The organism is Alteromonas sp. KUL42 (assembly GCF_006538325.1).
Taxonomy (GTDB): domain Bacteria; phylum Pseudomonadota; class Gammaproteobacteria; order Enterobacterales; family Alteromonadaceae; genus Alteromonas.
Genome location: NZ_BJKK01000002.1, coordinates 461,374 through 549,233 on the forward strand (window position 1 = coordinate 461,374; position 87,860 = coordinate 549,233).

The following is an 87,860-nucleotide window of genomic DNA, read 5'->3' on the forward strand; positions in this document are numbered from 1 at the left end:
GCGTAGCCTAGAATAAGACCAAATAGGAGCGCCAAAACACCAATTGCTATAATGGCAATTACAATAGCTAAAGAAACTGTCATTAGAGCTTCACCAATCCACTAAAGCCCATAAAGGCGAGTGACATCAAACCAGCCGTTATCATGGCAATAGAAGCGCCTTTAAATGCAACAGGTACATCTGCAGCTGCTAATCGTTCGCGCATAGCAGCAAACAGGATAAGAACAAGCGAGAAGCCCACAGCAGCACCAAAACCATAAATCAAACTTTCCATAAAGTTATGCTGCTCGGTTAAATTTAACAGAGCTACACCTAGCACAGCGCAGTTAGTCGTAATAAGCGGGAGAAAGATACCCAACAATCGGTAAAGGGTAGGGCTGGTTTTATGAACAACCATTTCGGTAAACTGCACTACCACGGCGATAACAAGAATAAATGCGAGTGTGCGTAAATAGCCAATGCCTAATGGCGCGAGCAAATATGTTTCTACCAAGTAGCTTGAAGCTGAGGCAAGGGTAAGTACAAAAGTGGTTGCCATTGACATACCCATTGCGGTTTCCAGCTTGCCTGAAACCCCCATAAATGGGCATAGACCAAGGAATTTAACAAGTACGAAGTTGTTAACCAGTACTGTACCAATTAATAGCAGTAGAAATTCAGTCATTACTTACGCAATTCCTTTAAGGAATTCTGACGGACATCGCCCGTGATTTAAAAGAAAAAAGGTTGCGCCTATTATCCCTTTTTAGAACGGGTTTAACAACTTGATTGAATTAGGGTTATTTAATCTATGAAGAAGTTTGCGTAATGATGTAAAAAAGGGAGATAGTATATAGAGGTATTGAGCCAACTAAGTGGCTCCCCGAGCCCTCCTTACTGGGAACTATTAACGTACCTATGATTGAATTTAAGCGTAAGTTGCCGTCACGCTTAGTAAAAGCTGCATAGCTGTACGTTTTTTAATTAGTTCCCCTAATATTAATTTGCCCTAACGCTGCGTTTTCTGCTGCACCAAAATGGTGGTATGAAAACGGACAAAAGCAAGTTTTTAGCCCCACGCAACGACATTACATTTAAATGTGGTGTGTGTTTGCATGTGTGGGATTCTGAGCCTGAAGAAGTCATTGATGACGATATTCTGTCTCATCCCTATCGATATTTTTCTACTTGTCCGTCTTGTAGAGCCCGTTCACAGCAAATACCTTGGCAGCGAGGGTTATTTAGTAGCTATGTAAAATCAACAGGCCCGAAAACCCTAGAAGGAAAAGCGGCCTCTGCTGCAAACTTGGATGGTCACCCCACACCAGAGGAAGCGTTAAGAACGCGATTCAATGCGTTGAAACACGGCGCAGCGGCAAAGCAAGCTCTCTATTTTCCTGCTAAGCCTGGCAAATATGACGCGTGTGAAACATGTGATATCGATTTTGACTACTGTAGCCAGCAAGTGGCATGCATGCGCAAAACTGAATTATTTATGCGCCATCTGATCGCCATTGAAAGTCACGACCCAAAAATGTTGCGTGAGCACCAAGCGATGCAACAGGCTAACTTTGCCTCGTTAATGGATGACATGCTGATAAGCGTAATTAATAAAGGCGTCGTGCTAGAAACACCGGCATTCTCATTTGATAAAGACGGTGGCTTTCACCTTGCTCAGTACACTGATAGTGAAACTGGTAAGAAAACCACCATTATGGATACGAAAGCCAACCCACTGCTTAAGCATATCTTCGACCTAATGAGTAAAAACAATCTTACGCTTGCTGATTTGGGTATGACGCAAAAAGTGCGTGAAGAAAATGAAATTCAAATGGGCCGCTTACAGCAAGAAGGGAAAGATAAGCAGAGCTTGGCTGACTTCCAAAGCAAACAGCATGAATTACTTGATAGCTTGCGCGAAAAAATAGTGAATTCTCAGAATGCGCTTAGCCAAGATGAAATATTGCTAGAACATAAAAAAGCGAACGGCGATGGCTGAACGTGTTACAGCAAAAGAAAGACAGCGCCTGCAGCATTTGGCTGAAGCTGAAATTATGCGTTACAAGGGCGACCATTCCCTTTGGCATAAGCATGTTCACGATATAACACTAGATCCAATGCAGGTACTTAAGTGTTATGAAATGGATAGGTACCCAAACACCATTGACAATAGTTGTCGTCGTACAGGTAAGACCGCAGTTAAAGAAATGTGGAACCTTGAATACCTGGCAACGAATCCCGACCAAGAATTGGGCATTGTGGCGCCCAAAGAAGCACAAAGCCTGGTTAACCTTAATTACCATCTAGACGCTATTCGTCGGTCTGAAATTCTCGGTAACTTTATTGAGTACCGCAATGGCCGTAAGCAAATGAGCGATACTTATTTTAGGTTCTGCAACCGAAGCATAGCGCGAGGCTACGGTATATTCTCCCAAATCGACGGGGGCGATTTAACCTTGGCTTCTATCGAAGAAGTCGACGACTTGGACCAAGAGCGCCTTAACTCCCGTTTCCTTCTTACAATGGGTTCAACACGCCGTTTAGGTGCAGATGAAAACGCCAAAAACGAACCGATAATTAGAATTACAGGTGTTTTTAAAGGTGCGTCGGTACTTTCAAACTTGTTAGAAACGAAGAAGTACCACTTATTGCCGACGGTCGATTGTCACTTAGGCGTAGAACTTGGGATCCTAAACGGTAAGTTTATCGACGACATGAAAGTGCAGCTTTCACCCGAAGAATACATTCGCCAGCTGCTGTGCATTAATACCAGTTCTACCAACTTAATTTGGGAAAAGTATATTCGTGCAGCCATTCAGATGGGCGCAAAAACCAACATTGAAATGGTTATCCCCGAGCCTGGTACCAGATATAGAAAACGCGGTTTATTAAGTTTTGGCTACGATGCTGCAGGCCATGGCGAAAGCGCTACCGCCTCAAAGCACGCTTTTATCGTTACTGAGCAAGTGGGCAACTATGTTGTTTTCGTGTTTGCCAAAACATGGGCCGCAGGTACCGACGATTCGGTTGTTAAAAATGACTTACTTGCGTTCTGGCGTTACTTTCGCCCCGACTACGCAATAGGCGATGCTTACGGCTTAGGTATGCTTACCCAGTTAAACCACGACCTTTATTATGAAGGGCTCACCCCAGTTGATATACGAGCGATTAATGATGGTGAGTCGAATGCTTCAGCATGGAATGATTGGGCCTTTGCACCTTTGCGTTTTGAAGGCTCAATAAAACACAGCATGGCGCAAGCCTTAAGAGGAGTTTTCCACCACGGCCACGTCGTTATTCCCTACGTTGAACATTTAGAACCGTCGGGCTTAGATATCGACAGTTTAGCAATTTCAGATATGAAAACCTTTATTAAGCAACTATCGAACATCAAGCCAGAAGAAACCAGTAAGAGTTATTCAAGTTACGTCATGGTGCTAAAGAAAATAGGCGACGACTTATTTGACGCTGCTATGGCATCTGTGTGGGCGCTAGCGACAAGAGGCCAGCCGAAACCAAATACAGCCGTAATGACATCTTCTCGAAGTCGCGAAGATTTACTTGGCACTACCATTTTATTACCAGGGGTATAGAAAGTATGGGAATTATATCAACAATTAATCGAGCAATTGGTCGCCATACTTCCTCGGTAGACGCTGTAAGTAAAAGTGAAGAGTTACAGCACAAACAAAACACGCGTGGTGGAACCACGGTTAATACTGAAAACTATGTAAGACGTTTATACAACGAACTATATGTTTCCCCTGATTATAAAGCGTCAGTTCACCACATTAGAGAAATGGACCGCACTGACCCCCGTGTTAAACGAATTCATAGACGCATGGCCAGAGATGCAACAAAGAACGGTATTCGCCTGCAATGGAATGGAAAAGAAAACGACCGTATAAGTCGGCTATTCAAGTTATGGGTTAATCGTCTTGGCCTCAATAACCCTCAAAAGCTGCACTCTGACGCAAGAGGTGCAGTGATGGAAGGTGCGCTTGCAATGCAGTGGGTTGTGAATGACCAGCGAAACATGGTGTCTGGCCTTCGCATGCCAGCAGAAACCATTCTTGCTGATACGTTGCCAACTGGGCAACTTAAAAACATCGCCGCAGCGTATAAACAATTAGACCCCGTCGGTGGGTACCAGATTATTGCTGAGTTTGCTTTTTGGCAGCTTTCCGTTGTCAGAATTGACCCCGACAACTACGACGACTTTGGTTCTAATGGTCGACCTTATTTAGATGCAACACGAAAAACGTGGAAGCAGCTGCAAATGACAGAAGACGATCTAGTTATTCGCAGACGAACACGCGCCCCCCAGCGCTTTAGCCACGTTCTTGATGGTGCCACAGCGGAAGAACTTCAAAAGTATAAAAACGGCATTGAAAACGAAAAGGGTTTAATGACCACAGATTTCTATTCAAACAGAAAGGGTGGGGTAACTGGGGTTAATGGCGATGCCAACCTAGACCAAATTAACGACGTTGTGCATTTGCTCGATACGTTCTTTAGCGGCGCCCCAGCCCCAAAAGGGTTATTTGGTTATTCAGATGGGTTAAGCCGAGACATTCTAGAAGACCTTAAAAAAGACTACTTTGAAGAAATAGAGGGCCTGCAAGATACCCTTTCACAAGTTTACTTTGAAGGATTTCGCCTGCAGCTACTGTTAGCCGGAATTAATCCCGACTCTTATAACTTCAATGTGCAGTTTACCGAGCGTAAAACAGAAACTCGTAATCAGAAAGCAGACTTGGCGCTTAAGTATCAAGCGCTGGGTGTACCAGATTCACTAGTATGGGAAACGGCAGGCTTCGAACCTGCTTATGTTATGGATAAAATTAAAGACCAGAAATCAAGTGGTGATCCTTATCCTGGCGAACAAGACGATGATGATGGCACTCTAACCAATGATAGCCCAAAACTTCGTGTTAAAGTTACACCTGGTAATGAGCCTAAAGGTGAGTCTGCAACCTATGTCCGAAACGCTTAAACCCATTGGTGATAATTTAGTTGTTACTGATGAAAAAACAGTTATGTCGTCTGTTTTAGAGGTTATTGACAGTCGCCCGTCAAACCTAGCCACAGTGTTAGCTGTTGGCGAAGGTCGCGTGCTTAAAAACGGTAAACGGGCGCCGATGATAGTTAAGCCAGGGGATAGAGTTTTACTAGGTAGGTATGCTGGTTTTAGGTATGAACTTGCTGATACCACGGTTCGCCTGCTTTCTATCAATGATGTACAAGCCATATTATGAGTGAGTGATCATGAGTGAATTATCACGCAAGAAAGCAATAATAAAACGGGCACAGGCATTGGCTTTAAAAGAGTACTTTGCCCTCGACCTTAGCACGCTGGCTGAACTGCAAAGCTACTACGAAAGCAGCTTAGAAGAGGTGATAAGCATTCTCCTTTTCTACGCTGACAGTATTGGCATTATTCGCTTGCAACAGCTTTCCGCACTACGGGCCGACATAGAACGTGCACTTAATAATTTGGCAAGCCTACAAACCGAACTGCTAAACAGAAGTTTGTTGGCATCGGCCAATATTGGTGTAAAACCTTTTTTGTCACATTCAGCAGCTGAATCGGCGTTAGATATTGCCCAGCGAACAACGCGTTTCGTTAAACAATTCACTGGTGAAGACGGCTTACAGTTATCTGACCGACTTTGGATAATTAACGATAACAATAAGAATAAAGTGCTACGAGCGATAAACAGCGCGGTTATTCAAGGGCATTCAGCCAGAGAGGCCGCGGCCAATTTAGTAGCCAACAACGAGCTGCCCACTAAAGAAATTCAAAACAAGGTTAATAATGCATCTGCAGAGAAGATAGGAAACGTGCTCAAAGCACAAGGTAAGGATGAAGATGCAGCTTATTGGCAAGCCAGGCGTTTGTTTAGAACAGAGATAAATCGCGCTCATGGCATGGCTTATCAAAATAGCCTGGCAGACGATGACGACATTATAGGTACACGCTTTATACTTAGCCCCAATCATCCAAGAGTGGATATTTGCGACATGCATGCAAGCGTGAATCGATTTGGCCTAGGCAGAGGTGTTTACCCAAAAGGCAAAAATCCGTGGCCTGCTCACCCGAATACCCTTAGCTATGTAGAAGCTGTATTTACCGATGAAGTGACCGACGAAGACCGAGCCACCAAGCAAGACCGAATAGAGTGGCTAAGCAATCAATCGGGCAATATTCGCATTGGTGTATTGGGTGTTTATAAGAATAATTTACTTAAAAATGACCTGTTAAAAGAAACCATGATCAGGTCAAAAGTTAAATTATTGAAAAAGAGGTTTGGGAACTGATGTATCGGCAAAGACGGATTATTTTGTCAATCTATACGGTGAATAATTGCCACCCAACTTTCTAGAAAGCGCCGAATAATACATGTTCGCATTTAGGCACGCTGATTGCTGGTATTTATTTCCAAAGGTCAACATAAGGACAAGACCAAAATGAAAAAATCAGTAATTGTTTTAAGTTTGAGTATTTTCGCTTCGGGGCTATTTTCATCTGAAATTGCAGTGGCGGGAGAGAAGAAAGTAACAGTTAAAAAAACATCAACTGTTACTATTCCTACTACAAAAACAATCAGGCCAAAAAAACCTGATTTAGGGTTTTAGATCACTCTGATTTTTGTCCCAAGTCATATAGCGACCTAAACCTATCGCGTCAGGTCGCTTGTTATCTTTTACCACTCTATGAGCCAATAAGATTGCCAAAGTTGCGTCAGCTAAAATAACGATACTGTCGTATAGAAAATAAATGTTGATATGATTATTGGAAGCAAAAGCAGTAGTTACTTTTCCATCCGCTGGGACATCATAGTAAAGCCCATAAGCTGTAGAATAAATCGCTATAGTAAAATCTAGAACCATCCAAAACGATGCATAGCAACTTAGCATAATACCTAAATTTGTGCTTTTAATTGGGCCTACAATTTTATCTGCCGTTTTATCGCTGACACCTATTTTTTCGAAAAAATTAAGTAATGTTGCTTGTATAGACGTGTAATAAGTGAAGGCCAAATACATGGGCGTACTTGCTACGAAAAAAACCCATAGTTTTAAGTAGATTAATTCACCAGAAAGCTCTAAGAAAGCATAGAATAAATAGTGATTCACAACCAAAGTTACCCCTAAAAGAAACACGTAGCGGTTGTTTGCTTTTCCTTTCATAAAAACGCCAGCATAAAATATCACCCAAAGGCTGACGTAAAAAATTGCATATTCAATTATTGACTCTGAAGTGAAATCTCCAAGTGAAGGGCCAATACTGATTAAGCTGAAGGACAAAAATACAAAACCTATTAAGCGCACGGGTATATTAAAAGAAAACATAACTTACCCCTTCAGTAGACCTAAAAATAAATCTTTCAATTGCGATGCAATTGTTTCGTTGTCTTTGTCCTCATCAAGGAAAAATCCTGTTTTTGAGATATATAGTGACCTAATTGCACGCATTAATTTAACTTCCTTGTCAGCAGTAATCTTAGTTTCCCCAGCTTCTAGATATTGATACGATCTTAATGACATTCCTACCGATTGGGCCACTTCTTCCTGAGAGAGCCCGAATGATTCTCGTCGTTGTTTAACTAGCTTAGCTAGCGCCTTATTTCCTCTATCCATAGCCACACCTCAACCTTTTTGTATTGCGCAAAATATAACAAAAGCGCAAAACTAACAACGCAGGAAAACTGCGTTACTTACTGAATATCCGCATAAATATTGCGCTGCAATAAATCAGCGTTAATAAATTTATCTATTTTAGGTAGAGTTTTTTGCGTTATTAAACCCAAGAGAAATTCAGGGAAGAGAAAAGTGTCATTGGTTAGTTGTGCCAAATTGATGGTTATATATCTTAGAAAATTGGTTGGTCATTTTTGCCCTAACGCTGCGTTTTATGCGCTGCCACACTCAAACTAGGTTAATAATAGTTGAGTATGGACATGAGCCAACACAACCGAAAAATCCAATTGGAAGCACCTACTCCTGCAAAAACGGTGCGCTTTCTTGCCTCTGCAGTTTCGGTGGATGCCGAACAAAAAACCTCAGTGGTTACCATTACCCGAACGGGTAGATTTTATGATCCTCGCTACGGCAATTTTGAAATTAGCACCACTATGTTGCAAAGCATGGTGGACAACTTCAATAAAGGTGTTTTTGGTCAGGATATATTCATAGATAAAGCCCATAACCCAAGTGATGGTGCAGCAGGCACAATTACACGCTTATTCCTGGATGGGAACAAACTGCGTGGTGAAGTGGCGTGGACGCCTTTCGGTCAAGAACTGATTGAAAAGAAAGGTTATCGCTACTTGTCAGCGGAATTTATTGAAAATTTCGTCAGCAACGAAGAGCCCCATACCGAATTTGGTCCCACGCTTTTAGCGGCTGGTTTGGTGGTTCGCCCCTGTATTAAAAATCTAGACCGTGTAGAGCTATCAGAAAGTGAAAACTTTGATGGCATACAGCTAATTTCACAGCAGCTGGCGGTTCAATTCTCTAAGGAATCAAACGTGGATAAGTTAATTAAGTTATTTAAAGAGGCGCTTGCGAATAAAAAGCTAAGCGAATCGGCCATTGCAAAATGGGTAGAAACGGCCAAAAAAGTGCTTGAGGGAATTTCCGATGAAACCCAACAAAAAACACTCATGGCTAATTTGCAAGAAACGGCGTTAGCACTTGCTGAATCTTCACCAGAGAACGTTCCTGTTATTAACGTAACAAGTAAAGGTTTGTCTGAACCCGAAGTTAAAGCGTTGTTTGAGCAAATGGAAAAAGACAAAGCCAAAGCGTTGTCAGACACTGAAGCAAAGCGCGCTGCAAACGTTAAGCTGTTCACTGAACAGGTTAATGGAACTGAAGGCCTTTCTGATGGTGTAAAAGCGAAGCTGCTAAAATCGGCTGACCTTATTACTGCCGATATGACAGACGCCCAAGTAAAAGCACTGGCAACACAGCAAATTGTGCTGGGTGAAGAGCTAGAAGCGCAAACCAAACTGGCAGGCATGGGTTTCCAAGGCAGCAATGGCCCGATGGGCTCTGTTGTACTGGCGTCTGGTCACAATGCCAACGCAATGAAACTTGCCGAAGATGTGCGTAAGCAGCTTAAGCAAACGTCGTCATTCTCGAATGGTGCTATTCGTTTATCTGAAACTGTCGACCCGTTTGTAGATAAAGTGCTTTCTCTTTTTGATGGGCAGTATAACCAGCAGCTAAATCGCGAGTATAAGGTATTAAGTGGTGAAGAAGGTGGCATTTCTGACACATCACTGCCATATGCCTTCCGTCGTGAAGTAATTCGCGAAGCACTACATGATATGAACATTCTTCAGCTGGTAGCAGCAGAGACAGACCCTGGTGCACAAGCAACTACACAAATTCCTTATGAGCAGCGCAAGGCGTTCAAAGGCCGTAACGACGGGATAGTCTTCGAGCGTGGCGGTATTCCAAAGGCTGGTGTTACTCAAAAAATGGACATGGCATACATTAACGCAATGAAGATTGCCTTTAATGTTTCTAATGAAATGATGCACTTTACCCGCGTTAGCAATGTGAATTGGGATTCATGGGGCCGTCACGTTGCTACTTGTTCTCGTATTTTGCGTGAAATTGTTGTGCGCCGCTTAGCTAATGAAATGCTGCGTATTTCTGATAGCTTGGCAGCTGTAGCTGTAAGTGCAGAGAATATCGCTGCACAACTAGATGGCTCAAACACGGTAGTTAAGACAAGTGCGTTCCCTGTTGTTCGCCCACATCAGGTTTTCGACCTAGAAGGTAATACGGTAGGTAATACATCTAACCCTATAACCATTATGTTTGGTGCAACTGAAATCTTACCTTTTGATGGTTCAGGTAAGCAGGCCGCTGGCACTTACTACGTGCTAGCAAACTGCAACCTTGGTTATATCCAGTTTGTGGATGAAACCGGTGAAGTGGTTACGCCAAATGAAGCAACAGCCACTATTTCATATAGTCGCGCAACCAACGTTGCAATGTTCGACATTGATCTGCCAGCTGACACCAAGCTTGAACAGCACCTAAACGGTTTGTTACGTAAAATTGGTAACCGTAAAGCGGTAATGAAAGATGACCGTTTCCAAGCGCCTAACTTCCTGCTTATGAGCAATACCCTAAACGACATGTGTACTAACGCAGAACAATTCGTGGTTAGCCTTAAGCGTGACGGTAGCGACACCAACGGTATGGGCGATTTGGCGGCCATTAAAGCAATGCCAGCATGGTCAACCAATGCACCTGGTATCGATTTAGGAGACGAACGTATCTTAATGGGCCAGCGTGGTACTACTCACTATCGCGTAGCAAAAGCGTTTGCTATGAGCGAAATGCAAGAAGGGCGCGACCCTGAAACGGGTGAAATGAACGGTACCAAAGAAGCATACGGCGAAGAATACAATGCTATTCACACGCCTAAGCCACTGGCCGACCGTTACACTTCGGTTGTTGTGTACTCAGCTACTGGCCGCTAAGCCAGACATGTAACCCCAAAAAGGGCAGGCCATATTTGCCTGCCCTTTTTATTAACTGGCTAAAAGGTAAAAACCATGAAAGCAAAAGAAGCTATTACAAATACCAGTGCCGCAATAATGTTTGTAGCTGGTAAAATGATTCAACCCGGTGAAACCCGTCTTGTTGACGTTTTAAAACCGTCAAAATCACCTCAAGTGGCCACAACGTTATTTGATGCCAAAGCTACCCTGTCGACATCGGTAACTAAGTTAAAAGAGCAGTTTGAGCTGTTTACACAAGACCAACTTCATCAGCTTCATGCTGAAGAACAGCAGGGCCAAAACAGAAAAAGTGCATTAGATGCCATTTCTGATGAAATTCAGTCTCGTGAATACAGCACCGAGCTAGAAGAATTTGCATTAGCACTTTCAAGCGTTGAAGACCTAGATGCCCTGTTGCTTGATGTAGCTAACGACGACGCCAAGGTAGCAATGGTAAAGGATGAAATAGCAAAACGGGCAGAGCAGCAAAAGAATGGCAATAAATAAAGCGGACCTTGTAGCAAGCTTATTGGCATCGGTATCAAGCAGTACTAAGCTGCTTGATACTGCCGATATCACGGTAACTGATAACATTGTCGATAATGCATTAAATGCACTATCTAGGTTAGCGCCAGCAACGGGCATAGATACCATTTCATTGCAGCCTGGTGTACAAGTTTATGCCGCACCAGACAACCTTTGGGCATACAAAGAAACGTCATGGGGATTCGACCAAACTGTTGCACCATGGGAACCTGGTTATGTGTCTAGAATGCCAGATGTGACATACAACGAGGGGAATATTTACTTCAGCTTTGCGCCAACCGCGCAAATGATTAGTAATTTAGGCAGTCGATTTACCTATTTTTACTATGCTCGCTATCAGGTAAACAATGGCGCCATAGAGATAGAGCCGCGAAAACAGGCATTGCTACTTTTACTTTGCCAAATGGAAGTAATGAAATTATTAGTGCTTCGAGAGCCAGGTACGCAAGTTACTACCAAAGGAAATGCAGGTAAAATTCAGTACGGTAGCCCTAAATTAGCGTTTGATGCGTTGGAAGAGGAAGCCCACCGCGTAGCTAAATCGCTATGAATGAAATTATTCTAGACCTTAACACTCGCGCTCTTATCAACTATTTAGAGCGCAGTGTTAACGCCATCGATGGAACCACAGCAAAATTGCTTCGCCGTTTATCGCAAGAAGGTACCAGAGAAGCGAAGCGCCACACCCCTAAGGCAGAAAGTACCCTCACTAATTCAATTCGCGCTAAGCAGCAATCCGCTAGTTTTCATCAAGTGGTAGCTGGTGTTCATTATGCCAGGTATGTGGAAGAGGGCACGGGCCGCGGAGGATGGGTACCAGACCAAACTATTTTAGATTGGATGGACGTTAAAGGTATAACCCCCGACGACGAAGACATGAGCATTGAGCAGCTGGCTTATCTCATACAGACCAAAATTTTCAATCAAGGCACCCCAGCGCAGCCGTTTATGAAGCCAGCGTTTGAACATATAAAAGCGAAAGCGCCAAGCCTTGCGTTGACCTACTTTAAAACTGCATTAGAGGTTAAAACAAAATGACCCCCGAACAGCGGCTTAATACGGTTAAAGATAGCCTTCAGCAAATAGTTGGCATTCACTATGTCACACGAAATTACAGCGATTTAGACACCGAAATGGACAAGCACGAACGCATTTATGCCGTTTTGTCTTCTGGCTTTCCGCAGTTCGGTAGCTTGTACGACACTGAAGACGAAGTGCATAACTTTATGATAGTGGCCCAGCATCTGGTGAACGAGAGCACCACTGGCGAACAAAAAGAAGCCATGGAATTTTCTATGCTCGAGGTAATTAAAGAATTAGTTGCCCAAGATGGTGAAGCGAACGAACCGCTTAACCTTGAACTGGTCAGTGCCAGAACCTCGCGCCAGATGGACCCGATACACGCTTGGGTGCTATTCGAGCTACGTTTTAACGACCTATAACTTTTGCCCTAACGCTGCGCCCCCCTCATTGCCAAACTGAGCACTACAGCAAAAGGGGGCGATCATGCCTATTACAGTTACCAACTCATCTACTAAGCCAGTGCGTAGTGCTGGTGTTAACTTCGCACCAGGTGCAAATACGTTTGAAGATGGTGAGCTTTCCCATGCCCAACTAGCCCAGTTAGAGCCAGTTACGGAACTAAGCCTAAAGCACACCCAAAAGCAGGCACCTGCTGCTAAACCAGCAAAGGAGCCTAAACAATGAGCGCTAAGTATCAAAAGTATAAGGTAAAACGTCTGCTGTTAAGCATGGCGGTGTTTAACGCAGCAGCTAACCCAGCTTTAGTCGCTGGTGAAGATTATATTGCTGCAGGTGAAACGCCAAAGCATATACAAACCAAGAACGCTGAGCTTTCGCTAGAAATTGAAAGTATCGACCGGGAATTGGATGATGCTACATTGGGTTATAAACCCCAGTTGTTGGTAGGCCAGCATTTTACTATTTCAACCGAAGTGGAAATTGCTGGTTCTGGTACCGCAGGCACGGCCCCCACTTATAACGACCTTATCAAAATTAGCGCTTTCTCTGAAACAGTGAATGCCGGTACTGATGTTGAGTATGAGCAGTTAGACGATGACAGCTGGCCCGATGCCACCATTTATTTTTTTCACGCAGGTAGAAACCATAAGGTACTTTCTGCCCAAGCTAACCTAAGCGTAACAATTGCAAACGGTGCACTTCCTACTTACACCCTTACTATTACCGGTACCTATGGCGGCGTACTGAAACAAGCTATGCCCACACCATCGTTCAGCCAAATTAAGCCTGTGAAAGTGGGTAACCAATACACCACGTTTACGCTAGATGGTAGTGAATATGTGCTGGTTAACTACTCTTCTGACCAAAACAACGAAGTGAATTACACCGACTTGCCTGGTTATGAAGGTGTGAGTATTGATGATATTGCGCCAGAAGGTGAAATTGAAATTCTTGCACCTGATCACGCTGACTTCGACCCTTTCGCCATTGTGAACAGCGAAGCGGAGGTGTTTCTACCTTTCTCGCTTCAACACGGAACCACAGCAGGCAATATTGTTACCTTTTCCAACTCCCAGTTACAAATTCTAGGTGTGGGCTACGGTGAATTTGAAGGTAAGCGCACGTTCGTGATGCCGTATGGCGCCATTGGTAAAAACAAAATTACGGTGAGCTAATGCAACTTAAAATTAAACGCAAAGAAAGTGTGGTATGGCCGGTATTGGTAAATATACCGGCAGACGGTGGTGAACTTGAAGAACATCGTTTCTTCGTTCGATTTAAACGCCTATCTGAAAAAGAGTTCGACGACGCAGGCAGTAAAGGCCAAACCCCCTTACTGAAAACGGTACTGCTAGAAGCGGGTGAAACTGAAAGCGGCCTAGAAAAGCTAAGTAATGAAGACAAAACTTCGCTGCTTTCAGATACCAACTACCGTGTTGGTCTTTATAACGCCTATTTGAAAATGGATGCAGGCGTAGCGGAAAAAAACTCCTAGAGGCCGCCCAGTTTTGGGTAGGCCCTAGCGTTACACGTAGCGATAAACAGGAATACATAGCGCAACTAAAAGACGGTTACGGCATGGATGAAGCGCAAATTAACGCGGTTCTCCAAGAAGATGACGATTTCAAGGACCGAGAGCTAGAACTTCTTCCTGAAAATCAGAAAGCATTTTACTGGTTTTTAGATGTTGATGATCTATGGGTTTACACCGAAGGTTTCAGAGTCGCGCTAGATATTCCAGCAGTAATGGCCGATGCACAAGCAGTAGGCCGCAAGTACAGCAAATTGGACTACCAAAAGTTAAGAATTCTTAGCCGCCATGTAGTCTCTACACTTAACGAGCGTGCCAGTGAGCAAAAGTGACCTAGATATAATGATTAACTTACTTGCCAATACCAAAGGTATGCGCAAGGAGTATCAGCAGGCCATTGCACAGCAGGTAGCCCTCAATAAGGAGCTTACCCGTGGTACCTCGCAAGCCACAAGCCAAGCAGGCAGTTTTACCACTTTGGAAAACGCGGTTGGTAAGTTGGATAACCATCTAAAGGAATTAGTGAGCCAACAGGCCGCACTTAACAAGGAAGTTAGCCTTTCTAAGCAAAATACCAATGCTGCCCGTGACGGCTTAGACCGTTATGAGCAAGTGTTAGAGCAATTACAGCGTGAAATGCGCGATGTTATTTCTAGTCAAAGTAGTTTGTCTCGTAGTTTACGTAATACTGACGCGTCTGCCGGCGCAGCAAGCCGAAACATAAAGCAGCTTGAAGTACAAAGCCGAAGCCTGGGCGCAGCCGTTCGGCCACTGGGTGGTTACATTGCTGGCGCTTTTGGAATATTAGCCGCACAAAATGCGGCAATTGGCATCAAAGATACCTTGGCTGAATACCAGCAATTCAGTACTCGCCTTCGTTTTTTAAGTGAAGATACCCAAGACTATGCTAACTCGATGAGCTTCTTAACCCAGCTTGCTGAGGATCATGGCAAGTCGGTGCTTGTTATGGGTGAGAGTTATGCCAGTTTAGCGGCGCTTCGTAAAGGCGACATTATTAGTCAGCAGCAACAGTATGATTTAATGACAGGACTAAGTAATGCGCAAAGCGCATTGGGCGTTAGTACCGACCAGCTGGGCAACCTAATGTATGGTCTGGGCCAAGCGCTTTCACAGCCCACAGTGCAAACCGCAGAATTTAACCAAGTGATGGAGCCAATACCTGGTTTAATGCAGGCCATTACGAAAGCAGCTGGTTTACAGGGCAAAACATACCGTGATTTGGTTTTAGAAGGCGAAGTAACCAGCGCCACGTTCCGTGATGATCTGATTAAGGCATTGGGAGAATACGACGGTGCTGCAAAAGCCAATATCGACAACATTACCGCACAAGAGAACGCACTAGAAAATTTACGTGTTCAGACCATTGCGGCCTTTGAACAGCCTATTAATGATACCTATGGCGCTTTGCTTGAAACCACAGGCGAAGCGTTAACTTTCGTAAGAGACAACGCCGAAACACTCACTACTGCTGTTGAGACATTAACAGCAGTTGCGTTAGTGCGCGGTGCAGCTGCTGTTAGCAATTATGGTATTGCAATAGGCAGAAAAGCCGTGGCCCAGCAAACTGCAACCGCTGCCACCCTGGCAGCGGCCAAAAAACAACACGAACATAACCTATCGTTGCAACTGGCAGCCAAACGTTCACTTGACGTTGCTAGTAATGACACACTTAGAGCTGGCGCATTAACGCGTTTAGCAGCAGCAAACCAAGCCGTTATTGCTAGCCAAAAAGCGCTGAATGTCGCCACTGCGCAATATTCAGTGGTAGGCCGAGCCGCTACAACAGTTGCCCGAGGTTTGTGGGCGGCAATAGGTGGTATTCCCGGTGTTGTACTTTTAGGTACCTATGCATTGTATGAGTGGGCTAGCTCTTCTGACGATGCTAAAAACAGCACTAAGCAACTTAACGATGAAGTAAAATCTCTTCACAACACGTTGAATCCGTTTTCTAAATACACCAAAACACAAGCAGTGGGCGCGCTACAGCGCTATACGGGACAGTTGGAACTTGCCAAGCAACAAGCAGAAGAACTTCGCAAACGGTTCGATAACCCTTATTTCAAAACTACTACGGAAGAAGTTATAGCCGCTGAAAAAGAAGTACAGAGGCTGACAGAAGTTATTGCACAGTTGCAGGCTATTCTTGCCAAGGGCAACGCATCTAACGACCCTGTTGTTAATACCACAGAAATATCAGAGCAGCGCGAAGCAGCTGCACAGCTTTTAGCTGACTTAGAACGCCAGCGTGTACTTTACGGCCAAGTGGGGGAAGTAGCCCGTGTCTCTTATGAGACCACACACGGCTCACTAAAAGACTTAACAGCAGCTGAAAAAGAAGCGCTCATTCTTGCCGCTAAAAAACTCGACTCACACAAGAACGACATTGATGCACGCACCCAACAGAAGAACGCTGCCACGGCGCTAAAAGATGAAGTCGACAAGTTACTAGCGAAGCAACAAGAAGAAATTAGTCTTTACGGTGACTCTAGCCGTGAAGCGCAGGTGAAATATGACATTGAGTTTGGTGCTCTTCAGAACGTTAACGAAGAGCTCAAAAAGAAACTACTTTTACAAGCCAAAGAGCTAGACAACTTAGCACAAGCAAAAGCCCTGCAGTCTCGTGTTGAAAGTATTGCCGTTGGCACCATGACGCCACAGCAAAGAGAACAGACCAACCACAAGAGCAATATCAGAGATTTAGAAACCTATCGAGACAGTCTGCCAGAAAGTGATCTAGCGAAACGCCAAGAAGTTAACCAGCTTATTGAAGCTGAGCAACGCCGTCACGCTACAGCGATGACCGAGATACAAGCTGGTACTAAATCCGAAATCGATGCTATGTGGTCAGATACATTCGACCGATTTGCTTCTGGTATCGGCACTGCAACTGCAGATGCGCTTTTTGAAAGTGAAAATTTGGGAGATGGACTTAGAAATGTTTTCCTCAGCATGGGAAAACAGGTTGTTGCAACGCTTGTTGAGATAGGTGTAAAGCGTTTAGCTTTGGCTGCAATAAACTCTACTGCAGCCACTACTGAATCAGCAGTCGCAACAAGTACCGCCACTGCATCTGGTGCAGCAATTACTGCAGCAATGGCCCCAGCTGCAGCGGCAACCACACTTGCAACGGCGGGTACAAACTCTATTGGTTCAATAGCGGCAATTGCCGCTGTTGGTGCAGCTATTGCCGCTATGTTTGCAGGGCTTTTCGATAAAGGTGGTCACATTCCATCGGGTAAGTTCGGTATTGCTGGCGAATATGGCCCAGAGTTTATCAAGGGGCCAGCCACAGTAACCAGTCGCGTAGATACCGCCAATATTCTAAATAGACACGCCGCTAACGATGGCGGTGGTAGAACGGTTGTCATAAACGACAATAGTACATGGAATGTATCGGGGGGAGACTCAGATGAGGTTATTACAAAACTAGCCCCGTTACTTAAAAAACAAGAAGAAACATTGGCAAGAGCTGGCATGCAACTTAAGCAGGGTAAAGGGCCTGTGTATGACGGCTTTAGGATGGCGCGATGAGTATACCTATTTTTCCACGTTATATTCTGCCCAGTAGTTTACAGTTCAAAATAATCCCAAACAGCATGGTTAATTCCTCGCCTGGCAGAGTGTCGGAAGTTTGGACTCGCCCAGGAGCTTACTGGGTTTTTAGTGGGACCTGGTCACGAATTAGATATGCAGACGGCAGAGTGCTAAGCAATTTTATTGATGCACTAGACGGAAGTGCTGGCGAGTTTATGATGTGGGACTCTACCCATACGCAACTAGGCAGTTGGGCCGGTACCATTGTTACAGACGGTACTAATCAATCTGGCACAGTACTTAGCATTAGAGGTGCTGTGCCCAACACTCTTATAGCCCCAGCAGGTGATAGGTTTCAACTAGATAACTATTTATACAAATTGGTTGAAGACGCCGTAGCTGACCAAAATGGTGAGTGCACCCTGCGCATTCGTCCTCAATTATTTACTGTGCCTACCGATGGCACCGGTTTGGTTGTCAACGACCCTATGAACAAAATGATGTTGCCAGATAATCAACAGGGGTTGAGTTTTGCTAACCGAAAACTGGTAATTCAAGACTTTGGCATTAACGGCTTTACGAGTATTCGCCCATGAGACACGTAGATCCACAAATAGAAAACCTACTTTCATCTGACAGTAAAATGGCGTGCATAATGGGCGAAATAGAATGGCCTACTGGCATAGTAAGGTTTCACGATGGAGTGGGCACGCTAATTTGGCAAGGCGAGAGCTACTATGGCCTTGGTGGGGCTGGTAGTGTGGATATCATTAAAGAAGGTACTGCTCCAACCATAAAACTGAACCTACAAACCAGTGATGCAGCGTTAGTAAGCGAAGCCATAAAAGACGATGCTGCCGGCGGAGACGTTCGTTTATATTTGGGCGTGTTCAACGAAAATCAGCAGCTAACAGCACGACAGCTTGTATATGCAGGGTTAATTAACAAAACCCCAGTGCGTTACAGTGCTCCCCCCACAATATCGGTTGACGTAAACAGTTATGCGCACCGTTGGAATCAACCAAAGCGCTACACCACATACAGCAAAGCAAGCCAGCGCTCAGTTTATCCAAATGACAGTTTTTTTGACGATGTAGAGGCGGTAGCGAAAGGGCCCTTATCAAGCTACAGCGGAAGCAACTCAGTTAGCGGTGGGCACAGATTCCAACACCCCACTAGGAGTCGATAATGCAACGTTACACGGACTGGGCTACTAGGCTCACACAGTTTATGCAAAGCAGGCAGTATTCAAAATTTCAGTGGGGAAAGCACGACTGCTGCCTATTTGCCGCTGATGCGGTACTGGCAATGACAGGTCACGACTATGCAAAGGCGTTCAGAGGGCGCTACCGCACTTCTAAAGGGGCATTGTTGGCGCTTAAGCGCAAAGGGTATGCAGGTATTGACGAAGCATTGACTGCTATTTTGGGTGAGCCTTCGCCTCGTTTATCGGTACGCCGTGGTGATGTTGTGCTTATAAAACACAATGGTGAAGATACGGCTGGCATTATGTTTGGTGATGTTGTGGTACCAAGTACATTGCACTTGGAAACCGTATCTCCTCTGTCTATTCAGAAAGTATGGAGGGTTGGGTAAATGCCTACAGTTGTTGTTGGTGCGGCTGTAGCATTTGCCGCCAGCAGTGTTGTTAGTGTGGGAGTGGCGTTAGCCATTGGGGCTGCCAGTGCGATAGCCTTCGATGCGCTTATGGATTCAATGGTTCCTGACGCGGGCGGTGTTAGCACCGGAAACCAAGATTTAAGAACAGAAAGCAACCCCAACCGACTTATGATTGTTGGTGAAGCTGTAACTAGTGGGCCGATCACAAAATACGAAAAAAGGACGTTCAACCAAAAAGAGTACCATCTGTTTTTTACACCACTGGCGGCGCATCCGTGTGAAAGCGTAGAGCTATATCAATTAGATGGAAAAAGTAGAACGTCGCTATCTGGTTCAGGGTATCGAATTGAGGTCGCATTAGGCCTTCAAACCACAGCGAACCAGTCTGCCATGACAGAAATGGTCAATATTGATGATACGTGTATTGGGCATGGCGTTACGTATGCGTACCACAAATATGAAGTAAACCCCGATATATTTCCCAATGGTGTGCAAGACGTAAAATTTAAAGTACGCGGCATACGTTGCTACGACCCGAGATTAGACAGCACAGCAGGCGGCATTGGAGCCCACCGCGCTGATGATGAAAGCACGTGGGAATGGACTGATAACGCAGCGTTAATCAATTTCTACTGGAAGCGCTTTGGTGGTGCAATCGTTCTACCAATAGAAATGTTCGATTTAGCCAATATCGCATTGGAAGCTAACTTGTGCGACGAAGAAGTGGCATTTATTGACAAAAATGGTGTAACGCATACTGAAAAACGTTGGACATGCAATGGTGTAATTGACCTGTCAAAAGGGCAAGCCTCTGTAGAAGAAGAGTTATTGCGCTCCTGTGGTGCACGTTGGGCAGAAGCTGGCGGTAAATTTTGGCTTATTACTGCAGCATATCGAGGACCTGCAACTGTTACATTGACCGATGACGATCTCAAAGATGACATAGAACGAGACCCTTATACCCCTCTTGAAGACCGTTGCAATGCAGTTGTCGCTGCTTTCATCGACCCAGAATCATATTATCAGCAAACGAACTGCACTGAAATTTACAGCGAGTACTATAGAGATGTGCGCGATAAACGCTATTTACAGCATGCTAGGGAATTAGGCTATACCAATAGCGACACTATGTGTCAAAGGCTAAACCGTATTTATATGGAGCGTGCCGCAGCTGGTGATACGTTACGTGTTGTTGTGGGGTGGAAAGGTATTAAATGCCCCCCTGGTAAAGTTATAAACGTAAACTTTAACGAACACAGTATTATCAATAAAGAGTATGAGGTTTTAGAGTACGAGTTTGATAGTGAACAATTTCTTTGGACATTAATATTAAAAGAAACCACGTCGGCCATATTTGACGACACTGTCATTCCTTCTGAGCGAGATTTAACACCAAATACAAATATTGATAATACGTTTGTCGAATCACCAGTGGATATTACATATCTAACTACGCCAAATGACTCATATCGCCAAGGTACTATTACATGGGCTCATGAATCACCAGAGAGTATTCGTCGATACGTGGTACTCATTACAAAGATACCAGCAGATGAGTTTTCCAAGGTTTATTATCCTACACTACCAACACAAGACATAAACAACCTTGAGGCTGGTAGCTACACTGTTGCGATATCGGCTGAAAATCGTTTTGAAAAGCGAAGTGTCGCAACGTCTATTAACTTCAATGTTAACGCGGCATCTACTCCAACAGACAGTGTTCAGGTAAATGTTTTGCCTGGTCGCGTAATCATTACTGGCCCTACATTACCTCACAACCTGGCGACATATGAATGGCGATACTCGTTTGTTGGCGATTCCGCGTCTGATTTTGATGCCGCACATGACGCCGGTGAAAATACCACTATTACTATCACCAATACCCCACATGACGGTACCGTCTATATATGGTACCGAATAAAAGATGGTGACCATGTTGATCCCAATTGGCGAACGCTAACCATACCCGACCTTGTAGGGGTTAATTCTGAGCAGCTAGACCCCGTCAATATTGTTGAGGCACTCGAACCAACCATAGCGCCAATACAAGCCCAGCTGGACGACCTAGAAGTTAACGTTGAAGACATCAATGTTAACATCGGCGAGATAACATTAGATATTGGCGAGATAACAACTGATATTGCTGAATTAGTGCTGCGCAATGGTGAGTTTGAAGCGCAAACGTTGGCGGTTATGCAGCAGGAGCGTTTTGACCGAGAAGAAACCGAAGCGCTGTTGCTACAAAGTATCAGTGAGAACGCAGCATATCAGCTTGAACTTGCACGTCGCATTGAAGCTGGTGAAGAGCTTACAAATGCGCTGATATATCGGGACCCGTCCCGCGGCTTAATTGTGAACCGCGCCTTTGAGTACTCTGACGAGAAATTCACACAGGCTGCATTGGTGATTGACGGGGTTTCTGGTGAAGTGTCAGCAGTGTCACAGCGTGTAGATTTTGCTGAGGATAACATCAGCAATCTGGTCTCTGAATTAGAGCTGGTACCGGGTTTAATTACAGCACGAGCAACCACAATTGTTAGTGAATCGATTGCTGCGCTTGAACCTGCGTATGCCTTTAATTTCTTTGACTCTGCACAAGACTGGGTAGCCGTAAATGGCACTGTAACCGCAGGTGTTAATGAAATTAACCTAACCTATGGCGATATTGAAAACGCGGCGATTAGTTATAGCGCAGATAACAATAGACTAATTCGGGTTGCAGTAGAGCGTTTAGCCGGTAATGAATGGAATGGTACGGTTATCATTGAGCGTGACGACACAACGACTGAAACGTTTGAGAACTTTGTCGATGAATCACCACTACTACTTATTGATTTCACTGGTATAGCATCGTACAGCGGCACAATTACTCGGTTGCGTTTGATTTTAGGTAACTCTGTTGCTGATGAGTTTTCAATAACATCAATCACCATTGGCAAAGCAGATGCAACAACCGCAGATTTGGCGAACCTTACGGGGCGTGTTAATCAGGCTGAAATAGCTATAGATGCAAATAATGCCCAAATAGCACAACGGGTGACCACATCGTATTTTGATGATAATGCAATTACGTTTTCAAACGTTGAGCAAACTATTGATGCATTAGAATCAATTATCCAATTACAGGCCATGCGCCAATCTCTGATTGACGGCGATATTATCCAGAAATCAAACAGTGCTGCGCTCTTCATTAACGGTCAGACTGGTACTATTCAACAAATTGTACAAACGTTTGAGCAGGATATCGAAAACGTTGAAACGACCATTACGGATGTACAGTCGCAAATCGATGGGCTAGGTATTACTGACCAAGTGGTTGGTCTGTCATCACAGCAACTTGAAAACTACGATTTACACGCAGCGCTGTTACAGCAAATTGCCAGTGACCTGGATGACTACTTGCGTGATGCCGAAGAAGACCAATCTGTCGCGTTAGCGCTTAATCAACTGACAATTGATGTTTCACCGAGTGGCGCAATTGCTACGGATGTAGAGTCATTGCGCACCGCTACTATACATAACGGTGAACTGATTACCGCAACAAATGCGCGATTGTCTCAGGCGCAAACTGACATCGAGGGCAATGCGTCTGCCATTGAGCAAGTTAACCTATCAGTAACGGGGTTAAACGGTGCATTGACGAGCGCTATTTCACGGATTGACACTGTCGAGATTGATGCTGATAACAACGCAACGGCAATTAGTTTGCTACAGGGCCGTGCTTCGAGTTTAGAAGATGAGGTAACCGCTAATTTTTCATTGCTACAACAGGCTAGCACTACAGCAGAAGAAGCGGATGGGCGTTCGACCACCAACGCTACCGCCATTACCCAAATTCAAAACGAAGTCAGTACATTAGATGGTGCGGTGACCGCTGCGGCCAATCTGGCACAACAAGCTAATACCACAGCTGAAGAAGCTGACGGGCGTTCGACCACCAACGCTACCGCCATTACCCAAATTCAAAACGAAGTCAGTACATTAGATGGTGCGGTGACCGCTGCGGCTAATTTAGCTCAGCAAGCTAATACCACCGCTGAAGAAGCAAATGGGCATTCAACAACCAACGCGACTGCTATTACCCAGATTCAAAATGAGGTTAGCACATTAGATGGTGCAGTGACCGCTGCGGCTAATCTGGCACAGCAGGCCAATACCACAGCAGAAGAAGCGGATGGGCGTTCAACAACCAACGCGACTGCCATTACCCAAATTCAAACGCAAGTAAATCATGCAAGTACAGGGCTTAGCGCGACAAACACGTTGGCGCAACAAGCAAAGATTATTGCTGAAGAAGTAGAGGGAAGTTCAAGCGTAAACGCATCAGCGATAACCCAGCTGTCATCGAGTGTCGAAACAGTAGATAGCCGCGCAACATCCGCGTTGACACTAGCTACAGAAATAAACACGGAGCTTGATGACTATCGTGCAGTCGCACAGTTGGCGGTTGATGCAAACGGGAATGCAGCACTAATTCAATTGGGGGCTACACCGGAATCATCAGAAATTCTGTTTAGGTCGCTTAAGTTGATTATTCAAAACAGCGCCGGTGAATCAAAGCTGTACCTAGATAACGCGAAAGACGAACTCGTCTACCGTGGCGATATTTACGCTGAAGGAGGTTACTTCAAGGGTACGTTGCGCTCTGCAAAAGAGGAGAGTATTGGTGAAAACTTTATGTTCCTACAAGACGTCGACGGCTTTGGTCCCGACGACTTAACACTCTATCGCGGCCCCAAATTCCTAGATGCCAACAACAATGTTGACTATTCGAAGGTAACGAAGGCCAACGCTACAGAATGGCGAGATATTGAAAATAATGCGTACTTTGGTGGTTCGTTGAGTGCCGGTATTCCGAAAAACTCAGGCAGAACCACGCTCATTACATTAAACCCGAGTATTGAGGTAGGTCCGTTCGGCACACTGGGGTACCAGAAGCAGATTGTTTTCACTGTAGCCTGGCGTGGACGCCTAACACAAACTGGCCAATGTCCTAACGTCAACTTCACGCCTACCTGTACAGTGAAACTTCAAAGAAAAATCGGTACTGGGGGGTGGGTAACACTGCAAACAAATACCGCCAGTGGCTCATTAACACATACGTATGTCGGTGAGCTTAACCGGTGCACGTCCAATGAAATTGTAGATGCAAGTTGGACATTCACAGATACCAGTCATCGTCAGGTTGATGGGAATGGGCAGGAAACCATTATCACCGACAATTACTCATACCGCGTTTTAATCAGTAACCAGCAACGCTATCACGCATCGCAGTTTATCACTTACCAAGAGGTGAGTGTCATCTGTACCGAAGATACGACTAACTCAGACGAGACAACGAACTAAGGGGTTGATAATGCCAGCAACATTCTGGACAGGTTCAAACCTGTCATTCACAAACGGGAGTAAAACCGTCACGGTAAACACAGGTTCACCGTTAACCAGTATTCGGCCTAACTCGTCACTTACGACCAGTAACTACAATGAACCTGTAGAAATTGAAAGTGCCGTTGGAAATACAATTACGCTCTATTCGCCATGGCCTGGCAGTACAGGAACCTTCGCCGCTACCATTACGCCGAGTGCAGCTACGGTCGCAGCAGCTGGGCAAGCTGCACAAGAAGTCGTTCAGGAAATCAAAACGCTTGTCAGTGGCTCAAGTGTCGCAGCATCAGCGAACAGTTTTGTAAAGCGTGATACGAACGGTTGTGTAAAAACAGCAACTCCTGAGGAAAATGATGATGCGGTGAATAAAGGGCACTTAACCTCACAGCTTAACAGCGTCGCTCAAAGTTTCCCTGTTTCATCCCCCAATAGCCAGGAAGCGTATGTGGGTAAAGTCCTCTACGGTGGGTTTGGAGCTGTCACGACAGGAGGTGTGGCCGATTGGAATGATGTAACTAATGCAAGGCCTGGTTGTGGGTATAGTCTGCTACGAGGCGACCAGGCTAACGGAAATGGAAACCCTGCATTTTTTCATACATTCTCGTTCGAATATGCATCGAAGGATGGTACTGGAAACCTAGCCCAGTTCGGTGTTGGTTATAATTCTCCAGAACTAATTATGCGCAATCGATTTGGTGGTATCTGGGATGGCTGGGCGCGATTTTTCAACGACAAAAACCTAAATGTAAGCACATTTGGCGACCTTATCGGCTCGTTGGTATTTCATGGTTACAACGCGTCAGTGTCGACATCTGTAGTGTATCAGTCGTTAAACTCTCGATTTGGACCAACGGGGATTAGTGTCGTTGGAACGTTCTCGTTAATAGGCGCTAGTGGCGCAGTAATCCGTTCAGGAATAACGTCAGCAGACATAGTCATGGCAGTTCAGTCTGGCAATCGTCTATTAAAACTATTTGTGAATGGTTCAACAGGTCTAACAGTTAATGAGCCTGTTGAACTGCGCACTGAATCAAACGCCTCAAGAATTACGGTGAATTTCTAATGCTAAAATTTATTAAAGAAAGTGACTGGGGTCTTGTAGACTCCTTTAAAGAAAATCCAGACGGTTCAGTAGCATGGACATGGAACGAGGGCGTGGGAAAACCTGCGCATTCTGGTGTTATTTTCAACGGGCTATTCCGCATTGATGAGAACGAAACCACAATTGATATCTGGCAAACCATGCTAACCAAAGAAGCCAATAACGAAATTTACATACAATGGCTATCTACTGAGCAGCGTGAAGATATTCAGGCAGAAATTGACGCAAAAGCAGCAGCACAGCAAGAACGCCTGCAAAAGCTAGATGCATTTACCTTTAAAGGTGTGAGCTGCTCAGTATGTGAAGCCGACCAAAATGGCTGGGAAGTTATCACCGCACGCATGACGCGATTACTCGATGCTGGTACAGCATGGCGCGACATCCCATTTTTTATGGAAAACGGGAATCATGTTATTTTGGAATCAGAACAAGAGTGGCATGATTTTGTAGAGCAAGGCTGGCAGGCCCGTGAAGCGTTGATGATGGCGAGACTGACCCAGTAAATCTGGGTCATTGCGGGAAGTGAAATTCATAGCAGTTCATTTCTGTTTGCAAGTCTCTTCTTCAATATTGCTAACCGCTCTTTGAGTATGGATAGCTCGATATTCTCAGAGTTGATGGTCGCTAATAGATTACCGGTTTTGTAGTGCATTAATAGCGACTCCAACTCGTTTATCCTTATCTTAATTTGCTCAGCTGACGCTTTAAGCTTCTCTTTTTGCTTTAGCTGTAAACTTATAGCCCAGGTTGATAGTAAGCAAAGGGTGAAAACAACCACCAGTTCAGGGATCTGTTCGTTGATACCCCAAAAAATAAAGGCACCCAAAAAATAACAAAGGCGAATTGCGTTACCGTAGTTTACACGCAGCATATAGACTGGCTCCTTAGCATCTTCTAGTTGAAGAAAATTCAAACAATGAAGTGATCCTAACCTGCTTTTCAGCAGCGCAAGCTCATCAGGATGGCAAAAAATGTCGTTCTGATTAAATAATCTACCTTTTAACGATTCATTTGCCCTAACACTGCGCCAGTCAATTATCAACAATAGCCCTAGTAAATCTCTTTGATGAATTGACAGGTAATACTTATGACGACAACTGAAAAGCTAGGGCCAACAAATTGGCTGTACCACAATTCAGGAACGTTAATACTGTCGTTACTTATCTTCTTAACCCAATTTGTTTTTCAGGATATCCAGTCAAAAGACAGCCAGCTTCAAGAAGAAGTTAAGAAACTCAACATTCAAATGGCTGAGCTAAAAACCAGCATTGGCCCCATGCTTTCCACCTTTAATCTTGTTAACCAAAAGCGCTATACCACCGAAGATGCTGCACGAGATCAAGAGCAGTGGCGTCGTCAGTTTGAAGAAGTAAAAAGCCAAATGCGTGAACAACAGTTGGTGAACAAAGACCTAAACGATCGCCTTGTTAAAGTAGAGCTTAAGTTTTGAACGTTGAACTTTTACGGCACAGTACCGATGATGAAGGTACACCAGGTCATATTTACATTGGCCCATGGACAGCTCACACACTTGAACTACCATGGCGCAACAACCTTCCAAATCTTAGCTGCATTAGCTCAGGTACATACGCATTACGCTTAGTTAAAACTCGTAAACCCATTGGCGGTCGGTCTCACCTTTACCTCATAGAAAACGTGCCACAACGAAGCGGCATTTTGGCGCATGCGGGTACCTTTGCAGGTAACAAGGAAAAAGGTTTTAAAACCAGTGTTTTGGGTTGCCTGTTAATCGGCTACCGCATTGGTACCTACCAAAACCAACGAGCAATATTTGATACACGCAGGGCAATAGGTGACTTCAACAATATTCTAGCTGGAAAGCCAGCTAGCATAACAATTACCAATGCATGGGAGAAAAATCATGTTTGAGTGGATAGGTGATGCGTTAATGGCAGTCGTCGGTGGTGGCGCTACAGGTATTTTGGGTTCTGCAGTACAAAGTTATTTTCAGTTTAAAACCAAAGTACTGGAAAACGAACAAGAGAATATCAGGCTGGCTCACGATGCAAAAATGGTAACAATTGAAGCTGATGCCAACTTAAGAATTGCACAGCAGGAAGCAGCTGCTCAAGCTGATAACAATGCATTTATCATGCAAACGGCCAGTTATGAACATGACAAACGAAATTATATGCCAGAAAATGGGGCGCCAACATGGATTGTTGCAGCACTGGGTATAGTAGATGTGATTCGCGGCCTTGTTCGTCCGTCATTAACAATTTATGTGGCAGTCGCTACCACGATTATTCTAGTGGAAGCAAATGGACTTATTGAATCGGTTAATGGAATTGGTGCAGACGTAAGATTAAACGCAGCAATGGAAATTTGGCGGATGGTGGCGTATATCGCCACCACTATTTTCTTTTGGTGGTTTGGCCAACGCCCACCTAAAAAGTACTAGTGCACACTGGCCCGTATTGCGAATTCTAATTCGGTAGGCGTTATTTGGGATACGGGCTTGTGCATCTCTTCTAGTGTTTCAACAACCTCTAACTTAGTTTTTTTATCTAGTTTGTCCGCAAGATCATACTGTTCAGCAAAGTCGATAATTTTGTTTAAAACTTCGAGTTTGTCATCCATAGAGAATGTGAAAAAGCCGGTAGTGCTGTCGTTCTCAACTTTATTAAAGAAATTACTGATATCTACATTGATAACGTTTGTTGAGCAGTTGTTTACCAGACCTTTGTGGTTGTGATCACCCAACAACTTATAAGTCCCAAACTGACCCCGACCAAATGCACTAGCATTCAACGCGGACATTTCGAAAGGTTTAATATTGCAGCCTGTTAATGCTGCTGAAATGACTTGAGGATTATCGTAAGGGCCCAAAAGTGTTTCGATGTGGTTGTAGTCTATTTTCTTACCCTTGAACTCATATGATGCGGGTTGCACCAATATCACAGCAGTTGTATGGCTACGCTCGTTCATATTTATATAGGCATCATAAGGCGCATCTTGCGCGTGAACACGAAGCATATTTTCAAATTCTGCTGCGTCGGTGTAGCTATCCAGCATAAATGGCGAGCCCTTACCTTCTAACAACCAATTTAGGTTCACATGCTCAGTTCGCATGATAGCAGTCAGTATGTCAGTACCCGGTACAACATTGCTAAGCAAACGCGCAGCGGTTCCCGACGACAGGCCTAATTTCTTAGCCCAAGGCGTAATTTTTCTATCAGCTACTACCCATTCTAGGCGTGCTGTAAATTCATTTTCGTGTGAATGATGCATATTTTTATTCTAAAACGGTATTAAAAAACCCAAAAAATGAATTTAAATCCCAATTTTTGAACTTATAATGATTTGTGTATTTACTTGTATACATATTAACTCAAAAAAGAGGATTTCGCAGTGTCTAGTGCAAATAACACCCCTATGTGCTTTCGCCCCAGTGCTGATTTGAAGCAGCGCATTAAAGCCGTCGCAAAAAAGGAACGACGTTCTAGCTCTCAAATTATTGTATTGGCTATTGAAGAAGGTATTCAAAAGCTTGAATCAGCATCTTTCGCTACTACAGCAATTCAGGAGTAAGTCGTCATGTCTTCACTTGTTGAAGTAAAGCACAGTGCGCCTGAAAGCGCTGTAAGAAAAAAGTCTAATAATTCACATGCTCTTAAAGGTGTATTACGAGTAAAACTTTCTCTAAACACAGTGATTGAGAGGGATAAAAACGGATATAGCCTCACTAACATGGAAGCGAACCGTTACCACATAGCCTACGGTTTAACCCTCAAAATTAGGAGTTTTAAGGTTGTTTTTAAGGACCAAATAATAAAAAAGGCAAGCATGTTTTTAATGCTTGGTGACTGTATTTCTTATGTTCAGTCTATTTCACTTGATGATTTCCGCGCACTTTTCCACGCATTTAAACCAGAAGTTGTAAACGATGAATTGAATTTGCTTTCAACAAGCGAAGAAGAAGTGATTGCCACGGGCACGGACCAGGTGCCCATGGCAGGAACTAACAATGCATAACCATGAGGATGATCTAATGCAAAGTCAGCGTAACTATAACGCAGTTTTACATTCTGCGCACCTGTTGCTCAAAAGCCACCCACAAGCTGCTGAGCTATTCGCTTACACCTTGGGTAAAACAGCGAATACCGTTAGAAATGAATTAAACCCTAATTTACCCAACCACAAACTAGGCCTTATTGATGCCATCGAAATGATGGCAACAACTAACTGCTTCAGCTTGCTCTATCAAATTAACGCCCTGTTGGGTTTTGTGGCTGTGCCTGTTGAAGCAAGTGCAAAAACGGAAGGTAAGCTTCTTGACCAGTTCTGTGAATGGCAGGCATCCGTTGGTCAAACCTGCCAAAGCATTTATGACGCCATTGAAGATGATGTCATTACCCCCCTTGAATTAAACAGCATAACACGTGCCGGAAACATCAAAGTTGCACACTGGTTCAAGATGCAAGTTGTTCTTCAAAACAAAGCGGAGGCAGACCATGCAGCATTCAAACGTTAAGCCGTTGCCAGTTTATGAGACTGAAGCTTCACAAAGAGAGAGAGGCGACATGTCACCATTTCAACTTCAACTCATTATAAAGCGTCAAAAAGTTCAGCTTTGTCTTCAAGAGACCATGCTTAAAGCGCTGCTCAATTTACAGTACGCAGACTTGGACGAGCGCCAGCGAAAAGGGTTTAACGAGGTGGTTCGCATTAACGCCAACATGCTGAAGATGGAGCTTCCTAATGACTGATGTTTACAGTGTTCCAACCGCTTTGCGAAAGGCAGGCATTCACTCTGTGAGTACTAACCGAAGTGCCAATCAAACCCTTGTTCTGAAGCCTGGCGCAATTGGTTTGTTTTTTGGTGAGGAACTAGCAGAACGCTTATTAGCAAAACAAAAGAACAAGGAGTGCGCTAATGGCTGAGGTTAAAAGTTTCACAAGAGAAGAGGAAAAAATGCTGTTTAGCACAATACGCAAATTTAAAGACATTGAAGCAGAGCGAGACCTAAATTGGATGCTGCTTATGCGTTATACCGCTCGTCGTGTTGAAACAGTACACCTGCTAAACGAAGAAGATGCCCTTCAAGCACTAGATAAAGGCTACCTGCACATTTCATCACACATGCAAAAGGGTGGAAAAAAAGGCAATAAACGCGGTTTGAATAAGAAGCAAGAAATCTACCTTGTTGACGCAGCTAGAAAAGCCCTTGAAGCGTTGCTTCGTATCCGTAAGAAAATGATATCTGTATCACCCGAAAAGCAATATGACGACAAAGCACTTATTTTATCCCGTCGTAGAAATCGCATGAGCATTCGCAGTTATCAAGAGCGAATGACTCATTGGTGCAATATGGCCGGTATCGTCAAGGCATCCCCTCATTGGCTTAGACACACGTGGGCTGTTAGACGACTTCAGAACGCAACAACCGGCACAGCATTGAGAGAGGTACAAGAAGTTCTAGGTCATGAGCATATAACAACTACCCAAGTTTATACCCAGCCAAGCCGTGACGATTTACGCAAAAGTATGCAGGAGGCAGCACTATGATTTTTGTAAAGAAAGCATTCAAGCCACTGCGTGAGGAAATAGCGAGTCAGCGAAAACGACTGTTAGCTGACGCCAGACGACGTGAAAAAGAAGACAAGCGTTTATTAACTCAATGCAACGAAGGAGCTGGTGAACATGGAAGATAACTACATTTACAACCAGGACAAAAACCTACGTACCACATTGGGAATGGTGAATTATTTTCCTATGCACATGCCAGGTATGGGGCCGGTATGGTTAACCATTGTTAATTGCGAAGATAAGTGCTCTGGCAATTGGAATATAAAAAAAGTTACACAGGCTTAGTAACTGAAAAGCATAACACTCAAGCCATTCAACAAGTCATGCACACAGGATCAAGCACTAGCACTATGAGCGAGTGGTTGCGTTTGGAGGGGCGTTAGAAATGTCTATCAGTAACCCCTTTAATCAGTGTGATGTTCAACAGCTAGAAGCGCAACTAGCCATTGCTGAAGCAGAATTAATTAAGCGCTTGAAAGTACAGAGAGCTAAGCAAAAAGGTGAATGGTGTGAACTATTGCCTAATTCAGAAGCGCTAAGCGATTTCATAGTGAACAACACCGACATTGTTGAAACCTATGCAGAACTAATCGTTATTAAGTCTCTGGTCAATATAGCTATTAGCTTAGCTAAATCTTCACCGCTTAACTAAAAAAGAGGTAAATAATGCTGACGCTAGATCAGTTAAAAGAGCACGTGTCTTTGCAAAATGCCGCAGAGAGAATGGGCCTTATTAAAGTAAGCGATAACGGTGAACAGCAACTGTGGAAACGAGCAGGTGCTGAAAGACCTGAAATAAGCATTGGTGTTAAATATCAGGTATGGCGAGACCGCAATAACCAAAATGGCGGACATGTCATCGATTTGGCCATGTGGGTATTTGATATCGATTATCCAGCTGCGAACAAAAAAGTACATCAATTGTACTTTCTACCATTTTTAACCCTTCCTGAAGAAACCGAAGATGCCACAGACGACATGGCTAAGCTGGCATATATTGCTGGCAAGAGTCTAGAAGACCAAGAGCGCTGCCGTGTTTACTTAAAAAATGAGCGTGGTATTCCCGATCACATCATTAGCGAAGGTATCAAACAAAAAACGTTAGGCTGGACAAACTACACCAACCCGAACGTTGCCCAAGGCGAACCCCACTGGGGTGGCGAAGCGGTAAGCTTTATTACGTATCAGCCAAATACCAAAATGTTAGCTGCTGTTGATTATCGTTACTACGTACCTGAGCTAAACGGTGGAATGAAAACTAAATCACTAGGCCAAAAGAATGGCGTGTTTTGGATGTTAGACCCTCGTGCACTTCGCCAAGCAAAAAACGTTTATGCTGTTGAAGGGCCACTAGATGCATTAAGTATTGAGGCAGCTTTTAGCAACGACCCCACTACTTGTGCCATAGCGCTAAGAGGAACCCAAGTACAAGTTAACTGGCAACTATTCTTGGGCAAAACCGTAATAAGTTGTTACGACAAGGATGAACCAAAGCCAGATAAAAGAAACCCCACCGGACCTGACCGTTGTTATTCTGCAGAGGCCGAGTGGCGCATTCACGAAGGTTGTCTTGCTGCAGGAGTACCTTGCTTTTTTGTTGACCGTAGCGAATGGGAATACGGTCAAGATGCTAATGATGTTTATAAAGACGCTAAGAGCAAGGTACCTTTTACGAAACGTGAACCATGGTTAATACCAGGCTTAGCAGGAAACAGCGAAGATAAACCCCACAAACCACGGTTATGGTTGCCGACTCACGACTACCAGCAATATTGGAAATTCAGGGTAAAAGACGACTTTACCAGTTTGGCTAAAATGTCGAGAGACGATGACGGCCAAGAGAAAATAGAATTTGTTGATGTGGCTGGCTTCAGAGTAGCAGGTATTAGCCGTGTTGAAATTGCCAGTGCTAGTGCAACCACCACGGGAGAGCATGACGACAGCCCTCACGTACAATTTGTTGCCATGTATCAAACAGCCAGGCATGACGAAACGCTGCAGCGCAGAGTAATGAACGACGAGCAGCTGCATAACCTGGATACCTGGCGTAAAAGCGGCCCAATTTATAACCCCCGTGCGTTTTCTCGCATGCTGAATATTTTCGAACGCACCATTGGCATAGGCAGTGTGCAAGCTGCCAACTTTGTGGGGCTGTGTTACCTAGCAGGTAAGCCGAAAGTTAACGAAGGCAAAGACTGCTTTTTCACAGAGCCAGCGCAGCAAAGCCCATATCACAACTTTGCATTCCCTAGAGGTATGCGTGGTCATGCTGGGCAAGTGGTTGAAGCCTATCAAGAGACATTCAAAGACAACGCTGCAGCTAGGGCGTTGGTGTGGATTGTTGGCGCACAATTGAAACTTTATCTTGGTTTTTGGCCGCATTTTATAATGCAAGCAGGCAAGGCCAGCGGTAAATCAACGTTACTTAAGCGCTTATCACGTACCACAGGCATGAAAATTCTCAGTGGGCAAAGCATTGGTACCGAGTACCGATTAATGACCTCTGTATCAGGTACTAGCCACCCCGTAGGCTGGGAAGAACTGAGCGCGAAAAAAGCAGATGTTATTGCACGAGCCGTCTCATTACTGCAAGAAAGCTACAACTACACTGAAACAACCCGTGGCAGCGCACAAACCCCGTTCCTTATCGCGGCGCCTGTATTGCTGGCAGGTGAAGACGTGCCGGTAGAAAGCTTAACGGGTAAAACTGTGCGAACCGACTTAAGCAACCGCAAAGGCCCCATGCTTAACGAAAGCTTACCTAAGTTCCCCATGTATGAATGGATGGAGTGGTTAGCGAAGCTAGGCCGTAAAACAGTTCAAGAAAACTACGAAATAGCCCAACAAAAATGTAAAGCCTACAACCGTGCACAGGAAAACGACAAAGGCGCCGATCGGATGGTAGATAACTATTCTGCCCTGATGACAGCGTGGCGTTTGCTAACGGTTTTTGCCGGTATTGAGGACATTAACGGCGACTTCGAACGTGACTTAATTGCTGAAATGAACAGCCATATTTCAGACACCACTAACGACCGCGACCCATGGATTTGGATTGTTGAAATCATTATGGACGAAATTGCCGCTGGTCGTTACGTGTACCCCTATGTGTTTGAATGTGAGCCATACAACGACAAAGAGCCACGTTACCTATGTGTGCGTGTAAAACACATGATGGCCCATTTATCTACCAGCGTGGCCCTACGTGAAAAGTACAACAACATGCCTGTGAAAACAGCGCGAGTGCTTAAACACCAAATGGAGCAAGCAGGCGTTATTCACAACGACAGCGTAGTGCGCAGCATTAACGGTACCCGTAGCGGCCACATGCAACAGCTAGACGTTAAAAAACTTGAACAATACGGCATTAGCGTAACTGCACCAGAGAAGCTACGTGCACATAGAGAACCGATGTTATGAAAGCCCAATACTTCAATAAAACCTACCCAGTAGGTACCCAATTTAAGTACTTCCCAATAAAGGGGAATTACAAATTTGAAATTGTAAGAACCTCTTCACCTGCATGGGACATCCCAAGTAGTCGCCATGCACTTGTAAAACTATCTGGCCGTAGCGGGGGTGTATGCGTGTCACATCTTAAAGTGAACTAACAACAACCATTGAGGAAATTTTATGTTGGCGTTTTTACCAAACATCGGGCGAATGCCCGTAAATGAAAATCAAAATGTAAGTGTGATTTTGCAAGACGAACGTTTTTTTGAAGGTCCTGCGAAAGACTTTAACTGGGAAGGCAACGGTCCTGACGTAGTAGAAGGTTGGCGAGAAATGCTACCAGGTGAAGTACTGCACAGTGAGCACCGCTTACCTCACCGCAGAACGCGTGTCTTGAAAAGGGTTTTTAAGTAATGGCTACCAAGGGGTTAAACAAGGTTCAGATTATTGGCAACTTGGGTACAGACCCTGAAGTTCAATATCTACCAAATGGTAAGGCGAAGTGCGTAGTTAACTTGGCTACAACCGAAATTTTCAAAGACCGGAACGGTAACCCAAAAGAGGAAACCGAGTGGCACCGCGTCATTATTTGGGGCAAGCGCGCAGAGATTGTCGGGCAGTTCAGAATGAAAGGCGATCAGCTGTATGTGGAGGGCAAGAAGAAAACGCGGGACTACAAAGATAGCAACGGCCAAGAACGAACTATTTGCGAAATCATTGTAGATCAAAGCGGCGACGTGCAGCTGCTCGGCAAAAAAGAAGCACAAGGTATTTAACACCCATGCCCGTGGACCAGACGGGCTTAATTTTCTAAGGAACTAATAATGCAAACTGAAACAGATACAGCCGAAATTGTTGTATGCACTGGCCTGTTAGGCGTGTGCGTTTTAAGTGTCACCTCAGATTCGCCAGACACAATCACCGGCGACATTGAGAACTGGGGAACCGACGACTGGTACGACCGCTTATCAAAGCATGTTAAGCCAGAAGAAGGTGTTTACACCATCAAAGCCGAAGTGACTTACCTAGAAGATACCGACGAATGTAAATACAACATTCTAGAAACTTCGTGGAAAGGCAAAGCTAACTAAAAGGATATATAAAATGTCGAATATTTACACATACACAGTGGACCATGGTGAAGAATCACCACCTGTAAGCACTGTTCAGGAAACCATAACAGGTCGAGTTACGGGCGTCTCATTCCAAGACGTGCTAGCGAACAATCAGAAAGTGATTGAACTCATTGAACACGCTCAATGGGAGGATGAAGACATAGAAATTAGTTCGTCTGCACACGAGCTTTTAGAAAAAATAAAAAACCTTTTGTAACTAATCCCGTGGACCAGACGGGCCAATTTATTAAGTAACCAAGGAACTAGCAATGATTGAAGAAAACCCATTTTTACAAGTAGGTTCACTGCGCAACCGAAACGGCAACACACTTCCCAAGCGCTCGAAAGAATCTAAGAAAGTGACTAGGGCGCAGCGCCACCGCATTGAATATTTCGAGATGGCAAAGCGAATGGGCTTGGATATTTCAGATTTTAGCCAGTAAAACCTAAAGGAAAAAGAACTAAAGCCCACAAGTTACAGCGGGCTTTCTTATTGCGCTTTCTGTCATTTAACCTTAACTTGTACTGCCCATTTACTAGAAAAGGATGTCAAGTTGAAGCATGTCACTGTCGAAATTTTTCAATAGCTATTTTACTTATTATCAGTGAAAAACTTGATATCCCAAGAGATTAGGGTATCGGTACTACGTAAGTGCCTGTTGAAAACTATCTCATAATCCTATCTATTCAAAAGTGTGGTACCCAAGTAGTGCGTTTATATTGCACTTACATGACTGGGATTAAGTTTCCCGATAGTATTTTAAGAATAGCTAAATCTAATAAGAATTAAAGAGTTAGTAGAGATGTGGAAGGAAGAAATATGGATAAAAAATTATCACTTTTAATTAAAAAACTGAATGAATTGAAGGATACCGTAAATAACGCGAACATTGACGCTAGAGGCTTTCAAGCTCATGGATGGAATATTGTTCACCTGAATAAGAATCAGGTCATATATTTGATATCCAATAAAATTTCTATGTTGGAGAGTTATGGAAATAAAAGTGTTTCTGATGGTTTTGCAAATGTTATAGATGACCATATCGAAAAAATTGAAAGTCTAAATAATACTTCAAAATCTTATTTCACTAACAATCAACAGCATCTCGTTCATATAATACCGGTTTTTCTGCTGACGCTTCAAACCATATTTAGCGATATAGACCATGAATTATTTTCTTACGAAAATCTACAAGACAAAAAGCTTCTCCCAAAATCATTATCTGCTCGTTTGAGAGGTGTAAAGAACAGTATTGATAGGATTGAAGAGTCAAGCGAAGGTCTAAAAGGGAAGGTTAAGTCAATAAATGACGCTCATGAAGCTGCAGAAAACTTGCCAACTGATTTAGAGAGCTTAAAAGAAGCTCGAGCCGAACTTTTAGAAATGACATCTACGGCTAAGAAAGAGTTCGAAACCACAAAAAAGGAATTGTCACAATTAAAAGATGAAGCTGCATTGATGAAAAATAATGCAAAAAATGCAGCACTAGAAATAGAAAAACTTAAGGAAATAGCAAGCAAACACGAAAATCAAGCTTCTAAACTTGTCGAAAAATGTGACGATGCACTTCAAATAACAACTACTCAAGGTCTGGCTGCTGGATTCGATCAAAAAGCTAAAGAACTAAAAAGTTCTATTTGGATTTGGATTTTTGCTTTGTTGATTGCTTTAGGTTCTGGGGCTTGGCTCGGAGCAGAAAGAGTGAACGAGTTCACAAAAGTTTTAGGTGAGCAGCTTACTGCTGGGCAAGCTATCTTGCACACAATAATGGCTATTTTCTCAATTGGAGGTCCTCTTTGGTTAGCATGGCTAGCTACTCAGCAAATAAATCAAAGGTTTAAACTATCTGAAGATTATTCTTATAAAGCAACTGTAGCGAAGTCATTTACAGGTTTTAAGAAATTTGCGGAGCGGTTTAGTCCAGATACTGAAGAGAGGTTGTTCAACTCTACATTGGACAGATTTGACGAAATGCCCCTACGGCTAATAAATGGTAAAGATTACAATAGCCCGTGGCATGAGTTTATCGATTCTGAAGCTTTTAAGAATGCAACGAAAGCATTTCCAAACTTAGTAACAGAAGCTGGTAAGTTTGCGAGCAGAACAAAGCTAAAAGAAAAGCCAAAACCTCAGAAAGATTCCAATATAGATAAACCAAAATTGGAAGAATAAGCTAGGCTTAAGTGTATCGATATATAAACGTGATTGACTAACAATCCGCTAGATTGGAAAAGTTCTAACTTGACCTTACAAAGTACGAAAGTAGAGCTTAATAAATTATGAAAGCTCAGCTTTTAGTCGAAAATGGGCATACACCGAGAAAATAGACATATTTGTTAAAGCGGAACGCTAAATAAGCTAAAGCCCACTGATTAACGTGGGCTTTTTTATTGCGCTTTTTGTTTTGATTGTATTACTCTGAGTTTTTAAAGCACGGAGTAAAATTATGGAAGATGAATACCAAAACAAATATGACAACCAATCAATGGTGCCGGACGGGTTAAAGTTCGTAGCCTTTTTAATGCTATTTATGTGCTTGGTTTTTGCCTTTGTATTTCTCCCTGAATATGAACGCGGCCAAGAGAGAGAACTAATTCACTATATTTTTTCTTTATCCTACATGCTTACTGGTTTGTTCCTGTCCTCAATTATATTTGGCATAGCATTTATTTGTGAATGCCTAGACAAGAGTGTTAGAAAAGATTCGTCCCAAACTAATCAAGAAACAGCTAGCACTACCAAATAATATAAATTATAGAGTTGTTGGGGTTATTTTTGTTGCTTTTTGGGGGTTATTGGGGGTATAATTTTTGTAGTGGGGCAGAGACCTTACACTTTAGACCGTGTTGATCGAAAAATTGGAAATTTGAATGAATTCAAAAGATCTGATTAAAACACTTATTGAAAACGGATGGTACGAAGTCTCGGTGAGAGGATCTCACCATTACTTTAAGCATCCAAATATAAATAAAAAATAACAGTGCCACATCCTAAGAAGGATTTACCTGTGGGAACGCTGAGAAAAATATTAAAAGATGCCCAGCTATAAAGCTGGGTACTTTTGATAATGGTCAAAAAATCGGATTGGGAGAGTTGTTGTGAAAAGAAAGTATCCTATTGCAGTAGAGCTTTCCGGAAGTGATAACGCGTATGGTGTTGTGTTTCCGGATATACCTGGGTGTTACTCAGCTGGAGACACATTAGACGAAGCTATTGAAAATGCAAAAGAAGCATTGGAGGGTTTTTTAGAGTTAAGTTTTGCGGATGGTGACGAAATACCAGAGGCAGGAAGTATAGATAGCCATAAAAACAATAAAGACTTTAAAGATTTCATTTGGTCGTTTGTTGAGGTGGACTTAACTCCTTATCTAGGGCGTTCTAAGAAAATTAACGTTACCTTACCTGAATATGTAATAAAGCAAATTGACAGTTTAGCTAGTTCTAAACCTGAATATAAAACCCGTTCTGGCTTCTTGGCCGCAGCTGCAGTGCATGAATTGCAAACATTAAGTTAGAGTTTTAAAAGCCGCTTTTTAGCGGCTTTTTTCATAGTTACATTAGATTGGATTAGTCGTCTTAGCCTGATACTTTAAAAGATAGAGCGAGACCAAATATGGCAGCCTCTTGTGTACGTGAAGCAGCCGCTCGTTAATATTTGTTGTCATGAGCGAAAACAGGTACTAACGAAAAGACACAACCTACATTTCCTAGTTACTAGGGCACACTGATTCCTTGGTCTTTATCCAATTCATAACTAAACGTCCATACTCTGACTTTAAAAAATGAGACTTAGAGGGATATCTTCTCCCTTTTGTCTTCCTGTTACTACCTGGTGGATGTGGTTTAATGGGCAATAAAACATGCATGCTGATTAAGTGACTAGTATTTATAGCAAATAGCGAGTCATTTTTTAACGACCAAAAATATGTTTGAGTTCCTGCTTGGGTAATAAGCGCTAGGCAGTCTACCGATTTAAGATCTTTACCATATTCAATTGTAACAATACCGTTATGGCCACTTTTGATTCCTTTTACACTATCACCATAATTCCGTGAATATTCTTCCCATTCTCTAGGTTTATAGCCTCGAACTTCAACTGGTAAATATTTTTTTAACGGAGTCGATAACATAATGATAAATATCAATAAAATTATCAGCATTACTGCTGATATGACCATTATCAGCTTTTCAAAATAGTTCGCACGATGCCAAATTAAAACTAAATTCTTAAAACTTAAAAATTTCTTTGGTATCAATAGTATTGTCGTCAAGCCAACTATAAAGGGAAAAACAATGTGGAACTTAGACAAAGAGGCTCGAACATAGTCCTCTGTATTTGCAATATCCAAATAAGGTATGCCAAATTCCCTAAAGTAGAAGTGAGCGATTATTAGGCCTATACATAGGCTAATAAAAAAGCTTATTGCAGCAACTGCTCCCGTTATTTTAGTTAGCTTCTCTGCAATATAGGAAATCCCCATATGAGAGGGGGATTTAAAGATATCTGTTCCAGGGTATATTCGAACTTTAGGTTTTTGAGACATTTATGCCTACATCGACGATACTTATTACGTAATGTCCAAGCTACAGAATGTTTAGCAGCAGTCAAACACTAATTTTAGGGCAGGAAAATGATTATCTAAGCATAAGATGTCCGCTATGTACACATGTCAAAAAATTCAGTAACGCAGTACTGACCGTCCGCTTATTGTCTTGAGTTCAATTGGTGAGTGCAACGATATCCTTATTTAAGGAGAAATGTTGCCATGAAACAAAGAAAATATTTCTTCTTAATTTACCTCAAACATTCATTGCTTCCGATATTGATTCAGTCTGGAAATGTTACCTGCAAGTTCAAAGCGGCTTTTCGTCTATTTAGCCAGATAAATACCATTCCATTAGGGGGTAAAAATGTTGGACATTGGACAATTTTAATATTAATTGTGTGCTTTTAATTTAAGTTGCTGTTTTCGTTTGTTTATTTTTTATTGCACTTTTTATTGTTGTCAGTTTTTTACTTATTCCTGTCCGTTTTCATCCGACTTCTGTCCGTTTTGTGTTTTTCTGCGTTTCATCGTTTATCTTATTATTATTATTTTTCTTTAAGAATTAATAAGATAAAAAATATATATAAAGGGAAGCTGTCCGGTTTTAAAATGGTAACTGGTCGGAACTGTCCGAAAAAAAATAGCCTGTCCGTAAATTTTGGACAGTTTCGGACAGGCCTTTGCCCTTGTTCTGCGCGGCCTACATCGATAAAAAGGGCTAAATGTCCAAATGTCCGTGAAAATATGCCCTTGGGGACCCTATAAAATGCAGATGTTGGTAAATGAGTGGTTGCAGTTTAAACAGCTGAATGAAGCCCGTTCAGTCGAAACCATTAAGAAGTACCGCTACTACTTAACGCTGTATCTTTCATTTTGTGAAAAGTCACTAGTTGACCCCTACCAGCCTAAACCGTTGCAGCTTGAGCAGTTCACCGGTCTATTTCTGCACCAAATGAAGTTGGTACCACAAAGTAGACGAACCGCTGTGGCTGCACTTCGTGGGTTCTACGAATACCTATTTGATAAAGGGCATACTCGTTCCAATTTTGCTGCATCTTTACCTTACCCAGCATCGTCACAAAAAATACCTGTTGCTATGGGGTTACGTTCTTTCGAGCAGCTGCTACAGAGTTGTGACTTAGAAACATTTATCGGAATTCGAGACGCAGCGATTATCGCGCTTATGGGGGGCTGTGGTTTTCGCTTGGCCGGAATTGTTTCACTTAACCTTTCAAATATCGTTGCATTCGAACACGAGGGAGCTGACCGTTTAGCTATTCGTGTTATCGAGAAGGGTAAGAAAGAGCGTCAGGTTCCTTTGCCAATGGAAGTGCAGTTATTCCTGCGTGTTTACATTGGTCATCCTGATTTACGTCATATTGACCGCACATTACCCAATGGTGATCAGGTGTTATTCATTAGCACCAATAACCGTCGTGTTAAGCCCTGGGATTATTACGGCGAAAACAGAAGAATATCACCGCGCACTATCCAGAAGATGATTAATAAGCGAGGCGTTGCAGCTGGGGTTCCTGCCAATCAGGCCCACCCTCATGCATTACGTCACCTAACTGGTACCGAATACGCAGAGGAAGACTTAGACATTATCACCAGGCAAACACTGTTAGGCCACAGTGACCCTAAAACTACAGAGATATACACTCAACTTGCATTACGGAAGCTTACCAAGCAAGTGGATAAAGGTAACCCATTAGGAAAGATTTCTACTGCAGTAACACCACTTCTTCACGCCCTAAAGAAATAACCTTCCTACATTCTTACCATTACTATAGCACTGGGCCAATTCCCTCAGCGCTATAGTAAACCCCTCTCTCACTAGAACATAAAATTTACCAGAAAGCTTTACACAGACATGCCTTTGGTTCTTTTTTGGTGCGTGGAAATTATATAGTCTGTACCACCAACTAATAGATAATGAATGTTTGCAGGTGTGCGCAGCACCCTTTGAAACTCTCTTTTATAACGGACAATAGCATTTAGGTGCGTGGAACTATCAACTGCGCTTTATATACAAAATACGCAATACACAACCAATCCACCACGTATGAACAACGCCTGCAGCCACACGTATTTAATAAAAAGCGCAATAAAAAATAGAAATACAACTTAAACACACACTTACTGCTCGAATATCCTGCAATCCACCTCCTTCATGCATTACTATTAGAGGGGTGGGGGCTCGGCAAGTGTAAAGAGCTTCTTGAATAGGGTAGGGCGGGTACCAGCATATCTGCACTGATTTTAAACTCTGTTATAAGGCAAATATAATGAGTGAAAGCACAGCAGAAATAGATTCACTGAAAATGGCCGAATTGGATAAATTGAACTTACCTAAGTTTTGGCGAGAAATTGCACACATCGCTGGTCCAGAAATGTTCATAAAAATTTGGCGTGCAGCAAGCTGCCCTGAAAACCAATGGAAGCAGGATAAAATTTACGTCCCTTCCATAAAAAAATACCAAGAGTACCAGTGCGTACAAATCATTAAATGCTTTATAGAACGAAAAATGTCATGCACCGAGATAACCAAAGAACTTGAAAAGCACGGAATGTCACGCTCTCCTGATACCATTAGACGAATAGCGAAAAAATACGAACTAGGGGAAGTGCCCCTTAGATAGTGATTTTAGGAACTAACAATGACCACTTGTGTAATATATGCGCGTGTTTCCACTGCGAAACAGGCCGAAAAAGAACTTCCTGTTCAAAGCCAAATAGACAAATGCTTAGCACACGCCGAATCCCTTGGTGCAGATGTGAAGAAAGTATTCACCGACGAAGGTATTTCTGGCGCCACTGATAACCGTCCTGCATTCCAGCAAGCCATTTCATACTGTGAAAACTTCGACGTTGATTACTTTATTTGTTGGAGTACTTCACGCTTTGCTAGAAACGCGCTTGAAGCAAAGCTTAATAAGCGACGATTAGCCAATAGCAGTACCAAAATAAGCTATGTGTCTCAAAATATCGATAAGGGCGATTCAGGCTTTATTTACGAGGGGATTTTAGAATTATTCGACGAGTACTATTCTCGTCAAGTCTCACAAGACACAAAACGTTCAATGATAGCAAATGCTCAAAAAGGCTATTTCAATGGAGGTTATTTAACATTTGGATACCAGGTAGAAAAAGTTCTCGGTGAGAAAAATAAGACCAGGCTCATTCCAAATCCGATGGAAGTTGGCACTGTTAACAGAATATTTGAACTAAAGCTTTCAGGTTACGGTGGAAAACAGATAGCTGAGCTACTTAATGCTGAAGGACGTCTTAACCGTGGCAAAAAATGGAATAAAACCTCTATTCTTGGCTTACTGCGTAACGAACGCGTTGTTGGCAGAATTGCATTTGGTAAAAAGGGCCGTGAGGGTTCATTACCCCGTTCTGAATGGATTGTAGTAGACAGTCACGAACCCATTGTTTGTTACGAACTATTCGACGCCGTTCAAAAAACAATGGACAGTCAAACTCAAAAAGCAGTGAAAGAGGGCGGTTCGCCCAAAAGCACTCGTTTCTTCACTGGCCTACTTAAATGCGGAAAATGTGGTAAGTCGATGAAGATAGAGAAAGCGAAAGGCGCCACGAAGACGTATTACTATTACAATTGCAGTACAAAACAGGCTGGATTGGGCTGTGAGGACCGTCGAATCAATTCAGCTATATTCGACCCATGGATGACTGACGTTATATGCTCAGAAGTGCTTACAGAGCGAAATTTAAAAGATTTGCTGCTACAGCTAAATGATCTTTGTGGCTCTTGGGCGCAGAAAAAGCGAGACAGGTGCAATGAAATTATTCAGCAAATAAAAGAGTATGAGCGAAAAAACTCGCGCTTGTATGAGTTGTTAGAGGACGATTCTGGTATTTACAACTTGCAAGACCTTGCACCGCGTTTACGTTCTAACAACGAAACTATAAGAAAATTAAACACTGAATTGGCTGTAGCTGAAACAGAAAAACCACCACAGTTGGAAATTTCTGAAACTGATCTTAGTGATCTAAGTGAACTGCTCCTTGATATCATCAAGACTTCAAGTAATCCTGGAAAAGTTCGGGAGTTCTTCAAAACGTTTATCCACAGTATCGTACTGCAAGATAATGAAATTAAAGTCAAATACAGACCGGAGGCACTTATTTCTGTGAACTCTGAAATAGTTCCCAGTGAAGTTAAGTGGCTCCCCCTCCCCGACTCGAACGGGGGACCTGCGGATTAACAGTCCGTCGCTCTAACCAACTGAGCTAAGGGGGAATCGACACCTAAGTTGTTGCTGAAGTTGGCTCCCCCTCCCCGACTCGAACGGGGGACCTGCGGATTAACAGTCCGTCGCTCTAACCAACTGAGCTAAGGGGGACCTGTGCTTCAACGGAGGCGAATATTAAAGACGTACTTAGTTGCTGTCAACAATATAAATGAAATATTTGTACTGACTGCGCAAAAAATAGCTTTTTAGCACTTTTATGCTCATTATCTCATCAATAAGACAAAAGTAATGGTTAATTAGTAGCCGTTAATTTAGTTTGAGTAATTTAAAGGGTTTAAAGACGGTGTTTATCTCATTGAACAAATGTTGTTTAAACATATCTCATATTATTCAAAGTTAATAACTAAAAAGAATAAAAAAAAGCTTTAATACTGATAATATGTACAGCGTTTAATAATTCTGTAACCTGTACTTAAGTATTAAAAGGTTAGTCATCACTTACGTCTTTTTCTGATTGAAGTGCACAACATCGCGCCAAATATGGTCTAGCGTTAGTTATCCACTAAATCTGTGGATAACTATGTTGATAGGTTAATTTAAGCTACTACTTGGATGAGATCTCTGCGTATAAGATCATTATTCACAAAGCGCTTTTTTGGTAAAAAATTCAATTTAAATCAAATGTTTATGCGGTTTTTGCTGATCGTTTTCAGTGATCGGTATTGATCAGTAGAACAAAAAGTAGCTTGTGTGTTAATTCAACGAATGATTAAAAGCTATTCAAGGTGCAGAGTGTTGATTCTTAGTAAGTTACATTTTATTAACGATTTAGCGTCAGTACTAAAGGTGTAGTGATGTAACATAAAGTAAGTTTATTATTGAAAATACATGTCTAATAAACGTATTAAAAGTGCAACCGAACTGTCATTTTACAATTTTCATGAAAATAACAGGGTAACAAGTGCAAAGTACTACTTTCTCTTTGTTCGGTAAAAATTTGAAGAATTCGTTATATTTCATCAATTCGGCTTAGTAATAAACGTTGCCCTTGTTCATTGCTGTGTTTGTCGATTAAACATAGCCAATAAGAGCCCGCTCTTTTAGACTACACACATTAATGATAGTAAATTTAACGTAATTATGGACGCTGATCTTTTGTAGTGTCTGAGAGCTTCTAAGAGTGTCTTGTAGCTAATATTATGCGTCAAATAACGAAATAAAATACTGAGGCTTTAGTGACAAAAAGTGATGTAAGTAAGCGCTCGTCTGATTTGCTCGAAGGAGATATCAGTACAACACTAAAAAGAATGACCATACCCATGATACTCGGTATGGTCATGATGATGAGTTTTGGATTGATCGATACGTTTTTCGTCAGCCTGTTAGGTACAGACCAACTCGCAGCAATTAGTTTTACCTTTCCTGTAACTTTTACCGTCATTAGTTTAAATATTGGTTTAGGTATTGGCACGTCAGCCATTATTGGAAAGTTACAAGGCAGTAAAGCGCTCGCCAAGTCTAAGATTTACGCGACTGGCTCTGTCATGCTGTCGGTATTATTAGTAGGGACATTAGCATGTATTGGCTATTTCACTATTGAGCCGATTTTTAAACTGTTAAATGCATCGGAAAGGCTCATGCCGTTTATTTCGGATTATATGGGGTTGTGGTACTTATCGAGTATCTTCTTGGCCATGCCAATGGTGGGTAACAGTGTGCTTAGAGCCTGCGGTGATACGCGCACACCCAGTATGATTATGGCTGCAGGTGGCGGACTTAATGCGTTACTCGACCCTTTATTTATATTCGGATTCGGACCAATACCCGCAATGGGGATAAAAGGTGCAGCACTTGCGACATTTATTGCTTGGATAGTAGGGGCGTTATGGATTTTATACATATTAGCCATACGTAGAAAGCTGATGCTACCTCGCTTATTAACGCTAGAAGAGCTTAGAGAAAGTAGTAGTGAAATTTTAAAGATAGGTCTGCCTGCGGCTGGCGCTAATATGCTCACACCAATCGCTGGTGGTGTCATGACCGCAGTGGTGGCGAGCTATGGAGCGGAAGCCGTCGCTGCGTGGGGAGTAGGGAATAGAATGGAATCTATCGCCAGCATAGTTGTGCTGGCTCTTTCAATGACATTGCCGCCTTTCATTAGTCAAAATGTTGGTGCTATGCAGTTAGAAAGGGTCAAAAAAGCATACGCAACGACGCTAAAGTTCGTTCTTGTCTGGCAATTTATCATTTTCGTAATTATGTGGCTTTTATCAAGTTGGATTGCTGTTGCGTTTGCAAATGAGCCTGAAGTTAGTGCGCTAATTCAACTATTTTTGATGATTGTGCCGCTTGGTTACGGTATGCAGGGAGTTATTATCCTTACAAATTCATCATTAAATGCAATGCATCGCCCGATGACAGCGCTTTTGCTCAGTGTCATCCGCTTGTTTGTATTTTTCGTACCGATAAGTATTGCTGGAAGTGTGATGTTTGGTTTGAATGGATTATTTGTGGGTAATGTCATTGCAAATATCGTCATGGCGAGTGTGTCTTTTGTTGTTTTCAAGCGCGCAATTGCGCAATTTGAAGCAGATCACGAAAATGCTTAATAAGGTTTTGAAATGAGTAGAGGATTCGAATTACATTCGAAATATCAGCCTGCGGGTGATCAACCGGCCGCTATAGAAGCCTTGGTTGATGGACTTGATAGTGGGGTGGCAGGGCAAACTCTATTGGGGGTAACGGGGTCTGGTAAAACATTCACTATGGCAAATGTTATTCAACAGGTGCAGCGCCCTACATTGATCCTTGCTCATAATAAAACGCTGGCTGCACAGCTGTACGGGGAAATGAAAGAGTTTTTTCCACATAACGCGGTTGAGTATTTTGTGTCTTACTATGATTATTATCAACCCGAAGCCTATGTGCCCAGTACGGATACCTTTATAGAAAAAGACGCATCTATTAATGATCACATTGAACAGATGCGTCTTTCTGCAACAAAGGCGCTGATGGAGCGCAGAGATGTTGTGATAGTGGCGAGCGTGTCAGCTATTTACGGCTTGGGCGACCCTGAGTCTTACATGAAAATGCTGTTGCATTTACGACAGGGCGACACGATGGATCAACGAGATATCTTGCGTCGTCTTGCTGAACTCCAATATAAGCGCAACGATTTAGCTTTTGAGCGCGGTACATTTCGTGTAAGAGGAGATGTCATTGATATTTTTCCCGCGGATTCTGAAAAGCAAGCGGTACGCGTTGAACTGTTTGATGATGAAATTGACAAAATAAGCCTTTTTGACCCACTGACAGGTGCGGTGGACAAATCGGTTATTCGCGCAACTGTATTCCCCAAAACGCATTACGTAACGCCTAGAGAAAAGATTCTTAATGCTATTGAGCATATAAAAGAAGAACTTGTTGAGCGTAAAAAACAGCTCCAAGAATCCAACAAACTCATTGAAGAGCAGCGTATATCTCAGCGCACGCAGTTTGATATTGAGATGATGATGGAATTAGGCTATTGCTCAGGAATAGAAAACTATTCTCGTTATCTTTCCGGTCGCGCACCAGGCGAACCCCCACCTACGCTTTTAGATTACTTCCCCGCCGATGGGCTTATGTTTATCGACGAGTCTCATGTAACGGTTTCACAAGTCGGCGCCATGTATCGCGGCGACAGATCCAGAAAGGAAACCTTGGTGGAATTTGGTTTTCGTTTACCTTCTGCATTGGATAATCGCCCGCTAAAATTTGAGGAGTTTGAGCAAATTTGCCCACAAACCATTTATGTGTCTGCGACACCGGGTGACTATGAATTGAAGAAGACTGAAGGTGAAATTGTCGAGCAAGTCGTACGTCCAACTGGACTGCTTGATCCTGTCATCGAAGTCCGTCCCGTGGCCACACAGGTCGACGATGTGTTATCTGAAATTCAAAAACGCGTGGCGCTTGATGAAAGGGTACTGATCACGACGCTAACAAAGCGCATGGCAGAAGACTTAAGTGAATATCTCAATGAGCACGGTGTGAAGGTGCGTTATTTGCACTCAGATATTGATACGGTAGAGCGAATTGAGATCATCCGCGATCTGCGTCTTGGTAAGTTTGACGTATTGGTAGGGATTAACCTGTTACGTGAAGGGTTAGATATGCCCGAAGTATCATTAGTGGCAATACTTGATGCAGATAAAGAAGGTTTCTTACGGGCTGAACGTTCTCTTATTCAAACCATAGGCCGTGCAGCACGCCACATAAATGGTAAGGCAATTTTATACGGTGACACCGTGACTAAATCTATGCGCAAAGCAATTGATGAAACCGCCCGTCGCCGAGAGAAACAAGAAGCACATAATAAGGCCAATAATATAACACCGATGCGCCTTAACAAGCCTATTACCGATATTATGGATTTGGGGGAATCGGCCCATCCAGCGTCTGGTAAAGTCAGGCTGCGCAAAGTTGAAGAGAAGAAGAAGCAACAAAAGACAGCGTCGGCAACCGAGCTCATGGATAAAATATCGGAGCTTGAAAAGCAAATGTTTGAATACGCCCGAGAGCTCGAGTTTGAAAAGGCTGCGAGTTTACGCGACGACATTGAGGCTCTGCGTAAGCAAGTTGTCACACTTTCTTAGTAAGTGTAGTAATATTTCCGTACACATACCCTTTTCTTCGACATTCATATTGGCGTGTCTCATCCTCGTGTAGGGTGAGCTACACCAATGTTGTTTGTATGTTTTCTATTCAGTTTTTTGGTATCCTCTTTATTCTTCTCTATTTCGTATTAATCGAGATAACTCAAAAATGCACCAAGTAGCGAAATTATTGTGTGATTTGGGTTCAAAAGCCCTAATTTGTCGTTGTAATAACACCAGTAGTTTCATATAGTTTTAGTTAGAGTATCAATAACTATACCTATAAACAGGTGCTAACATGCTAAATCGTCTTCAGGAGTCGGATATAAAGTTATTGCGCGTATTTTACGCCGTAGCGAGCTGCAATGGATTTACTGCGGCAGAGCCCGTGTTGCGCATGCAACGTCCTAATATAAGTGCTGCGATAAAAAAGCTAGAAGAGCGCTTAGATTTAGTTTTGTGTCACCGCGGCCGTGGTGGCTTTCAGATGACCAAAGAAGGCGAAGTGGTTTTTCAAGAAACCAAGCGTATCTTTAACGCTTTCGACAACTTTGTTTTTAACCTCAAGTCATTACACGACGACTACTCTGGTCATATTACCTTGGTATTAATGGCGGGTTTACCGCTATCTATGCATCTTGCTGTGAGTAAAGCGGTTAAGAGCACTATGAAGAAGTTTGATGATATTCACGTGAATATTCAAACTCGTCTTTACAATGAAGTAGAACACGTTGCCTTGTCTGGCGAATGCCACTTAGTGGTCTCTACGTATGACATGGTGAAGCCTGAATCGGTTACCTTTCATCCCATCGGTATAAAGACACCTGGTAGGTTGTACTGTGCACCCACACATCCACTTGCCAAGTATCGAGACTGTGAATTGCCTAGTGGGGTTAAAATTGAAGATTATCCCGCTATTGGTATTTCAGGTTTGTCTTCTGCAAATTATATAGAAGATGAATCTCGCTTATCTATTCAGACGTTCTCAGATTCATTTGATGCGGCTATGTCAGCAATTATGACTGGTGAATATGTAGGTCTATTGCCAGATTATATGGCAAAGGAGCAAGGCGCAGCATTGGGACTTGTTCCTATTGCAAACGGAAGTCTGTTCAGGTTCAATCATGAACTGTTTGTTATGAATGGAAAAAATACTCGCTTGAACCCTGTGTTACGACACTGCATTAAAGAGTTGAGTTATTTCATCGCAGAAAGCCAGAAGTAGGAGCTTTTCGCTCTAGTTTTGTTTTCAAAAAATATGAATTGGAGCGAACTTTTCTTGCAAGAGAAGAGCATAAAATCACTTAGTATTTTTTACATCATCAAGTTTATCGCATTTTTTTGTGGCTTTTACGGCTGTTTTTTACTTCATCAAGAACTACACATTTCTGTGGTAATAAGTGCCTGTGTGGTAGGACTTGCAGGCACGTTTGTGCCTTATTCAAGGGCTTTCCACTACCATCCGCAAGCCGCTATTTATACTGGTGCATTCGCGGGTATGTGCTCATCTGGCGTCATTCAAAATATATATGAACTAATCGCTGTCAGCGTGGTAGGGGCGCTTATCTATACGTTATTGCGTAATAAATTTGTGGGTGTAGGCGGAAAGCTTGGTGCAATAGCATTTACTGCTGTGGCAAGTGTTGTCTTAGTCAAAGGAGTCGCTTGGTAAGTGCTTACTATCGCTTTTGCAATTTTAGGTGGCTATGCAACGTATTTTCTCGCGTATTTGCCAAAAATGGGCGCGATAAGAGCGAGCGCGTTGTCTACACTGTTATGCTATGCCGTGTTATTTGTGTGCTTCAAAAGTGACTTCGCCGAACTAATGAGTGCAATATTTTTCGGCGGCAGTTTTGTTGGAATGAGTACACAGCAAAGACTGTCTTGGAAAGGAATTGGTATCGCGTCTTGTATTTTTGGTTGGTTGAGTGCGATGTTATTGCCTCTCATCGAGGGAATTGGCGGCGCATTGGGTATTTGTGCTTTCCTATCAGTTGTAATCGTTTATGTTAGTTTCAATCTTCTTCGTTTACTAACAGTGCGTTGAACCTGTAGCAAACATAATTCGCTATTTATATGGCGCGTACTCTATGCGCACATAGAGGGGCGTTTACACGGCATTTTTAAAACCAAATGCAAAGCCCCTACATAGGGTAATTACTGAGGAATACTACTCGTACTCTAATGGGTCGGTGGCATTATTATCGCGAAAAGCTTCAAGACGCTCTTCACACGCGCCACATTTGCCACACGCTTTTTCCCTACCGTTATAGCAAGTCCATGTTTGACCATAGTCTAAACCCATTTTTAGCCCATCAGTTAATATGGCACTTTTGCTATCGTCGATATACGGGGTCATGATTTCTACCGGTACGTAGTTGGCAATGCCACACACATCATTCATCTTATGAACAAACTCAGGGCGGCAATCTGGGTAAATCGCATGATCGCCAGAGTGGGCACCATAATAAACTTCGTTAGCTTCAAGGCTTACTGCATAGCCCACAGCCAGAGATAGCAAAATCATATTGCGATTGGGAACCACAGTCTGCTTCATACTAGGTTCTTCGTAATGACCCTCGGGCACATCAATGTCTGAGGTTAATGCTGAACCTCCAATAAGCGTATTAATCGCGCTAATATCAACTATCTTATGAGGAACATTAAGTGACTTACAGACGTTCGCTGCATAATCGAGTTCTTTCTTGTGGCGTTGGCCGTAATTAAAACTTAGGGCGTGTACGTTTTTCCCCGCGCGCAATGCTTTATGCAAAACCGTGTAGGAGTCCATGCCGCCTGAATAGATAACAACAACGTTTTCTGACATAGTTTTTCAAGTATTGATAAATTATGCCCGAATTTTATGTGATCCTTGGTAAAATCCCAACATACAATCGTTAAAGGGTATCAAATTGTCTGAATTATCCGCATTAAACATCAATGAGATGTTCGAAACTATACAAGGTGAGGGAGCTCATACGGGCATCCCCTCTATCTTTGTTCGCTTGCAAGGTTGCCCAGTTGGGTGTGCATGGTGTGACACAAAACACACGTGGGAAATAAAAGCAGATTTAAGCGTTGCGCCGCAAGATGTGATTGCCAAAAGTGCAGAATCAGAAACCTACTTTATTTCTGATGAGACTTCGCTGTTGGCGTTATTCGAACGACAAAATTACGTTGCTAAGCATGTTGTGATAACGGGAGGGGAGCCGTGTATGTATGATTTACGCCCTTTAACAACACTGCTGCACGATAATGGCTTCTCTACACAAATTGAAACCAGTGGTACGTTTGAAGTTCAATGTGATCCGCGTACATATGTAACGGTATCTCCAAAAATAAATATGAAAGGCGGTTACGAAGTGTTGGTAAGTGCACTGGAACGCGCTAATGAAATTAAACATCCTATTGCTATGCAAAAGCACATTGATGAATTGGATGCGCTATTGGCAAATGTATCAAGTCTTGAAGGAAAACAAGTGTGTTTACAGCCAATTAGCCAGCAGAAACGGGCCACGGAGTTAGCGGTTCGTACTTGTATTGAACGCAACTGGCGGCTATCTTTACAAACACATAAGTACATTGGTATTGAATAAGTTGACCGTATTTAAGTGTCGTTCAAAAGTCGGATTGAAAATGTCCATACTTAAAAAAGTGCGGGAAAAAAAGGTAATGAGCATGGTAAAAACGACAATTGTAGTTTTATTTTCGTTGCTTTTAATACCCAGTGTAAACGCAGCTTTATGGACAATCACGTATCCTCGCCCATTAGATGATTCTGATGAAAGGTCACAGTATCCTATTGACTTATTGACGTTAGCTCTCGACAAAACGGGCGTCAATTATGAACTTCGCCCTTCCGATCGAATATTGCTCACGGGCAAAGCCATGCGACAGTTAAAAGAGAATAGGGAAGTTAATATTGTCTGGAGCATGACAGATACGCAAAGAGAAAAGGATTTAACGCCAATACGCATTCCAATCGCGAAGGGGCTCATTGGCTTAAGAGTATTTGTAGTTAACAAAGACAAAGAAGAAAACTTCAAGCGCGATTTGTCGATAACTGACATGCGTAAACTGGTTCCTGTTCAAGGTGAAGAGTGGCCAGATACCAAAATACTGCAAGCGAATGGGTTTAATGTATTTACTGTTCCTGAGTTTCGTGAAGCGTATGATCTAACAAAGCAAGGGAAAATCGATTTCTTCCCTCGTTCTGTTATCGAAGTTGAAGCAGAATTAGCGGAAGAGGGGAGAAGTGGGAGTTTGGCTCTCGAGCCTTCATTGGCACTTTACTACCCAACTGCTATGTACTATTTCGTTAGTGCAAGTAATAAAACCTTGGCAAATTTAATTACTACTGGTTTAGAGCGAGCAATCGAAGACGGATCGTTTGATGCGCTTTTTTATGCGACTTATTCACCAATTCTAGAACGACTAAACGTGAAGGAGCGCAAAGTATTCACGCTTGAAAACCCGTTGTTGCCGTTAGAAACGCCATTAGAAAGTGATGCGTTGTGGTTCAAAAACGACTTCACAAATAACTAGAGCCTGTTTATCTTTGTTCACAAATTGTGCATGAGTCATTTTTTAGTCAGGCAATCGCAAATGTACGCGGTTTGGTGGGCCCAAATAAGTGCATTTGTGGGCAGTATGACTAAAAAATGGCCATGCCCCAGTGGGGTTGGGGCCAAAATTGCCCCTCACTTTGTTGTTACTGGCTTATTTGGGTCACCAAACTGCACCAGTAACGCCTTGCGATGGACAATTTTGACCGCCAACACAAAAAATGAACAAAGATAAACAGGCTCTAGAATCCCTCTTGCTACAAATAACGTGCTGCAAAGGTTAATACTCTCCAGAAAAATGTAAAAAAACGCGGCCTATGAAATAAATAGAGCCGCGTTTTTAACATTCTTAACGAATATACCGTAAATTACGATTCGCCAGCGTGAACGCCTTTCATAGAGCGGCCCGATGGGTCAGCATTGTTTTTAAAGCTTTCATCCCACTCTAACGCCTCGACAGTACTACACGCAATAGATTTACCACCTGGTACACAACGAGCTGCACTTTCCTGAGGGAAGTAACTTTCGAAAATTGTGCGGTAGTAGTAGCCTTCTTTCGTATCTGGCGTGTTAACCGGGAAACGGAATTCTGATGTCGCTAATTGTTGGTCGCTAACTTCGTTTTCAACGAAATCGCGAATAGAGTCAATCCACGAGTAACCAACACCGTCACCGAATTGTTCTTTTTGACGCCACAATACTTCAGCAGGAAGTGTGTCGCCATTGTCGAACGCTTTACGTAGGATCCATTTCTCCATTTTTCCATCAAGACACATTTTGTCTTGTGGGTTAAGTCGCATAGCAACATCAATGAAGTTTTTGTCTAAGAAAGGAACACGTGCTTCTACACCCCATGCCGAGGTCGCTTTGTTTGCGCGAGCACAATCAAACATATGTAGACGGTCTAGTTTACGCACTGTTTCTTCGTGGAATTCCTTCGCATTTGGCGCTTTATGGAAATATAAGTAACCACCAAAGATCTCGTCAGAACCTTCACCTGACAATACCATCTTTATCCCCATCGCTTTAATTTTGCGAGTCATTAGGTACATCGGCGTTGCTGCACGGATGGTGGTGGTATCGTATGTTTCAAGATGGTAGATAACATCACGAATAGCGTCTAAACCTTCTTGAATAGTGAAGTGAATTTCGTGGTGAACTGTGCCAATCATATCTGCAACTTTTTTCGCTGCTTTCAGATCTGGCGCACCCTCAAGACCCACAGCAAAGCTGTGCAGGCGAGGCCACCATGCATCGGTCTTGTCTTCGTCTTCTACGCGTTTAGCCACGTACTGCGCGGCAACAGCTGAAACCAATGAAGAATCAAGACCACCTGAAAGCAATACGGCGTAAGGTACATCAGACATCATGTGTGACTTCACGGCTTTTTCGAATGCAACTTTGAGCTCTTCTAAATCGCTGGTGTTGTCTTTTACGTTCTCGTATTCCATCCAGTCCCGTTTGTAGTACTTAGTGATTTTTCCTTCTTTACTCCAAAGATAATGACCAGGAGGGAATTCACTGATGGTTTTACAAACGCCAGCTAACGCTTTCATTTCAGACGAAACATAGAAGTTTCCGTGTTCATCGTAACCTGTATAAAGTGGAATGATACCAATGTGATCACGCGCAATTAGATAAGCATCTTGTTCTTCATCATAAAGAATAAACGCAAACATACCTTCTAGCTCATCGATGAAATCAACACCTTTTTGCTGGAAAAGCGGAAGAATAACTTCGCAGTCTGAGCGCGTTTTAAATGGATACGGTTGGTCTAAATCCGCTGCTAGTTGCTTGTGGTTATAAATTTCACCATTAACCGCAAGAATTTGTTTATCGTTTTGGCTGATAAGAGGCTGAGCACCGGTGTCAACATCAACAATGGCCAATCTTTCGTGACAAAGAATGGTATTGTCATTATTCCAGATACCCGACCAGTCAGGGCCACGGTGGCGCAATAGTTTAGATAAGTCGAGGGCTTGGGTTCTGAGTTCAGACACATCGGTTTTGATATCTAAGATACCGAAAATACCACACATAAAACGGATTCTCTCTGTTCACTTGTTGAAAAAATAATGAGGCTTTTTCTGTCGGGTACTCGCGTACGAGTGAGCGAAGGTTTTTGTTTTATTCTTTTATCGCGTGCCTTGAATGTGCCAGTCTGACAGGAAATTGCAAGTATATTATGATGAGAAAATGGAAAATCTTATTCCAAAACGCTAATTTTGCGTTATCTCTATCCTCATTCTCAAGCGTAGTGGTATCCAGATCTAGATTGTTGTTTGTTTATTGTACATTTGGTTTTCTGAGCACACTACAAAAGAACGAGTTATTATTCATCACAAAGATAAACAGACTCTCGAGTTACAAGTAAAATTTATCGTCGTCACCATCATGTTTTTAACGCATAAAACTCCTATTATCGAGTGAAATTTGAGCGCATAATCTCGCCGATTTTTAATCTTACTTGGTTTATATATGCAATTCTCTAATGACCGCGTGTCGGGCTTTATTATTCCAGATGTGGAAATTCCCCAAGATCTCATGATGAGCTTGGGGTCACGCTATCGCGATGCAGTACAAATAGATGTTTTTGGCGGCGAAGCATGGCTATTCGAATACGGTGTTATTGTGTTTTGGGGCGTTGACGAAGATGAAAAATTAGCACTAATACGCAGGTTACAAGTAAATGATACGGTGCTAACTGGCGACCATCAGGAGCATTTACGCTTTGTTATTGAGGGAGACAGCCTGAAGTTTCAGCGTGATACGATCTCTTTGCCCAGCAAAGACGAATTACTACGTTTGTCCATAAGTCACGCATTGGCGCAATCAATCAAGCTCAATGAGTACGAAAAGAAAGCGCAGGACACAATTTCAGAATATGGCTATTTGCCCAAAGCATTGGCAGAAACAGGGAAAATACAACTAGGACGCAAAGCACTTGCGAAGATCCGCGGCCATTTGTTTAGCACGAAAAGTGATATCTTTTTGCATTATGGTTTGTTGGATACGCCGGAGTTTTTCTGGGAATATTCTGAGTACGAATACGCTTACTCGCATACCGCGCGTTATCTTGATATCAAACCACGGGTTGAACTATTGTCTAACAAACTGGATGTTATTCATGAGTTGTTTGAAATGTTGGCGGATGATTTAAACCACAAGCACTCTTCATTTTTGGAATGGATCATCATAATCCTCATTGCGTTCGAAATAGCTACATTCGGTGCTGAAGAGCTAAAGGCTCTGTTGATGTAACAGATAGTGTGGCGGTACTGAAACAAAAAGGCCCCATAGTAAGGGGCCTTTGTATTCACGAACAAGTGAGCTCTAAATGATCATTTTGCACGTTGAAATTCGCTAGCTTCATTCCATTTTGGCCATGCTTCAGCGTTTGCTACATTAACGCCAACATCAAACAGCATCTGTGTATCTTGGACGATACCGCTTAAATCCCAGTCTTCACGATATTCGTCACAAACTTGGTGATAGCAACCTGTTACAATCACGTTCATACGTTTGCGGTATTTAGCGGTTTCTTCATCAGCTGGTTCATCACCACCTTCCGCATACAATGCAGGAACACCTTGCTTTGCAAAGCTAAAGTGGTCTGAGCGATAATAGTATCCTGCTTCTGGACGATCTTCTTGCGTTAATGTTCTACCTTGTTTAGCCGTTGCAGCTTCAAGATAGCTTTCAAGTTCAGATTTGCCCATGCCCACAACGGCCACATTTTTTGTTTTCCTAATACGTTCATGGCATCCATGTTTAAATTAGCAACGGTCTTGTCCATAGGAATAACAGGGTGGTCTGCATAATATTTACTGCCTAATAAACCTTGCTCTTCAGCCGTTACTACTAGGAATGAAACAGAGCGCTTAGGTGCAGGTGAAAGCCCACTATAGGCTTTTGCCATAGCAAGTATTGCTGCTGTACCGGTAGCATTGTCATGTGCGCCATTGTAAATTTGATCGCCTTCTTTGCTTTCATCTTTACCCAAGTGGTCCCAATGCGCGGTATAAATTACGTGTTCATCAGGAAAGGTTGAGCCTGGGAGGGTAGCAATGACGTTGTTACTTTCTGATTTTTTAAACGTGTTGTTTACCGTTACCGAGGCAGCAATGTTCATGGGCTTATGATAAGGTCCTTGCATTGCTTTCGACTTTTCTTCATCAAAATTTAAGCCTGCATCAGTAAATACTTTTTTAGCGGCGTCTAAGGTTAACCAACCTTCAACCGCCACGCGACTCGCGCCCTTGTCTTTACTTACTAAACCGTATTGTGGGCCGCTCCAGCTATTAGCGACAACCGACCAACCGTAAGATGCCGGTGCTGTTTCATGAACAATAATTGCACCCGCTGCACCTTGGCGGCTAGCTTCTTCATATTTGTAGCTCCAGCGACCATAATAAGTCATTGTGGTGCCTTGGAACTTACCACTTTCTGGATTTTCGAAGCCGGGGTCATTCACTAAGATGACAACGGTTTTACCCTCGACATCAAGGCCTTCGTAGTCATTCCATTCATATTCTGGCGCGTTAACACCGTAACCTACAAATACAAGTTCAGAATTCTCTAGCGATATGGAGTCTTGTTCTCGTTTAGAGGAAGCAACCATATCCTCTTTATACGCAAACGTATTATCGCCAATCGTCATGGTCATATTCGGATCGGCGGTTATTTCCATCAGTGCTACTTTTTGAAGATAACTGTCGCCGTTACCTGGCTTCAAGCCTACTTTTTGGAATTCACTAACCAAATAATCAATGGTTTTTTTCTCACCTTCAGTGGTAGGTAATCGGCCTTCAAATTCATCTGACGCGAGAATTTTTAAGGGTTCGCGAATATCAGCATCAGATATATTGTTGTAAACACTGTCGAAGTTAGAGGACGTGGAAACTGCTAACTCTTTTGAAGCATCAGAAGCTGTTGTTTTACTGTCGTTTGAGGGGGAACATGCACTGACACCAAGAAGGGTCGGTACAAGCAATGGCAAAAACATTTTTTTCATTGTTGGTCTCTGTTTGCTCTACAATAAGCACCAGTATAGAGAAAACCCCAATTTGAACCAATAGTTGTTATGCAATCAGCGCTAATACCTTTTAGTAAAACCTACTTAAATCAACATACAAGTTCGCCAGTTACTCAATTACTCAGTGAAGTAGGGTTGTTAGACTGTTCTTCATTCCCAACCGTAGCGCAACTCAATAATGCCATTAACCGTTTTCAATGTAATTGGAACGGACCGTCATTCAAAGGCCAAAGTACATTCAGCCCTGACGAAAAGCGCTACTACGAAACGATTATCAGTGAGGATAATGTTGTGCCTACACGGGAAGACAGCTGGCATGACTTGTTCAATGCATTGATATGGCTTCAGTTCCCGAAAACAAAACAACTGCTCAACACGCTGCATATCGAGGATATTAAGGCGGTGGGAGCCAACCCTCGTACACCTCGAAGAAATAGAATTACCCATTTTGATGAGTGTGGTGTGGTACTTGCCGTGGAATTTAAAGGGGATCGTAAAGGGGAGCTTAATAGGGAGAATGCAGCTAAGTCGAATATTAATATTTCTAAGTGGCTAGATGACTTAGCACATCACAATTGGCAGAGCGTATTTGTTGAACATAGAACAGTGTGGCATCAGTGTGTAACACCGTTTGTGTTTGGCCATGCCAATTTGGAAATGATGCTAAACCCTTTTATTGGTTTAACCGGTAAATGGCTGGCTGTTGCGGTGCCAGAAGGTTTTCATGAGCAGTCACCTTGGCAGCAACGGGCTATTCTTGATGACGCTATGGTTGATAGAATTAACAAACTTGGGTGTTTTCAGCATTCACCTTTGCTAAAGCCGCTTCCCCTATTAGGGGTTCCCCATTGGTATGACAATCAGACAAGCGAATTCTATCAAAACACAGAATATTTCAGGCCACTTAGGGAAAACGCGAAGGCAACTATTCAATTGCCCCTTTAAGCAAACAAGCCCTGATTGATCAGGGCTTGTTTGTGGTCAGCTAAATATGCTCAAAGCATTATCAATACTTCGTTTTTATGAAACCAAAAGCGCCACTAGCCAGATAATGTAAATAATAGCGTAGGGGGCAATGGCGATAATTGCCGCTTTTTGGCGAGAAAATGAAGTCCACTGGCTAATACCTACTATAGCTAGGTAAATTCCCCAAAATAGCTCTAGTCGAATAGCTTGTGTAAAAGCAAACCAGCTAGAATCCATAGGCACACTTAGAATAAAACTCAGTGAAGTAGGGGCCAATATGGCCGGCGTTGTCTGGTGATCACCAGAAAATAAAAGGAGCGCAACGCCAATGAGCAAAGTGACAACATAAGGCATTGATAACCACCAAGAGAAACCGTACCAATCGGTAAACCCAAACACATGACTATCATCAGAACGCGTAGCAAGGTTTACATAAACGGCATATATAGCGTTTACAATGATTAAAACAAAAAAAGCGCCAATAAGTTGAGACCACAGTAACGTGTCGCGAGTAAAAAAGGCACGCATTTGCTCTTCTTCTGCGGGGCTCATAGCACCCTGTGCGGCAATATTAATATTCGCAAACCACTCAATATCAACAAAGTTCACGTAAAGGTATTGCGACGCTAGAGTGATCCCCATCACCAAAAGAAATGGCATCCAGCTCCAGTTATTGTGCTCGCCCACGGCTTTAAACACGCCATTAGGCTTAAAAAATATATCATTGCAAGCTTGAAACGGGTTAGTTACGTTGTGCATCCACTGCTCCCTATGATGTTCTGTGTTGTTTAATTACCATCTTAAAACGTGGCAAATTTTGTAGTTCTTTTTATAGGTTACTTAGACACTAAATCCTTGTACAGAATAACTTATTGAAATTGGGATTTATTTGTAAAAGTCTGTGTCGGTGTATGACGGTAGCCGAGTTATAAGTAGGTCCACTTAAGTAGGGTTAGCACGATCACACTGTACATAATTGAGATGGGTAACCCCATACTTATGAAGTGTGAATACTTGTAGTTGGCAGCATTAAATACCAATAAGTTGGTTTGATATCCAAATGGGGATATAAAACTTGCACTAGCAGCAAATGCTACAGCAAGTGCAAAAGGCATAATAGGTGCCCCTATTATTTGTACAAGCCCATATGCAAATGGAAACATTAAGGCAGCGGCAGCGTTATTGGTAACAAACTCTGTTAGTAGTAAGGTAACTAAATATATAACTACCAAGGCCATGAACCAATCTGCACCAGATAGCAAAGGCATAAGCGCTGATGTTGTTATAGCAATAACACCTGAGTTCTCTAACGCCGTAGCAAGGCTTAATGCGCCCACTATGACAACAATTAAGTTTAAGGGTAAATTGCGTTTCATTTCGCCATTTGATGTCACTTTTGCAGCGATTAATAGGGCTGCCAAAAAGAGTAAACCGATTGCAAGAGAGATAACATTCAACGCCGCTAGAGCAATAGTAGTTAGAAAACCTCCTAGTGTTATCCACTCCTGCTTGTTGGTAAGAGGGCGGTTTATTTTCTGCTCAGAGAGTACAAAGAAATTTTTACCAATATTTTGACGAGTAGCAAAGTCAGGCCCTGCTGCTAAAAGTAAAAAGTCGCCTGCTTGAAGTTTTATTTCGCCGAGCTTTCCTGATAATTGCTCTCCATCACGTCTTATGGCCACGACGGCCGCATCAAATAAGGCGCGAAAGCCAAGCTTTTTAATTGTTTGCCCGATAATTTGTGCGCGATTTGCTACCACTACTTCAGTCAAACTTTCTCGCAAGACACCATCAGTTTCTGCAAACATACTTAACCCTTTTATATGGCTGAGGTTATCTAACTTTTGCACATTTCCAGAAAAAATAAGTTTATCGTTTTCTACAATTACTAAATCTGGACTGACCGGCGAAATTAAGTTGCCATTGCGAATGACTTCTACCAGAAAAAGTTCAGGCAAGTTACGCAAATGATTTTGCTCTACGGTTTTACCAATCAGCTCTGAGCCCGCTTCAACTTCAGCCTCCACCATATACTCGCGGTAATTAGTGTTCTTACTGCCAATGCTAGGCAATAAGGGGAGCAACATAAACATAAGTAAACCGCAGCTTAATCCTGCTATTGCACCATATAAGGTAAAATCGAAGAAATTAAAACCTGGATGACCGTGTTCTTGTAAAAAACTGTCGACAATTAAGTTGGTAGAAGTACCGATAAGCGTAACAGTGCCCCCTAAAATTGCAGAATAAGACAACGGAATTAACAATCGCGATGCGGGGTGATATTGATTTTGTTTTATTGGCCCAATAAGGCTTGCGACAATCGCCGTATTATTGAGTAGCGCTGAAGATAAAAAGGTTAGGGAAAATAGTCGCCAATAAGATTGCGTAAAATTGGTATTAACTAATTTTCTTCCAAGACGCTTGATCAGTGCAGTTTTGTCGATAGCACTACTAATCAACAGCAACAAAATAAGGGTAATAAGCCCTTTGTTGGTTAAATTTAAGAGAATGTCATCAAGTGACAGTTGTTGAGAAACCAGAAGACCTAGCACGGCACCTGAAAACACCGTGGAAGGGCGCTGATTTGTAAAAATCAGCGCTAATATCGTACTGGCAAAAATTGCCAGTACGATGAACTGGGTAACATCCATATAATGCCAGTCCTAATTATAGCTTGCTAATATCCACAGCGTTCCAATGAGGGAAATGCTTGCGAACAAGGGCATTAAACTCAAGCTCAAACTCAGAAAAGTTTGGTGTGTCGTGCTGTGCATCGGTTGCTAACTTATCAATAATCATCCCCGCACCCACCGTACCATTGGTTAAGCGATCGATAACTATAAATGAGCCTGTAGGGCGGTTACGCTTATATGGGTCACAGGCAACGGGTTGTGTAAACTTAACGTCTACAACACCAATTTCATTAAGATTAAGATGCATCGCATCTGTCTCTTCAAGCGTATTCACATCAATCTGATTATCGATATGAGCGACCACTCCTGGCGTTGATTTGGTAGCAAATTTAAACAAGTATTGCTTGTTTGGCATTAGTGGCTCTTCTGACATCCAAACAAGGTGTGTTTTAAATTGCGTACCTAACATAGGAAGGTTGTCTGATTTTACAATCATATCACCTCGAGATATATCAATTTCATCTTCTAAGGTAAGCGTAACTGCTTGTGGTACAAAGGCGCGTTCTTGGTTGCCCTCAAAGGTAACAATCTGCTTAACTTTAGAAGTTTTGCCTGAAGGAAGTGCGGTAATTTTATCACCTGGCGCGACTTGACCTGAAACCACTGTGCCCGCAAAGCCTCTAAAATCTAAATTAGGGCGATTTACATATTGTACTGGGAAGCGGAAATCATCATGGTTATCGTCTTCACCTATTTCAATGTTCTCCAACATTTCCATTAGCGGTGTACCGTTAAACCAAGGCGTTTTTTCACTCTTACCTACTACATTGTCGCCTTCTAGCGCAGAGATAGGTACAAACTGAATGTCTGGAATATCGAGCTGCTCTGCGAACTTCAGATAGTCTTCCTGAATTTGCTTATAGACTTCCTCGGAATAGTCCATCAAATCCATTTTATTGATAGCAACAATAACGTGTTTGATACCCAACAAAGAGACTAAGAATGAATGGCGCTTTGTTTGAACCTTAACACCGCCTCGTGCATCAACCAGTATGATAGCGAGGTCACAAGTAGATGCACCGGTTACCATATTACGGGTGTACTGTTCATGTCCTGGAGTGTCAGCAATAATAAACTTGCGTTTGTCCGTAGAGAAATAACGGTAAGCAACGTCAATGGTTATACCTTGCTCACGCTCCGACTGAAGACCGTCTACCAAAAGTGCAAGGTCTACTTTTTCACCGGTAGTACCCATTTTCTTACTGTCTTTTGTGATGGCAGCAAGCTGATCTTCATAAATCATCTTTGAGTCGTGAAGCAAACGCCCAATTAGGGTACTTTTACCGTCGTCTACGCTGCCGCATGTTAGGAAACGTAGCATGTCTTTCTTTTCGTGTTGTTCTAGGTAGGACAGTATGTCCTGTCTTAATAATTCGTTTTCGTTGTTCATGTTATGCGCTCACAAGGAAAAAGGGGTTTAACACAGACTCTTTTTGGTTGTAAGTAAGAGCTTCAGCGTTATCATCTAACGGGTTGTCAGGGTCTAGTACGGTGACATTAGCACCAGCAGCTAATGCTACGGCATGCGCCGCGCCTGTATCCCATTCTGATGTTGGACCTAGACGTGGGTAAAGGTGCGCTTCACCCTCAGCCACCAAGCAAAGCTTAAGTGAACTGCCCATCGCTACTAGCTCGGTTTCACCTTCAAGCTGTGACAATAAATTTTGGATTTCCGGACTTTGGTGTGAGCGACTGCCGACCACTTTCCACACTTCAGCACCGTTGTGTTTACGAGCGGAGATAGAGTTGAACTCGCCATCTATTTCAGTCCATGCGCCTTCGCCTACAATTCCTACGTAGCTTTTGTTTAGCGCAGGTGCATAAACTACACCCATCGTTGGTTTTCCGTTTTCTATAAGTGCAATATTTACCGTAAACTCACCGTTTTTCTTGATAAATTCTTTCGTACCATCAAGAGGGTCAACCAGCCAATATGAAGACCATGATTTGCGCTCATCCCATGAGATGTTGGCGGATTCTTCGGAAAGGATTGGCAGATCCGACGTGGCTTCAAGTGCTTCAACGATAACGTTATGCGCCGCAAGATCAGCTTCGGTCAATGGGCTCGTGTCTTGCTTTTCGTAAATAGCGAAGTCTTTCTGGTAAATCGCCATAATTTTGTCGCCAGCTTCTTTAGCGATTTTAAGCACATTTTGTGCGAGTGAATTAATAGGCTGTGTCATTACACCAATCCCTTTTGTTGAAGCAAAGCATATAAGCGCTCAGCAGTTTGCTCTGCCGACTCTTCTTGGTAGGTTAAGTGAACTTCTGGGGTTTCAGGTGCTTCATAAGCTGAATCAATACCCGTAAAGTCTTTAATTTCACCGCTACGCGCTTTCTTGTAAAGTCCTTTAGGATCGCGTTTTTCACATACTTCAAGTGGTGTATCAACAAACACTTCTACAAACTCACCGTCACCTAGTAGGCTGCGACAGTAATCGCGATCAGCTTTAAATGGCGATATAAAGGCTGTAAGTACAATTGTACCTGCGTCAACAAAAAGCTTTGCAACTTCACTAATGCGACGTATGTTCTCAACGCGATCTTTATCACTAAAGCCTAAATCGCCGCATAAGCCGTGACGGATATTGTCACCATCAAGCAAGTAAGTATGCTTGTTTTGCTCATGCAGCTTTTTCTCTAGCAAATTCGCTAACGTTGACTTACCTGAGCCACTTAAACCAGTAAGCCAAAATACTCGTGGCTGCTGATTGAGTTTAAGAGCGCGAGTGGTTTTATTAACTTCGTGTTTGTGCCAAACAACGTTGTCAGTGGCCATTAAAAATACCCTTCCATTTTCTTTTTCTCCATTGAGCCCGCGCTGTCATGATCGATAACTCGACCTTGACGTTCTGAGGTTTTGGTAAGAAGCATTTCTTGGATAACTTCAGGTAAGGTTGCTGCCTCAGACTCGACTGCGCCGGTAAGTGGGTAGCAGCCTAATGTGCGGAAGCGTACGGAACGCATCTCTGGTACTTCACCTTCCTCCAATGGCATACGGTCGTCATCAACCATAATAAGAATACCATCACGCTCAACCACAGGGCGCGGTTTAGACAAATAAAGCTGAGGGATATCGATATTTTCTAGATAGATATATTGCCAAATATCAAGCTCAGTCCAGTTAGACATTGGGAATACACGAATGCTCTCACCCTTGTTAATTTGCGAGTTGTAGATATTCCATAGTTCAGGGCGTTGATTTTTAGGGTCCCAGCGGTGGTTACTATCACGGAACGAATAAACACGTTCTTTTGCACGTGATTTTTCTTCGTCACGGCGAGCACCACCAAATGCAGCATCGAACTTATATTTGTTCAATGCTTGCTTAAGTGCTTGGGTTTTCATGATGTCAGTGTGTTTGGAAGAGCCGTGGCTAAAAGGGCCCACACCAGCCGCAACACCTTCTTCATTAATATGAACTAGCAAATCAAAGCCGTGCTTTTTTGCTTGCTCATCACGAAACTTAATCATCTCTCCGAATTTCCACGTAGTATCAACGTGTAAAAGCGGAAAGGGGATTTTACCCGGAGCGAAGGCTTTTCGCGCTAGGTGAAGCAACACAGAAGAGTCTTTTCCCACGGAGTAAAGCATCACTGGATTTTCAAATTCAGCTGCAACTTCACGGAAAATTTGGATACTCTCGGCTTCGAGTTGTTTCAAATGCGTTATAGACGGGATACTGGCAGTCATGTTGAAGTCCGAATTTTATTTAATATATAAAAAACGTTATATGCGGGTTATTTTTCTGCATAGAACGATAGCACATTTAATTTCAAAAGTAGTATGCGATTTTGCTATTTCAAATAGCTATCTTATTCCAACATATTTAAATGTTGTGCCATTGAAGCATAAGTACCTTTTATTATGTCCTGTGTATTAAAAAGCCCCATTTAGAAAACTAAACAGGGCTTGATAATTACCATCTCTATTATTGTTACCGGAGTAACGTGATTACATTTTTATTTTTCGTTTAGCTTAACTTGAAAAGCGTCAAAAGTATCGAGTACCCCCTCACGAGGAGAGCCTGATTTACTGAGTATCATTATTGTTAGGCTAGATAAGATGAATCCAGGCACAATTTCGTACATCCATTCGCCGAGTCTTTGCCCCCCAATTTCAATGGGCAGGTAGATCCAGAGTAATACAGTAACCGCACCAACAACCATGCCTCCAAGTGCTGCTCTGCGAGTCATTTCTCGCTTGAACAAACTAAATAGAACCAATGGACCAAATGCTGCACCAAAGCCGGCCCATGCGTTACTAACCAAAGTTAAAATAGTACTGTCTCTGTCATACGCTAGGAAAATAGCGACCAATGCCACTGCGACAACACTAACGCGACCCGCAATCACAAGTTCTGCGTCTGATGCATCACGACGTAAGAAGGCTTGATAAAAATCGCTGGTTAACGAGCTAGATGTCACCAGTAACTGAGATGAAATTGTACTCATAATAGCAGCTAATATAGCGGCTAAGAGGAATCCTCCCACCAAAGGATGGAAAAGAATTTGAGACAAGTAAATAAATACGGTTTCTGGGTCTATTTCATTGCCATTGCCCGTAACATAAGCCAATCCGAATAAACCTGTCATTAGAGCACCAACGATTGAAACAATCATCCAGCTCATGCCGATATTACGTGCTCTAGGAATATCTTTTACTGAACGAATGGCCATGAAGCGCACGATAATGTGGGGTTGCCCAAAGTAACCTAACCCCCAGGACATAAGAGAAATGATGCCGACAATAGTTAAGGTGTTATTTGTCGATGCATCCATAAATGCGTTAAATAGCGCTGGATTGATATTATCTAGTGCATCTATTGATGCGCCAATTCCACCTAACTCAGAGATAACTACAATAGGCACTAATACAAGGGAGACAAACATGATACAGCCTTGTACGAAGTCGGTCATACTCACTGCCATAAACCCGCCTACTAACGTATAGGCAACCACCACGCCAGCTGTTACATAAAGACCCACTTCGTAAGAAAGGCCAAAAGAAGTTTCAAATAATTTACCGCCAGCCACAACGCCCGATGAGGTATAGAGGGTGAAGAATACTACGATAACAACCGAAGCAATTACGCGAAGCAGGCGCGAGTTGTCAGCAAAACGATTTTCGAAATAGTCAGGTAGGGTAATAGAGTTGTTGGCTACTTCAGTGTATACCCTTAGTCGTGGGGCGACTAAAAGGTAATTGGCTAACGCGCCTAATGTTAGTCCAACAGCAATCCAGCCGGCAGATAGGCCTGATACATACATTGCACCAGGTAATCCCATAAGCATCCAACCACTCATGTCAGAAGCGCCCGCTGACAAAGCGGTAACCGCTGGGCCTAATTGACGGCCACCAAGCATGTAGCCTTCTACATTGGTATCAGTTTGCCGATAGGCAAAAAGTCCTATCCCCAACATTACAATAAAATATAAACCCAACGAGATTATCGTGCCAGTCGCCATATGAATTACCTTTGTTTTTTCTTTTATGCTAACACCTTAGGCGTTGACTCTCTACGTTAGTATTCCGCGTTGAACAGTATCTGAACAATTAGAGTGTAAAAAAACTTGGCATTAAGTGGGGAGTTTATGAACCGTTTAACTGCAGATGTGATAATCATTAAAGTTTTGCACAAATACTAAAATCGGACCTGTAACAATTTTTAAGATAGTCAGATGCTGCTTAACTCTCTGACAAAAATTGTGTATCGGCTTTACACAGGGGATATGGATTGTGTGTTTGCGACAGCATTACCCTTGTTTTTTGCGCCTTCTAGTAGCTTATGGCAATACTTTAAGACATGCTCCAAATTATTATCACCTTTTAGTGTTACTACGCCAGACGAAAATGAGGTGGTAAAAGATTGCTCCGTAAATTTCCACCATTTTTGCTTCGCCATTAGGTTACTGAGCTCATCAAGTATGCGCTTCACTTCCTCCTCATTCGAATTTGAAAAATAAATTAAGAATTCTTCGTTGCCAAAACGGCAAAATTTATCTGTCTTTCGAATGCGTTTTTGTATTGTTTTTCCAAGTACAGAGACGACCTCTTCGCCTACTCTGTACCCATACGTGTCATTGATGCGTTGGAAATGGTCAATATTCAACAGCGCCATACATGAAGAACAGTCTTTTTTTAGAGCAACGGTTAAGCTTTTCAACATAGCGCTGCGCGTAAGTGAACCTGTCAGCTCATCGTAATTTGTTTGTGTCTCATTCCTGCGATTATTTAACCATAACCACATAGCAAGTAGGGATAGAATTGCTGTAATAAGAAGAAGTACGGTAGATTGAAGCTTTCCGTTGTCTTGATTTAGTCCCATACGCTCTTTGCGTAAATTGTCTAATTCTTGTTGTCTGAATTTAGCAAGTTCTATGTCTTCGGACATAGATGCTTTTTCCAGTTCTTCGTTGTAACTAAACTGGTCTGCATTAAATTTTACCAGTTCGAGTTCAAATTTCTTCTGGTATGCATAAGCGTTCTCTAGGTCTCCTCTTGCTCTGTATAATTCCTGTAAAGTAGTCAGGGCATTAAGGCTCGCATCTCTCGGAAAAGGTAGTAATTTATTTTGATACTCTGTCACTTTAATAAATTCTGTAATTGCTTTTGAAAACTCATAGTCGCTTCCAACTAAAGCTTGATAAAAAGCGTAAGAATATGGCTGTATGTCAATTAGGCGTGGTGGAATGTTTTCAATTTGCAAGTTGATTACTGCTAGAGACAATTCTTTGATTTGCTCTAGATTATCTTTGGTGTTGATTTTATTTAATGTGCTTAGTTCAAGAGCATATAGAATAAGTTGCTGAATTTTATTATCTTTATTGGTGACGGACTTTGCCTCTTTTATATATTCTAGAGACTTCATAAATTCTCCAAGGCTATTCGATGCTCGAATTGGTAAGATAAAATCCCATGCGGAAACAGTTTCATTTTGTGCTTTCAAGTTAACAAGAGTTTGAGCATACTTTAGCGCTAGACTTGGTACATTTAATTCCAAGTAGCTTGAAGTCAACCAAGCTAGTGCTGTGATTTTGTCCAATTCCGTTTCTAAGGGATTAAGCTTTGATTTTATAGGCAGATGCGGCAGGGCGTATTGTAACTCGTTAATGGCTCTTAAAGGCGATGACTCAGAGTACTCCATTGCTAACCACATACATACAGTTGCTACAGCTTGCTTATTGCCAGTTCTCAGCATTTCGTCTTTTAGCCTGAGCATGGCTGGAATAGTAATAGATGTACGTTGAGTAGATCCATTAAAGCTATTTGAGGCTTGTATGTATATGTAGTACGCATAGGTGTATGCGTATATTTCTGGAGACATTGATTTCAAGCCCAGCCAGTATTTATTGAGTAGTGGCTGCTTTATATAAACTGGAATTCTAGGGCTATCAGCATTATCTGTCGTACTTAGTGCCATAAGATGTCGGAAAATAACACTTATCTCAGAGTCGACGTTTTGTATTTGGCTTTTTTCTAAGTTTGAAACAATATCTTCATTTGATATTTCTGAAGGATAATTCCAATCGTAAATTACGTTATGTAACAAGCTTGCGTATGCTTTCAACTGAGATTGAGCAGAGGAATTATTCTCATCTGATAGCGAACGTTCTGAGACCAACAATAAAGTAAAAAAAAGCAAGATTGAGATAAGCGATTTGGTAGCTAGAAAATTCTTCATCATTGCATGAATCCTCCCGAAGGAAAATACTAAATGGTTATTCAGGTTGGTGGCAATCTCAAGTATTAAGTTTGGAGTATAAGGTGTTATAAAATTTGTTTCACGAAAATTACTAATAAAAATACCGCCACTAGGGCGGTACTTTGTACGAAATTAATGTATCTGAGCTAATATTATGCAGAAAATTGGAGGCGTGATGTGACTGCTTTTTTCATCTCGCTTAAGTCAGCGCCTTTTTCACCCACAATCATGATCTTTGCATGCTCCATACTCATTCCTTCTCCATGAAACTCCGAATCTGAGAACTCGTTAGGCACAGATATATCATTGCGTTCAGGTACCACAAAAACAGACATTTTTCCTTGTGGCGTATTCACAATTAAATGCAAGCTGCGGATAGAGCTCAAATGACAATAATTGGCCACTTCCACACCATCAATCATATCACTGAAGCTAGCACCAAAGCTCGCCAGCTTTGCGTTGACCATGTTTAAGTCAACAGGAAGCTTTGAATGCGCTTGTTCTACCTTTGCATACTGCATGTGGGCAAGTGCTTGACCACCGAGGCTAAGCGGCTGGTGGTACCACATGGTTAACCCAATGCCGATAGTAAAAGCGACAGATGCAGCCATCGCCATGTACCAACGATTTTTGCGTTTATAGCGAGTAAACTCGTCAACTGACTGCTGCCAAATGAGTTTATTGGCTAAATCGTCGGGCACATCTACTTTTAAAGCCTGCTTAAGTTGTTGATCTAGTTTCTTTTGCTCATTCCAGAAATGGCGCTTTTTTTCATCCTCTTTTGCCGCTTCAACAACATCACTGTCAGTCGTTTCTGGATCGGCGTAAATTCTACGCCTAAATTCTAATTCATCCATTAGCACGACCCCTCTGTTCATTTTGCTTTTCGAGTGCTTCTTTAAGTTGATTTCTCGCTCTGAATAACCGAGTCATCACAGTATTTTTGTTCAAGCCTAATTGGTCCGCAATTTCTTCACCGCTAAAACCAAAGATGATTTGCAGAATTAAGGGTTCGCGATATTCAATACTTAAGCCACCAAGCAATCGCTGAAGCTCTCGGTTGCTCACATCATCGTCGGCTTGTTGAGTTTCATCTTGAATGCTTACATCGTCGATATCTACGGTTTCCAATTGCTTGCGTTCGAAGCGCCTAGCATTTTCTCTTCGCAATATTGTGATAAGCCACGATTTGGCCGCTTTTTCGTCGTTAAGTGCATCTAAAGATCGCCAAGCGCGCAAAAATGTTTCTTGCACGATGTCTTCTGCCACACTTTGGTCTTTGACTAACCAAAAGGCATATCGATATATATCTGTGTGAAACGCTTTAACCAGCGCCTCATATCGGTGATGTTTTGCTTTCATAACCGATAAGACCTGAGCATTTTCGGTTTTCTTTCGTGCAAACATGAAAAATTCCAAAAATAATTTTTTTCACTATGCCATAAAAAACGCGTCCGATCCTCAATGGTAAGACGCGTTGTTAATTTGGCTATTAAGTTTGAACGATTGGGTTAAATTGTTTTTTGCGCAGCAATCCACTTATCAATGTTTTCTTCCAACAATGACAATGGCACAGGACCGTATTTAAGTACTTCGTCATGGAAACCTTTCCAGTCAAATTTATCTCCAAGCGCCTGCATTGCTTTTTCACGCAACTCCATAATCTTTAATTTACCGATCATGTAGGCGGTGGCTTGCCCAGGCATTGCTATATAACGTTCAATGGCTTTTTGGGCGTCATACTGAGGGTTTGGTGTATTTTCAACTAAATAGTTAACGGCTTTTTCTCTTGACCATTTCTTAGCATGAATGCCGGTATCGACAACCAATCTACAAGCGCGCCATAACTCCATCGCGAGGCGCCCAAAATCGGAATAAGGGTCTTTGTAAAAGCCCATATCCTTGGCAAGTTCCTCGGTATAAAGTCCCCAGCCTTCAGTGTAGGCAGTAAAGCTAAGAAACTTCTGAAATTGAGGCACGCCTTCAAGCTCTTGTGCAATACTGCGCTGCATATGATGCCCAGGAATACCTTCATGGTAAGCCAGTGCTTCAAGCTGATAGGTTGGCATCGCTTTCATGTCATATAGGTTGGCGTAGTAAATTCCAGGTCGACTACCGTCTTGCGCAGGGCTTTGATAGAAGGCTTTGCCAGCAGATTGTTCTCTAAACGCCTCTACGCGTTTTACCACAATAGGCGCTTTGGGCAATATGCCAAAATAGTCTGGAAGCGCTTCACGCATTTCATCAATGACTTGTGTGGCAGTATCTAAATATTCCTGTCGACCTTCAGGTGTAGATGGAAGATAGAATTGGTCATCTTCGCGCATGAACACGAAGAATTCTTGCAGAGTACCTTCAAAACCCACTTGTTGCATGATGTCGCGCATCGCGTTGTGAATGCGATTAACGTTATCTAAACCAATTTGATGTACTTCATCAGCACTTAAATCTGTTGTTGTGAACCAATTCAATCGGTTCTGGTACCACTTATCACCGTCAGGTAAGCGCCAAACACCATCACCTTCAGGTGAAATTTCTCTCTGGTGAGCTAACGCTTCAATGAACTTTTCATACGCAGGCATGACCGATGTAATCAGAGCAGCTTTTGCTTCCACAAGAAGCGCTTCTTTCTCTGCCTTGTCTAAAGTGAGGGCCGATACTTTACTTTGGAAATCTTCCCAAATGGTTGAGGATTCATCGCTGGTATCAAATGGCGCCCCTGAGATTACATTCCTTGATGCGTCAATCATTTGATCATAAGCCCAAGCCGGAGGAAATACGCCTGCTTTTTCTCTTATTGCCATTTGCTCGATAACTTGGTCGAAATAGCTTCTTACGTTGTCTAGTCGGCCAATATAGGCTTGTGCATCTTCTTTGCTTTTAACACTGTGAATATTTATTAAAAAACTAGGTACTTGGGTATGTGCCGCGCGAAATTGATGCACAATATAGCGATGGTGGCGGAATTCGTCATTCGCTAGGTCTCTTTCAATGCCGAGTTTATACAAACGCAAACTCAATTTTTCTTGTTCATTCAGTTTTGATGTGTCGAATGAAGAGAGTGTTTCAAGGCGATTTTTGGCGATGGTGATTTGAGCGTCAGCCTCTTTTTCACTGATGTCATCCCATTTGTCATAGTCCCACTTCTTACCCAAATAGCTTTGAAATAAAGGGGAGCGCTTTAAATCTTCTTCAAACGTTCTTTCAAAAAATGCAGAAAGCCTTTCTGATTCTGATTGACTGGCAGTATGTTGAATTTCTTCAACAGCTGTTTCTGCGGGCTTCGTATTATTTGCCGGTGAGCATGCAGCTAATACACCAATTGCTAGTGCGATAGGTGTTAACTTGAGTATTGTTTTGTTCATGAGTTTTCCTGTGCGTAATACTTGTGAAAGCGTGAGTGAATGCACTCTGCTAGCCAAGTTTATTGTTATAAATTGCAATGTTGTTTTGGCCCGTTAAGCACTTCTTTTTATTAACGCTCAGCGGGCTTTTCTATTTATAGAATGCAAACTTTGCGCATGATAGAGGTGTTAATAAATATCATGCAACAATGCAAGGTCTAATGCGGTTTACGTAACAGGATATAGGTTAGATAACCTATTTTCGGTTTTATCTCGCTTAGCGAGCGACTGTTTACGCACATCATGAAGGGATTTCTCTAATGCACTAAAGGTACTTTTAAGGGCACTAGCGTCGCTACTTTTTTGCTTCGCGTCTTTGGAAAAGCGCAGTGCTTGAAGTGCATTAATATGTGTCGTTAAAGGTTGAGTCTCTGCAATGTCGCCGGGTACGACCTTACCTTTTCCATTATTGTTCATTACACGAAGCCAATTTCCAAGTGCTCTATCTAACTGGTTAATATCGTTGCGCTTGACCACTTGAATAAGCTGATTGAATGCATCTTTTTCACTTTGTGTGTTTGTAAAATTCGCGCCGCTAACACCACCAAAGCTATTTGTCGCAGCGTTCATATAGGAATGTTGTTTGAGTTTTCTGCGCGCTACATACCATGCCACAAGGGTTATTAACCACAAAATGGCTAACACAGTGGTAACTATAATAAATAATGGCGATTTTATGACACCCTGTGGATTATCATGTAGGTCATCGCTTGCTTGATCACTAATTCCATTATTTGAATTACTCAAGGAATTAGGAGTTTGCGCGGGTACAGAAGCTTGTTCTTGATTGTTCGTGGATGTTGAAGTAGACGTATTTGGAGCTTGCCCGTTACTCGCTTGGCCGCTTGCCGGTGCCACGGTAATCGTTCTCGCTGGGATAGTGGCATACTCGGTTTTTTCAGTCAGTGTATTAAACCAAGGGATTGTGATCTCTGGTAATACAAATGAACCTGGTGCAGTAGGGATAATCGCCAGCGAGCTTTGACGCTGAGATATCAGGTTTTGATCTTTTTCCACCGTTGCAGTGGTTGACTGGTCAGGGTAGAGCTTAAAGTTTGGTGGATAAAACTCTGGAATGTCAGGCAGCTGTTCTTCAACAACGCCTAAAGCGGTAAGTGTGATAATACGTGTCACTGGTTCACCTGCAACAAAGTTATCACCTTGGGGCCACTCTTCATCTACCCTTACCATTTCTGAGGGTAACCAAGCGTAGTCAATGTTTTGTGGAATGGGTTTTATATTAACCGTGATATCAGGCCCTACACGGTTAACTTGTTGTGTACGATTAAAAAAGCCGAATCGTTGATTGGTGTTAGGTGCCATGACCTCACCAGTAAATATTGGACCTCTGAGCGTGAATTCCCCAGAGGCTTGCGGCACCACAGCAAATTGTCTTTCTATAATTTGATAGCGACGACCGTTAATAATGTCCGTGTATTGCTTATCTTCACCCAGTTGGGTAATTTCTGCGTTCTGCATTTCAGGTGCCTGCAAACTGCCACGCTCAATATTACTCGATAAAAAGAGTTTAACCGTGTACAGCAATTGCTGGTTTAAATAAGCGTCCTTTAGGTCAATGTCGGTAGTGACAAAGTAATCTCTCGCTACATTATCTTGTGCCTGTACTGGGATCACTTCAACTTGAATGGGCTTGGTTTGCTTGTTTTCAACCGCGAGTGATGGAATGGTAAAAATGCCTTCCTTGCGCGGAAATAGGGTGGTTGTCCAGACGGTAGTGCGCTTAGTGTCAAAATTCACAATCGACGTTTGACTGCTCACTGAAGTTCTGCCCACAACAAAATCTTTTAAAAGTGGTGAGCTGTCAAATGCGTCTCTATCCGCACTGCCATCCGCGGTGACGGTTAACCGAATTGCTTCGTCAACCATTACGGGGTTTTTATCAATGGTGGCTTCTAGGCTATTGATATCAGCGAGCGCGGATGCACTCATTAAACTTAACAGTGTAAAAATAAAAAATGTAGATACAGAGAAAAATTTCATCTACCAATCACTCCGGTTTGAAGGCATACGCTGACGTTGTCGTTTTTGAGCTTCCAGTTGCATTTTTCGTTTAAGTAAAAAGGCGGGGTCATCTGGAACACGGCGCATTAGACTTTCCATACGTTGCAGTTCTTCTTTCTCAGCATCGGAAAGCTCACCTTGCTGTGGTTGCATGGCTTCAGCCGTGCGTTCATCGTTCTCATTTTGTTTTTGCTCATCAGACTCTTGTGATGAGTCTTCCTGCTGTTTAGAGTCATCTTGGTCCTGTGCGCTTTGATCAGATTGCTGTTGATTGTCGTCATCGTTAGACGAAGAATCATCCTGCTGAGAATTTGGTTCGCTTTCATTCTCATTGCTTTGTTGAGAAGAGTCGCTATTTTCATCTTGCTGTTGTTCACTATCAGAGTCTTGAGATTGTTGATCTTGTTGACCCTCATTGCTCTGCTGATCTTCAGATGATGAGTCTTGGTTTTCACCATCTTGTTGGTCGTTAGATTGCTGACCATTGTTATCTTTTTGATTTTGCTGATTCTGTTGTTGCTCCAATAAGTCTTCAATTAGCTTTTTGTTTAACTTAGCATCTTGCATATCGGGCGCCATTGCCAATGCCTCTTCGTACTTATCAATAGCTTTTTGAAGTTCGCCAAGCTTTGCGAGGGCATTTCCTTGGTTGTACAAACTCTCTGCGCCAGGTACTTGTTCATAGGCTTCAAGTGCGGCCTCATAATTTCCGGCTTTGTACAATGAAGACGCCTTCCACTCAATATCATCAAACTGACTGGCGGCCTCGCTGTATTTTTCGCCTTGATAGTGTGAAAGTGCTTCTTGATCGTCGTTTAAAAAGGGCCTTTTCCACCACGGAATATTATTAGGTGTTGTCGACGTAATTTCTTCTGAAGAAGACGATGGCAATTGCTGTGCATAAACGGGTTTGTTGCTTGAAAACGACAAAATGCCAACGAGCACAGCAAATATCAACCCTTTGCGAAACGCGTAGGCAGCAAAAGGTAGAAGGAAAATAATCACATATGGACCAACTTCTCGCCATTGATCACCTTGTGCATCAGTTTCATTGTCTTCGTCTTCAGCGCTGTCTCTGTCGAGCATTGATAAGGTCGCTAATGCATTGATATCTCTGTCATTCGAAGTAAATGTTTGGAAGTTACCTCCATTGGATTTAACGACGCCACGCACTGCACTATTATTGAGTTTCGGAATAACGATACTACCAGTTGAGTCTTTGAGTAGTTCGCCGCTAAGTTGTCTAATTGGCGCACCTTGTGCTGTACCGACAGTTAATGCGTTAACGGTAAAAGGAAGGGAGGAAACATATTCTTGTAATTCCTTTTGTTGTTCAAAATCAATACCATCAGTTATCCAATAGATCATCCCTGAATTATAACCCGCATTGGTAAGTAGCTCGGCGGCACTTTGAATACCAAGTAAAGGATCACTACCGGGAACTGGCATAATTTCGGGTGCCAAACTGGGAAGCAATGTTGTTACGTTTGCGGCATCTTCTGTCAACGGACTAATGACAAAAGCATCACCCGCATAAGCGACTAAGCCCATTTCTCCTTCACCAATGGCGTTCACCAAATCAATCGCTTTGTACTTAGCTCTTGTCAGTCTATCTGGAGTCATATCAGTAGCGCGCATAGAAAGCGACATATCCAATACAATCACATGGCCCATTTTTAACTGGTAGACCGGTTGAGGTAATCTCTCCCATGTAGGTCCGGCAAGGGCTATAACACTTAAACACCAAACAAAGCTTAATAGCCAGAAGGGAGGGCGTTGTCCTTTTTCGAACTTTCCCGTCACCATATGTTGATAAAGATGTGAAGGGATAACCGATTGCCACCCAGATTGCTTGGATGTGCGTCGTCTGATCCACGTTGTTAGTAATAACAGGGGAATAATGGCGACAAACCAGAGTGGGCGTAAAAAGTGAAATTCGCTCAAATCCGACAGGTTAGGTAATGTCAATAAATCCATTATTCATTACCTCGCTCTGTGACGGTATCGCTGCGGCGATATTGAAAAAGGTCAACGATACTCTTTAACACTAAAACCAGTGCCCACAATATGGAAAGCGCCAAAGCTATTGTTAATGGATAATAGAATAGTGCTGTAAGTGGGCGCATTTTTCTCGTTTCGCCTTCGATAGGTTCCAGGGCATCTAGCTGTTGGTAAATCGCCTGTAACTCTTGTGCGTTTCGCGCTCTGAAATATTGCCCTCCCGTTGACGTTGCGATATCTGTGAGCATATCCTCATCAAGTTCTTGTGATGGGTTGACTTGGCGACTGCCGAAGAAGCTCTGTATCAGCATTTTGTCTGCGCCCACACCAATGGTATAGACCTTTACACCTTTATTTATCGCAAGTTCCTTGGCCTGTTCGGGGGTAATATTACCTGCGGTGTTTTGTCCATCGGTCAGCAGTATAAGCACGTTGTTAGACTCTTCTCTTGCATCAAAGCGTTTGACAGCAAGGCCAATAGCGTCACCTATGGCTGTTTGTTCGCCCACAAGACCGATCACGGCTTCACTCAATAGGGTAGAGACGGTATCTCTGTCATAGGTAAGTGGTGCTTGTACGTAAGCGGTATCGGCAAATAATATAAGTCCTAGCCGATCGCCAACCCGGCGTTGGATAAAGTCATAAACTACAGATTTGGTCATGGTAAGTCGGTTAACTTGACGACCATTCAGTTGCATGTCGTCAATTTTCATACTGCCCGATAAATCCACAGCCAACATCATTTCTCGGCCTTCATTTGGAATGCTAATTGGCTCACCCAGCCATTGAGGGCGTGCGGCTGCGACGACAAGTAATAACCATATTAGGCAACACGCAATTAATGGCAATCGACTCTTGGTTACTTGCTCTTCCAGCCCTGAACTTCCGGGGCGAAGGCTTGGCACTTTTAGTGCTGCCATCTGGGCTTCAGGCGCTGCAGGCCATAAAAACCGCACAAGTAAAGGTAAAGGTAGAAACAAAAATGCCCACCACCAAGCAAACTCAAGCATGGTTTACCTCCTTGGTGTGCACTTTGCCATATGACTTACTTTTGGAAAATGTGGCGTTCGTAATCCATGTTCTGACGGATTGTTGACAGAGTTCGAAATCAGCATCTCGCGGTGTTTGTCGATAGCTGTTCTCCAGCAACAAACTAATACCTTGTGTTATTTTGCTATTGTCTTTTTTCATTGTTGAATGAAGAAATGTTTGCCATGCATCACCGTGTAATTGTGCGACATTATCGTTGGGGAAATAAGATAATGCTGTACGTTTCAATAGCGTATTAAGTGCTAGTGGCCAATTATCCTGGCTCTGCGATATTTCGTTTAGCAGTTTTAGTGCTTGTTTTCGAGGCTTATTGAAACGAATGTGGGCACAAATGGCTTTGACAGTCCATGCAACGACGATGATCACTGCAATGGCTAAACACCACCAGCCCCAGTCTAGAGGCCAAACACTTACCTCATTGGGTACGTGAATATCGCGAAGTTGGGCTAGCGGATCTTGCCCTGAAGCCACATTCGACGGTGTAATTCCTTGTGACTGCATTATAGTTGTTCTCTTTGCATACTTTGAAGCTGTTCATCTAGCGGCGCACCAGCAGACACAGCATAGCGTGAAATGTTGTTCTGCTTCAGTGAATCATTGATAAAACGATTCTGCTCATCACGCCACTGCTGATAAAACGCCTGCTCTTTACTGTCTCCCAACATCCACCGTTGCTGAGTAAAACCGTCAGAAACACTTACTGGTTGCGGAGACTTTATCGAGGGAAGGGCGTGCTCAATAGGATCGTTAACAATGACTGCTCGCACTTCACAGTGACGCGTTAAATGGTTGAGATGACCTATCGCTTGTGAACTCAAATGTTGAAAGTCAGACACCAAGTAGACAAGACTTCCCGGGCGAGCAAGACGTCGTGCGCGAGCGCATGCTTCTATAAATGCCTGCTCATCATCCGCCTTGTTCGGTTTTAGATGCTGACTGTCAACATGTAACGCCATGAGTTCATGACAAACCCGAAGTACGGCGTTTTTTTCGTGTTAATGGCTTTATTTCTTTGTGCTGTTGTTGATTGAAAATAAGTGCACCAACTTTATCTCCTCGTGCCGCAGCAGACCAACTGATCAACGATGCTACATGTGCAGCTTGTACTGATTTCGTTAGTAACTGTGTACCAAAAGCCATTGAAGGTAGGTAATCGCAGAAAATGAAAACAGGGCGCTCTCGCTCTTCACGATACACTTTCGTATGGGTTTTACCCGTGCGCGCAGTAACCCGCCAGTCAATAGCGCGAATATCATCTCCCGGTTGGTAATGACGAGCTTCGTCAAACTCCATACCACGGCCTTTGTGTTTAGTTAAGTAGCTTCCAGCAAGTCGAGCTTGAGGCGCACGCTTGGGGGCAATACTGAAAAGCTTTGCGAGTTGTTGATATCTTAGCAACTCGCCGGTAGACAGACTCACCCCATTGCTCAGCAACTTTTGAAGCTGTGCTTGTACGTTTATCATGAGTTACGGTACTGCTACAGTGGCGACAATTTTATCCAACACATCATTTACAGTAACGCCTTCGGCTTCAGCCTGATAAGACAAGATAATACGATGGCGAAGTACATTGTGAACCACTGCTTGTATGTCATCAGGCCCGACAAAATCTCTACCGCTTAACCAAGCATGGGCACGGGCACATCGGTCTAAACTAATAGTGGCACGAGGGCTGGTTCCCATAGCAATCCACTGAGCTAAATCATCACTGAAGGCTGCTGGTTGACGGGTTGCCATGATCAATTGGACAAGGTATTGCTCTAGCTCCGGCGCCATATACAAAGACAGTGCTTCTTTGCGAGAAGTAAATATATCGTCTTGTGTAAGTGTTGGTGGCGTTACAGGTGGCTCAGATAAGGCCTCGCCACGGGTTAAGCGAAGAATTTCTAACTCCGTTTCTGCACCTGGGTAGTCGATATCAACGTGCATCAGAAAACGGTCTAGTTGAGCTTCAGGTAGCGGGTATGTTCCCTCTTGCTCAAGTGGGTTCTGCGTTGCCATAACTAAGAAAAGGGGTGGAAGAGGGTAAGTTTTACTTCCAACGGTTATTTGACGTTCTGCCATGGCTTCAAGTAAGGCTGATTGCACTTTTGCAGGTGCACGGTTAATTTCATCAGCTAGCACAAGGTTGTGAAACAACGGGCCTTTCTGGAATACAAACTCGCCTGTTTCAGGGCGATATATGTCGGTGCCTGTTAAATCTGCTGGCAAAAGATCCGGAGTAAACTGCACACGGTGAAAATCGCCATCCACACCGTTGGCCAACGCATTTATTGCGCGAGTTTTAGCTAGACCTGGAGGACCTTCCACAAGTAAGTGACCATCTGCTAACAGTGCGATTAAAAGGCTTTTGGTTAGCCCATGCTGACCTATAATTTGCTGATCTAAATACGCATGTAGCTGTTGAAACTGCTCTGCTGCCATATTGCAATTTTCCGTTTGAGTTCTCGTTATAAGGAAGTGTCTGTGAGACATAAGTAAGCTTAAGTTGATGATAAGAGATAGGCTTACCCGTTGTTACAACGTTATGTTCTTTAATTAGCTGCCCACAATGACACAAAACAGACTATGGTTTCCATATAAGGTTCATTCTATTGTTCTTCAAGACGTTAAATAGCAAGAAATTTACGATGTTTTGCATTTAATTGATTTTACAGCGCAATATCCCTTTGCGTTGTGAACTTATGTTACATTTTCCTCACCTGTCTTGCGGCATAATTTGCTATTTTGTTCATTGTTTGTAAAAATCAGGTGTATTACAGGTCAGACCACTTTGTGTGGGCCTTTCCGCTCAACTAAAAATGGTCATTAATTTAGGTGCATTATGGCAACAAAACAATCAGTTACTACCCGAGAGGGTGATCGCATCGCCATTGTTGCGGGGCTACGTACTCCGTTTGCAAAGATGGCGACATATTTCCACGGCGTACCTGCAGTTGATTTAGGTAAAATGGTCGTCAACGAACTTCTGGTTCGTCATGGTGTTCAAAAAGAGTGGATTGATCAAGTTGTTTACGGTCAAGTAGTGCAAATGCCTGAAGCGCCAAACATCGCACGTGAAATTGTGCTTGGAACCGGCATGAATATTCACACTGACGCATACAGTGTGTCTCGGGCGTGTGCAACGAGCTTTCAGTCTACCGTGAATATTGCCGAAAGTATGATGGCGGGTAACGTGAAAGTAGGCATTGCAGGTGGAGCCGATTCAACATCAGTTTCGCCTATTGGTGTATCTAAAAATTTAGCACGCGCTTTGGTGGACCTTCAAAAGACGAAAACACTAGGCCAGAAACTCAATATCTTTAAGCGTCTTAAGCTTAGAGATCTTGCTCCAGTGCCACCAGCGGTGGCGGAATACTCTACAGGCCTATCAATGGGCCAAACTGCAGAGCAAATGGCAAAGACGCATCAGATTTCTCGTGAAGAGCAAGACAAACTTGCACATCGTTCACACAGCTTCGCTGCAAAAAGTTGGGAAGCTGGCAAACTCAACAGCGAAGTAATGACCGCGTATGCAGAACCTTATAGAGGCGCATTAGAACGCGACAACAATGTACGCTTCGACTCCAAACTTGAAGGCTATGCAAAGCTTCGTCCCGTTTTTGACAAAAAATACGGTTCAGTAACTGCCGCTAACGCTACACCGTTAACCGACGGTGCATCAGCTGTGTTAATGATGACAGAAAGCCGTGCCAAAGAGTTAGGTTATACGCCTCTTGGCTATATTAAAAGCTATGCGTTCTCAGCGATAGATGTGTGGGAGGATATGCTGATGGGGCCATCTTATGCAACGCCGATTGCACTTGATCGCGCAGGTATGACTCTTAACGACCTTACATTAATTGAAATGCACGAAGCATTTGCCGCGCAAACATTGGCGAACGTTAAAATGTTTGCCAGCGACAAGTTTGCCCAAGAAAAGCTGGGTAGAAGCAAAGCAACGGGTGAGATCGACATGGATAAATTCAACGTAATGGGGAGTTCCATTGCCTATGGACATCCATTTGCCGCAACAGGTACGCGCATGATCACGCAGATGTTGAATGAACTTAACCGTCGTGGCGGTGGTACAGGCCTTCTGACTGCTTGCGCAGCGGGTGGTTTAGGTGCAGCTATGATTGTGGAGACAGAATAAGATGAGTCAGGATCAAGTAACAACAAACGAGGCGAAAGACGCTTCAGGTGCGTTTACACTAACCAAGCAAGATAATGGTGTAGCAATTCTTAGCATGGATGTGCCTGGCGAAAGTATGAATACCTTGAAGGCTGAGTTTGGTGACGAAATCTCAGCCATGCTTGATGATATCGAGCAAGATAACAGCATTAAAGGTGTAGTGTTAACAAGTGGTAAGCCAAGTTCATTTGTAGCTGGCGCCGATATTACTATGTTGGCGGCGTGTAAAACTGCTGAAGATGCCACAACTATAGCAGCGGGTGGTCAAGCTATCTTCGATAGAATTGAAGGCATGAAAGCAACGTTCGTTGCAGCCATTCACGGCCCAGCCTTAGGTGGTGGTTTAGAATTGGCATTAGCGTGTCATTACCGAGTTTGTACCGATTCACCAAGTACGCAATTGGGCCTTCCTGAAGTACAGCTAGGTCTTTTACCTGGTAGCGGCGGTACCCAGCGCCTTCCTCGTCTGATTGGTATTCAACAAGCCATGAAAATGATGCTAACTGGTGCACCCGCAAGAGCAAAGCAAGCGAAGAAGTACGGCATTGTTGATGAGGTGGTTCCACATAGTGTGCTAATTAAAGTGGCTGAACAGTTTGCACTAAAACGCAAGCCAGAGCGCGACGCGCCTCAGAAAGGTGTTATGAACAAGTTGCTTGAGAACACCGGACCTGGTCGTGGTATGTTGTTCAAAAAAGCACGTGAAGCCACATTTGCAAAAACCAAAGGTAATTACCCTTCGCCTGGCTACATTATTGATGTTATTGAGACAGGTATGAATGATGGAATGAAAGCCGGTCTGAAAGCTGAAGCAGAGGCGTTTGGTAAGTTGGTAATGACACCTGAGTCCTTCCAATTGCGTCAAATTTTCTTTGCAACCACCGAAATGAAGAAAGAAAACGGTGTTGAAGGTGTTAAGCCTGAAAAAATGAAGAAAGTAGGTGTATTGGGCGGCGGTCTGATGGGCGGTGGTATTGCTTATGTAACTTCAACGAAGGCGGGTGTTCCTGTGCGAATTAAAGATGTTCGCGCTGAAGGTATTGCTAATGCTATGAAGTACAGCTATGACATTCTGAATAAGAAAGTCAAAAAGCGCTTTATGCGAAACAGCGAAATGCAAAAGCAGCTTGCTTTGTTAACTGGAACACTTGATTACAGTGGATACCAAGACGCAGACATCGTGGTTGAGGCGGTTTTTGAAGACTTAGATCTGAAGCAAAAGATGGTTGCTGATATCGAGTCTAACTGCAAAGAAACTACAATTTTTGCCTCAAATACCTCGTCTATTCCAATTACACAGATTGCTGCAAAGGCAGCTCGACCAGAAAATGTTATTGGCCTTCATTACTTCTCGCCAGTCGATAAGATGCCATTAGCTGAAGTTATTGCTCACGACAAAACGTCGGACCAAGTCATTTCATCGACCGTTGAATTTGCTAAAAAGCAGGGTAAAACACCGGTAGTTGTTAAGGACGGTGCAGGCTTCTATGTAAACCGAATACTTGCTCCTTACATGAACGAAGCAGCAAGCCTTATTCTTGACGGTGAACCTATTGAGCATATTGATAAGTCGTTAGTGAAATTTGGCTTCCCAGTTGGTCCAGTGAAGCTACTAGATGAAGTGGGTATTGATGTCGGTACCAAGATAATTCCTTTCCTAGTAGAAGCTTTTGGTGAGCGTTTTACAGCACCAAGTGCCTTTGATAAAGTGCTTGAAGACGGACGTAAAGGTAAGAAGAACCAAAAAGGTTTTTATTCCTATGAAGGTAAAAAACCAGGAAAAGAAGTCGATGAAAGTATTTATGCTTTATTAGGGCTAAGTCCTTCTGCAAAACTAAGTGAGAAGGAAGTGGCTGAGCGCTGCGTACTTATGATGCTAAATGAAGCGGCACGTTGTCTGGATGAAGGCGTTATCCGAAATGCGCGTGATGGAGACATAGGTGCTATTTTCGGTATTGGCTTCCCTCCATTCTTAGGTGGACCTTTCCGTTATATGGATACCCTTGGCGTGAAGCATATAGTGGCAAGATTGAATCACTACGCCACAGCGGTGAGTGATAAATTTAAGCCTGCCGACATTTTAGTGAAGATGGCTGAATCTGATCAATCATTTTACTAAAATGTAAACAAATGGTTAAAAACCGGGCTTTGCCCGGTTTTTTTATGTCTAATTGTTATTTTTGCTGGTTTATTGCTCTATTTTGAGTAAAATCTGCGCTGTCTAAATTTTGATACATATGCTCATTAACGCTATATGCCAAGCGAAAGTGTAGTTAGTTTGGTCAAAGATTGTATTTGCTTGTAAATTGCCGGAGGCAGTGTGATATCACTTATTTTTCTGAGCGTTTTATTTTCGATTTATTTTTATATTGAAGCGTTTAAGTGGGGAATGCACGCTAAAAAGTGGGCTGTTGCTGGATTGCTTTTGGGGCCAATTCTTTTGCCGATGTTTTCTATTGCCAGACATGTACACTGGCGAAATGCAGTAGGCTTCAATAACCTTTATATTGCGGCTTAACACCGTCTGATTAATATTATTGGTTATAAAAAGTAAAAAAGAGAGCTAGGCTCTCTTTTTTACTAGAATACTCTATTAGAAACCTACACCGTATCCACCACCAGACTCTGGCTTAACGGTTTGTGGCTGCGTTACTACTTCTTTTTGTGATTCAGGAGCTTGTTTAGCACCTTCTTGCTTATCAGCAGCAACAGGCGTAGCGGTAGAAAGTACTAGTGCAACGGCGTACTCTTTTAACATATTGATTTCCTTTTTTATTTTTTGAACAAACAAACAAACCCAATGCATCATTAGTGGCATTGGTCGCATATAGAAAGCTAATTTTGTGCCATGATTGTTTTTTTGTTTAAAAACAGTTTGTTAGGTGTTTTTTGAGAGGCGGCTGCCATTGATTTGACACTAAAGTATAATGAGAGTGATTGCCGTCTCGGCACTTCTATGCCGACTTCTTTTTGACGGAATTTTTAATGTGCATGAACGTGCGTTGAAAGCACGCTCATATACAAATTTTTTCAGAAAGGAATTAGGGTATTTGGTCTTAAAAATTACTTTGACCAAGCAGTGTATGCAGTTTTTGATTCTCTGATAGCAGTTTTTCAAAGCGCTCTGCGTTTAGCGGGCGACTGTACAAAAAGCCTTGTAGCATCTCACAGTCATAACGGCGCAAAATATTGAGTTGCGCTTCTTCTTCAACGCCTTCTGCAACAACTTTTAGGCCTAGGTTATGTGCAATATTGATAATTGCCGCAGCCATGTGTCTATCCACATTACGTTTTTGCAATATCATCTATAAATGCTTTGTCTAGTTTTTAATGTGTTTAGCGGGAAACGCTTCAAATAGGCTAACGACGAATATCCTGTGCCGAAGTCATCTAATGCCAGATGTATGCCGCGCTCGCGTAATCGGCTCATCATTCGCAACCCATTTTCAGGGCTTTCCATCAAAGTACCTTCTGTAATTTCGCACTCTAAATGCAATGGCGACAAGCCAACTTCAGAAAGGATCTTATTAATACGTTCGTCGAGATCGGGTAATTCAAATTGCTTAGCGGATATATTTACTGCAACTCGACCACTGAATAGCCCCTGATTTACCCAGCGCTTTGTATCGGCACACGCTTTGCGCAGTACTTGCTCACCGATTTCTATAATCTGTCCCGTTTGTTCTGCGAGAGGAATAAACTGACCTGGGCTGACAATACCTTTTTGCGGGTGTTCAAAGCGAACAAGGGCTTCCATACTGACTAATTTGCCAGAAGCAATGTCGACTTTCGGTTGGTAGTAAACGGTAAACAAGTCGTCTTTGATACCTTGCCTGATCAAGTTCTCAATTTGAAGTTGGCGCACCGCATTTTGGTTCATTTCGCCACTGAAAAACTGATAGCTATTCCCACCATTGTTTTTGGCAAAATACATTGCAGTGTCGGCATTCTTGAGCATTTCTTGCGGTGAAGTGCCATCATCAGGGTAAAACGCAATACCAATACTTGCACCAAGCACGAATTCTTGCTTGTTAATAATAAAAGGGCGGGACAATGTATCGAGCAAGCTTTGTGTATAGTGCGTCACCGTATGAATATCAGCACTGTCTTCCATCAATATACTGAACTCATCACCGCCTAGTCGGTAGCAGGTAGCGTTTTTACCCGTGATACGTTGTAGTCGTTTAGCGATTTGTTTAATTAAAATATCGCCAGTTTGGTGGCCTAAAGAGTCATTTATTTTTTTAAAGTTATCCATGTCTAGACACAATAATGTGTGCTGAACACCTTTTCGAACAAGGTTTTGATGGCTAGCTTGAAAAAACGAACGATTAGGCAGCTCAGTAAGTGGGTCGGTGTTAGCGAGTTTTAGCAGTTCTTTCTCAGTACTCTTACGAGAGGTAATATCACTAAAAACACCTACGAAATGACTAATTTTTCCATCTTCGTCGTGCACCGCATCTATGTTTAATTCCATTTCATAACGTTCGCCATTAACACGTACACTTTCCACTTCACCTGACCAATTTCCTTTTGTTTTTAGTGTCTTCTTGATTTCTTCGGTAAAGGCATCTGGGTATAGGTGGAAATGCATATAGCTGGCCAGTGCTTGGTCACGGGTTTCACCAGTGTAAGTGCAATAAGCATGGTTTACGCTTATGAACTTAAACTGGGTATTCGTGATAAAAACACCTTCGGAGATATTTTCAATAGAGCGTTTAAACAGGTTTAATTGCTCTTCGGCTTCTTTTAAATGATTAATATTTTTAAGCGTTCCAGTCATTCGAACTGGCTGATTGTTATGATCGCGCTCTACCACTTTTCCTCTATCAAGGATCCAAATCCATTGATTTTTAAATGTCTTAGCGCGGTATGCTAACTCGTAAAAGTCACTTTTTCCTTCTAGGTGTTCACGTAACACTTCTTTGACGCGATTAATATCATTTGGGTGAATATTGGCATCGAACGCACCAGAAGTACGTATATCGTCTT

At 42.8% G+C, this 87,860-nt stretch carries 85 protein-coding genes, 2 tRNA genes and 3 pseudogenes (1 of these 90 running past the window's edge); 59 read left to right on the top strand and 31 right to left on the bottom strand.

The genetic code is table 11. The features are described 5' to 3' along the window. Both rsxB and rsxA read right to left on the bottom strand, forming a co-directional pair. Positions 1-83 carry the start of an electron transport complex subunit RsxB gene (rsxB, locus tag EYR97_RS04820; RefSeq protein ID WP_131092678.1) on the bottom strand. The gene continues 499 nt to the left of window position 1, outside the view, so 83 of the gene's 582 nt are visible here — the first part of the coding sequence; the start codon lies at positions 81-83; its stop codon lies off the left edge, out of view. Then, positions 83-664, bottom strand: a complete 582-nt coding sequence (gene rsxA, locus EYR97_RS04825; protein ID WP_131092679.1) for an electron transport complex subunit RsxA — start codon at positions 662-664, stop codon at positions 83-85. The genes rsxB and rsxA overlap by 1 nt, the downstream gene beginning before the upstream one ends. Positions 665-1,024: 360 nt before the next feature. On the opposite strand from rsxA, the gene EYR97_RS04830 reads away from it, so the two are divergent. The 6 genes from EYR97_RS04830 to EYR97_RS21830 all read left to right on the top strand — a co-directional run bounded on the left by EYR97_RS04830 (position 1,025) and on the right by EYR97_RS21830 (position 6,618). Further along, positions 1,025-1,978: a hypothetical protein gene (locus tag EYR97_RS04830; protein WP_131092680.1), complete on the top strand. Its 954-nt coding sequence runs from the start codon at positions 1,025-1,027 to the stop codon at positions 1,976-1,978. Further along, the gene (locus tag EYR97_RS04835) at positions 1,971-3,572 is read left to right on the top strand and encodes a hypothetical protein (protein WP_131092681.1); all 1,602 of its coding nucleotides are present in this window, start codon (positions 1,971-1,973) and stop codon (positions 3,570-3,572) included. The genes EYR97_RS04830 and EYR97_RS04835 overlap by 8 nt, the downstream gene beginning before the upstream one ends. A gap of 5 nt (positions 3,573-3,577) precedes the next feature. Continuing rightward, positions 3,578-4,975, top strand: a complete 1,398-nt coding sequence (locus EYR97_RS04840; RefSeq protein ID WP_131092682.1) for a portal protein — start codon at positions 3,578-3,580, stop codon at positions 4,973-4,975. Next, positions 4,959-5,237 (top strand): co-chaperone GroES, encoded by a 279-nt coding sequence (locus tag EYR97_RS04845; protein ID WP_131092683.1) that lies wholly within the window; start codon positions 4,959-4,961, stop codon positions 5,235-5,237. Before EYR97_RS04840 ends, EYR97_RS04845 begins: the two co-directional genes overlap by 17 nt. Positions 5,238-5,247: 10 nt before the next feature. Beyond that, complete coding sequence (locus EYR97_RS04850; RefSeq protein WP_131092684.1) at positions 5,248-6,300, top strand: hypothetical protein; 1,053 nt, start codon at positions 5,248-5,250, stop codon at positions 6,298-6,300. A 150-nt stretch (positions 6,301-6,450) separates the two neighbouring features. Further along, positions 6,451-6,618, top strand: a complete 168-nt coding sequence (locus EYR97_RS21830; RefSeq protein WP_165477974.1) for a hypothetical protein — start codon at positions 6,451-6,453, stop codon at positions 6,616-6,618. Here the strand turns inward: EYR97_RS21830 and EYR97_RS04855 are convergent. Continuing rightward, positions 6,607-7,335 carry a hypothetical protein gene (locus EYR97_RS04855; protein ID WP_131092685.1) on the bottom strand — a complete coding sequence of 243 codons (729 nt, stop codon included), beginning with the start codon at positions 7,333-7,335 and terminating at the stop codon, positions 6,607-6,609. The genes EYR97_RS21830 and EYR97_RS04855 overlap by 12 nt on opposite strands. A gap of 3 nt (positions 7,336-7,338) precedes the next feature. Then, complete coding sequence (locus tag EYR97_RS04860; RefSeq protein WP_131092686.1) at positions 7,339-7,623, bottom strand: helix-turn-helix domain-containing protein; 285 nt, start codon at positions 7,621-7,623, stop codon at positions 7,339-7,341. Between the two features lie 320 nt (positions 7,624-7,943). Between EYR97_RS04860 and EYR97_RS04865 the strand changes: the two genes are divergently transcribed. The 16 genes from EYR97_RS04865 to EYR97_RS04940 all read left to right on the top strand — a co-directional run bounded on the left by EYR97_RS04865 (position 7,944) and on the right by EYR97_RS04940 (position 26,232). Beyond that, entirely contained in the window at positions 7,944-10,487 is a 2,544-nt protein-coding gene (locus EYR97_RS04865; RefSeq protein WP_131092687.1) for a phage protease, read from the top strand. Between the two features lie 75 nt (positions 10,488-10,562). Further along, positions 10,563-11,015 carry a hypothetical protein gene (locus tag EYR97_RS04870; RefSeq protein ID WP_131092688.1) on the top strand — a complete coding sequence of 151 codons (453 nt, stop codon included), beginning with the start codon at positions 10,563-10,565 and terminating at the stop codon, positions 11,013-11,015. Further along, the gene (locus tag EYR97_RS04875) at positions 11,002-11,604 is read left to right on the top strand and encodes a hypothetical protein (RefSeq protein WP_131092689.1); all 603 of its coding nucleotides are present in this window, start codon (positions 11,002-11,004) and stop codon (positions 11,602-11,604) included. The genes EYR97_RS04870 and EYR97_RS04875 overlap by 14 nt, the downstream gene beginning before the upstream one ends. Continuing rightward, entirely contained in the window at positions 11,601-12,092 is a 492-nt protein-coding gene (locus EYR97_RS04880; RefSeq protein ID WP_131092690.1) for an HK97-gp10 family putative phage morphogenesis protein, read from the top strand. Before EYR97_RS04875 ends, EYR97_RS04880 begins: the two co-directional genes overlap by 4 nt. Next, complete coding sequence (locus tag EYR97_RS04885; protein WP_131092691.1) at positions 12,089-12,496, top strand: hypothetical protein; 408 nt, start codon at positions 12,089-12,091, stop codon at positions 12,494-12,496. The genes EYR97_RS04880 and EYR97_RS04885 overlap by 4 nt, the downstream gene beginning before the upstream one ends. A gap of 64 nt (positions 12,497-12,560) precedes the next feature. Further along, a complete protein-coding gene (locus EYR97_RS04890) occupies positions 12,561-12,761 on the top strand; it encodes an HI1506-related protein (RefSeq protein ID WP_131092692.1) in 201 nt (66 codons plus the stop codon). After that, complete coding sequence (locus EYR97_RS04895) at positions 12,758-13,711, top strand: hypothetical protein (protein WP_131092693.1); 954 nt, start codon at positions 12,758-12,760, stop codon at positions 13,709-13,711. Before EYR97_RS04890 ends, EYR97_RS04895 begins: the two co-directional genes overlap by 4 nt. Next, positions 13,711-14,031 (top strand): hypothetical protein, encoded by a 321-nt coding sequence (locus EYR97_RS04900; RefSeq protein WP_131092694.1) that lies wholly within the window; start codon positions 13,711-13,713, stop codon positions 14,029-14,031. The genes EYR97_RS04895 and EYR97_RS04900 overlap by 1 nt, the downstream gene beginning before the upstream one ends. 83 nt (positions 14,032-14,114) lie before the next feature. Beyond that, positions 14,115-14,399: a DUF1799 domain-containing protein gene (locus EYR97_RS04905; protein ID WP_131092695.1), complete on the top strand. Its 285-nt coding sequence runs from the start codon at positions 14,115-14,117 to the stop codon at positions 14,397-14,399. After that, complete coding sequence (locus EYR97_RS04910) at positions 14,386-17,619, top strand: tape measure protein (protein ID WP_131092696.1); 3,234 nt, start codon at positions 14,386-14,388, stop codon at positions 17,617-17,619. Before EYR97_RS04905 ends, EYR97_RS04910 begins: the two co-directional genes overlap by 14 nt. After that, on the top strand, positions 17,616-18,218 hold the full coding sequence (locus EYR97_RS04915) for a hypothetical protein (RefSeq protein WP_131092697.1): 603 nt from the start codon (positions 17,616-17,618) through the stop codon (positions 18,216-18,218). The genes EYR97_RS04910 and EYR97_RS04915 overlap by 4 nt, the downstream gene beginning before the upstream one ends. After that, entirely contained in the window at positions 18,215-18,811 is a 597-nt protein-coding gene (locus EYR97_RS04920) for a hypothetical protein (RefSeq protein WP_131092698.1), read from the top strand. Before EYR97_RS04915 ends, EYR97_RS04920 begins: the two co-directional genes overlap by 4 nt. Further along, complete coding sequence (locus tag EYR97_RS04925; protein WP_131092699.1) at positions 18,811-19,218, top strand: DUF6950 family protein; 408 nt, start codon at positions 18,811-18,813, stop codon at positions 19,216-19,218. Before EYR97_RS04920 ends, EYR97_RS04925 begins: the two co-directional genes overlap by 1 nt. Next, positions 19,219-24,588 carry a hypothetical protein gene (locus tag EYR97_RS04930; protein WP_131092700.1) on the top strand — a complete coding sequence of 1,790 codons (5,370 nt, stop codon included), beginning with the start codon at positions 19,219-19,221 and terminating at the stop codon, positions 24,586-24,588. A gap of 10 nt (positions 24,589-24,598) precedes the next feature. Beyond that, positions 24,599-25,690: a pyocin knob domain-containing protein gene (locus EYR97_RS04935; RefSeq protein ID WP_131092701.1), complete on the top strand. Its 1,092-nt coding sequence runs from the start codon at positions 24,599-24,601 to the stop codon at positions 25,688-25,690. Further along, positions 25,690-26,232 (top strand): hypothetical protein, encoded by a 543-nt coding sequence (locus tag EYR97_RS04940; protein ID WP_131092702.1) that lies wholly within the window; start codon positions 25,690-25,692, stop codon positions 26,230-26,232. The genes EYR97_RS04935 and EYR97_RS04940 overlap by 1 nt, the downstream gene beginning before the upstream one ends. Before the next feature lie 26 nt (positions 26,233-26,258). Here EYR97_RS04940 and EYR97_RS04945 read toward each other — a convergent pair whose 3' ends face one another. Next, entirely contained in the window at positions 26,259-26,600 is a 342-nt protein-coding gene (locus EYR97_RS04945; protein ID WP_131092703.1) for a hypothetical protein, read from the bottom strand. A gap of 216 nt (positions 26,601-26,816) precedes the next feature. Here EYR97_RS04945 and EYR97_RS04950 point away from each other — a divergent pair, with 216 nt between their 5' ends. The 3 genes from EYR97_RS04950 to EYR97_RS04960 are packed head-to-tail and all read left to right on the top strand — an operon-like array spanning position 26,817 to position 28,151. Then, positions 26,817-27,179 (top strand): hypothetical protein, encoded by a 363-nt coding sequence (locus tag EYR97_RS04950; RefSeq protein ID WP_131092704.1) that lies wholly within the window; start codon positions 26,817-26,819, stop codon positions 27,177-27,179. Beyond that, positions 27,176-27,619 carry a DUF5675 family protein gene (locus EYR97_RS04955; protein ID WP_131092705.1) on the top strand — a complete coding sequence of 148 codons (444 nt, stop codon included), beginning with the start codon at positions 27,176-27,178 and terminating at the stop codon, positions 27,617-27,619. The genes EYR97_RS04950 and EYR97_RS04955 overlap by 4 nt, the downstream gene beginning before the upstream one ends. Beyond that, the gene (locus EYR97_RS04960; protein ID WP_131092706.1) at positions 27,612-28,151 is read left to right on the top strand and encodes a hypothetical protein; all 540 of its coding nucleotides are present in this window, start codon (positions 27,612-27,614) and stop codon (positions 28,149-28,151) included. Before EYR97_RS04955 ends, EYR97_RS04960 begins: the two co-directional genes overlap by 8 nt. Here the strand turns inward: EYR97_RS04960 and EYR97_RS04965 are convergent. After that, the gene (locus tag EYR97_RS04965) at positions 28,148-28,981 is read right to left on the bottom strand and encodes a hypothetical protein (protein WP_131092707.1); all 834 of its coding nucleotides are present in this window, start codon (positions 28,979-28,981) and stop codon (positions 28,148-28,150) included. The genes EYR97_RS04960 and EYR97_RS04965 overlap by 4 nt on opposite strands. Before the next feature lie 120 nt (positions 28,982-29,101). On the opposite strand from EYR97_RS04965, the gene EYR97_RS04970 reads away from it, so the two are divergent. From EYR97_RS04970 to EYR97_RS05050, 20 genes are all read left to right on the top strand, one after another. Then, entirely contained in the window at positions 29,102-29,281 is a 180-nt protein-coding gene (locus tag EYR97_RS04970; RefSeq protein ID WP_131092708.1) for a hypothetical protein, read from the top strand. Positions 29,282-29,287: 6 nt separating this feature from the next. Beyond that, positions 29,288-29,725, top strand: a complete 438-nt coding sequence (locus EYR97_RS04975) for a hypothetical protein (RefSeq protein WP_131092709.1) — start codon at positions 29,288-29,290, stop codon at positions 29,723-29,725. Further along, positions 29,718-30,224 (top strand): phage regulatory CII family protein, encoded by a 507-nt coding sequence (locus EYR97_RS04980; protein ID WP_131092710.1) that lies wholly within the window; start codon positions 29,718-29,720, stop codon positions 30,222-30,224. The genes EYR97_RS04975 and EYR97_RS04980 overlap by 8 nt, the downstream gene beginning before the upstream one ends. After that, positions 30,205-30,459 (top strand): hypothetical protein, encoded by a 255-nt coding sequence (locus EYR97_RS04985; RefSeq protein WP_131092711.1) that lies wholly within the window; start codon positions 30,205-30,207, stop codon positions 30,457-30,459. The genes EYR97_RS04980 and EYR97_RS04985 overlap by 20 nt, the downstream gene beginning before the upstream one ends. Next, a complete protein-coding gene (locus EYR97_RS04990; protein ID WP_131092712.1) occupies positions 30,452-30,634 on the top strand; it encodes a hypothetical protein in 183 nt (60 codons plus the stop codon). The genes EYR97_RS04985 and EYR97_RS04990 overlap by 8 nt, the downstream gene beginning before the upstream one ends. Then, a complete protein-coding gene (locus EYR97_RS04995) occupies positions 30,627-31,259 on the top strand; it encodes a tyrosine-type recombinase/integrase (RefSeq protein ID WP_131092713.1) in 633 nt (210 codons plus the stop codon). The genes EYR97_RS04990 and EYR97_RS04995 overlap by 8 nt, the downstream gene beginning before the upstream one ends. Further along, entirely contained in the window at positions 31,256-31,405 is a 150-nt protein-coding gene (locus EYR97_RS21835) for a hypothetical protein (RefSeq protein ID WP_165477975.1), read from the top strand. The genes EYR97_RS04995 and EYR97_RS21835 overlap by 4 nt, the downstream gene beginning before the upstream one ends. Continuing rightward, complete coding sequence (locus EYR97_RS21840; RefSeq protein WP_165477976.1) at positions 31,395-31,565, top strand: hypothetical protein; 171 nt, start codon at positions 31,395-31,397, stop codon at positions 31,563-31,565. Before EYR97_RS21835 ends, EYR97_RS21840 begins: the two co-directional genes overlap by 11 nt. A gap of 100 nt (positions 31,566-31,665) precedes the next feature. Then, positions 31,666-31,932: a hypothetical protein gene (locus EYR97_RS05000; protein ID WP_131092714.1), complete on the top strand. Its 267-nt coding sequence runs from the start codon at positions 31,666-31,668 to the stop codon at positions 31,930-31,932. Positions 31,933-31,946: 14 nt separating this feature from the next. Continuing rightward, positions 31,947-34,700 (top strand): toprim domain-containing protein, encoded by a 2,754-nt coding sequence (locus EYR97_RS05005; RefSeq protein WP_131092715.1) that lies wholly within the window; start codon positions 31,947-31,949, stop codon positions 34,698-34,700. Further along, on the top strand, positions 34,697-34,891 hold the full coding sequence (locus EYR97_RS05010; RefSeq protein WP_131092716.1) for a hypothetical protein: 195 nt from the start codon (positions 34,697-34,699) through the stop codon (positions 34,889-34,891). Before EYR97_RS05005 ends, EYR97_RS05010 begins: the two co-directional genes overlap by 4 nt. Positions 34,892-34,913: 22 nt before the next feature. After that, positions 34,914-35,147, top strand: a complete 234-nt coding sequence (locus tag EYR97_RS05015) for a hypothetical protein (protein WP_131092717.1) — start codon at positions 34,914-34,916, stop codon at positions 35,145-35,147. After that, positions 35,147-35,509 (top strand): single-stranded DNA-binding protein, encoded by a 363-nt coding sequence (locus EYR97_RS05020; protein WP_131092718.1) that lies wholly within the window; start codon positions 35,147-35,149, stop codon positions 35,507-35,509. The genes EYR97_RS05015 and EYR97_RS05020 overlap by 1 nt, the downstream gene beginning before the upstream one ends. Positions 35,510-35,557: 48 nt before the next feature. Continuing rightward, positions 35,558-35,824, top strand: coding sequence for a hypothetical protein (locus EYR97_RS05025; protein WP_131092719.1), 267 nt, complete (start codon positions 35,558-35,560; stop codon positions 35,822-35,824). A 13-nt stretch (positions 35,825-35,837) separates the two neighbouring features. Beyond that, complete coding sequence (locus EYR97_RS05030; protein WP_131092720.1) at positions 35,838-36,065, top strand: hypothetical protein; 228 nt, start codon at positions 35,838-35,840, stop codon at positions 36,063-36,065. Between the two features lie 52 nt (positions 36,066-36,117). Continuing rightward, the gene (locus EYR97_RS21845; protein ID WP_165477977.1) at positions 36,118-36,291 is read left to right on the top strand and encodes a hypothetical protein; all 174 of its coding nucleotides are present in this window, start codon (positions 36,118-36,120) and stop codon (positions 36,289-36,291) included. Positions 36,292-36,668: 377 nt separating this feature from the next. Then, positions 36,669-38,021 (top strand): hypothetical protein, encoded by a 1,353-nt coding sequence (locus EYR97_RS05035; protein WP_131092721.1) that lies wholly within the window; start codon positions 36,669-36,671, stop codon positions 38,019-38,021. 274 nt (positions 38,022-38,295) lie between these two features. After that, on the top strand, positions 38,296-38,595 hold the full coding sequence (locus EYR97_RS05040; protein WP_131092722.1) for a hypothetical protein: 300 nt from the start codon (positions 38,296-38,298) through the stop codon (positions 38,593-38,595). A gap of 124 nt (positions 38,596-38,719) precedes the next feature. Beyond that, on the top strand, positions 38,720-38,827 hold the full coding sequence (locus tag EYR97_RS22185) for a type II toxin-antitoxin system HicA family toxin (RefSeq protein ID WP_258313193.1): 108 nt from the start codon (positions 38,720-38,722) through the stop codon (positions 38,825-38,827). Positions 38,828-38,947: 120 nt separating this feature from the next. Beyond that, a complete protein-coding gene (locus EYR97_RS05050; RefSeq protein ID WP_131092723.1) occupies positions 38,948-39,364 on the top strand; it encodes a type II toxin-antitoxin system HicB family antitoxin in 417 nt (138 codons plus the stop codon). A gap of 192 nt (positions 39,365-39,556) precedes the next feature. Here EYR97_RS05050 and EYR97_RS05055 read toward each other — a convergent pair whose 3' ends face one another. Beyond that, a complete protein-coding gene (locus tag EYR97_RS05055) occupies positions 39,557-40,393 on the bottom strand; it encodes a hypothetical protein (RefSeq protein ID WP_131092724.1) in 837 nt (278 codons plus the stop codon). A 769-nt stretch (positions 40,394-41,162) separates the two neighbouring features. Here EYR97_RS05055 and EYR97_RS05060 point away from each other — a divergent pair. The 3 genes from EYR97_RS05060 to EYR97_RS22660 all read left to right on the top strand — a co-directional run bounded on the left by EYR97_RS05060 (position 41,163) and on the right by EYR97_RS22660 (position 44,628). Further along, positions 41,163-42,161: a tyrosine-type recombinase/integrase gene (locus EYR97_RS05060; RefSeq protein WP_165477978.1), complete on the top strand. Its 999-nt coding sequence runs from the start codon at positions 41,163-41,165 to the stop codon at positions 42,159-42,161. A 523-nt stretch (positions 42,162-42,684) separates the two neighbouring features. Then, entirely contained in the window at positions 42,685-43,038 is a 354-nt protein-coding gene (locus tag EYR97_RS05065) for a hypothetical protein (protein WP_131092726.1), read from the top strand. A gap of 18 nt (positions 43,039-43,056) precedes the next feature. Continuing rightward, on the top strand, positions 43,057-44,628 hold the full coding sequence (locus EYR97_RS22660) for a recombinase family protein (RefSeq protein WP_404840947.1): 1,572 nt from the start codon (positions 43,057-43,059) through the stop codon (positions 44,626-44,628). On the opposite strand, the gene EYR97_RS05080 is transcribed toward EYR97_RS22660, so the two are convergent. After that, positions 44,587-44,663: transfer RNA gene (locus tag EYR97_RS05080), tRNA-Asn, on the bottom strand. The genes EYR97_RS22660 and EYR97_RS05080 overlap by 42 nt on opposite strands. 26 nt (positions 44,664-44,689) lie before the next feature. Further along, positions 44,690-44,766, bottom strand: a tRNA-Asn gene (locus EYR97_RS05085). Positions 44,767-45,935: 1,169 nt separating this feature from the next. Here EYR97_RS05085 and EYR97_RS05090 point away from each other — a divergent pair. The 5 genes from EYR97_RS05090 to EYR97_RS05110 all read left to right on the top strand — a co-directional run bounded on the left by EYR97_RS05090 (position 45,936) and on the right by EYR97_RS05110 (position 51,300). After that, the gene (locus EYR97_RS05090) at positions 45,936-47,225 is read left to right on the top strand and encodes an MATE family efflux transporter (RefSeq protein ID WP_131092780.1); all 1,290 of its coding nucleotides are present in this window, start codon (positions 45,936-45,938) and stop codon (positions 47,223-47,225) included. A 12-nt stretch (positions 47,226-47,237) separates the two neighbouring features. Continuing rightward, positions 47,238-49,253, top strand: a complete 2,016-nt coding sequence (gene uvrB / locus EYR97_RS05095) for an excinuclease ABC subunit UvrB (protein ID WP_131092727.1) — start codon at positions 47,238-47,240, stop codon at positions 49,251-49,253. A 298-nt stretch (positions 49,254-49,551) separates the two neighbouring features. Beyond that, entirely contained in the window at positions 49,552-50,478 is a 927-nt protein-coding gene (locus EYR97_RS05100; protein ID WP_131092728.1) for a LysR family transcriptional regulator, read from the top strand. A gap of 183 nt (positions 50,479-50,661) precedes the next feature. Continuing rightward, entirely contained in the window at positions 50,662-50,925 is a 264-nt protein-coding gene (locus tag EYR97_RS22190) for a hypothetical protein (protein ID WP_242634898.1), read from the top strand. Next, entirely contained in the window at positions 50,926-51,300 is a 375-nt protein-coding gene (locus EYR97_RS05110; RefSeq protein ID WP_131092730.1) for a hypothetical protein, read from the top strand. A 123-nt stretch (positions 51,301-51,423) separates the two neighbouring features. On the opposite strand, the gene queC is transcribed toward EYR97_RS05110, so the two are convergent. After that, complete coding sequence (queC, locus tag EYR97_RS05115; protein ID WP_131092731.1) at positions 51,424-52,080, bottom strand: 7-cyano-7-deazaguanine synthase QueC; 657 nt, start codon at positions 52,078-52,080, stop codon at positions 51,424-51,426. A gap of 118 nt (positions 52,081-52,198) precedes the next feature. On the opposite strand from queC, the gene queE reads away from it, so the two are divergent. Both queE and EYR97_RS05125 read left to right on the top strand, forming a co-directional pair. Continuing rightward, positions 52,199-52,849: a 7-carboxy-7-deazaguanine synthase QueE gene (queE, locus tag EYR97_RS05120; protein ID WP_131092781.1), complete on the top strand. Its 651-nt coding sequence runs from the start codon at positions 52,199-52,201 to the stop codon at positions 52,847-52,849. Between the two features lie 82 nt (positions 52,850-52,931). After that, entirely contained in the window at positions 52,932-53,798 is an 867-nt protein-coding gene (locus tag EYR97_RS05125; RefSeq protein WP_242634899.1) for a transporter substrate-binding domain-containing protein, read from the top strand. Positions 53,799-54,186: 388 nt separating this feature from the next. On the opposite strand, the gene asnB is transcribed toward EYR97_RS05125, so the two are convergent. Further along, positions 54,187-55,857: an asparagine synthase B gene (gene asnB, locus EYR97_RS05130; protein WP_131092733.1), complete on the bottom strand. Its 1,671-nt coding sequence runs from the start codon at positions 55,855-55,857 to the stop codon at positions 54,187-54,189. 439 nt (positions 55,858-56,296) lie between these two features. On the opposite strand from asnB, the gene EYR97_RS05135 reads away from it, so the two are divergent. Continuing rightward, positions 56,297-57,079, top strand: a complete 783-nt coding sequence (locus tag EYR97_RS05135) for an RMD1 family protein (RefSeq protein ID WP_131092734.1) — start codon at positions 56,297-56,299, stop codon at positions 57,077-57,079. Positions 57,080-57,159: 80 nt separating this feature from the next. On the opposite strand, the pseudogene EYR97_RS05140 reads toward EYR97_RS05135, so the two are convergent. Beyond that, a pseudogene (locus EYR97_RS05140) lies at positions 57,160-58,832 on the bottom strand (M28 family metallopeptidase). A gap of 69 nt (positions 58,833-58,901) precedes the next feature. Between EYR97_RS05140 and EYR97_RS05145 the strand changes: the two are divergent. Next, a complete protein-coding gene (locus EYR97_RS05145) occupies positions 58,902-59,798 on the top strand; it encodes a DUF3025 domain-containing protein (protein WP_131092735.1) in 897 nt (298 codons plus the stop codon). A gap of 75 nt (positions 59,799-59,873) precedes the next feature. Here EYR97_RS05145 and EYR97_RS05150 read toward each other — a convergent pair whose 3' ends face one another. The 17 genes and pseudogenes from EYR97_RS05150 to EYR97_RS05230 all read right to left on the bottom strand — a co-directional run bounded on the left by EYR97_RS05150 (position 59,874) and on the right by EYR97_RS05230 (position 81,118). Next, the gene (locus tag EYR97_RS05150; protein ID WP_131092736.1) at positions 59,874-60,578 is read right to left on the bottom strand and encodes a YIP1 family protein; all 705 of its coding nucleotides are present in this window, start codon (positions 60,576-60,578) and stop codon (positions 59,874-59,876) included. Positions 60,579-60,745: 167 nt separating this feature from the next. Further along, the gene (locus tag EYR97_RS05155; protein WP_131092737.1) at positions 60,746-62,470 is read right to left on the bottom strand and encodes an SLC13 family permease; all 1,725 of its coding nucleotides are present in this window, start codon (positions 62,468-62,470) and stop codon (positions 60,746-60,748) included. Between the two features lie 16 nt (positions 62,471-62,486). Further along, a complete protein-coding gene (gene cysN / locus EYR97_RS05160; RefSeq protein WP_131092738.1) occupies positions 62,487-63,902 on the bottom strand; it encodes a sulfate adenylyltransferase subunit CysN in 1,416 nt (471 codons plus the stop codon). A 1-nt stretch (position 63,903) separates the two neighbouring features. Beyond that, positions 63,904-64,695 (bottom strand): 3'(2'),5'-bisphosphate nucleotidase CysQ, encoded by a 792-nt coding sequence (gene cysQ / locus EYR97_RS05165; protein WP_131092739.1) that lies wholly within the window; start codon positions 64,693-64,695, stop codon positions 63,904-63,906. After that, a complete protein-coding gene (gene cysC, locus EYR97_RS05170) occupies positions 64,695-65,291 on the bottom strand; it encodes an adenylyl-sulfate kinase (RefSeq protein ID WP_131092740.1) in 597 nt (198 codons plus the stop codon). The genes cysQ and cysC overlap by 1 nt, the downstream gene beginning before the upstream one ends. Beyond that, entirely contained in the window at positions 65,291-66,205 is a 915-nt protein-coding gene (gene cysD / locus EYR97_RS05175) for a sulfate adenylyltransferase subunit CysD (protein ID WP_131092741.1), read from the bottom strand. Before cysD ends, cysC begins: the two co-directional genes overlap by 1 nt. A gap of 269 nt (positions 66,206-66,474) precedes the next feature. After that, positions 66,475-67,980 carry a sodium/proline symporter PutP gene (gene putP / locus EYR97_RS05180; RefSeq protein WP_131092742.1) on the bottom strand — a complete coding sequence of 502 codons (1,506 nt, stop codon included), beginning with the start codon at positions 67,978-67,980 and terminating at the stop codon, positions 66,475-66,477. 251 nt (positions 67,981-68,231) lie between these two features. After that, positions 68,232-70,199 (bottom strand): GGDEF domain-containing protein, encoded by a 1,968-nt coding sequence (locus EYR97_RS05185; RefSeq protein WP_131092743.1) that lies wholly within the window; start codon positions 70,197-70,199, stop codon positions 68,232-68,234. A 170-nt stretch (positions 70,200-70,369) separates the two neighbouring features. After that, positions 70,370-71,074 carry a DUF3379 family protein gene (locus EYR97_RS05190; protein ID WP_131092744.1) on the bottom strand — a complete coding sequence of 235 codons (705 nt, stop codon included), beginning with the start codon at positions 71,072-71,074 and terminating at the stop codon, positions 70,370-70,372. Further along, positions 71,067-71,624 (bottom strand): sigma-70 family RNA polymerase sigma factor, encoded by a 558-nt coding sequence (locus EYR97_RS05195; RefSeq protein WP_131092745.1) that lies wholly within the window; start codon positions 71,622-71,624, stop codon positions 71,067-71,069. Before EYR97_RS05195 ends, EYR97_RS05190 begins: the two co-directional genes overlap by 8 nt. 104 nt (positions 71,625-71,728) lie before the next feature. Continuing rightward, positions 71,729-73,582 carry a DUF885 family protein gene (locus tag EYR97_RS05200; protein WP_131092746.1) on the bottom strand — a complete coding sequence of 618 codons (1,854 nt, stop codon included), beginning with the start codon at positions 73,580-73,582 and terminating at the stop codon, positions 71,729-71,731. Positions 73,583-73,789: 207 nt separating this feature from the next. Continuing rightward, a complete protein-coding gene (locus tag EYR97_RS05205) occupies positions 73,790-75,622 on the bottom strand; it encodes a BatD family protein (RefSeq protein ID WP_131092747.1) in 1,833 nt (610 codons plus the stop codon). Next, positions 75,623-77,620, bottom strand: coding sequence for a VWA domain-containing protein (locus EYR97_RS05210; protein WP_131092748.1), 1,998 nt, complete (start codon positions 77,618-77,620; stop codon positions 75,623-75,625). Beyond that, positions 77,620-78,654 carry a VWA domain-containing protein gene (locus EYR97_RS05215; RefSeq protein ID WP_131092749.1) on the bottom strand — a complete coding sequence of 345 codons (1,035 nt, stop codon included), beginning with the start codon at positions 78,652-78,654 and terminating at the stop codon, positions 77,620-77,622. Before EYR97_RS05215 ends, EYR97_RS05210 begins: the two co-directional genes overlap by 1 nt. After that, positions 78,647-79,195 carry a DUF4381 domain-containing protein gene (locus EYR97_RS05220; RefSeq protein ID WP_131092750.1) on the bottom strand — a complete coding sequence of 183 codons (549 nt, stop codon included), beginning with the start codon at positions 79,193-79,195 and terminating at the stop codon, positions 78,647-78,649. Before EYR97_RS05220 ends, EYR97_RS05215 begins: the two co-directional genes overlap by 8 nt. Next, positions 79,195-80,158 (bottom strand): annotated as a pseudogene (locus EYR97_RS22665) (DUF58 domain-containing protein). Before EYR97_RS22665 ends, EYR97_RS05220 begins: the two are co-directional and overlap by 1 nt. A gap of 3 nt (positions 80,159-80,161) precedes the next feature. Continuing rightward, entirely contained in the window at positions 80,162-81,118 is a 957-nt protein-coding gene (locus tag EYR97_RS05230; protein ID WP_131092751.1) for a MoxR family ATPase, read from the bottom strand. A 400-nt stretch (positions 81,119-81,518) separates the two neighbouring features. On the opposite strand from EYR97_RS05230, the gene fadI reads away from it, so the two are divergent. Then, positions 81,519-82,829, top strand: coding sequence for an acetyl-CoA C-acyltransferase FadI (gene fadI / locus EYR97_RS05235; RefSeq protein WP_131092752.1), 1,311 nt, complete (start codon positions 81,519-81,521; stop codon positions 82,827-82,829). A 1-nt stretch (position 82,830) separates the two neighbouring features. Further along, positions 82,831-84,987, top strand: a complete 2,157-nt coding sequence (gene fadJ, locus EYR97_RS05240) for a fatty acid oxidation complex subunit alpha FadJ (RefSeq protein ID WP_131092753.1) — start codon at positions 82,831-82,833, stop codon at positions 84,985-84,987. A gap of 474 nt (positions 84,988-85,461) precedes the next feature. Here the strand turns inward: fadJ and EYR97_RS21855 are convergent, their stop codons facing one another. After that, the gene (locus EYR97_RS21855) at positions 85,462-85,626 is read right to left on the bottom strand and encodes a hypothetical protein (RefSeq protein WP_165477979.1); all 165 of its coding nucleotides are present in this window, start codon (positions 85,624-85,626) and stop codon (positions 85,462-85,464) included. Between the two features lie 298 nt (positions 85,627-85,924). Then, positions 85,925-87,860 (bottom strand): annotated as a pseudogene (locus tag EYR97_RS05250) (EAL domain-containing protein); the annotation flags it as partial.

Excerpts from the sequence above, each read along its gene's own strand:
- EYR97_RS05125 (WP_242634899.1), top strand. The coding sequence starts at position 52,932 with ATGGTAAAAACGACAATTGTAGTTTTATTTTCGTTGCTTTTAATACCC.
- EYR97_RS04915 (WP_131092697.1), top strand. The coding sequence starts at position 17,616 with ATGAGTATACCTATTTTTCCACGTTATATTCTGCCCAGTAGTTTACAG.
- EYR97_RS04850 (WP_131092684.1), top strand. The coding sequence starts at position 5,248 with ATGAGTGAATTATCACGCAAGAAAGCAATAATAAAACGGGCACAGGCA.
- EYR97_RS04920 (WP_131092698.1), top strand. The coding sequence starts at position 18,215 with ATGAGACACGTAGATCCACAAATAGAAAACCTACTTTCATCTGACAGT.
- queE (WP_131092781.1), top strand. The coding sequence starts at position 52,199 with ATGTTCGAAACTATACAAGGTGAGGGAGCTCATACGGGCATCCCCTCT.
- EYR97_RS05210 (WP_131092748.1), bottom strand. The coding sequence starts at position 77,620 with ATGGATTTATTGACATTACCTAACCTGTCGGATTTGAGCGAATTTCAC.
- EYR97_RS05220 (WP_131092750.1), bottom strand. The coding sequence starts at position 79,195 with ATGCAGTCACAAGGAATTACACCGTCGAATGTGGCTTCAGGGCAAGAT.
- cysQ (WP_131092739.1), bottom strand. The coding sequence starts at position 64,695 with ATGACACAGCCTATTAATTCACTCGCACAAAATGTGCTTAAAATCGCT.
- queC (WP_131092731.1), bottom strand. The coding sequence starts at position 52,080 with ATGTCAGAAAACGTTGTTGTTATCTATTCAGGCGGCATGGACTCCTAC.
- EYR97_RS05025 (WP_131092719.1), top strand. The coding sequence starts at position 35,558 with ATGCAAACTGAAACAGATACAGCCGAAATTGTTGTATGCACTGGCCTG.
- EYR97_RS04845 (WP_131092683.1), top strand. The coding sequence starts at position 4,959 with ATGTCCGAAACGCTTAAACCCATTGGTGATAATTTAGTTGTTACTGAT.
- EYR97_RS04980 (WP_131092710.1), top strand. The coding sequence starts at position 29,718 with ATGCATAACCATGAGGATGATCTAATGCAAAGTCAGCGTAACTATAAC.
- putP (WP_131092742.1), bottom strand. The coding sequence starts at position 67,980 with ATGGCGACTGGCACGATAATCTCGTTGGGTTTATATTTTATTGTAATG.
- EYR97_RS05090 (WP_131092780.1), top strand. The coding sequence starts at position 45,936 with ATGATACTCGGTATGGTCATGATGATGAGTTTTGGATTGATCGATACG.
- EYR97_RS04905 (WP_131092695.1), top strand. The coding sequence starts at position 14,115 with ATGGATGAAGCGCAAATTAACGCGGTTCTCCAAGAAGATGACGATTTC.
- cysD (WP_131092741.1), bottom strand. The coding sequence starts at position 66,205 with ATGACTGCCAGTATCCCGTCTATAACGCATTTGAAACAACTCGAAGCC.
- EYR97_RS04930 (WP_131092700.1), top strand. The coding sequence starts at position 19,219 with ATGCCTACAGTTGTTGTTGGTGCGGCTGTAGCATTTGCCGCCAGCAGT.
- EYR97_RS05205 (WP_131092747.1), bottom strand. The coding sequence starts at position 75,622 with ATGAAATTTTTCTCTGTATCTACATTTTTTATTTTTACACTGTTAAGT.
- asnB (WP_131092733.1), bottom strand. The coding sequence starts at position 55,857 with ATGTGTGGTATTTTCGGTATCTTAGATATCAAAACCGATGTGTCTGAA.
- EYR97_RS04965 (WP_131092707.1), bottom strand. The coding sequence starts at position 28,981 with ATGCATCATTCACACGAAAATGAATTTACAGCACGCCTAGAATGGGTA.
- EYR97_RS05145 (WP_131092735.1), top strand. The coding sequence starts at position 58,902 with ATGCAATCAGCGCTAATACCTTTTAGTAAAACCTACTTAAATCAACAT.
- EYR97_RS05040 (WP_131092722.1), top strand. The coding sequence starts at position 38,296 with ATGGAAGATGAATACCAAAACAAATATGACAACCAATCAATGGTGCCG.
- EYR97_RS05000 (WP_131092714.1), top strand. The coding sequence starts at position 31,666 with ATGTCTATCAGTAACCCCTTTAATCAGTGTGATGTTCAACAGCTAGAA.
- EYR97_RS21840 (WP_165477976.1), top strand. The coding sequence starts at position 31,395 with ATGGAAGATAACTACATTTACAACCAGGACAAAAACCTACGTACCACA.
- EYR97_RS04940 (WP_131092702.1), top strand. The coding sequence starts at position 25,690 with ATGCTAAAATTTATTAAAGAAAGTGACTGGGGTCTTGTAGACTCCTTT.
- EYR97_RS04835 (WP_131092681.1), top strand. The coding sequence starts at position 1,971 with ATGGCTGAACGTGTTACAGCAAAAGAAAGACAGCGCCTGCAGCATTTG.
- EYR97_RS05155 (WP_131092737.1), bottom strand. The coding sequence starts at position 62,470 with ATGGATGTTACCCAGTTCATCGTACTGGCAATTTTTGCCAGTACGATA.
- EYR97_RS04830 (WP_131092680.1), top strand. The coding sequence starts at position 1,025 with ATGAAAACGGACAAAAGCAAGTTTTTAGCCCCACGCAACGACATTACA.
- EYR97_RS04855 (WP_131092685.1), bottom strand. The coding sequence starts at position 7,335 with ATGTTTTCTTTTAATATACCCGTGCGCTTAATAGGTTTTGTATTTTTG.
- fadJ (WP_131092753.1), top strand. The coding sequence starts at position 82,831 with ATGAGTCAGGATCAAGTAACAACAAACGAGGCGAAAGACGCTTCAGGT.
- EYR97_RS05010 (WP_131092716.1), top strand. The coding sequence starts at position 34,697 with ATGAAAGCCCAATACTTCAATAAAACCTACCCAGTAGGTACCCAATTT.
- EYR97_RS22660 (WP_404840947.1), top strand. The coding sequence starts at position 43,057 with ATGACCACTTGTGTAATATATGCGCGTGTTTCCACTGCGAAACAGGCC.
- EYR97_RS04960 (WP_131092706.1), top strand. The coding sequence starts at position 27,612 with ATGTTTGAGTGGATAGGTGATGCGTTAATGGCAGTCGTCGGTGGTGGC.
- EYR97_RS05215 (WP_131092749.1), bottom strand. The coding sequence starts at position 78,654 with ATGCTTGAGTTTGCTTGGTGGTGGGCATTTTTGTTTCTACCTTTACCT.
- EYR97_RS04875 (WP_131092689.1), top strand. The coding sequence starts at position 11,002 with ATGGCAATAAATAAAGCGGACCTTGTAGCAAGCTTATTGGCATCGGTA.
- EYR97_RS21855 (WP_165477979.1), bottom strand. The coding sequence starts at position 85,626 with ATGTTAAAAGAGTACGCCGTTGCACTAGTACTTTCTACCGCTACGCCT.
- EYR97_RS04895 (WP_131092693.1), top strand. The coding sequence starts at position 12,758 with ATGAGCGCTAAGTATCAAAAGTATAAGGTAAAACGTCTGCTGTTAAGC.
- EYR97_RS04985 (WP_131092711.1), top strand. The coding sequence starts at position 30,205 with ATGCAGCATTCAAACGTTAAGCCGTTGCCAGTTTATGAGACTGAAGCT.
- EYR97_RS04890 (WP_131092692.1), top strand. The coding sequence starts at position 12,561 with ATGCCTATTACAGTTACCAACTCATCTACTAAGCCAGTGCGTAGTGCT.
- EYR97_RS05195 (WP_131092745.1), bottom strand. The coding sequence starts at position 71,624 with ATGTTTGCACGAAAGAAAACCGAAAATGCTCAGGTCTTATCGGTTATG.
- EYR97_RS05005 (WP_131092715.1), top strand. The coding sequence starts at position 31,947 with ATGCTGACGCTAGATCAGTTAAAAGAGCACGTGTCTTTGCAAAATGCC.
- fadI (WP_131092752.1), top strand. The coding sequence starts at position 81,519 with ATGGCAACAAAACAATCAGTTACTACCCGAGAGGGTGATCGCATCGCC.
- EYR97_RS21845 (WP_165477977.1), top strand. The coding sequence starts at position 36,118 with ATGATTGAAGAAAACCCATTTTTACAAGTAGGTTCACTGCGCAACCGA.
- EYR97_RS22185 (WP_258313193.1), top strand. The coding sequence starts at position 38,720 with ATGAATTCAAAAGATCTGATTAAAACACTTATTGAAAACGGATGGTAC.
- EYR97_RS05055 (WP_131092724.1), bottom strand. The coding sequence starts at position 40,393 with ATGTCTCAAAAACCTAAAGTTCGAATATACCCTGGAACAGATATCTTT.
- EYR97_RS04870 (WP_131092688.1), top strand. The coding sequence starts at position 10,563 with ATGAAAGCAAAAGAAGCTATTACAAATACCAGTGCCGCAATAATGTTT.
- EYR97_RS04935 (WP_131092701.1), top strand. The coding sequence starts at position 24,599 with ATGCCAGCAACATTCTGGACAGGTTCAAACCTGTCATTCACAAACGGG.
- EYR97_RS04925 (WP_131092699.1), top strand. The coding sequence starts at position 18,811 with ATGCAACGTTACACGGACTGGGCTACTAGGCTCACACAGTTTATGCAA.
- EYR97_RS05150 (WP_131092736.1), bottom strand. The coding sequence starts at position 60,578 with ATGCACAACGTAACTAACCCGTTTCAAGCTTGCAATGATATATTTTTT.
- EYR97_RS05190 (WP_131092744.1), bottom strand. The coding sequence starts at position 71,074 with ATGGATGAATTAGAATTTAGGCGTAGAATTTACGCCGATCCAGAAACG.
- EYR97_RS05065 (WP_131092726.1), top strand. The coding sequence starts at position 42,685 with ATGAGTGAAAGCACAGCAGAAATAGATTCACTGAAAATGGCCGAATTG.
- EYR97_RS05185 (WP_131092743.1), bottom strand. The coding sequence starts at position 70,199 with ATGATGAAGAATTTTCTAGCTACCAAATCGCTTATCTCAATCTTGCTT.
- EYR97_RS04995 (WP_131092713.1), top strand. The coding sequence starts at position 30,627 with ATGGCTGAGGTTAAAAGTTTCACAAGAGAAGAGGAAAAAATGCTGTTT.
- EYR97_RS04975 (WP_131092709.1), top strand. The coding sequence starts at position 29,288 with ATGTCTTCACTTGTTGAAGTAAAGCACAGTGCGCCTGAAAGCGCTGTA.
- cysN (WP_131092738.1), bottom strand. The coding sequence starts at position 63,902 with ATGAACAACGAAAACGAATTATTAAGACAGGACATACTGTCCTACCTA.
- EYR97_RS05020 (WP_131092718.1), top strand. The coding sequence starts at position 35,147 with ATGGCTACCAAGGGGTTAAACAAGGTTCAGATTATTGGCAACTTGGGT.
- uvrB (WP_131092727.1), top strand. The coding sequence starts at position 47,238 with ATGAGTAGAGGATTCGAATTACATTCGAAATATCAGCCTGCGGGTGAT.
- EYR97_RS05035 (WP_131092721.1), top strand. The coding sequence starts at position 36,669 with ATGGATAAAAAATTATCACTTTTAATTAAAAAACTGAATGAATTGAAG.
- EYR97_RS05200 (WP_131092746.1), bottom strand. The coding sequence starts at position 73,582 with ATGAACAAAACAATACTCAAGTTAACACCTATCGCACTAGCAATTGGT.
- EYR97_RS04840 (WP_131092682.1), top strand. The coding sequence starts at position 3,578 with ATGGGAATTATATCAACAATTAATCGAGCAATTGGTCGCCATACTTCC.
- EYR97_RS04950 (WP_131092704.1), top strand. The coding sequence starts at position 26,817 with ATGACGACAACTGAAAAGCTAGGGCCAACAAATTGGCTGTACCACAAT.
- cysC (WP_131092740.1), bottom strand. The coding sequence starts at position 65,291 with ATGGCCACTGACAACGTTGTTTGGCACAAACACGAAGTTAATAAAACC.
- EYR97_RS21830 (WP_165477974.1), top strand. The coding sequence starts at position 6,451 with ATGAAAAAATCAGTAATTGTTTTAAGTTTGAGTATTTTCGCTTCGGGG.
- EYR97_RS05015 (WP_131092717.1), top strand. The coding sequence starts at position 34,914 with ATGTTGGCGTTTTTACCAAACATCGGGCGAATGCCCGTAAATGAAAAT.
- EYR97_RS04990 (WP_131092712.1), top strand. The coding sequence starts at position 30,452 with ATGACTGATGTTTACAGTGTTCCAACCGCTTTGCGAAAGGCAGGCATT.
- EYR97_RS04900 (WP_131092694.1), top strand. The coding sequence starts at position 13,711 with ATGCAACTTAAAATTAAACGCAAAGAAAGTGTGGTATGGCCGGTATTG.
- EYR97_RS05030 (WP_131092720.1), top strand. The coding sequence starts at position 35,838 with ATGTCGAATATTTACACATACACAGTGGACCATGGTGAAGAATCACCA.
- EYR97_RS04945 (WP_131092703.1), bottom strand. The coding sequence starts at position 26,600 with ATGCTGCGTGTAAACTACGGTAACGCAATTCGCCTTTGTTATTTTTTG.
- EYR97_RS05230 (WP_131092751.1), bottom strand. The coding sequence starts at position 81,118 with ATGGCAGCAGAGCAGTTTCAACAGCTACATGCGTATTTAGATCAGCAA.
- EYR97_RS04885 (WP_131092691.1), top strand. The coding sequence starts at position 12,089 with ATGACCCCCGAACAGCGGCTTAATACGGTTAAAGATAGCCTTCAGCAA.
- EYR97_RS05060 (WP_165477978.1), top strand. The coding sequence starts at position 41,163 with ATGCAGATGTTGGTAAATGAGTGGTTGCAGTTTAAACAGCTGAATGAA.
- rsxA (WP_131092679.1), bottom strand. The coding sequence starts at position 664 with ATGACTGAATTTCTACTGCTATTAATTGGTACAGTACTGGTTAACAAC.
- EYR97_RS21835 (WP_165477975.1), top strand. The coding sequence starts at position 31,256 with ATGATTTTTGTAAAGAAAGCATTCAAGCCACTGCGTGAGGAAATAGCG.
- EYR97_RS04865 (WP_131092687.1), top strand. The coding sequence starts at position 7,944 with ATGAGCCAACACAACCGAAAAATCCAATTGGAAGCACCTACTCCTGCA.
- EYR97_RS04880 (WP_131092690.1), top strand. The coding sequence starts at position 11,601 with ATGAATGAAATTATTCTAGACCTTAACACTCGCGCTCTTATCAACTAT.
- EYR97_RS05100 (WP_131092728.1), top strand. The coding sequence starts at position 49,552 with ATGCTAAATCGTCTTCAGGAGTCGGATATAAAGTTATTGCGCGTATTT.
- EYR97_RS05135 (WP_131092734.1), top strand. The coding sequence starts at position 56,297 with ATGCAATTCTCTAATGACCGCGTGTCGGGCTTTATTATTCCAGATGTG.
- EYR97_RS04860 (WP_131092686.1), bottom strand. The coding sequence starts at position 7,623 with ATGGATAGAGGAAATAAGGCGCTAGCTAAGCTAGTTAAACAACGACGA.